Annotated in this window: 103 protein-coding genes, 1 pseudogene and 4 riboswitches (1 of these 108 running past the window's edge); of the genes and pseudogenes, 79 read left to right on the top strand and 25 right to left on the bottom strand. The window is 50.6% G+C overall.

What is annotated here, in order from left to right:
* The 6 genes from iorA to mdh form a co-directional block, all read left to right on the top strand.
* On the top strand, positions 1-877 hold the end of the coding sequence (gene iorA, locus GJ688_RS07435) for an indolepyruvate ferredoxin oxidoreductase subunit alpha (protein ID WP_155475918.1). It extends 950 nt beyond the left edge of the window; 877 of the gene's 1,827 nt are visible here — the last part of the coding sequence; the start codon falls outside the window, past its left edge; the stop codon is at positions 875-877.
* 1 nt (position 878) lies between these two features.
* Entirely contained in the window at positions 879-1,466 is a 588-nt protein-coding gene (locus GJ688_RS07430) for an indolepyruvate oxidoreductase subunit beta (protein WP_155475917.1), read from the top strand.
* Positions 1,467-1,630: 164 nt separating this feature from the next.
* Entirely contained in the window at positions 1,631-2,515 is an 885-nt protein-coding gene (locus tag GJ688_RS07425; RefSeq protein ID WP_155475916.1) for an amidase domain-containing protein, read from the top strand.
* 224 nt (positions 2,516-2,739) lie between these two features.
* On the top strand, positions 2,740-3,588 hold the full coding sequence (locus tag GJ688_RS07420) for a PIG-L deacetylase family protein (RefSeq protein WP_155475915.1): 849 nt from the start codon (positions 2,740-2,742) through the stop codon (positions 3,586-3,588).
* A gap of 48 nt (positions 3,589-3,636) precedes the next feature.
* Entirely contained in the window at positions 3,637-4,890 is a 1,254-nt protein-coding gene (gene icd / locus GJ688_RS07415) for an isocitrate dehydrogenase (NADP(+)) (RefSeq protein ID WP_155475914.1), read from the top strand.
* Positions 4,891-4,945: 55 nt separating this feature from the next.
* The gene (gene mdh / locus GJ688_RS07410) at positions 4,946-5,875 is read left to right on the top strand and encodes a malate dehydrogenase (protein WP_155475913.1); all 930 of its coding nucleotides are present in this window, start codon (positions 4,946-4,948) and stop codon (positions 5,873-5,875) included.
* 143 nt (positions 5,876-6,018) lie between these two features.
* Here mdh and GJ688_RS07405 read toward each other — a convergent pair whose 3' ends face one another.
* On the bottom strand, positions 6,019-6,729 hold the full coding sequence (locus GJ688_RS07405; RefSeq protein WP_170291771.1) for a helix-turn-helix transcriptional regulator: 711 nt from the start codon (positions 6,727-6,729) through the stop codon (positions 6,019-6,021).
* A gap of 349 nt (positions 6,730-7,078) precedes the next feature.
* On the opposite strand from GJ688_RS07405, the gene GJ688_RS07400 reads away from it, so the two are divergent.
* On the top strand, positions 7,079-7,996 hold the full coding sequence (locus GJ688_RS07400; RefSeq protein WP_170291770.1) for a MerR family transcriptional regulator: 918 nt from the start codon (positions 7,079-7,081) through the stop codon (positions 7,994-7,996).
* A gap of 135 nt (positions 7,997-8,131) precedes the next feature.
* On the opposite strand, the gene GJ688_RS07395 is transcribed toward GJ688_RS07400, so the two are convergent.
* Positions 8,132-8,776 carry a hypothetical protein gene (locus tag GJ688_RS07395; protein ID WP_155475910.1) on the bottom strand — a complete coding sequence of 215 codons (645 nt, stop codon included), beginning with the start codon at positions 8,774-8,776 and terminating at the stop codon, positions 8,132-8,134.
* A gap of 302 nt (positions 8,777-9,078) precedes the next feature.
* Here GJ688_RS07395 and GJ688_RS07390 point away from each other — a divergent pair, with 302 nt between their 5' ends.
* The 14 genes from GJ688_RS07390 to cybH (GJ688_RS07325) all read left to right on the top strand — a co-directional run bounded on the left by GJ688_RS07390 (position 9,079) and on the right by cybH (GJ688_RS07325) (position 23,485).
* Positions 9,079-10,194 (top strand): hydrogenase small subunit, encoded by a 1,116-nt coding sequence (locus GJ688_RS07390; protein ID WP_155475909.1) that lies wholly within the window; start codon positions 9,079-9,081, stop codon positions 10,192-10,194.
* Between the two features lie 8 nt (positions 10,195-10,202).
* Positions 10,203-11,939: a nickel-dependent hydrogenase large subunit gene (locus GJ688_RS07385; protein ID WP_155475908.1), complete on the top strand. Its 1,737-nt coding sequence runs from the start codon at positions 10,203-10,205 to the stop codon at positions 11,937-11,939.
* Positions 11,940-11,952: 13 nt separating this feature from the next.
* Positions 11,953-12,636 carry a Ni/Fe-hydrogenase, b-type cytochrome subunit gene (gene cybH / locus GJ688_RS07380; protein ID WP_155475907.1) on the top strand — a complete coding sequence of 228 codons (684 nt, stop codon included), beginning with the start codon at positions 11,953-11,955 and terminating at the stop codon, positions 12,634-12,636.
* A 48-nt stretch (positions 12,637-12,684) separates the two neighbouring features.
* Complete coding sequence (locus GJ688_RS07375; RefSeq protein WP_235910834.1) at positions 12,685-13,170, top strand: HyaD/HybD family hydrogenase maturation endopeptidase; 486 nt, start codon at positions 12,685-12,687, stop codon at positions 13,168-13,170.
* A 108-nt stretch (positions 13,171-13,278) separates the two neighbouring features.
* Complete coding sequence (hypA, locus tag GJ688_RS07370) at positions 13,279-13,626, top strand: hydrogenase maturation nickel metallochaperone HypA (protein WP_155475905.1); 348 nt, start codon at positions 13,279-13,281, stop codon at positions 13,624-13,626.
* A gap of 2 nt (positions 13,627-13,628) precedes the next feature.
* Positions 13,629-14,285: a hydrogenase nickel incorporation protein HypB gene (gene hypB / locus GJ688_RS07365; RefSeq protein ID WP_155475904.1), complete on the top strand. Its 657-nt coding sequence runs from the start codon at positions 13,629-13,631 to the stop codon at positions 14,283-14,285.
* 113 nt (positions 14,286-14,398) lie between these two features.
* Complete coding sequence (gene hypF / locus GJ688_RS07360; protein WP_235910833.1) at positions 14,399-16,795, top strand: carbamoyltransferase HypF; 2,397 nt, start codon at positions 14,399-14,401, stop codon at positions 16,793-16,795.
* Between the two features lie 4 nt (positions 16,796-16,799).
* Positions 16,800-17,054, top strand: a complete 255-nt coding sequence (locus tag GJ688_RS07355) for a HypC/HybG/HupF family hydrogenase formation chaperone (protein WP_155475902.1) — start codon at positions 16,800-16,802, stop codon at positions 17,052-17,054.
* On the top strand, positions 17,036-18,148 hold the full coding sequence (hypD, locus tag GJ688_RS07350) for a hydrogenase formation protein HypD (protein ID WP_155475901.1): 1,113 nt from the start codon (positions 17,036-17,038) through the stop codon (positions 18,146-18,148). The genes GJ688_RS07355 and hypD overlap by 19 nt, the downstream gene beginning before the upstream one ends.
* A 111-nt stretch (positions 18,149-18,259) precedes the next feature.
* On the top strand, positions 18,260-19,279 hold the full coding sequence (hypE, locus tag GJ688_RS07345; RefSeq protein WP_155475900.1) for a hydrogenase expression/formation protein HypE: 1,020 nt from the start codon (positions 18,260-18,262) through the stop codon (positions 19,277-19,279).
* A gap of 76 nt (positions 19,280-19,355) precedes the next feature.
* Positions 19,356-19,634 carry a hypothetical protein gene (locus tag GJ688_RS07340; protein ID WP_155475899.1) on the top strand — a complete coding sequence of 93 codons (279 nt, stop codon included), beginning with the start codon at positions 19,356-19,358 and terminating at the stop codon, positions 19,632-19,634.
* A 294-nt stretch (positions 19,635-19,928) separates the two neighbouring features.
* Positions 19,929-21,026: a hydrogenase small subunit gene (locus tag GJ688_RS07335; protein WP_170291769.1), complete on the top strand. Its 1,098-nt coding sequence runs from the start codon at positions 19,929-19,931 to the stop codon at positions 21,024-21,026.
* Positions 21,027-21,052: 26 nt separating this feature from the next.
* Positions 21,053-22,789 carry a nickel-dependent hydrogenase large subunit gene (locus GJ688_RS07330; protein ID WP_155475897.1) on the top strand — a complete coding sequence of 579 codons (1,737 nt, stop codon included), beginning with the start codon at positions 21,053-21,055 and terminating at the stop codon, positions 22,787-22,789.
* Positions 22,790-22,801: 12 nt separating this feature from the next.
* The gene (cybH, locus tag GJ688_RS07325; RefSeq protein ID WP_155475896.1) at positions 22,802-23,485 is read left to right on the top strand and encodes a Ni/Fe-hydrogenase, b-type cytochrome subunit; all 684 of its coding nucleotides are present in this window, start codon (positions 22,802-22,804) and stop codon (positions 23,483-23,485) included.
* A 139-nt stretch (positions 23,486-23,624) separates the two neighbouring features.
* Here the strand turns inward: cybH (GJ688_RS07325) and GJ688_RS07320 are convergent, their stop codons facing one another.
* A complete protein-coding gene (locus GJ688_RS07320; RefSeq protein ID WP_170291768.1) occupies positions 23,625-24,815 on the bottom strand; it encodes an acyltransferase in 1,191 nt (396 codons plus the stop codon).
* A 303-nt stretch (positions 24,816-25,118) separates the two neighbouring features.
* On the opposite strand from GJ688_RS07320, the gene GJ688_RS07315 reads away from it, so the two are divergent.
* Positions 25,119-26,888, top strand: coding sequence for a YcdB/YcdC domain-containing protein (locus GJ688_RS07315; protein ID WP_155475894.1), 1,770 nt, complete (start codon positions 25,119-25,121; stop codon positions 26,886-26,888).
* Positions 26,889-26,984: 96 nt separating this feature from the next.
* On the top strand, positions 26,985-28,850 hold the full coding sequence (locus GJ688_RS07310; protein WP_155475893.1) for a hypothetical protein: 1,866 nt from the start codon (positions 26,985-26,987) through the stop codon (positions 28,848-28,850).
* A gap of 118 nt (positions 28,851-28,968) precedes the next feature.
* Here the strand turns inward: GJ688_RS07310 and GJ688_RS07305 are convergent.
* Together GJ688_RS07305 and GJ688_RS20595 are read right to left on the bottom strand one after the other, a co-directional pair.
* Positions 28,969-29,055: pseudogene (locus GJ688_RS07305) on the bottom strand (YjbQ family protein); the annotation flags it as partial.
* 132 nt (positions 29,056-29,187) lie between these two features.
* The gene (locus GJ688_RS20595; RefSeq protein ID WP_155475892.1) at positions 29,188-30,603 is read right to left on the bottom strand and encodes a copper amine oxidase N-terminal domain-containing protein; all 1,416 of its coding nucleotides are present in this window, start codon (positions 30,601-30,603) and stop codon (positions 29,188-29,190) included.
* Positions 30,604-30,833: 230 nt separating this feature from the next.
* Here GJ688_RS20595 and GJ688_RS07295 point away from each other — a divergent pair, with 230 nt between their 5' ends.
* Entirely contained in the window at positions 30,834-31,334 is a 501-nt protein-coding gene (locus tag GJ688_RS07295) for a nitroreductase family protein (protein WP_155475891.1), read from the top strand.
* Positions 31,335-31,485: 151 nt separating this feature from the next.
* Here the strand turns inward: GJ688_RS07295 and GJ688_RS07290 are convergent, their stop codons facing one another.
* Positions 31,486-32,241: a YdcF family protein gene (locus GJ688_RS07290; RefSeq protein ID WP_155475890.1), complete on the bottom strand. Its 756-nt coding sequence runs from the start codon at positions 32,239-32,241 to the stop codon at positions 31,486-31,488.
* A gap of 40 nt (positions 32,242-32,281) precedes the next feature.
* Between GJ688_RS07290 and GJ688_RS07285 the strand changes: the two genes are divergently transcribed.
* Both GJ688_RS07285 and GJ688_RS07280 read left to right on the top strand, forming a co-directional pair.
* A complete protein-coding gene (locus tag GJ688_RS07285) occupies positions 32,282-32,716 on the top strand; it encodes a hypothetical protein (protein ID WP_155475889.1) in 435 nt (144 codons plus the stop codon).
* Between the two features lie 155 nt (positions 32,717-32,871).
* Positions 32,872-33,243, top strand: a complete 372-nt coding sequence (locus GJ688_RS07280) for a phage holin, LLH family (RefSeq protein WP_155475888.1) — start codon at positions 32,872-32,874, stop codon at positions 33,241-33,243.
* A gap of 404 nt (positions 33,244-33,647) precedes the next feature.
* On the opposite strand, the gene GJ688_RS07275 is transcribed toward GJ688_RS07280, so the two are convergent.
* Positions 33,648-34,055: a hypothetical protein gene (locus tag GJ688_RS07275; RefSeq protein WP_155475887.1), complete on the bottom strand. Its 408-nt coding sequence runs from the start codon at positions 34,053-34,055 to the stop codon at positions 33,648-33,650.
* Between the two features lie 268 nt (positions 34,056-34,323).
* On the opposite strand from GJ688_RS07275, the gene fliD reads away from it, so the two are divergent.
* From fliD to GJ688_RS07240, 7 genes are all read left to right on the top strand, one after another.
* A complete protein-coding gene (gene fliD, locus GJ688_RS07270; protein ID WP_155475886.1) occupies positions 34,324-35,625 on the top strand; it encodes a flagellar filament capping protein FliD in 1,302 nt (433 codons plus the stop codon).
* A gap of 212 nt (positions 35,626-35,837) precedes the next feature.
* A complete protein-coding gene (locus tag GJ688_RS07265) occupies positions 35,838-36,620 on the top strand; it encodes an acyl-CoA dehydratase activase (RefSeq protein ID WP_328597333.1) in 783 nt (260 codons plus the stop codon).
* 74 nt (positions 36,621-36,694) lie between these two features.
* A complete protein-coding gene (locus GJ688_RS07260; RefSeq protein WP_155475884.1) occupies positions 36,695-37,864 on the top strand; it encodes a double-cubane-cluster-containing anaerobic reductase in 1,170 nt (389 codons plus the stop codon).
* A 245-nt stretch (positions 37,865-38,109) separates the two neighbouring features.
* A riboswitch (SAM riboswitch) is annotated at positions 38,110-38,219 on the top strand.
* Between the two features lie 103 nt (positions 38,220-38,322).
* Entirely contained in the window at positions 38,323-39,351 is a 1,029-nt protein-coding gene (locus GJ688_RS07255; protein ID WP_155475883.1) for a methionine ABC transporter ATP-binding protein, read from the top strand.
* A complete protein-coding gene (locus GJ688_RS07250) occupies positions 39,344-39,997 on the top strand; it encodes a methionine ABC transporter permease (RefSeq protein WP_155475882.1) in 654 nt (217 codons plus the stop codon). Before GJ688_RS07255 ends, GJ688_RS07250 begins: the two co-directional genes overlap by 8 nt.
* On the top strand, positions 39,997-40,812 hold the full coding sequence (locus tag GJ688_RS07245; protein WP_155475881.1) for a MetQ/NlpA family ABC transporter substrate-binding protein: 816 nt from the start codon (positions 39,997-39,999) through the stop codon (positions 40,810-40,812). Before GJ688_RS07250 ends, GJ688_RS07245 begins: the two co-directional genes overlap by 1 nt.
* 250 nt (positions 40,813-41,062) lie before the next feature.
* Positions 41,063-41,221 (top strand): hypothetical protein, encoded by a 159-nt coding sequence (locus GJ688_RS07240; RefSeq protein ID WP_155475880.1) that lies wholly within the window; start codon positions 41,063-41,065, stop codon positions 41,219-41,221.
* Between the two features lie 72 nt (positions 41,222-41,293).
* Here the strand turns inward: GJ688_RS07240 and GJ688_RS07235 are convergent, their stop codons facing one another.
* The 3 genes from GJ688_RS07235 to GJ688_RS07225 all read right to left on the bottom strand — a co-directional run bounded on the left by GJ688_RS07235 (position 41,294) and on the right by GJ688_RS07225 (position 44,288).
* On the bottom strand, positions 41,294-41,923 hold the full coding sequence (locus tag GJ688_RS07235; protein ID WP_155475879.1) for a hypothetical protein: 630 nt from the start codon (positions 41,921-41,923) through the stop codon (positions 41,294-41,296).
* 120 nt (positions 41,924-42,043) lie between these two features.
* Complete coding sequence (locus GJ688_RS07230; protein ID WP_170291767.1) at positions 42,044-43,438, bottom strand: sensor histidine kinase; 1,395 nt, start codon at positions 43,436-43,438, stop codon at positions 42,044-42,046.
* 16 nt (positions 43,439-43,454) lie between these two features.
* On the bottom strand, positions 43,455-44,288 hold the full coding sequence (locus tag GJ688_RS07225) for a response regulator transcription factor (RefSeq protein ID WP_155475877.1): 834 nt from the start codon (positions 44,286-44,288) through the stop codon (positions 43,455-43,457).
* 352 nt (positions 44,289-44,640) lie between these two features.
* On the opposite strand from GJ688_RS07225, the gene GJ688_RS07220 reads away from it, so the two are divergent.
* From GJ688_RS07220 to GJ688_RS07195, 6 genes are all read left to right on the top strand, one after another.
* On the top strand, positions 44,641-46,536 hold the full coding sequence (locus GJ688_RS07220; protein ID WP_155475876.1) for a PrkA family serine protein kinase: 1,896 nt from the start codon (positions 44,641-44,643) through the stop codon (positions 46,534-46,536).
* Between the two features lie 12 nt (positions 46,537-46,548).
* Entirely contained in the window at positions 46,549-47,694 is a 1,146-nt protein-coding gene (gene yhbH / locus GJ688_RS07215; RefSeq protein ID WP_155475875.1) for a sporulation protein YhbH, read from the top strand.
* 338 nt (positions 47,695-48,032) lie between these two features.
* On the top strand, positions 48,033-49,790 hold the full coding sequence (locus GJ688_RS07210; RefSeq protein WP_170291766.1) for a FapA family protein: 1,758 nt from the start codon (positions 48,033-48,035) through the stop codon (positions 49,788-49,790).
* Between the two features lie 2 nt (positions 49,791-49,792).
* Positions 49,793-50,098 (top strand): STAS domain-containing protein, encoded by a 306-nt coding sequence (locus GJ688_RS07205; RefSeq protein WP_170291765.1) that lies wholly within the window; start codon positions 49,793-49,795, stop codon positions 50,096-50,098.
* Positions 50,098-51,192, top strand: a complete 1,095-nt coding sequence (locus GJ688_RS07200) for a PP2C family protein-serine/threonine phosphatase (protein WP_155475872.1) — start codon at positions 50,098-50,100, stop codon at positions 51,190-51,192. The genes GJ688_RS07205 and GJ688_RS07200 overlap by 1 nt, the downstream gene beginning before the upstream one ends.
* Before the next feature lie 79 nt (positions 51,193-51,271).
* Complete coding sequence (locus tag GJ688_RS07195; protein WP_155475871.1) at positions 51,272-51,985, top strand: ATP-binding protein; 714 nt, start codon at positions 51,272-51,274, stop codon at positions 51,983-51,985.
* A gap of 234 nt (positions 51,986-52,219) precedes the next feature.
* Here GJ688_RS07195 and GJ688_RS07190 read toward each other — a convergent pair whose 3' ends face one another.
* On the bottom strand, positions 52,220-53,380 hold the full coding sequence (locus GJ688_RS07190; protein WP_155475870.1) for an ATP-grasp domain-containing protein: 1,161 nt from the start codon (positions 53,378-53,380) through the stop codon (positions 52,220-52,222).
* A 22-nt stretch (positions 53,381-53,402) separates the two neighbouring features.
* Positions 53,403-54,212 (bottom strand): MBL fold metallo-hydrolase, encoded by an 810-nt coding sequence (locus GJ688_RS07185; RefSeq protein WP_155475869.1) that lies wholly within the window; start codon positions 54,210-54,212, stop codon positions 53,403-53,405.
* Positions 54,213-54,429: 217 nt separating this feature from the next.
* Here GJ688_RS07185 and GJ688_RS07180 point away from each other — a divergent pair, with 217 nt between their 5' ends.
* Both GJ688_RS07180 and GJ688_RS07175 read left to right on the top strand, forming a co-directional pair.
* On the top strand, positions 54,430-56,505 hold the full coding sequence (locus tag GJ688_RS07180) for a methyl-accepting chemotaxis protein (RefSeq protein WP_155475868.1): 2,076 nt from the start codon (positions 54,430-54,432) through the stop codon (positions 56,503-56,505).
* Between the two features lie 204 nt (positions 56,506-56,709).
* Entirely contained in the window at positions 56,710-58,656 is a 1,947-nt protein-coding gene (locus GJ688_RS07175) for a [Fe-Fe] hydrogenase large subunit C-terminal domain-containing protein (protein ID WP_155475867.1), read from the top strand.
* Between the two features lie 47 nt (positions 58,657-58,703).
* Here the strand turns inward: GJ688_RS07175 and GJ688_RS07170 are convergent, their stop codons facing one another.
* Genes GJ688_RS07170 through GJ688_RS07155 form a run of 4 tightly spaced genes read right to left on the bottom strand, consistent with a single transcriptional unit; the run spans position 58,704 to position 62,294 of the window.
* A complete protein-coding gene (locus GJ688_RS07170) occupies positions 58,704-59,564 on the bottom strand; it encodes an ABC transporter permease subunit (RefSeq protein WP_155475866.1) in 861 nt (286 codons plus the stop codon).
* Positions 59,565-59,579: 15 nt separating this feature from the next.
* Positions 59,580-60,533, bottom strand: a complete 954-nt coding sequence (locus tag GJ688_RS07165) for an ABC transporter ATP-binding protein (protein ID WP_407928943.1) — start codon at positions 60,531-60,533, stop codon at positions 59,580-59,582.
* 13 nt (positions 60,534-60,546) lie between these two features.
* Entirely contained in the window at positions 60,547-61,677 is a 1,131-nt protein-coding gene (locus tag GJ688_RS07160) for a DUF4367 domain-containing protein (protein WP_155475865.1), read from the bottom strand.
* Positions 61,674-62,294: a sigma-70 family RNA polymerase sigma factor gene (locus GJ688_RS07155; RefSeq protein WP_235910832.1), complete on the bottom strand. Its 621-nt coding sequence runs from the start codon at positions 62,292-62,294 to the stop codon at positions 61,674-61,676. The genes GJ688_RS07160 and GJ688_RS07155 overlap by 4 nt, the downstream gene beginning before the upstream one ends.
* Positions 62,295-62,521: 227 nt before the next feature.
* Between GJ688_RS07155 and GJ688_RS07150 the strand changes: the two genes are divergently transcribed.
* Positions 62,522-62,776, top strand: a complete 255-nt coding sequence (locus tag GJ688_RS07150; RefSeq protein WP_155475864.1) for a hypothetical protein — start codon at positions 62,522-62,524, stop codon at positions 62,774-62,776.
* A gap of 70 nt (positions 62,777-62,846) precedes the next feature.
* Here GJ688_RS07150 and GJ688_RS07145 read toward each other — a convergent pair whose 3' ends face one another.
* The 3 genes from GJ688_RS07145 to GJ688_RS07135 form a co-directional block, all read right to left on the bottom strand.
* Positions 62,847-64,922, bottom strand: a complete 2,076-nt coding sequence (locus tag GJ688_RS07145; protein WP_155475863.1) for a thioredoxin domain-containing protein — start codon at positions 64,920-64,922, stop codon at positions 62,847-62,849.
* Positions 64,923-65,020: 98 nt separating this feature from the next.
* The gene (locus tag GJ688_RS07140) at positions 65,021-65,380 is read right to left on the bottom strand and encodes a NifB/NifX family molybdenum-iron cluster-binding protein (RefSeq protein ID WP_155475862.1); all 360 of its coding nucleotides are present in this window, start codon (positions 65,378-65,380) and stop codon (positions 65,021-65,023) included.
* A 73-nt stretch (positions 65,381-65,453) separates the two neighbouring features.
* Positions 65,454-66,929 carry a protein adenylyltransferase SelO gene (locus GJ688_RS07135; RefSeq protein WP_155475861.1) on the bottom strand — a complete coding sequence of 492 codons (1,476 nt, stop codon included), beginning with the start codon at positions 66,927-66,929 and terminating at the stop codon, positions 65,454-65,456.
* Between the two features lie 431 nt (positions 66,930-67,360).
* Between GJ688_RS07135 and GJ688_RS07130 the strand changes: the two genes are divergently transcribed.
* The 9 genes from GJ688_RS07130 (at position 67,361) to GJ688_RS20590 (ending at position 76,384) form a co-directional block, all read left to right on the top strand.
* On the top strand, positions 67,361-68,392 hold the full coding sequence (locus GJ688_RS07130) for a LacI family DNA-binding transcriptional regulator (RefSeq protein WP_155475860.1): 1,032 nt from the start codon (positions 67,361-67,363) through the stop codon (positions 68,390-68,392).
* Positions 68,361-69,263, top strand: a complete 903-nt coding sequence (gene rbsK, locus GJ688_RS07125; protein WP_155475859.1) for a ribokinase — start codon at positions 68,361-68,363, stop codon at positions 69,261-69,263. Before GJ688_RS07130 ends, rbsK begins: the two co-directional genes overlap by 32 nt.
* Positions 69,260-69,652, top strand: coding sequence for a D-ribose pyranase (gene rbsD, locus GJ688_RS07120; RefSeq protein ID WP_155475858.1), 393 nt, complete (start codon positions 69,260-69,262; stop codon positions 69,650-69,652). The genes rbsK and rbsD overlap by 4 nt, the downstream gene beginning before the upstream one ends.
* 28 nt (positions 69,653-69,680) lie before the next feature.
* Positions 69,681-71,180 carry a sugar ABC transporter ATP-binding protein gene (locus tag GJ688_RS07115; protein ID WP_155475857.1) on the top strand — a complete coding sequence of 500 codons (1,500 nt, stop codon included), beginning with the start codon at positions 69,681-69,683 and terminating at the stop codon, positions 71,178-71,180.
* Complete coding sequence (locus tag GJ688_RS07110) at positions 71,177-72,118, top strand: ABC transporter permease (RefSeq protein ID WP_155475856.1); 942 nt, start codon at positions 71,177-71,179, stop codon at positions 72,116-72,118. The genes GJ688_RS07115 and GJ688_RS07110 overlap by 4 nt, the downstream gene beginning before the upstream one ends.
* A 168-nt stretch (positions 72,119-72,286) precedes the next feature.
* Positions 72,287-73,222: a ribose ABC transporter substrate-binding protein RbsB gene (gene rbsB / locus GJ688_RS07105; RefSeq protein ID WP_155475855.1), complete on the top strand. Its 936-nt coding sequence runs from the start codon at positions 72,287-72,289 to the stop codon at positions 73,220-73,222.
* A gap of 308 nt (positions 73,223-73,530) precedes the next feature.
* Positions 73,531-74,985 carry a hypothetical protein gene (locus tag GJ688_RS07100; protein ID WP_155475854.1) on the top strand — a complete coding sequence of 485 codons (1,455 nt, stop codon included), beginning with the start codon at positions 73,531-73,533 and terminating at the stop codon, positions 74,983-74,985.
* Between the two features lie 246 nt (positions 74,986-75,231).
* A complete protein-coding gene (locus GJ688_RS07095; protein WP_155475853.1) occupies positions 75,232-75,699 on the top strand; it encodes a YsnF/AvaK domain-containing protein in 468 nt (155 codons plus the stop codon).
* Between the two features lie 106 nt (positions 75,700-75,805).
* Positions 75,806-76,384: a YsnF/AvaK domain-containing protein gene (locus GJ688_RS20590; RefSeq protein ID WP_235910831.1), complete on the top strand. Its 579-nt coding sequence runs from the start codon at positions 75,806-75,808 to the stop codon at positions 76,382-76,384.
* A 20-nt stretch (positions 76,385-76,404) separates the two neighbouring features.
* Here GJ688_RS20590 and GJ688_RS07085 read toward each other — a convergent pair whose 3' ends face one another.
* Positions 76,405-78,240, bottom strand: coding sequence for an ATP-binding protein (locus GJ688_RS07085; protein ID WP_155475852.1), 1,836 nt, complete (start codon positions 78,238-78,240; stop codon positions 76,405-76,407).
* A gap of 326 nt (positions 78,241-78,566) precedes the next feature.
* Between GJ688_RS07085 and GJ688_RS07080 the strand changes: the two genes are divergently transcribed.
* From GJ688_RS07080 to GJ688_RS07055, 6 genes are all read left to right on the top strand, one after another.
* Positions 78,567-80,675 carry a methyl-accepting chemotaxis protein gene (locus GJ688_RS07080; RefSeq protein ID WP_155475851.1) on the top strand — a complete coding sequence of 703 codons (2,109 nt, stop codon included), beginning with the start codon at positions 78,567-78,569 and terminating at the stop codon, positions 80,673-80,675.
* 46 nt (positions 80,676-80,721) lie between these two features.
* The gene (locus GJ688_RS07075; RefSeq protein WP_155475850.1) at positions 80,722-81,051 is read left to right on the top strand and encodes a hypothetical protein; all 330 of its coding nucleotides are present in this window, start codon (positions 80,722-80,724) and stop codon (positions 81,049-81,051) included.
* 234 nt (positions 81,052-81,285) lie between these two features.
* Positions 81,286-83,274 (top strand): methyl-accepting chemotaxis protein, encoded by a 1,989-nt coding sequence (locus GJ688_RS07070; RefSeq protein WP_155475849.1) that lies wholly within the window; start codon positions 81,286-81,288, stop codon positions 83,272-83,274.
* 99 nt (positions 83,275-83,373) lie between these two features.
* Positions 83,374-83,456, top strand: a riboswitch (ZMP/ZTP riboswitch).
* Positions 83,457-83,544: 88 nt separating this feature from the next.
* Positions 83,545-85,779 (top strand): formate C-acetyltransferase, encoded by a 2,235-nt coding sequence (pflB, locus tag GJ688_RS07065; protein ID WP_155475848.1) that lies wholly within the window; start codon positions 83,545-83,547, stop codon positions 85,777-85,779.
* Positions 85,780-85,795: 16 nt separating this feature from the next.
* Positions 85,796-86,599 (top strand): pyruvate formate-lyase-activating protein, encoded by an 804-nt coding sequence (pflA, locus tag GJ688_RS07060; protein WP_155475847.1) that lies wholly within the window; start codon positions 85,796-85,798, stop codon positions 86,597-86,599.
* A gap of 367 nt (positions 86,600-86,966) precedes the next feature.
* Positions 86,967-87,647 (top strand): TerC family protein, encoded by a 681-nt coding sequence (locus GJ688_RS07055; RefSeq protein ID WP_155475846.1) that lies wholly within the window; start codon positions 86,967-86,969, stop codon positions 87,645-87,647.
* A 43-nt stretch (positions 87,648-87,690) separates the two neighbouring features.
* On the opposite strand, the gene GJ688_RS07050 is transcribed toward GJ688_RS07055, so the two are convergent.
* The gene (locus GJ688_RS07050) at positions 87,691-88,806 is read right to left on the bottom strand and encodes an HD-GYP domain-containing protein (protein WP_155475845.1); all 1,116 of its coding nucleotides are present in this window, start codon (positions 88,804-88,806) and stop codon (positions 87,691-87,693) included.
* Between the two features lie 308 nt (positions 88,807-89,114).
* Here GJ688_RS07050 and GJ688_RS07045 point away from each other — a divergent pair, with 308 nt between their 5' ends.
* The 7 genes from GJ688_RS07045 (at position 89,115) to thiD (ending at position 96,349) form a co-directional block, all read left to right on the top strand.
* Positions 89,115-89,495, top strand: a complete 381-nt coding sequence (locus GJ688_RS07045) for a DUF485 domain-containing protein (RefSeq protein ID WP_207708771.1) — start codon at positions 89,115-89,117, stop codon at positions 89,493-89,495.
* The gene (locus GJ688_RS07040) at positions 89,492-91,021 is read left to right on the top strand and encodes a solute symporter family protein (RefSeq protein ID WP_155475844.1); all 1,530 of its coding nucleotides are present in this window, start codon (positions 89,492-89,494) and stop codon (positions 91,019-91,021) included. Before GJ688_RS07045 ends, GJ688_RS07040 begins: the two co-directional genes overlap by 4 nt.
* Positions 91,022-91,205: 184 nt before the next feature.
* Positions 91,206-91,322: riboswitch (TPP riboswitch) on the top strand.
* Between the two features lie 73 nt (positions 91,323-91,395).
* Positions 91,396-92,700: a phosphomethylpyrimidine synthase ThiC gene (thiC, locus tag GJ688_RS07035; RefSeq protein ID WP_155475843.1), complete on the top strand. Its 1,305-nt coding sequence runs from the start codon at positions 91,396-91,398 to the stop codon at positions 92,698-92,700.
* Between the two features lie 30 nt (positions 92,701-92,730).
* Positions 92,731-93,579 carry a hydroxyethylthiazole kinase gene (thiM, locus tag GJ688_RS07030; RefSeq protein WP_155475842.1) on the top strand — a complete coding sequence of 283 codons (849 nt, stop codon included), beginning with the start codon at positions 92,731-92,733 and terminating at the stop codon, positions 93,577-93,579.
* A gap of 57 nt (positions 93,580-93,636) precedes the next feature.
* Positions 93,637-94,305 carry a thiamine phosphate synthase gene (gene thiE, locus GJ688_RS07025; protein WP_155475841.1) on the top strand — a complete coding sequence of 223 codons (669 nt, stop codon included), beginning with the start codon at positions 93,637-93,639 and terminating at the stop codon, positions 94,303-94,305.
* 25 nt (positions 94,306-94,330) lie between these two features.
* Entirely contained in the window at positions 94,331-95,401 is a 1,071-nt protein-coding gene (gene thiL / locus GJ688_RS07020) for a thiamine-phosphate kinase (RefSeq protein WP_155475840.1), read from the top strand.
* Positions 95,402-95,545: 144 nt separating this feature from the next.
* The gene (gene thiD / locus GJ688_RS07015; protein ID WP_155475839.1) at positions 95,546-96,349 is read left to right on the top strand and encodes a bifunctional hydroxymethylpyrimidine kinase/phosphomethylpyrimidine kinase; all 804 of its coding nucleotides are present in this window, start codon (positions 95,546-95,548) and stop codon (positions 96,347-96,349) included.
* Between the two features lie 180 nt (positions 96,350-96,529).
* Here the strand turns inward: thiD and GJ688_RS07010 are convergent, their stop codons facing one another.
* Positions 96,530-97,387, bottom strand: a complete 858-nt coding sequence (locus GJ688_RS07010) for an energy-coupling factor ABC transporter ATP-binding protein (RefSeq protein WP_328597332.1) — start codon at positions 97,385-97,387, stop codon at positions 96,530-96,532.
* A gap of 8 nt (positions 97,388-97,395) precedes the next feature.
* Complete coding sequence (cbiQ, locus tag GJ688_RS07005) at positions 97,396-98,091, bottom strand: cobalt ECF transporter T component CbiQ (protein WP_155475837.1); 696 nt, start codon at positions 98,089-98,091, stop codon at positions 97,396-97,398.
* A 208-nt stretch (positions 98,092-98,299) separates the two neighbouring features.
* Positions 98,300-98,479, bottom strand: a riboswitch (cobalamin riboswitch).
* A gap of 281 nt (positions 98,480-98,760) precedes the next feature.
* On the opposite strand from cbiQ, the gene speD reads away from it, so the two are divergent.
* Positions 98,761-99,132, top strand: a complete 372-nt coding sequence (gene speD, locus GJ688_RS07000; protein ID WP_155475836.1) for an adenosylmethionine decarboxylase — start codon at positions 98,761-98,763, stop codon at positions 99,130-99,132.
* A gap of 122 nt (positions 99,133-99,254) precedes the next feature.
* Here the strand turns inward: speD and GJ688_RS06995 are convergent, their stop codons facing one another.
* Entirely contained in the window at positions 99,255-100,481 is a 1,227-nt protein-coding gene (locus tag GJ688_RS06995; RefSeq protein WP_155475835.1) for an HD-GYP domain-containing protein, read from the bottom strand.
* A 116-nt stretch (positions 100,482-100,597) separates the two neighbouring features.
* On the opposite strand from GJ688_RS06995, the gene GJ688_RS06990 reads away from it, so the two are divergent.
* The 13 genes from GJ688_RS06990 to GJ688_RS06930 all read left to right on the top strand — a co-directional run bounded on the left by GJ688_RS06990 (position 100,598) and on the right by GJ688_RS06930 (position 112,955).
* The gene (locus tag GJ688_RS06990) at positions 100,598-100,771 is read left to right on the top strand and encodes a hypothetical protein (protein ID WP_155475834.1); all 174 of its coding nucleotides are present in this window, start codon (positions 100,598-100,600) and stop codon (positions 100,769-100,771) included.
* 173 nt (positions 100,772-100,944) lie between these two features.
* On the top strand, positions 100,945-102,615 hold the full coding sequence (gene glgP, locus GJ688_RS06985; protein ID WP_155475833.1) for an alpha-glucan family phosphorylase: 1,671 nt from the start codon (positions 100,945-100,947) through the stop codon (positions 102,613-102,615).
* A gap of 103 nt (positions 102,616-102,718) precedes the next feature.
* On the top strand, positions 102,719-102,898 hold the full coding sequence (locus GJ688_RS06980; protein ID WP_207708770.1) for a YjfB family protein: 180 nt from the start codon (positions 102,719-102,721) through the stop codon (positions 102,896-102,898).
* 246 nt (positions 102,899-103,144) lie between these two features.
* Positions 103,145-104,041 (top strand): RluA family pseudouridine synthase, encoded by an 897-nt coding sequence (locus GJ688_RS06975; protein ID WP_170291764.1) that lies wholly within the window; start codon positions 103,145-103,147, stop codon positions 104,039-104,041.
* 174 nt (positions 104,042-104,215) lie between these two features.
* Positions 104,216-104,902 carry a tRNA (guanosine(46)-N7)-methyltransferase TrmB gene (trmB, locus tag GJ688_RS06970; RefSeq protein WP_155475831.1) on the top strand — a complete coding sequence of 229 codons (687 nt, stop codon included), beginning with the start codon at positions 104,216-104,218 and terminating at the stop codon, positions 104,900-104,902.
* Between the two features lie 235 nt (positions 104,903-105,137).
* The gene (locus GJ688_RS06965; protein ID WP_155475953.1) at positions 105,138-105,791 is read left to right on the top strand and encodes a TMEM165/GDT1 family protein; all 654 of its coding nucleotides are present in this window, start codon (positions 105,138-105,140) and stop codon (positions 105,789-105,791) included.
* Positions 105,792-105,857: 66 nt separating this feature from the next.
* A complete protein-coding gene (locus GJ688_RS06960; protein ID WP_170291763.1) occupies positions 105,858-107,003 on the top strand; it encodes a DUF362 domain-containing protein in 1,146 nt (381 codons plus the stop codon).
* A gap of 99 nt (positions 107,004-107,102) precedes the next feature.
* Positions 107,103-107,708 carry a TetR/AcrR family transcriptional regulator gene (locus tag GJ688_RS06955; RefSeq protein WP_155475829.1) on the top strand — a complete coding sequence of 202 codons (606 nt, stop codon included), beginning with the start codon at positions 107,103-107,105 and terminating at the stop codon, positions 107,706-107,708.
* Complete coding sequence (locus tag GJ688_RS06950) at positions 107,701-108,969, top strand: efflux RND transporter periplasmic adaptor subunit (RefSeq protein ID WP_170291762.1); 1,269 nt, start codon at positions 107,701-107,703, stop codon at positions 108,967-108,969. Before GJ688_RS06955 ends, GJ688_RS06950 begins: the two co-directional genes overlap by 8 nt.
* A complete protein-coding gene (locus GJ688_RS20585; protein ID WP_155475827.1) occupies positions 108,966-109,619 on the top strand; it encodes an HlyD family secretion protein in 654 nt (217 codons plus the stop codon). The genes GJ688_RS06950 and GJ688_RS20585 overlap by 4 nt, the downstream gene beginning before the upstream one ends.
* Before the next feature lie 5 nt (positions 109,620-109,624).
* Positions 109,625-110,272: an HlyD family efflux transporter periplasmic adaptor subunit gene (locus GJ688_RS06940; RefSeq protein ID WP_170291761.1), complete on the top strand. Its 648-nt coding sequence runs from the start codon at positions 109,625-109,627 to the stop codon at positions 110,270-110,272.
* 5 nt (positions 110,273-110,277) lie between these two features.
* A complete protein-coding gene (locus GJ688_RS06935; protein ID WP_170291760.1) occupies positions 110,278-111,825 on the top strand; it encodes a DHA2 family efflux MFS transporter permease subunit in 1,548 nt (515 codons plus the stop codon).
* Positions 111,826-112,010: 185 nt separating this feature from the next.
* Positions 112,011-112,955, top strand: a complete 945-nt coding sequence (locus GJ688_RS06930) for a nitronate monooxygenase (protein WP_170291759.1) — start codon at positions 112,011-112,013, stop codon at positions 112,953-112,955.
* Between the two features lie 58 nt (positions 112,956-113,013).
* Here GJ688_RS06930 and GJ688_RS06925 read toward each other — a convergent pair whose 3' ends face one another.
* Positions 113,014-113,772 carry a YwaF family protein gene (locus GJ688_RS06925; RefSeq protein WP_155475824.1) on the bottom strand — a complete coding sequence of 253 codons (759 nt, stop codon included), beginning with the start codon at positions 113,770-113,772 and terminating at the stop codon, positions 113,014-113,016.
* 155 nt (positions 113,773-113,927) lie between these two features.
* Between GJ688_RS06925 and GJ688_RS06920 the strand changes: the two genes are divergently transcribed.
* Positions 113,928-115,079 (top strand): aldo/keto reductase, encoded by a 1,152-nt coding sequence (locus GJ688_RS06920; protein ID WP_155475823.1) that lies wholly within the window; start codon positions 113,928-113,930, stop codon positions 115,077-115,079.
* Positions 115,080-115,343 lie beyond the last annotated feature (264 nt).

Raw genomic sequence — 115,343 nt, 5'->3', positions numbered from 1 at the left:
CGCCGCACTCGGTGCGAATGCAGGGACGGCCGAATCCGAAGCATCGGAAGCCATTGCTGCAGGCGAAGAGGACGGCATCGCCGAAAGTGCAGCCGCCGCTGCCTGCGACTGCGGCGACGCAATGAAGCCTTTTGAAGCGCCTGTCCGGCCGCCGGTCATGTGTCCCGGCTGCCCCCACCGGGGACTATTCTACGTCTTAAAAGACCTTCGACTTGTCGTCTCCGGCGACATCGGCTGCTATACCCTTGGCACCATGCCACCACTTGAAGCGATGGATACTTGTGTCTGCATGGGTGCCTCCGTCTCAGGAGCCTTAGGCATGGAAAAAGCCAATCCCGCCTTGAAAGGCCGACTGGTGGCGGTCATCGGCGACTCCACCTTCCTCCATTCGGGGATCACCGGCCTCATGGATATCGTCTACAACGGCGGGACCTCGACGGTCATCATCTTAGATAACTCCATCACCGCCATGACGGGACATCAGCATAACCCCTCCACTGGACAGACATTGATGGGTCAAGAGGCACCGGCCGTGGACTTTGTGGCCCTCGTCAAAGCACTCGGTGTCAAACGGGTCGTAGAAGTGGATCCTCTCGATGTGGACAAGGTGAAGCAAGTCGTCAAGGCCGAAGTGGCCGCTGAAGAACCGTCGGTGATCATCACGCGCCGTCCCTGCGCTCTCATCGTCAAAAATACGGAAAAGCCGCTGCATGTGGAAGGATGTAAAGGTTGTAAGGCCTGCATTCGCCTAGGCTGCCCGGCGCTGTCTTTTGACCGTGCTACTCGCAAGGCTGTCGTCAACAGTGCCCTTTGTACAGGCTGCGGCGTCTGTGCCAGAGTCTGTATGTTTGATGCGCTGCGAAAGGGGGACGAGTAAGATGAAGCAAGGGATGAACATACTCCTCGTCGGCGTCGGCGGACAAGGGACCATCCTGGCATCGAAAATCTTGTCCCATGTCGCTCTTGCCCAGGGCTTTGACGTGAAAATGTCTGAAATCCACGGGATGGCCCAGCGGGGCGGTTCCGTCGTCACACAGGTGCGCATCGCCGAAAAAGTGTACGGGCCGATCATCGAACCTGGTGAAGCAGACGTGCTGGTCGCTTTCGAAAAGCTGGAAGCCTACCGCTGGGCCCACATGCTCAAACCGGGCGGCACCCTCATCATCAACGACCAGAAGATCGAGCCTCTGCCGGTGCTCATCGGCACGGCTACCTATCCGGAAACTATCTTCGATGATATTCAACAGCGTGTCGAAAAGGTCACCATCGTACCGGCTCTCGAAATCGCTACCGGTCTCGGTAATGCCAAAGCCAGCAACGTGGTCTTGATGGGCGTCTTGGCGGCGTCCATGGACATTCCCCGACAAAGCTGGGATGAAGCCTTAGAAGCTAGAGTGCCGGCTCGTTTCCTGGAACTGAACCGCAAGGCTTTCCAAGCCGGCTACGACTATATCAGTCGCTCCTAGCGAACAAGAAACCTCAAAAGGACCTATGCCATGAAATAAGCAGAGAAGCCCCTGCTCCGGCCAAATGCCGACGCAGGGGCCTCTCTTTTTTCAGAGGGGAAAGCCTTCCCGAATCCCCCGACATAAGTTAAAAGGAGGAATCAGGCAAGACGGGAGGTAATCATATGACCATTCGATTGGGAGAACTCCGGGATGTATTAGATGAAATCATTCGAAATGACGTAACCTTCAAAACCGGCAAAATGAATGAGTTACGCCAATGGCTGGCCCCGCTTATGGCTGCAGAAAAGAGCCCCTTTGAAGAGCGATCCCGCCATACGGTCGCTTTCATCTTAGAAAAACTTATCGGGGAGCCGCAGTCGCACAGCCGGAAAGAGTTGCTGGAGTGGTACTTGCACGAGTCCCTCTTTTTTCTCTCTGATTCGAGTCTGGTGCAGGCAGTGACCGCACAACTGCGTTGTCCCCAAAAAAGTACCCCGAAGCTCCGGGCGCAGGTGGAAAACTACGACCGCGACGCCGCCGTCGCCTATGCCAATCGCTACTACAAAAACCATAACCCTGCCTATCCTGATTTTGACGATCAGCCCGGGGAAGGTGGGAATTGTGCCAACTTCATATCCCAATGCCTTTTCGCCGGCGGAATGCCCTGGATTGAAGGTCCTTTAGAACGCTACACCTGGGCTCAGTACTGGTGGTGCAAGCCTGGTGCCACCGACCGGGACGGCGACCGTCGCATCACCTTGACCTGGAAAGTGACGACGGCCTTCCGAAACCACTGGTCGAAACGGGTATCCCAGTACTCCCTGCATTCGTCCCAAGAGATCATCCAGAATTGGCCGAGGTGGTGGCAGGTGCTGGAACGGGGCGATTTTATCCAATTGGCGTATCCTAATGGGGCACCCTATCATACGCTGATGCTCGTTCGCAAGACGGAAAACGACTGGTTACTCGCCGCCCAGACCGATGACACGAACAGCCAGTCCATGTACGGAACAATCTATGCGATGCAGGCATCGGGCGAAAAGGTGCATATCTATCAAATGGGATGACTATTAAAAAAGCATGTAATATTTAGCACAAAATTTTATGAAACAAGGAATCTCTTGCAGGAGTTTCCCGAAATTTGTCGAAAGATAAGTAAGTAAATTTTGGGTCCTTTACTGGTCTGACAATCGGTGCACCAGAAAATGGAAACGAATATGGCACGCTTTGACTTTTTCCCAAAAAGAGACTAGTATAGGTAACGATAGGGATGAGGGGCCTCTGAACATCGATGCTTGGAGGACCCGGGGCGGTTGAACAGGCTGAATGGATCAGGAGGGATGGTCAACTGGAGACAAACAGGGAGAAGCGGTTTGCCGGCAAAAGGCTGATGGCGATCCTCGCTCACCCCGATGACGAATCTTTCGGCATGGGGGGGACCTTAGCCCGGTACAAGGATTTGGGCGCTGAAACGGTGCTGGTCTGCGCGACCCGCGGTGAAGCAGGCAAGTGTGGCGACCCACCCCTTTGCTGGCCTGAGGATCTTGGACAATTCCGGGAAGAGGAAACACGCCGGGCCTGTGCGGTGCTGCAAATCGATCAGCTTCACTTTTTGGACTACCGTGACCAGGACACGAATGTGGCGCCTCCATGGGAAATCGTCGGAAAAGTGATCGCATTGATTCGCCGCTATCGTCCCGACGTTCTGGTCACCTTTGGACCGGAGGGGTTGTCGGGGCACAAAGATCACACGTCGATCGGCCACTACGCTACGATGGCATACCTGCTGAGTGGTTCGACCGATGCTTATCGGGGATATGAGCCGTATCAATGCCCATACTTATACTATATTTGTTTGCATCCCGGCATGAGTCGAACGATGGGACGAGGCTTTAGCCGTCCTACTTCACAGATACACGTGGCTGTACCGGTCCGTCAGTACCTGCCGCAGAAGCGGGCCGCCATCGATTGTCACCAGACCCAGATCGGGTCCATCCGCCGCATCGGATATCTCAGCGGCCCCTCTATCGACGATCCGGAACTGGATCAATTGCGTTCCTTTGAATATTACCATCAAGTGTTTCCACAGATCCCTTTGCGGGATGATGGGGAAGGAATGCGCAGCGAACTTTTCGAATAAAAAGTTTCGCGTAGGAAGAAAGACAGAATAGGGAGGGTCTCGTTGAACATGGCTGAGTACAAATACGCTCAGGTTCCTGTGCAGGGAGAAGCCATTCAGTATGTCAATGGCAAACTCCAGGTGCCCGATCAGCCCATTATCCCTTTTATCGAGGGAGACGGTACGGGTCCCGATATCTGGCGCGCATCACAAGCTGTTTTTGATGCTGCCGTGGAAAAGGCCTACGGCGGAAAAAAGCGCATCTCCTGGATGGAAGTCTACGCCGGTGAAAAATCGAAAAACCTTTATGACACCTGGCTGCCCGATGAAACGGTAGAAGCTTTTAAGGAGTTTCGTGTCGGCATCAAAGGTCCCTTGACAACCCCCGTCGGCGGTGGTTTCCGTTCCTTAAACGTGACGCTCCGTCAAGTGATGGACCTCTATGCCTGTGTCCGCCCGGTTCGATATTTCCAAGGGGTACCGAGCCCGGTGAAGGCGCCGGAAAAAGTGGATATGGTCATTTTCCGCGAAAACACCGAAGACGTCTATGCCGGTCTCGAATGGAAAGCCGGTTCGGCAGAAGCCCAAAAAGCAGTGGATTTCTTCCGCAATGAACTGGGCGTCAAGATCCTCAAAGACGGCACCGCGTTGGGCCTCAAGCCCATCAGCGAAGTGGGCTGCAAACGGTTGATCCGCAAAGCGATCCAATTCGCCGTCGACCATAAGCGTAAAAGTGTCACCTTGGTTCACAAAGGCAACATCATGAAATTTACTGAAGGTGCCTTTAAAGACTGGGGTTATGAATTAGCTAAAAGCGAATTCGCCGATCTGACGATCACCGAAGCGGACCTCTGGGATGCCTACAACGGTAAAGTCCCTGAAGGCAAAATCGTCATCAAAGATCGAATCGCCGACAATATGTTCCAGCAGGCTCTGCTCCGTCCCGACGAGTACGACGTGCTTGCCACGACAAACCTCAACGGGGACTACCTTTCGGACGCGCTCGCCGCGCAAGTAGGCGGACTCGGCATCGCCCCAGGTGGTAACATATCCGATGAATACGCCGTTTTTGAAGCCACTCATGGAACTGCACCTAAGTACGCCGGGTTGGATAAAGTCAACCCCGGATCGGTCATCCTATCGGGTGTAATGATGTTAGAACACCTGGGATGGCAAGAAGCGGCCGATATGATTATCAAAGGCCTCGAAGCCGCCATCCAAGATAAGGTGGTCACCTACGACCTGGCCCGCCAGATCGAAGGCGCCCAAGAAGTAAAAGCGTCCGAATTCGCCCAAGCTGTCATCGACCGGATGACCTGCTAACAGGCGACTAACATATTTGGCTACGTTGGAGCCAGGAAGGGGACAAAACAACAAAATGGCACGCAAAAAGATTACCATCATCGGTGCCGGTAACGTAGGCGCCACTGCGGCACACTGGGCTGCATCCAAAGAACTGGGGGATATCGTCCTCCTCGATGTGGTTGAAGGAGTTCCCCAAGGAAAAGCCTTGGATTTGATGGAAGCTTCCCCGGTAGAAGGCTTTGATGCCAACATCATCGGTACCAACGATTACGCCGATACGGCAAACTCCGACGTCATCGTCATCACCGCCGGCATTGCTCGCAAACCCGGCATGAGCCGCGACGACCTGATTGCCACGAACACCAAAATTGTGGCCGACTGTGCGAAAAAGTCTGCTGCCGTTTCGCCGAATGCCATCATCATCATCGTCTCGAACCCCCTCGATGCGATGACCTATGTCGCTCAAAAGGCCAGCGGATTCCCGACGAACCGTGTCTTCGGTATGTCCGGGATTCTCGATTCGGCCCGCTATAAAACCTTCATCGCTATGGAAATGGGTTGCTCTGTCGAAGACGTCAGCGCTTTTGTGCTCGGCGGTCATGGCGACGACATGGTTCCCCTGGTCAGCTACACCTATGTAGGCGGTATTCCCATCCGTCAACTCTTGCCGGAAGACAAAATTCAAGCCATGGTACAACGTGCTCGCACCGGCGGTGCTGAAATCGTAGGCTACCTGAAAACCGGCTCTGCCTATTATGCACCCTCCGCTTCTGTCATCCAGATGGTCGAATCCATCTTGAAGGACAAAAAACGGATCCTGCCTGTCGCCGCTTATCTGAATGGCGAATACGGCTATGAAGGCGTATACACCAGCGTCCCCGTCATGCTCGGCGCCAAAGGCGTGGAGAAAGTCTTTGAGATCGAACTGGCCGATGAAGAAAAAACGCTGTTGGCCAAATCGGTTGAATCTGTGAAAAGCCTGATCGCTGTCACCGGATACTAATCGTAAACGGAAACGGTGTAAGGATTTCTGCTAACTTACAACAATCCCGCTTCGAACAACAAGAAGAGAGCGGGCCGGTCCCTCTAGGGATCGGCCCGCTTTTTTATGATAGGGGTGATGATGAAAGGGTATGTTCAACGAGATTAGGCGCTAACGGTTGTGCCACAAAACTTCGGTGTGACACAAAGCTCGCAGGAGCTGTCACCGGTTGCTTGACAGGTCAGCGCTTCAATCTCCACAGGTACATAAAGTGTTTCCCAGATGCCGCGCAGGAGAGCGCGGTGCAGGGCACAGGTCAAAGGATGGTACCTCTCTGCAGCTTCCCGGAAGGTGCAGTTGCGCAGACGGATGATCGTCTTCGTCTCATCATGACTCACGACCGATACCGATAACGATTCGATGGACTGCAATTCCGAAAAAGGGTGGGAATCGTCAGCCATGTTCCGGCTTGGAGTTGCCAAAGCAGCTTGGGCCATGCGAACGCCTTGGACGTACCCGGCCTTTTCCAACGACGCCATGGCGCCGTCACCGAGTTCACTTAAAGCATCAAGAGTAAGTTCGCAAAGCAATTGGTATTCCCTTGGAGGGAAATGAAGAGAAATCGCTTTTTGGCGAAGCCTATAGATTCGGCCCGGCCTACCCGGCATCGATTGATGGTCCCAGCCGGACTCTAACAGCCCGATTTCTTCGAGTTTGGACAAATGCAAGCGAGCCACGTTCGGATGTATGGAAAACTCCTGTGCGATATCCTTCACAGTACAGGTGGCATTCGGATGGTTGACTATAAATTGATATATAGAGAACCTGGTTTTATCGGCAAAGACAGAACTGACTTTTTGGGCATCCTCGAACACCCTGCTCACCTCATTTGCAACGAACATCACTGTCCGTCATTTAAATTGTATTATCACCTTTTCTATTATAAAAGAAGTGCAAATAAATAGAAAGGCAACAATGACAATATTCGCGGGCAGTTCGACTGATATGCGGGTAAGAGATCGGATTGGACTTTGAGACAAAATGTCACAGTAATAGACATGGTTAAAGACGTAATTATTGCCATCACTATATTAGCGCTTGATACATTGTTGCCGACATAGTATGATCGAAGCAGAATATGATCTTTGTCATAGCAAATATAATGGTTTCGCTTTACAATTTGAAATACAAGTCATAGAACGATTCGGTAAAGGAGTGCCGATTATGAGTACGAAGGATCATGGTTTCTATAACATTAAGGCTGTTGAAAAAATGACCGGTGTCGCTGCGGGCACGCTCAGAGTCTGGGAACACCGTTATCAAGTGATCAATCCAGATCGAAACAAAGCAGGCTACCGGGTCTATTCTCAGGAAGACGTACAGACGATTCAGTGGCTGGCGCAACAGGTGAAAAACGGTGTGACGATCGGTCAAGCCGTTAAAATGCTCCATCAGCGTGATGTACTTCGCCCGATCAGCCCCTTGGTCGACACGGGAAAAGATGCTCTGGGTGAACTGCATCGCCGGATCGTCCTAGCCCTGGACGATTATGATGAACAAAAAGCCAGTGCGGCTATGGAAGAGGCCTTAAGTCTTTTCAGCATGGAGCGGGTCGCGATTGAGCTGATCCTGCCCATCCTGCAGGAACTGGGTGAGCGGTGGGCCCGCCGGGAAGTGTCAGTAGCTCATGAACACTTTGCGTCCAACTTTTTCCGGGCTCGTCTGTCGGCTATGCTGAGCGCTCTGCCGGCAAACCGGGAGCTTCCTCTCGTCGTCGCCGCTTGTGTATCGGGAGAACACCATGATCTGGGCTTGCTTATTTTCTCCATCTACCTGCGCCGTCGCGGTTTCCGTGTCATCTATTTAGGACAGGATCTGCCCACGGAAGACCTTTATGAAGTGGCCAAAGAGATGCGGCCTCGCCTGATCGCTCTATCTGTCGGTTCTCGTCTGCTCGTACCGGAAGTATTGCTCATCCATGAGAATCTGACCGAACTCGCTAAAGCAGAAGGGTTCCCACTGCGCAACTGCATCGGTGGACGTGGCATCGACTATGACGGCGATGCCCAGGAACTGTTGGGGAATTCCTATATCAGTGGAACGATCGAGGCTTGGGATGAATGGTTGCGGAATTTGGATTAATCGAAAGTTAAATCCTATGAATGAGGAAGAAGGCTACCCTTTTTTGAGGGTGGCCTTCCTTTTTTCTACCGAATAATACAAGGATGCCCTCATCGGATGACAGCCCTTGAATTATAATCTGCCTACCTTTGATGACTAATGCTCAGCCCGCCAACCCTTGTCGGTCAAAACCAGCCGTAGTTGTACTTTTGCTTCTTCCCCAAAATAGTTGGGCACGATACTAGTGATGGTAACCGTTGTGGGGTTTGACAGGGAAGGATGGTGTTCCGTCACTTGCACGTCCTTCGCTAGAAATAGCATGGGTGGCCCTTCCGAGTAAAATCCCCAAGGTAAATCAGGCATGAACTCGGATCCTGATCTCCAGATATCCTCAATAACCCCCTCTGTCCAGTAAGGGGATAAAAGCTTGGCCAAGTCATCTTTGTTCTTGATCGTCACCGGCTTCAGCCCGTTCTCATGCAACCACTGCGGGTTTTGAACAAATAGGGCTATGGCTAGGTGTTTATCGGCTTCTTTCGCCAAATTGACGAACTGATCGTCCGTTAAGACGTTGCTGACGGGAGGGCGAGTTGACTCTGTGGTATTGGTACTCTGATAAAGGGGAGTTTCCGAAGAAGTGGTGGAAGAACTGCTAAATGGGGGAACAACCCCGTTCTGGGATATATTGATCTCCGGCCTTGTCGCCCCATAAGCCTCCGTATTCGACAAAGAGAGCGTGAGGAACGGAAGTAACGAGCAGAGTGGAAGATACCATAAGAGAACCCGTCGGCGGTGTCTCATGCGTCTTCCTCCTTTTTCCATATCACTGGTATATATTCAGCGAAATCGGTAAATATGCGGACCCGTTATTATGAATAAAATGATCGTTTAAATGAATGCAAACTAAAGAAATGTGAATATATTTCTTTTCTTTAGTGGTAATTATTGCTTGCCAGTCGTTTTTTTGCGAGGTAAGATTAACTCAATCGGAAAAGCGTATAAAGAGTACGGGTTTCCAGTGAGCAAAGCGGACAAGAGGTTTGAGATCTTTTGTTCGCTTTCCGTATTTTGAGAAGAATTAGAAAATTTAGGGGTGAGATTAGATGCCAACGGAGGATACCTTTTACGGACATCTGCAGCGCCGCGGTGTCAATCGGCGAGACTTTTTAAAGTTTTGTACGGTGATGGCGGCATCCCTGGGACTGGGTTCTGGAGCAACCAACCAGATTGCTGAAGCCTTAGAAACGAAGAAGCGATTGCCTGTTATCTGGCGCCACTTACAAGAGTGCACCTGCTGCACCGAATCATTTATCCGTACTCAGCATCCGATCGCTGCAGACATCATTCTTAACATGATCTCACTCGACTACGACGAGACGCTCATGGCGGCGGCAGGCCATCATGCGGAAGCGGCTGCCCAAAAGGTCATGGAAGAGAACAAAGGCAACTACATACTGGCCATCGAAGGTTCCATCCCCACCAAGGACGATGGCATCTACTGCGTTTTGGCTGGGCGGACAGCAGTGGACATCCTCAAAGAGGAAGCTAAAAACGCAAAAGCCATCATCGCCTGGGGATCTTGTGCGACCGTTGGTTGTGTCCAATCGGCCAACCCCAATCCGACGGGCGCAGTGGCCGTTCAAGACATCATCAAGGACAAACCGATCATCAATGTTCCCGGCTGCCCGCCCATTGCGGAAGTCATGGCTGGTGTGATCACTCACCTCCTCACCTTTGAACGCTTGCCTGAACTGGATAGTCAAGGCCGGCCGAAAGCTTTCTACGGCCACCGCATTCATGACAAGTGTAACCGCCGGGCTTATTTCGATGCGGGATTGTTTGTGGAATCCTTTGACGATCAAGGGGCGAAAGAAGGCTGGTGCCTCTATAAGGTCGGTTGTAAAGGGCCGAACACGTACAACTCTTGTTCCAATTTGGAATGGAACGGCGGCCTGAGTTATCCCATCAAGTCCGGACACCCATGTATTGGCTGTTCCGAAAAAGGCTTCTGGGACAATACGGGCGGTCAGTCTCTCTATACGCATCTGTCCGATGTGCCTGGCTTAAAAATCGGTATGAATGTAGACACCTTCGGTGCTGCCGCTGTGGGCGCCGCCGTCGCCGGTGCTGCCGTCCACGCTGGTTTATCGGCAGTCACGAAAAAGGCCCATGACAAAGCGGAAGCTGGAAAATCCAACAAAAACAGCATGGGAGGTTGAGACAATCAATGGCAGAACGAATCGTCGTTGATCCGGTTACCCGGATTGAAGGTCACCTACGGATTGAAGCGAAAGTAGAAGGCGGAAAAATCATCGATGCCGCCAGTGCCGGTACCATGATTCGCGGCCTCGAAATCATCCTCCGCGATCGGGATCCTCGCGATGCTTGGGCTCTCGTTCAACGCATCTGCGGTGTATGTACCACGATCCACGCCCTCACCTCCGTGAGATCCGTTGAAGATGCCCTGAAGATCACCATCCCCAAAAACGCGGAACTGATCCGCAACATCATGTTTACCGCCCTGTATGTTCACGACCATGTGGTCCACTTCTATCATCTCCATGCACCGGACTGGGTCGATATTCCGAATGCACTCAAAGCAGATCCGGCAGCGACAGCCCAACTGGCACAGAGCCTTTCCCGCTGGCCCAAGTCAACGGCGGGCTATTTCCGAGACGTTCAGAACAAGCTGAAAGCTTTTGTGGAAAGCGGTCAACTTGGCATCTTTGCCAACGCATACTGGGGACATCCGGCCTACAAACTGCCGCCGGAAGCCAACCTGATGGCGGTGGCCCACTACCTGGAAGCGCTGAACTGGCAAAAAGAGATCGTTAAGATCCATACCATCTTCGGCGGGAAAAACCCTCACCCGAACTATCTTGTCGGCGGGATGGCCTCGGCGATCAACATCGACGGCGATAATGCTATCAATATCGAGAAGTTCAACCTGATCGGCAAGCTCATCGACGAAGCGATGGAGTTTGTCGAACAAGTCTACATCCCTGACCTCTTGGCTATCGCCTCCTTCTATAAGGACACGGCAGCCTACGGCGGCGGGCTCGGCAACTTCCTCTGTTTCGGCGATTTGCCGACGACCCACATCAACGATCCCTCTGGATTTCTCTTCCCCCGGGGTGCCATACTCAACAAAAACCTCTCAGAAGTGCTCGATGTGGATCCCCGCGATCCTCAACAGATCTTGGAGTATACAGACCACTCCTGGTACAATAACTCCAAGAGCGGCCTTCATCCCTGGGAAGGGGAAACGCAAATCAAATACACCGGTCCGAAGCCACCCTATGATACGCTCGACGAGTCCGGCGAATTTAATAAAGCCTATTCTTGGGTTAAGTCGCCCCGTTGGAAAGACCATCCGATGGAAGTGGGTCCCCTGGCTCGGATGCTCGTGGCCTACGCCAAAAAAGACTGCCTAGCCCACGACCTGGTCAAGGATGAAGTGGATAAGGTGCTCACCGGCCTTGGTGTCGGTCCGGAAGCCCTCTTCTCTACGCTCGGTCGGACCGCCGCCCGGGGCATTGAGACGAAACTTTCTGCGGTCTGGCTGAAGAAGTTCTTCCAGGAACTGGTCGCTAACGTCAAATCGGGCGACCAGAAGACCTTTAGCAGTGAAAAATGGGAACCTTCGACTTGGGAAAAAGACTGCAAAGGCGTCGGCCTGACGGAAGCGCCCCGCGGCGCCTTGAGCCACTGGGTTCACATTAAAGACGGCAAAATTGCCAATTACCAATGTGTGGTACCGTCGACCTGGAACGCTTCACCGAAAGATCACAAAGGCCAGAAAGGCGCTTACGAATCAGCCCTAGTGGGTACACCCATGGCCAAGCAGGATCAGCCGCTGGAACTGCTCCGGACGATCCATTCCTTCGACCCCTGCCTCGCTTGTGCGGCCCACCTGGTCGATACGGAAACCCAGGAGACGACCACCGTCGACATCCTGCGTTAAGGAGGGGATCGGCATGAAGGATATGAACAATCTCACCTGTATGAAGACGGTCTATGTCTGGGAGCTTCCCGTCCGCATCTATCACTGGATCAATGCCCTTTGCATCGTCCTATTGATGGCGACCGGTTTATACATCGGCAGCCCCGTTTTGCGGCCGACTGTCGTCACTGGTGATGCGGCAACTGTCTTCTGGATGGGCCGGGCTTTCATGTGGCATATGGCCGCAGGCTACATCTTTGTCGCCGTCTACTTGTTCCGGCTGTACTGGGCCTTCGTCGGCAACGAGTATGCCCGGAGCCACCATTGGCCCTGGCAAAAAGAGTTTTGGCTGGAATTTTTCGATGTGCTGCTGAGCTATCTTTTCCTCAAGCACCATAAAGAGGAGCATCTCGGCCATAACCCCGTAGCCAATCTCGCCTATTTTGGCTTCATCATGGTCGGTTCTGTCTTTATGGCGATCAGCGGCTTCGCCATGTATGGTGAACTGCATCCGAACGGATTTTTCAGCAGCTTCAGTTGGGTTTTCAACATCTTTGGGCCTAGTTTTACTGTTCACATGTTGCACCGGATGATGGCCTGGGGTATCGTGGCCTTTGTGGTGGTACACCTGTACCTTTCTCTCCGGCACGATATGTTTGCCCGAAACGGTACGTTATCGTCCATGGTCAGCGGGTATAAATTCCACTGTGAAGAATAATACTGCTAGGACCGGAATCGAACAAACTACATGTTAGGACAGAAAAACATGAAGAAAATCATCGTCATGGGTCTAGGCAATCTCTTGTTCACCGACGAGGGCCTCGGGGTGCATACCATTGAGGCTCTCGAAAAAGCGTACAGCTTTCCGCCGGAGGTGGAATTGATTGACGGGGGAACCTTGGGTCTGCTGCTCCTGGATACGCTGGAATCGGCAGAACGGTTCCTCTGTATCGACGCTGTCAACGTGGGCAAGGCACCAGGAACCCTTGTCCGTCTGGAAGGTGATGAACTGCCTCAGTATCTGGGTGTGAAGATGTCGCAGCACCAGATGGGCTTTCAAGAAGTGCTGGCACTAGCCAGCTTCCGGGGGCATCTGCCGCCGGAAATGGTCCTCATCGGCGTCCAACCGGACAACTTGGAGTGGGGTCTGCAACTGTCACCAACGGTACAGTCGGTCTTTCCGCAAGTCCTTGAGGCGGTGCGAGAGCAGCTTGAGCAGTGGGATATAGATGTAAAGCCCAAGATGGGATAGAATATTCCTAACGAATGCATAGAAATAGTTTTTTGGGTCACGGAGTCATGCCGTGACCTTTCCTGCTCTTGTCTACCTTTGGTGGAAGATGCTACAGGAGGGAAACCCATGCATGAAATGGCTCTGATGGAGAGCCTTGTCGATGTGCTCGCCAAAGAGGCAAAAAAGCATAATATTCAGCAGGTTAAGAAGGTCAAGCTCATCGTAGGGCAACTTTCCCATGCCTTGCCCGATGCGCTGCAATTCGCCTTTTCTGTCCTTCGCCAATATCCGCCCTTCTCTTCGGAGGCAGAGTTGGAAATCGAAGAGCGGGAGACGCGAGGGCGTTGCCAAAGCTGCTCTGCTGAGTTTGCAGTGGAAGACAATTACCTGTTCATTTGTCCTCAATGCGGCGGCTTGGCTGTCGACATCGTTCAAGGGCGGGAACTACAAATCGATTATTTTGAAGGTGACTGATGATGCAAATCAAACTAGGTCACAACTTGCTCGGCACGAACCAGACTGTGGCTGAGGAAAACCGTGAAAAGCTCCGGCAGAAAGGTGTCTACTTCTTGAATTTGATGAGCTCACCTGGTGCCGGGAAGACCACGTTGTTGGAAAAAACGTTGGCCTTGGTGAAGGACCGCTTGAAGGTGGCTGTGATCGAAGGGGATGTGGCCACCACGAAAGATGCGGAACGAGTGGCCCGCCACGGGATCCCTGTGGTTCAAATCAACACCCATGGCGCCTGTCACCTCGATGCCGCCATGGTTCGGGATGTGCTGGATACTTTTCCACTGGAGCAATTGGATCTGCTCATCGTCGAAAACGTGGGCAACCTCGTTTGTCCCGCTGAGTTTGACTTGGGGGAAACGGTGAAAGTGGTCGTCCTGTCGACGACAGAAGGCAACGATAAAGTTCCGAAATATCCCCTCATGTTTCGAGAAGCAGGGGCAATGATCCTGAACAAGATCGATCTGCTGCCCTTTACGGACTTTAATCTGGAAGAATTAGCTGTGGATTTAGAAGGGCTCCATCCCGGATTGCCGAGATTTGATCTGTCGGCCCGGACCGGCGAGGGGATGGAACAGTGGCTCGACTGGTTAGTGGCCCAGGTCCGTTCGGAGAAGCAATAAAGGGATTAGTCGTTCAATAGATCCTGTACAGATATGGATAGAGCACTTCGAAGTATTATGAAGTATATAGAGATGGTGGTAGAAACGCTGTAAAGAGAATGGGGGGAAGTCTGTTGAAGGTCGCCAAGTTCATCAGGGTCACTGGAACAGTTCAAGGCGTCGGTTTTCGTCCTTTCGTCTTTAAACTAGCTAAACAAGCAGGTTTATCGGGATGGGTCTTAAACGGGCCTGCTGGTGTTGAGATAACTGTCGAAGGGGAACCTGAACAGGTGGACGAACTTCTACAGGCCCTTCCGGAACAAGCTCCCCAGTTATGCCGGGTCAGGGAGATTATCCTTTGCGATATCCCCGTGCAAGGGTTACAAGGCTTTGCGATTGTTCAAAGTGCAGACGAAGCCAATCGAACTGCCCGTATCCCACCCGATGCTGCCCTATGTGCGGCCTGCAGAGTGGAGATGGCTGATCCTTTTGATCGGCACTACCGCTATCCCTTCACCAACTGTACCCACTGTGGACCGCGCTTTACGATTGTGCGACAAGTGCCCTATGATCGTCCCTTTACGAGTATGCATGCTTTTCCCATGTGTCCAGACTGCGCCCGGGAATATGAGGACCCTCTAGACCGGCGTTTTCACGCACAGCCGGTGGCCTGTCCCAACTGTGGGCCGCAGGTATGGGTATGCAGCCGGGATGGAAAAAGAATGGATGGTCCCTGGGATGAGATCTTCCGCCGAATGATCCACCAGGGAAGCATCATCGCCTTGAAAGGTCTCGGTGGCTTTCACCTCGTTTGTGATGGCCGGAACGATGCGGCTGTGGCTAAATTGCGGCGGCGCAAAAACCGTCCGTACAAAGCGCTGGCCCTCATGGCCCGGGATATGGATACGGTGCGTTCGATTGCTTGGGTCAGTGCACAGGAGGAAACGCTGCTGACCAGTTCTGCGGCGCCGATCGTAATCCTGGAACAAAAGAATGGCTGTAAGGATTTGCCCCTCGGCTATGGTACTGATAAGGGTATAATTCCTGCTAATATTGCACCGGGAACAAAAACAGTCGGCCTGATGCTGCCTTATACACCGATGCATCATATGCTCTTCGACGAACAGATCGATCTGCTCGTGATGACGAGTGGTAACCCAAGCGGGCTGCCGCTGGTGCGGGATAATGAGGCGGCTTTAGACCAACTGGCCAGCATCGCCGATGCCTTTGTCCTCCATGACCGGGATATCATCAGCCGTTGTGATGACTCTGTCCTCCGGGTGATCGATGGGGAAGTGCAGTTTTACCGTCGCTCTCGTGGATATGTTCCGGAAGGCATCGCGGTACCCTGGCCGGAGAGAAAGGTAAAGCATAGTCTTTTGGCCACCGGACCGGAGACGAAAAATACCTTTGCCCTTTTGGGGCGGGGGGAAGCTTATTTTAGCCAATATATTGGAAACGTCGATACCCGGGAAGGCCGGCAGAACTATTTGGAAAGCTTTCAAAACCTGCAGACTTTGCTCGATATAAAGCCAAAGCAAGTTCTGCGGGACCTCCATCCCCAATACCGCATTTCGGCCTTGGCTGCAGAACTGGCGCAAGAAATGGATTTGGTGATGATGGATGTGCAGCATCACCACGCCCATCTGGCGGCTGTGTTAGCCGATAATGATGTCACCGATCGGGCCATCGGCGTTATTCTCGACGGAACTGGATTCGGTGAAGACGGAACCATCTGGGGATTCGAGATTCTGACGGGAGACTTACAGACATACGAGCGCTGGTTTCACCTTCGCCCCGTCCTTCTTCCCGGCGGAGAAGCCGCTGTCCGCCGCCCCTGGCTGACAGCCTGTGCCTTTCTTGGCGAAGCATTTGGTTCGCGAGGATGGGAGCAGGCGAAAACACTATTTCCAGATCAGCAAGCAGTGATCGAACAAGCCCGATTGATGGTCGAGAAAAAACTGAACAGCCCTCAAGTCTCCAGCGCGGGCCGCTTTTTTGACGCCATTTCGGCAATCCTGGGCGTCTGTTTGGATAATACCTATGACGGTCAGGCGCCTTTGGAGCTGGGTGAACAAGTTCGTTTTCGACTGGGAGTTACTGATCATTCGCAGCAGTCGAAAGCAGGTTACGAAGAGGACAAATTATGTACGGAAGCTTGGGTTGACAAGGCTCTCGCCTTCGGTCATTACCCTTTTGCGATTCAAAAGGACCAAATCGATTTTGCGCCGGTGCTAGAAGCGCTGTTCCAGGATAAAGCCCAGGGAGCGATGATCGAGACGCTGGCAAGCCGTGTTCACAATACGGTTGCCCGGATGGTCGAAGAGGTTGTCCAGCGTACCCGTGATCAGACCGGCCTAAAGCGTGTCGCTTTGGGCGGTGGTGTCTTTCAAAATCCCTATCTATTGACGATGGTTCGCCACCTCTTGTCTCGGCAAGGATTCCAAGTGTTTATTCCCCGGCGGGTGCCGGCGAACGATGGCGGGTTAGCTTTAGGTCAAGGGGTTATCGGCTTGTGGAGGGAGGAATAAGGAAATGTGTCTTGCAGCACCGTCGCGGATTACGGTCATCTTCGAGGGCGGTTTTTTAGCTGAAGTGGAGAGTTTCGGCAACAAACGAAAGGTAGGACTAGCCATGGTCCCTGAGGCTAAAGTGGGTGATTATGTGCTGGTTCACGCCGGATATGCCATGGAAATTCTCGATGAGGAAGCTGCCCGGGAGAGCCTCAAAACGTGGGAGGAAATATTGGCTGTCACAGGGGAGGCAAAGTCTTGCACGGACAAGTCCTAAAACAATTTCGTGATCCCGATCTGGGACGTCGGATGGCCGAATCGACACGGCAGCGGTTACAGCGCCTAGCTGATAAATTGGGCCGTCGGCCCCGGTTCATGGAGTTTTGCGGCACCCATACGGCAGCCATCTCCCGGACAGGAGTGCGCGGGGTGCTCAAAACAGAGGTCGATCTCTTGAGCGGCCCCGGTTGTCCTGTCTGTGTGAGTGATTACAGCGATATTGACCGAGCCATCGCCTTTAGTACCGTGCCCGGTGCCATTGTGGCCACCTTCGGAGATATGATGAAGGTCCCCGGCAGCCGGACGACACTTCAGGAGGAAAAAGCCCGAGGCGCTGATGTGCGTGTCGTCTATTCTTCCCTCGATGCGTTGCAGTTAGCCCGGGAAAATCCGGATCGCCCCGTCATCTTCCTGGGTGTCGGCTTTGAAACGACAGCGCCTACTGCGGTGATGACGCTGGAACAGGCTGTCCGGGAAGATATCCGTAACTTTTATCTCTACTCCATGCACAAGACGACACCGCCGCCTACCCGGGCACTGCTGCCTGATCCGGAACTACAGATTGACGGCATTATCTTGCCCGGCCATGTGAGCATGATCTTAGGCCGCAAAGCCTGGGACTTCCTGCCGTCCAAACTGCAGCGACCGGGCGTGGTGGCAGGGTTTGAGCCTGTTGAATTGCTTGCCGCGATCGATACATTGGCCGATATGCTTTTGACAGGTAATTTGTCCGTTGTCAACCAGTATGGCCGTGCCGTTCGCGAAGAGGGAAACCTGGTAGCGCAGCAGGCGATGGACAAGTACTACAGTTTGGTCGACGGCCCATGGAGAGGGCTGGGAACAGTAGCCGGCAGTGTACTAAAGCTTAAACAGGAATATGCTCCATGGGATGCGGAGGCTTGCTTTGCCGTCAACGTGCCGCCAACTCAGATCCCGAAGGGGTGTATTTGTGGCGAGATCGTGAAAGGCAAGCAAAGTCCCTTCGACTGTGCTCTCTTTGGCAAGGGCTGTGACCCCATCCGCCCCGTGGGTCCGTGTATGGTCTCCTCAGAAGGTACCTGTGCCACCTATTATAAGTATGAACGAATGTAGTAATGACAGGTACCGGTGAGAGCGACGAACGAATCCTTTGGTGTTCTATAGGAACGTCTTAACTCGCCTGCAGAGGTGTTTTTCTGAAAAAACTGTGAAAGAGGGAGGATTATGGCCGATAAACGGATTATGCTGGCTCATGGCGATGGCGGCGCCTTAACCCATCGCTTAGTACAAGAACTTTTTTTACGCCATTTTCCCCATCCTACCTTGCACGGTCTCACCGATGGCGCTTTACTTCCTCAGCCGAATGGTCCGATGGTCATGTCGACAGATTCCTTTGTTGTCAATCCCATCTTCTTTCCCGGCGGCGATATCGGTAAACTGGCCGTGGCCGGCACAGTGAACGACGTAGCTGTATCGGGTGCTCGTCCGCTCTATCTGAGTGTCGGCTTTATATTAGAAGAGGGTCTGCTCATCAACGAGTTAGATCAAGTCGTCCATTCCTTGGCGCAGGCGGCAGAAGCTGCCGGCGTAGCAGTTGTGGCTGGAGACACGAAAGTGGTGGAGAAAGGCCATGGCGACGGGATCTATATCAATAGCACCGGTATCGGTGTCCTGCCTGTGGGCCGGGACTTCGGTTACCATCGCATCGCTCCCGGCGATGTCATTCTGATCAACGGATTTGTGGGCGATCATGGTTTAGCCATCTTGTCCAAACGAGCAGGTCTGACTTTTGATACCCCCGTACAGAGCGACTGTGCCCCGTTGAACGGGCTCATTGAAACCCTGCTGGAACGTGTTCCTGAGGCAACTAGCGCCGTCAAATTCATGCGCGACCCGACCCGGGGCGGCGTGGCGACAACGCTCAAGGAGATTGCCCTATCTACAGGCCGTGACATCTATCTCGATGAATCGTCGCTGCCGCTGCGTGAAGAGGTACAAGGAGCCGCAGAGCTGCTTGGACTCGATCCGCTCTATCTGGCCAACGAAGGCAAAGTGCTTGTTGTGGTGTCACCGGAAGCGGCAGAGGCAGTCCTGGCGATCATGGGCGAACATCCACTTGGTCGCGATGGGGCTATCATCGGACGTGTCAGCGAAGGGACAGGACAGGTATATTTACGGACTCCTCTAGGGGGGCACCGGATCCTCGATATGCTGGCGGGTGATCCGCTGCCGCGAATCTGCTGATCTAAACGTAGCCTCTGTCTAAGGAGGACGTCAATAACCAACCTTGAGGCATTCTAGATTCAAGGAGGACGGGAACATGTGCACACCGGGGACCTTTTCGAACGAAATTCAACTCATCATCCGGCAGTTAAAGGGCCGAAATCACCGGCTTTTCCACGACAGTCAGGATGTGGCGAAATACCTGCGGGAGTACCGCCAAGATAAGATTGTGGCCGAACTGCTCGACGAGATGACATTGATGTTGAAAGAAGCGGAAAAGCTGGCCGCCAAAGCGCTGGAAGCTGTGGAACAGCAACAGGCTGAAGCGGAGCAGCGAACAATGCCGACGGTCACCCTGTTTAATCCAGTCAAATAGACGTTAACGAAGAAAGCCCTGTTCTATCATAGTGTTCGATAGAACGGGGCTTATTATTTGTAGAGAAAAAACTGGTAACGGAAAAAAAGGAACTAGCACGATATATGTCGAATCAACAATTTATGACAAGTGATAAAAATTACTTGTCAGTATACACGGGGTAGGGTAAGATGATTTCGAGGAGGAGTATTAATTATTAATAAAAAATACTCCCTTGGATGATGCGAACCGAGTTATTTGGTTTTTCTCGCTTAACGTTATCAGAAAAATTGGAATTTATAGGGGTGATTTTTGGTGGAAACCCGAGGGACCTTTTATCAGCACTTGCAGAACCGGGGTGTGAATCGCAGGGATTTCCTCAAATTCTGCACGGTCATGGCTGCCTCTCTAGGATTAGGTGCCGGTGCGAGCGCTACCATCGCCGAAGCCCTGGAAACGAAAAAACGTCTACCAGTCATCTGGCGTCATTTTCAGGAGTGCACCTGCTGTACTGAATCGTTTACTCGAACCCAGCACCCTCTGGCAACGGACATCATTCTCAACATGATCTCCCTCGACTATGACGAGGTGCTCATGGCGGCAGCAGGCCATCAGGCAGAAGAAACGGCACGTAAAGTCATGGAAGAAAACAAAGGGAATTACATATTAGCCGTTGAAGGGGCCATCCCGACGAATGACGGCGGAATCTACTGTTGCTTAGGCGGTCGGAGCGCTCTCGATGTCCTGAAAGAAGAAGCCAAACATGCTAAGGCTATCATCGCCTGGGGCTCCTGCGCTGTCAATGGTTGTGTTCAAGCAGCGCATCCCAATCCCACCGGTGCTGTGCCGGTTCAGAAGATCATCACCGATAAACCAATTGTCAATGTCCCGGGTTGCCCGCCCATCGCCGAAGTAATGGCTGGTGTCATCACCCATGTGCTCACTTTTGAGCGGCTCCCTGAACTGGACAGTCAAGGCCGGCCCAAGGCTTTCTATGGCCATCGCATCCATGACAAGTGCAACCGAAGAGCCTATTTTGACGCAGGTATGTTTGTGGAATCTTTCGATGATCAAGGGTCAAAAGAAGGCTGGTGCCTATACAAAATGGGCTGCAAAGGGCCGAATACCTACAACTCCTGTTCAAACCTGCAGTGGAACGGCGGCCTGAGCTACCCCATTAAATCCGGTCATCCTTGTATCGGCTGCTCTGAAACTGGCTTTTGGGACAACAACGGCGGCCAGTCCATGTACAACCATCTCTCCGAAGTACCCGGCCTGAAGATTGGCGTGAACGTCGATACATTCGGAGCTACTGCCGTCGGTGCTGCCATCGCGGGTGTCGCCGTACACGCTGGCCTTTCCGCCGTCACGAAGAAATCCCTTGAGAAAAAAGAAACCGAAAAGGATCGGTAAGAAATAACTAGGGAGGAAAACAATCAATGGCAGAACGGATCGTCGTAGATCCCATTACCCGGATTGAAGGCCACCTGCGCATCGAAGCCAAGGTGGAAGGCGGAAAAATTATCGATGCCATGAGCAGCGGCACCATGATCCGGGGTTTGGAGATCATCCTCCAGAACCGAGACCCTCGGGACGCTTGGGCCTTAGTGCAACGCATCTGCGGAGTCTGTACCACTACCCACGCCCTCACATCGGTACGGGCCGTCGAAGATGCCTTGAAGATAAGCATCCCGAAAAATGCTGAACTAATCCGTAATATCATGTTTGCCGTTATTCATATCCATGATCACCTGGTCCATTTTTATCACCTACATGCACCGGACTGGGTCGATATCCCTAACGCGTTGCAGGCTGATCCGAACCAGACGGCCCAACTGGCCCAAAGCATCTCCCGATGGCCAAAATCGACAGCAGGCTATTTCCGCGACGTACAGAACAAATTGAAGACGTTTATCAATAGCGGTCAACTCGGGATCTTCGCCAATGCCTATTGGGGTCACCCAGCTTATAAGCTGCCTCCGGAAGCAAACTTAATGGCTGTTGCCCACTACCTGGAAGCGCTCGATTGGCAAAAAGAGATCGTCAAAATCCACACCGTCTTTGGTGGAAAGAACCCCCATCCGAACTACCTTGTCGGCGGTATGGCCTCCGCCATCAACATTGACGGTGATAACGCCCTCAATATTGAGAAATTCAACCTCGTGGGCAAACTGATCGACGAAGCTCTAGAATTTGTCGAACAGGTATACGTTCCCGATGTGCTGGCTATCGCTTCCTTCTACAAAGATACGGCCGCCTATGGTGGAGGCTTAGGAAATTACCTCTGCTTCGGTGATTTTTCGACGGCCAGCAACCATGACCCGTTAGGATTTCTCTTTCCGCGGGGTGCGATTCTCAATCGGAATCTCTCGGAAGTTCTTGAGATCAATCCCCGAGATCCACAAGAGATTCTGGAATACACGGATCACTCCTGGTACGAAAACTCGAAAAGCGGTCTTCATCCTTGGGAAGGGGAGACGAAACTCAAATACACCGGCCCCAAGCCGCCTTATGAGACTCTCGATGAGTCCGGTAATTACGATAAAGCCTACTCTTGGATCAAATCGCCGCGCTGGAAAGGCCATCCTATGGAGGTGGGCCCCCTCGCTCGTATCCTTATGAACTACGCCAAAAAAGATGCCATCGCCCACCCTCTCGTGAAAGAGGAAGTGGATACAGTCCTCAAGGGTCTGGGCGTGGGTCCGGAAGCCCTGTTCTCGACACTCGGTCGGACGGCAGCACGTGCCATTGAGTCGAAGCTTTGTGCCCATTGGATGAAGCGATTCTTCAACGAACTCATCGCTAATGTAAAGTCCGGTGACCAAAGAACCTTTAATGCCGAAAAGTGGGAGCCAGCCACTTGGGAGAAAGAGTGCAAGGGTGTAGGGTTCACGGAAGCACCTCGCGGCGCCTTGAGCCACTGGGTACACATCAAAGACGGGAGAATCGCAAACTACCAGTGTATCGTACCCAGTACCTGGAATGCTTCGCCGAGAGATCATAAAGGTCAAATTGGCGCCTATGAGGCTTCACTGATCGGAACCCCCATGGTCAAGCAGGATCAGCCCTTGGAACTGCTGCGGACGGTCCATTCCTTTGACCCATGCTTGGCTTGTGCCGCTCACCTCGTCGATACGGAAACCCAGGAGACGACCAAGGTCGAAATCCTGCGCTAAGGAGGGACCGGTATGAAGGACATGAAGAATCTGAAATGCCTGCGTACAGTTTACGTCTGGGAACTGCCGGTGCGGATCTACCACTGGGTGAACGCCCTCTCCATTGTTCTTCTGATGATAACGGGTCTTTATATTGGAAATCCCCTCTTACGTCCGACCGTCGTCACCGGTGAAGCAGCGACCAACTTCTTCATGGGATACGCCTTTATGATCCATATCGCTTTTGGTTACCTGTTTATGGCGAACTACCTCTTTCGGCTCTATTGGGCCTTTGTAGGTAACCAGTATGCCCGCAGCCACTACTGGCCTTGGCAGAAAGCCTTCTGGGCCGAATTTTTTGATGTATTGCTCAGCTATCTCTTTCTCAAGCACCATAAAGATGAGTACTTAGGCCACAATCCGGTGGCGAACCTAGCCTATTTTGGATTCATCATGGTAGGCTCCGTCTTTATGGCCTTGACGGGGTTTGCCATGTACGGGGAACTTCACCCGAACGGTTTCTTTGGACATTTACAATTCGTCTTCAACGTCTTAGGCCCCAGCTTCAACGTGCACATGCTGCACCGGATGATGGCGTGGGGAATCGTAGCCTTCGTCGTTACCCACCTGTACCTAGCCCTCCGGCATGATATGTTTGCTCGCAACGGCACTTTATCGTCCATGATCAGCGGATATAAATTTCACTGTGAAGATTAATCCGTTGTTCTTGGTTTAGGCCAGCAAAAAGAGGAATGTCTTCTTCGGCGATGCTAAATATAGAAAAGCCCTGTTCTACCGCAAATGGATAGAGCAGGGCTTTTCTTGCTTATCGGACTGTTTGCAACAATTAAACCGGCTACATTGACGGTGTGGAACGAGGAACATTTGGACCGGAGGAAGAGTTTTTTCGTTTTGCTCCCGAACCGACGACATAAGCGGCCAAAGGGGTCTGACTGATGAGGACGGAGAAATAATAGGCGCAGATTACACAACCGGCGAGGATGATGACGATCTTCGGGGTGATGGCGAGGGGTTGCATAAACTTATAAACCACCCGTGCCGTATATTCCAAGGTCAAGGCGTGCACTAAGTAGGCGCCAAAGGAATGTTTCCCTAACCGATCAAGATACTCCATAACTCGGTTGCTCTTTTGGGTCCAGCGCAGCGTCAAGCCGTAGAGAAAGATGATCGCACTGATGGAGAAAAGAGCCATAGACGGCTTTAATGATGTCGACACATTAAAATTGACCACATATCCAGCGGGGGTTGGATAGGATTGCATCCACATTTCATAGGTCACCCGTGTGAAAAGCAGCAGGCAGAGGAGGCTGTTCGCCAGAAAGGTTTTCTCCACCCAGTTTCGCCATTGGTTCACAGTGAGGCCGGCAAGACCGCCGAGGACGAAATAGAAGAACCAGAAAATGAAGGTACGATCGCGGTACTCGGAAAAGAACGACCAGAACTGTGGCATACCGCCAAGGTTGTCCAAGCGAGGGATGACGGAAGAGGAGAGCCACGTCAGCCCCAAATATACCGCTCCAAGGGATACCATAAGCAGGATGAGGGATTTTTCGCTACGCAGGCGCGGTTCTAACTGTTTGGCGACGCTTCGAAAGCAAGGATAGACTATGTAAAACTGGTAGATCATGACGAGAAACCATAAGTGATAGTAGGTGGAACCGGTCAGTATTTTTTGGGACACATCTTTGATAAACAACAGAAAGTCTTGTGGAAAAGGAACTCCGTGGAATACATAGATGAGTGACCAGACCAGGTAAGGGATGATGACCTCTTTCGTTCGTCGTACAATAAACTTGGGGTACTCTAACGTGTCATAGTAATTATAAAAAATAACCATCCCCGTCATAAAGACGAACAGGGGCACTGCGAATTTGGCGAGATTGAAAAGTATAGTGAGTAGGATAGCGTCCGATTTACCTAACCCCTGTTGATTCATAAAGGGTCCCAGCGTATGCTGAAAAGCCACCCCGATGAATGCAAGCCCCCGCAGGATTTGGACTTCCTCTAAATATGCTTTCGTTTTCAACGCGGCTCTCCCCTGAATACTTATAAATATCCGATGAATAGGCTTTCGATTTTCCAAGTATATCATATCAAGGGAACCGCTTTATACTTCATTTTGAGATCTCCTTTCGAATCGTCGAAAGGAGAATTATTTGCAACCATTTCAAATACAGAAACGTCTATATTTAGGATGTGGTTTCCTGTAAATTAGTACATTCAACTTTTGTTCTTTTCTGTATGTGGGTAGTGATTTGCTCTTCCTTTTGCACAGGCCTACATGAATAGGGTTCAATTTCTCTAGAACAGACGGGAGGTTTTGTATTTAGTGGACAGGATAAAAGGAAAATCAGCGCAGATGATCATCGCTACTGGGGTTGTCCTATCGGCAATTGCGACGGGAACATTACCGGCCTGGTCAGCAGAATCCGGTAAGACTTCCCAAACTGTGACTATGGCGAATCCGGTCGAACAAGGGTCACCTCAAGTCGAGTCCCAGATGGGAAAAATCATCGCTAAAATCTCTACGGTGTACCCGGAGTTCAAGCAACTACAGCTCCAGTCGAAGGTTTATCACCGGGAAGTTCCCAATTATCTCAAATTCAACGGTCATGAGAGCACTTGGGAGTGGACATATGGGGAACAAGGGGTAGCAGAAGAAGGGGGAAAGGATGACAGTGCTATTCCGAGCAATCAAGCGGTCTTTGTCTTGGATGGGAAAGAGGGCAGTCTAATCTCCTTCGAATGGAACAGCCCTCCTTGGCAGAAAGAGAGCCTTCATGCGCCAACATGGGATCTGGCCAAAGCTAAGGCGTCTGAATTTTTGCAGGGTTTGGGTATGCCGGTCCAAGAGTATCAAGCCAGAGAATTCTTTGAAAACAACCAGATGAAAATGATTGAATTTCACCGGCTTTACAACGGTATTCCCTTGCTGGAATCTACCTATTCCGTTGCAGTGGACGGGACTGGACGTGTTTTTGGCTTCCATAGCGATGGGCGAAACAACTTTGATGCAAAAGACTTTCCCAATCCGATAGAGGCCATTTCCGCAGAGGCAGCTAAAAAAGTGTTCTCCGATAACCTGGCGGTGAACCTTCAGTACGTACCACAAGAACTCATCGACTTGATGCAGCAAAAGAGCCTGCCGTCGACCTTACCGATTATGGGCCGAAAAACCTTTCACCCGGTTTATGTCTTAAACTACCCTGGGAGTATCGACGCCATCACCGGCAAAGCCACTACGGCTCATTTGGAAGATGGCAAGCCCAATGAACAAGTGGTGCACATTCAAGGAAAAGGACAAGTTCTAACCGCACCTACGGCGGCGAAGGGACTTCAGGTCCTAGCCAGAGAATTTGGTTTAAATATAGAAGGCTTAGAAGAAAACCGCTCTATCGATGTCCGGCGAGAAGAAAATACTCAACCCCATCGTCAACGGTATTTTTGGACTAGTAAGTCCGAGAAAAACGGTGGGGAACAGGGTGAAAAAGAAGATGAACTGTCTATCTCCCTTACGATCGAATCTGATACTGGCCGTATCGTCGGTTTCAGTGCTTACGGCAAGCCAACGGACAGTAGTAGAATAACCTCTTTTCCAGTAGAGAAAGCACGAGCAAAGGCGTTAGATGTGATCGGCCGCTATATTCCGAAGGGAAACTATGACATGGAGCTAACGGATCTCAGTGATCCATCTATTTTCAAGCATCCCGAATGGGTCGATACCGACAAGATTCCAAAGCATATTTTAGACGTAAACAACTATACCTACGGCTTCACATTGATCCATCAAGGGATTCCCGTAGAGAGTATGAACGCATCGATCAGCCTGGATAAATACACTGGACAGGTTACATCTCTTTTATTATCTCTGCCGGAACTTTCCAAGCTGCCTGATGTGATGAATATCGTGTCGAAGGAAGTAGCCAAAAAAGCTGCGCTGGACAATTGTCACCTAGAAATGTACTATACCTGGCCCGAGTATTTGGGGCAGTGGGCACCGAAACCCAGCCTCATTTATCGACCCGATTGGATCATGACGGGGGGCATCGTCGACGCATTCACAGGTACGATGATCCATCAGAACGATAAAGGAGAATAGACGGTATACCTCAAAGCGTAGTCCAAGCAGACTCGAAAAAAGGAAGTGGCGATTTCTTTGGCTCGTTTAAGCAAAAACAAGTGAGGAGAATGATGAATGAAGTTACCTCTGTCTCAGTTGTCCGGCAAGTCGTTTCGTGTGCTTACCGCTGGCGTAGTTATGGCGGGGTTAATGACCACTGCCGCATATGGCAATACACCAGCGGGAGTGGAAGCTAAATCGGCTTTGGCAATGGAAAATCAAGTTGGAGCATCTACGGGTAGTGAAACGAGAGCTACCGCTTCCCAAATGGAAGGGCAGGCACCAGAAAGGGAGACACCTCCGGGGCCGGTTCAAAAGAAAATGGATGAATTTATCGCAAAAATCTCCCAGTTCTATCCGGAACTTAATCAGATGAAATTACTATACCTGCAACATGAAGCGAGCTATCAAGAAGAGAGCGGTCAAGCAGCAAGAGTATGGTATGTTCACTACATAGATCCGAGAGCAACTGAAAAAGACCGTCCCGTTGCATACCAAGTATCTTTTACCTTCGACGATAAAGATGGTAGCCCTCAATCTTTCCACTTGCAAAACCCGTCCTGGGCCAGTTTGGAAGATCCAAGCCCTTCCCTGGCAAAGGAAAAAGCTACGGAGTTTTTTGAGAAGCTGTTCGAAACCCAAATGAAAGACTATGAGGTGGGTGATTCTTTCGGCGGGGGCGCCTCAAGTGTCAGCCATGAAGGAAAACAAATCACATGGAGATATACTCGTGTTGCTGTTGAACGGCGCATTCATGGAATCCCCTTACAAAACAGTGGACCTTGGAGCATTGATGTGGATGGATCGGGAAATATCGTTGGCATGAACATTTCCAAAGAAACGGACATTGATCTGACTCGTTTCCCTGATCCTTCGTCTGCCATTTCTCCAGAGTCGGCAAAAAAAGCTTTCGCAGACCAGATGAAAATGGAACTTCTCTATATGCCGCAAGAGAATCTGAACAAGCCCGGAAATGGGATCGATCCGGTCTTAGGTCGTCAGCCAATGCGCTTAGTCTATCAACCGAATGTATTTATCTCACCATTAAATGCTTTTACGGGAAAACCGGATTCCACGCTTTATAATTTTACGACAGCTGACTCGCCGCAAAAAACGGTCCAGGTCAAAGGAGAAGGAAAAGCCATTTTTTGTGCCTCCGTCGATGAAGTTAGGAAGAAGGTCAAAGCCGAATTTGGTTTACCTTTGAACGAACTCGATTACATCACCGATGAGCTACATGAAAAACCGGGACCGGTGAACGTAAACATTCCTAAGATTCACACTTACAATTTTATTGAGAAGAGGGATCCCTCCAGAAATAAGGAAGAAGTGACAGAACTGCCTCGCTATGCTGCCGTCGAAGTAGAATCCGACACGGGACGTCTAGTCGGTATCCGTTATCAAGAGGGTGGTAAGAACAATAAAACCCAGCCCATATCGATTGATAGGGCACGAGAAAAGGCGATACAGCTTATCCTGCCTTATTTGCCAAAGGAAACGATAAGCTTACGCGTAATAGACCTTGTCCCATTGACGAGTCCCGAATACCCTGAATGGGTGGATAAAACAAAAATCTCGAAGAATGATGTTATGGAAGATAGAATATCGTTCCTTATTAATCCGTTATATAACGGCATTCCAATTGAAGGGATGGTTGGATTTGTTTCCGTCGACAAGTACACCGGAAATATTGTTACTTACCATGCGTTTCCGATCGACTTAAAAAAACTACCCCTCGATAAACCGGTAGTTACGCTAGAGAAAGCCAAAGAAACATATCTTCAGAAGTTAGCTTTTGAGAAAAAGTATATCTGGCCCAAAATTTTTGACCAAAGAGCACCTAAGCCGAGTCTCTTCTATATTCCCGATTTTACTGCGGCCAGCGGTGTCATCGATGCCTACACAGGTGAATTAATCCCTTACGTACAGTACAAAAAATAAGGGGCAGTTGATGAAATAAACCCATAAGAGAAAGCCGACCCCCACGACAAGAGGGAGGGGTCGGCTTTTTTCTAGAGTCATCTTTTTGGTTGCCATTGGAAAAAATCTGCTCTCACGGTCCGAGGTCTAGTTTACCTTCAGTGACTGCCACGACGACCTCGCGGCCCATGATGGTTCGTTTTAAGTGGGCATCGGCATTATCTTCAATTATGAAACAAGCGGTCCTATGGCATCCACTGATGGCATAGGACCGCTAAAGATTTTCAGGATATTCCGGGTGCACCCGTCGGATATCTTAAAGGTTAGAAGCAGAGAAATCAGTATGTCCCTTTATAAGCTATTCGTTGGTTGATTCAGTGGATTCGTCGATGGTGACCACTTGACTTTCTGGGTCGAAACTAACATCTTTCTTCAGTGTCTCACTGATAAAGCGTAGGGGGACGAAGGTGCGGTTGTTGACGACTTTTCCGGGGACGTCAATCGTCACTTTTTCGCCGTTGATCAGCGCTTCGTTAGAGCCCAAAGTAAGGATGATCTCTTGGTTGTCTTGGGTGATGGTCACTTTTTGTTCCTCAGCATTCCACTGAACCGTAGCGCCGAGGGCTTCTGTGATCGCACGAACCGGTACCAATGTACGCCCGTTTTCGATGACCGGCTGTACTCCATCAAAAATCGGCTTTTGGCCTTTTACGTATACTTTGATGCCTTCTTTTTTCGCTGATTTCCAGGCGGCTTTCAATTCGGCCATGGTGTCTTTATTCTTGGGATCGATTTTAGCGGCTTGTTCCAGGGCATCGACGGCAGCCATGGGATCTCCGGATTTCTGCATGAATTTGGCCACATTCTTTAGTACTTTGGCTTGGCTGGTTGGTTTCATTGCAGGAACCGATTTCAATGTAGCTGAAGCTACTGCTTGCAGTTCTGTTTTTACTTCAGCGTCCTGAGAAACGGCAGCGATAGCTGCAGGGTCTTCCGCGATGGTGGAGAGTTGGTCTGCCACGGTTTCCGGATTCGTAACCGGAGTAGTGGTTTGGCTGGTTTCGCCGCTGCCCGTAGAACTGCCATTGGAAGAATCGGCACCGCTGCCAGTAGTACCGCCGGTGGAGGTATCGGATCCGCTGTCGGTAGTAGTGCCTGAGGAAGTTTCTGTACCGCTGCTGGTAGAGCCACCAGTGGAGGTGTGAGTACCGCTGTTCGTTGAGCCACCAGTAGAGGTGTCAGTACCGCTATCTGTTGAGCCACCAGTAGAGGTGCCAGTACCGCTGTCGGTAGTACCACCACTGGAAGTATCGGTGCCGCCATCGGTAGTATCGCCGGTGGAAGTATCGGAACCGCTGCCGGTAGTACCACCAGTGGAAGTATCAGTGTTGCCGCCAGTAGTGTCGCCTGTATCGTCTGGAACCGGAACGGTTCCGCCTCGGCTCTCAATCAACTGTTTCAGCACTTCGATCGCACGGGGACTTGCTCCATTTTGAGAAGCATTGAGGTAGGCCCGATTCAATCCTTTGAGACTAGGATGAGTTGCACCTTCACCTGTCTTTTTCGCATTTTTGGTTTGTTTGTTTATCGTGGACTTCGAAGCGGTAGAAGCATTGGAACTTGATTTTACAGCGGTGGATTGGCTTTGGCTTTTTCCAGAGGAACTATTCCCGCCGCCATGACCACCACCATTTTTGGCCATAGCCATGGTGGTTTGTACAGTGAGCAGGCTAAAAACAGTTAGAGCCACGACGAAGCCTTTACGAATGTTCATTTCGATACCTCCTTGTTATAACTAGAGCGTTAAAGCGATAACATTTCTTTTTTTCTTGTTTATGGGTAAAAGTATATCATTCATTGTTTTATTAAAAAATAGACTAGGGTCCTAGGAGGCGATGGACTGTTGCAGGATATTTCCTGTAGTGATAGAAACTAATATTCGTGGGATAGTTCGAGAAATCACTTGGCTTGTCAATTAGCATCTAAACATAAGGAGATGGGTACATGGACGCCATTCTTTCCCGCCGAAGTGTCCGGACGTACACGGACCAACCCGTAGCTGATGAATTGGTCAAAGAACTGTTGGAAGCGGCTATGAGTGCGCCTTCTGCCGGCAATGAACAACCATGGCACTTCATTGTGATCAAAGACCGGCAACTACTTGATGAAATCCCTAAGTTTCATCCCTATGCGGGGATGGTTAAGCAAGCTCCCTTGGCTATTTTAGTCTGCGGAGATGAGACTTTAGAAAAGTATAAAGGTTTCTGGGTGCAAGACTGTTCTGCAGCGACACAAAATATCCTAGTTGCGGCGCAAGCCAAAGGACTTGGAGCGGTTTGGGTCGGCCTTTATCCAGAAGAAGGCCGGGTCAAGGCACTACGAGATCTCCTCGGTATACCGGAACAGGTGATTCCTCTCGCGCTCATCCCCCTAGGATATCCAGCGGAGCAACTTCCTCCCGCGAATCGCTTTAATCCTAAACGTATCCATAAGGACCGCTGGTAATAGGGGGAAGAGATTTTATCAGCAATTTCAAAGCGAATAGTGAACACAGCAAACCAAAAATAGGATATACTAAAAATAGACAAAAAATGAAGCAATCCGATGGGGCTCAACCCAGAGGGATGCTTCATTTTTCTATAGGGGAGAAAGGGTGCTAGAGTCCCAGGTTTATCGCCAATATCCCGAGATATTCTTTGCTCGCGAGACTCACATTTGACAATGTATCTGCCGATGGAGCCAGCTTATTGAGGTAAAAGATGCTACCTGCATTTGTTTTATAGTCCGTCGGATAAGGTTGAACAGTTATACCGACCTTTTCGAAGTTAAGCACAGCCCGTTCCATGTGAAAAGCCGATGTGACCAGCAAGGGTCGAGAAAATCCCTTTTCATCGAGAAGACTCTTTGTAAAACGAGCATTTTCTTCGGTGTTTCGGCTGTTCCCCTCGACGATGAGCTTATCTTCCGGAATGCCTAAAGTGATCAACTGCCGCTGGGCAATCAGCGATTCATTGCCGGTATCGTTGTAAACCTGACCAGCCGATAAAATGATAGGAAGACCCGTCTGCCGATGCAGGCGGGCCGCCGTCAGCATACGATTCGCGCTAGAACCTGTTAACTGGCCCACCCCATCGACATCAGGTGTATCAGACGTGGCGCCACCGCCGAGCAGGACAATCACATCCCCATTCACTGAAGCAGGCGGTGTGAAACGGCTTTCCAAGGAACGGATAAAGAGATCGCCTATGATGGGCATGGAAAGGGCGTAGATCAAAAAAGCCAGCCATATGGATATATAGGCCGAACTCTTTTTCCGGCGGTAAAAATTCCAGGCTGAAATAAACAACAGGATGACCACGAAAAGTCCCGGCGGCAGCAAAAAGCTGTATAGAAATTTAATCAAGAACAGCATAGTAGGGGCTCCTTTACGATAATTGAAGGAAGGTGGTTTTTTGAAGTCTCTGCTGATGGAGTTTTCCGGCATCATCAATACTATTCATGATGCGATTCTAAAGTTCCACGGGGTCGGGAAACATCTTAGCGACACAGAATTGCATTTTTGGATTATTGGCTTCGCAGGAATCTGTATATTTTTGGTTGTCAACAGCCTCTTTAAATATCTCGCCCAATGGGGGTTAGCGACAGTCTCCTTCTTTTTTACCACCTTTTTTGTCATCGTCATGGCCGTCGCTATAGAGGTAGAGCAGAAGATCACCGGACGTGGAAATATGGAAACGACAGATGTGATCGCCGGTATCGCTGGTTATCTCGTACTCTTTGCCGTATACATGGCGCTTGTTGTAGTTTTTCGAACGATCATCGGGTTGATTCGAAAAAGAGATAAACGGGAAAAAGACAGAAACAACGATAAGGAAAAATATGTATAAAATTATTAAAATACCCACTGATTTAGGCGATGTGGGTATTGTTATTTTATACCACGATTATCACAAAAAGCAAAACATCTCTATATATATAATAGCCCGAATCGGATAAGGCGGGAGAGAGATGATCTGGAGAGGAAAAGAAAGGAGTTGAAAGCTTGAACGTCGATTTGTTGCTGATCGGATTGTATGTGATCGTCTTCGGAGTGATCGTCGTCACCACCTATCTTACCCGGAATTTCGGTCCAGCCGCGATGGATTACATGAAAACGGTTACCACTGAACAGGAACGACAAACAGTGGGGAACTTGGCTCTGTCGGCGGTCGTCTATGCACGAAATCGGTATGGACACCTTTCTGGTGATGAGCAGTTCGAAATGGCACTGAAGCATCTGGGGAAGACCCTCGAGAATAAGGGGATTCTACGGTCCAAAGAAGAAATGAAAAGTGTCATCGAATTTGCTTACGAAGAAGCGAAAAAGAAGGGACTGATCGCTTCCCTGAAAGAGTCGGTCCGAAAAACGCCCTAGATTTGTGCGTGTTGAAGGTTGCTTCTTCTTTTATTCGACATTTTCTGCACAACATACTTGCAAAGGTTAAACAGATCTGTTAAGTTTAAAAATAGGTAGACAAATAGATATTCAATGCTTTGCGTAAGCCTGTAGAGCAACAAAGCAACTGCCTGTTGTACCGGTGTCAGGGCGAAAGCCCCCGTTGAGGAAGAAAGAGGGATTCACCATGGATTCATTGTGGCTGTTGAACTTGTTGCTTTGCTTTTGGATGTTGTTCCTGAAGCTAGTCAGCGACCCCCATGCGGTAGACGACTTTGAGGACTAATCGAATCTAAAGGATGGGCTCATGGATTGTCGCTTTTAGCGAGATTGAATAATGAAACCCCGGCGTTTTGTAACAGGCCGGGGTTTTTTGTTTCTGATTATTTGGAGGTTGTTTTGTTCTGAAGTTGGTTATAGGCGAAGATCTTGGCCCGCGATTGCTCATTGTTATTCAGCGAAGCGGTGGCATGGTGAAGTCCATGAAGCAGCTCTCGTTGACAGGAAGAACAGTGAGAGCCTCGCTCGATCGTTATACCACAACGGCTGCACTTCAAAAGGGAGTTTTCGAAACAGATATACCCAATTTTTACGAGCTCTAAGATTTTCTTTTCATCGATGCCGGTCTCATCGATCACTTCCTGTACGGTCGCACCAGGATGATCGTACAGGTAATCGCGAACCTTTTCCAAGGCGGCGTCTTGTTTTTTGACACACTCTGGACAAAGCTTACCGCTGATGCCGATAAAAACCCGCTCGCATCGGGAACAGTTGTGAAGTTGCAAGGCCATACACTCCTCCATTAGATTCCCTTAGGATATTAATAACATAATCAAACAGGGAATTAAAGGTTTTTATTCTTTTTGGAAGATGATTCAAAAGATTTATTGCAAGAATAAGCTGTACGAAGCGGAATTGAGACCATGGACGAATTTACTCTTAAGGGGAAAGGTGAGATAATCGATATAGAAGGTAGAAGGATATCCCATCCAGTTGACCAGCAAACAGATATAAGGTTGACGCCTTTTCGCCTCTTCCGTCTACAAGGAGGTGTCCCATATGTTTCGAGCAGTCGGTTATTACGGGGGAATAAGTTCAATTTGGAAACCCCAATCGACCTATGCTCCCACGGTTACCAAGAATCGATTCAATCCGTATAACTATTACAATCCTTATTCCAGTTTAGACTCGTTGAAGAATAAAGTGACGAGTGCGCTGAAGGATACACGGGAGCGTTTTGCTGAACTGGGAAGCAAAGCGGATCAGCTGACCTCCAATAAAGCCGGTAACGTCTTCGACAAGCGGGTGGTTGATACAGGAGGTTCAACGGCTCTCACGGGTACGGCTGTCGATAAGACGACGGCTGCGATCTACAAAGTGGGTGTAACGCAAGTAGCCGTAGCACAGCAAAATAAAGGTACGCAAATGCAGTCCTCGACGACGGCTGCCACCGCCGGCTTTGCGATCCAAAAGAATGTTTTTGCTTTGAATATCAACGGAAAGACCCATACCTTGACGACCGATGTAGGCAATAGTGATACCACGAAGACGACCCTCCAAAAGATGGCTACGTCGATCAACGAAGCCAATACAGGAATTACGGCGAAAGTGGTCGATACCACATCGGGTGGTGTGACCAAGAGCCAAATCGTATTGACTGCCAACAAAACCGGAACGGACAACATCTTTACCATAAACGATGTCCAAGGTAACCTTGTCGCCAACAGCGGAGCCAATATCAAAACAACTTCCGCCCAGGACGCAAAGTACACCGTAGACGGAACTGCCGTAACCGGTCAAAGCAATACGGTCTCCCTTAACGGAGGCAAGATATCCTTGACGCTGAAAGCGGTCACCACTGAGGACGTCACCGTGAAGGTGGGACAGGATACAACAGCTATCAAAAAGGCCATTAACGATTTGGTCACGGTATATAACAAAACGGTGAATACGTTGAAAGACAACCAAGATGTAGTCAAGAGCAGCCTGTCCCAAAGTGTGATCGGTGCTGTAAAAGAAAACCGCTTAAACCTTGAAGATATAGGAATTGATTTGCGGGCAGACGGTTCCCTGGCGGTTGATGCCGATAAACTTTCTGAAGCACTGACCGATCATCCTGATCGTGTGAAGCGTACAATCGGTGATTATGGTGGATTTGCCTATAAAGAAGGGCAACTGGCCAAAGGAGTTTCCTCCATGCCGCTGACGTCGCTCACAAGTGCGGCGACTCTGGGCTCTGATTCGGGAACTCAGAACTGGATGATCCAACAACAGTTGAATAGCTATCAGATGAATGCAAATCCCCTCTTGTATTACTCGCTAACGAACAGTTCTGGCATGTTTTATAACGGATATTTCTAAATCGCTGTTGTGAGTAGCAGCATATCGCGCCATCAAAGATAACTGAATAGAGATCTATGTAAAAATCCCCGATCTCGCCTGTAGAGGTCGGGGATTTTTGCGCCTGACGGAAAGCCGGCAGCTTTTACGAATGGTTAATGCACAAAAGGAATGCGCGTTTTTTGGTCGAACTATTTAATCATCGAGATGGATCGACATTAAGGTGGTATCAGGTGATTTTGCGAAATATTGTTGCTGGTATCGACGCGGGCTCCACGGCTGTAAAGCTGGTTATATTTGATGGTCAACAGATGGGCTTCTGGCAGCAGCCCACCGGATGGAGTCCGGCAGAAGTGACCCATCAGATGCTGGATCAGGCCTTGAGGGAATGGACCATCTCCCGGGGAGACCTGAGGCATATCTGTGGCACCGGCTATGGGCGGGTGAACCTGCCTTTTTTGAATACGACGGTCACTGAGATTGCCTGTCATAGCCGTGGCGCAGCCTACTTGCGGCCCGGTGTGGAACTGGTGATTGATATCGGCGGGCAAGATGCCAAAGGAATACAGGTCGGGCCTAAAGGAAGAGTCCTCGACTTTGTGATGAATGACAAGTGTGCTGCCGGGACCGGACGGTTTTTAAGTGTCATGGCTCATGCGCTGGGCTTGGACGTGTCTGAACTCGGCGCTTATGCGGGCGGGGAGGAGGTGTCGCCGCAACCGATCAATGCCATGTGCACCGTTTTTGCTGAATCAGAGGTCATCGGCTTAATCAACCGAGGCGTTGACCGAAAGGCGATCGTAGCTGGGTTGCACCATTCGGTAGCAAGGCGAGTGGCTGCGATGATTGCCCGCTTTGATGGAGATGGCCCTCTGTTGTTTACAGGCGGCGTTTCCCGAAACGAAGCGATCCGGGTGGCCTTAGAGAAAGAGTTGAAACGACCGGTAGAAGTGAATGAACATTCTCCCTATGCGGGTGCTTTAGGGGCGGCTTTGATCGCCTGGGAAAAAGCATAATGAATCTACTTTACATAGCGATAATTGCCGCAAGAACTTAGTTTCTTAATTTATCATCAGGGAGGAGTTATACTATGTCTCGAATTGCCGAAGAACGTCCCTTTTCCATGGCCTTTTTTGATGTAGCCATCCCTCGGGCTGCCGGGACCATCGAGGAAGCGAAAAGTCAGGGGAAAAAAGTGGTCGGTCACTATTGCGTTTTTGCACCTCAGGAACTGATCGTTGCCGCTGGCGGAGTGCCTGTGGCCCTCTGTGCTACGAAAGAGGAGCCCATCGCTGACGGGGAAAAGGTCCTTCCCCGGAATTTTTGTCCTTTAATAAAATCGTCTTATGGCTTTGCGATCACCGACAAATGTCCCTTCTTCCTGCATTCAGACCTGGTTCTCGGTGAGACGACTTGTGACGGCAAGAAGAAGATGTTTGAACTGATGGGTAAATTTAAGCCCTTGATGGTGATGAATTTACCGCCCAGTAATAAGGATGAGGCCAGCCAGACTTACTGGCTATCTGAAGTGGCTCGGCTCAAAGCTTATCTGGAGGACTACTTCCAGGTCACTATCACGGAAGAAGCCATGGCCGCCGCCATCGAAGAATTGAATCAAGAGCGCCGTCTCATGCAGCGCTTGGCTGGTTATCTGAAACATGATCCCGTTCCTTTCTCCGGACAGGACCTGCTCAAAGTGCTCTGGTCCCGAAACTTCGTCTTTGATCGGGCGGCCTTTGCCGAACAGGTCGAGGAACTGATGAAAGAGCTGGATGAACGCGTCGCCGAAGGCGTTGGCGCTACAGCCAAGGGGGCCAAACGCATCATTGTGACCGGCGTGCCTACAGGCGTCGGTACAGAGAAGGTGATCCGTATTCTCGAAGAATCGGGCGCTGCCGTCGTCTTTTTGGAAAACTGCGCCGGCATGAAACAGTTCATCCGCCTGGTCGATGAGACCAAGACGCCTCTCGAAGCCATCGCCGAAAAATATCTCGCCACCCCTTGTTCCTGTATGAGCCCCAATCCAGACCGGATGGAACTGCTCGCCCGGTTAGTCGATGAGTTCAAAGCCGACGGCGTCGTCGATATCACCTGGCAAGGATGTCACACCTATAACGTGGAAGCCCGGGTACTCCGCGACTATTTGAAAGAACACCGGGGTACACCGGTGCTGCATATCGAGACGGATTACTCTGAAGGGGACAGCCAGCAGATCAAGACCCGGGTACAGGCATTTCTTGAAATGTTAGAGGATATGTAGTCAGTCATTGATTTGCTGTATTGGCAAAATACTAGCATTATAACCTCATTTCTTGTTAGAAGTTCTGGGTGTAATGGCCCCAGTGTTCAATAACCATAGAACACTGGGGCTTTTTCATTCGAGTGGAAGTGTCCCTTTCTTGATTGATTCAATAATGTGAATTGACGGAAGAGCAAGATTTTGTGCATGTGTTGACAATCATGAAGTTTGCTTGGTATACTCTCTTTCGTAAACAGCATACAGAGCTCTTATCACGAGATGGCTGAGGGACTGGCCCTATGAAGCCCGGCAACCGGTTTTTCTAAAACACGGTGCCAAATCCTGCGGGATGCGTAAGTGTCCTGAGAGATAAGGGGAGGGTATTTTCCTGCGCGCAAACCTCTTCTTATTTGAAGAGGTTTTTTATTTTTTGCGATGGTATAAACAGAAATGGTCCATGCAAGGAGGTACTTAGCGAAATGATCGAGATAAAGAGCTTGAGGAAAACATACCAGGGACCAAGCGGACCGCTGCATGCCCTGGATGGCATCACCTTGACGATTCCCAAAGGGAAGATTTACGGCATCATCGGCCCCAGCGGCGCCGGAAAAAGCACGCTCATCCGCACGATCAACATGCTGGAACGGCCGACAGAGGGCAACGTCATCATCGATGGAGAGGACATTACCCGATACAGTGAAAGCCAACTGCGTGTCCTTCGCCAGCAAATCGGCATGATTTTTCAGCATTTTAACTTGCTCACTTCCCGGACAGTCGCTGAGAATATCGCCTTTCCCTTAGAAATCTGCGGTGTACCGAAAGAACAAATCCGAGCAAGGGTCGCCGAACTGCTGCCGCTGGTGGGGTTAGAAGAGAAAGCTGATACATACGTATCCAATCTGAGCGGTGGTCAGAAACAGCGGGTCGGGATCGCTCGGGCGCTGGCTAATCACCCGAAGATCCTCCTTTGCGATGAGGCCACCTCTGCCCTGGATCCACAGACGACCCAATCGATTCTTCGGTTGATCAGCGACATCAACAAGAAGTTGGACCTGACGGTCGTGCTTATCACCCATGAGATGAATGTCATCCGAGAGATTTGCGACTACGTCGCTTTCATTGAACATGGTCAGATCATTGAAGCCGATTCGGTGCGCCAGATCTTTACCAATCCCCGTTCACCGGTCGTGAAAGAGTTTGTGCAGGGCGCCTTGGAAGGGGACAAGCTCCAGCACCTCTTGGAAGAGGGACTGTTTCATCAGTCACCTCGGGGAGTGCTCATCCGGGTGAGCTTTGTCGGCGAAGGGGTTAATGAACCGCTCATTTCAACGGTGATTCGCCGCTTTGATGTAGATGCCAATATCCTCTTCGGCAACGTAGACAGCCTTCGTGACACCGCCTTTGGCACGCTGCTGATTGAACTGACCGGTGAAGAGACAAATATCTTGCATGCCATCGAGTATATCCGGTCGACCCATGTCCGCTTGGAGGTGATCCGCCATGGTTGAAACATACCTACAGTCTGCCTGGGAGACCTTTTACATGGTCCTCATCTCTTCGACCGTAGCGACCGTTCTGGGGATCCCGCTCGGTATCCTTCTGGTGGTAACGGAAAAGGGCAGCATCGGACCGAACCGTCTTTTGAATAACACACTCGGTTTCCTCATCAACGTCTTTCGCTCCATTCCCTTTATCATCTTGCTGGTGGCGATTCTACCGCTGACGAAGGTCCTCGTCGGAAGCCGTATCGGTACGACGGCGGCCATCGTTCCCTTAACGATTGCAGCCATCCCTTTCGTGGCTCGGTTGATCGAATCATCGCTGAAAGAGATCAATAAAGGCATCATCGAGGCCGCCCGGGCCATGGGGGCGACGCCGTGGCAGATCATCCGTATGGTCCTGCTGCCGGAAGCTCTGCCAGGAATTCTGTTGGGCATCATCATCACCTTTGTCACTTTGATCGGTTATTCGGCCATGGCCGGTGCTGTGGGAGGAGGTGGATTGGGCGACCTAGCGATTCGCGAAGGCTACATGCGCAACAACAACGAAGTGACCTGGGTGACCGTGGTCATCCTTGTCGTCATGGTTCAAGTGTTTCAAAGTATTGGAGATTTCCTGACAAGCAAAATTCGAAAAAACAGGGGGTTACTGTAATGAAAAGATTCATCAAAGTTACTGGATTGATCCTAGTACTCATCATCACCGCTTTCGGCATCGCCGGCTGCGGAGCCAAAGACACCGGCAGCCAGTCCAAAACCATTAAACTCGGTGTATCCCCAGTGCCTCACGCCGAAATCGCGAAAATCGCCAAAGACATTCTCGCGAAAGACGGCATCAACCTGGAAATCGTTGAGTTCAACGACTATGTTCAGCCCAACCTGGCCGTATCCGACGGTGAATTGTCGGCCAACTTCTTTCAACATACACCGTACCTGAAGAGTTTCGCCAAAGAACACAACCTCAGCTTGACTTCCGTCGGCGGCGTTCATATCGAGCCCATGGGCATTTACTCCCAAAAGGTAAAAGCCCTGACCGAATTGAAAGAGGGAGCGAAAGTCGCTATCCCCAACGATCCGACCAACGGAGGCCGTGCCCTGTTGCTGCTGCAAGCCCAAGGCCTGATCAAACTGGAACCGAATGCAGGTACAGAAGCGATGAAAAAACAGATTATCGACAATCCCAAGAAACTGCAAATCACAGAACTGGAAGCGGCTATGCTGCCTAAGGTTCTCGATGACACGGACATTGCCGTCATCAACACCAACTTTGCCCTCGGTGCCGGTCTCAACCCGGTGAAGGACGCCATCGCCATGGAAGGCAAGGACTCTCCCTACGTGAATATTGTCGTCGTCAAGACCGGCAATGAGAACAATGAAGCCGTTCAGAAGCTGATGAAGGCGTTAACCAGCCCCGAAGTGAAGAAGTTTATCGATGAAAAGTACAAAGGTGCTGTCGTAGCGGCCTTTTAATCGAACATAGCCAGACCACATAGCCAAAAGTCATCCCCAAAGCGTACCTGCTATCGGGGATGACTTTTTTGTTCGGGAAACGATCCGGCCCTTTAGAATTACGGGAACGGAAAAAAGGATCGCCGAATACGAGAGCGTAGGGAAGGGCCACTTTCCTGTGGGGCATACTGATATCGTAACTAAGAGGTGGGGACTAACGTCAACAGATTTTAAAGGGAGCCACATCTTTTTATGGGAGGTCGATAATATTTTGACGACAGGGAATGAGACTCTCCAAGGTAACCAGTCGATTCGTAACATTGCAGCCCAGGATCCGGAAAATATCACCGCTGTCGCTGCAACGGAATTTTCCGATCGGTCCGAAAAAGCGATCATTCGGAATGTGAAGGCAGGAAAAGGACGGATCTGAGCAGCGAAGCAAAAATCCAGCCCATCATCGGGCTGGATTTTTGCTTCGCTGCTGTTCAATAAGGAACGTCTATTATTGTTGGTTTGCCGCAGCCCATTGTACTGGAGCCGGTTGAGCTGCGTTAGTCAGGATATCGTGAATCGATCCTTTTACGGTGAGGAGTTGATTTCCTTTATCGAGGAGTTGTTGTTCCAGGTTGATGAGTTGGTCCAGTGCCGCTTGCGCCGCATTCAGATCGTGGGCGCTCCGGGCCGCTTTCAGTGCTTCTACCGCTTGTTTCCGTTGGCCCTGTAAATTTTTCAACTCTTCATGAAGGGCTTTCCGTTGCTCCGCATTCGGTTGGAGCGATGTTTTCAGAGTTTGCTTTTGTTCTTTGGACAGAGATCCTTGCAAGGAATGGCGGGCATCTTTATTCAATTGGGTTTCCGCTTTGAGTTTACCCCGAAGGTCTTTGACTTGTTGCCGCAGAGATTTCAATTGTTCCTGTTTCGGTGCCAGCGCCGATTTCCAGGCTTGCCGTTCTGCCGCAGTCATTTTGCCGGAATCTGCAGAGGTGCTTACCGGATCGGTCAGGGAGCTGTCGTCCGTCGTGATGACGGGAGAGAGAACCGGGTCTGTCGTGGTTGTGGCGTCAGCGGCAAAAGCAGCAGGAGCCATGAGCAGGCTTGAGCCTAAGACGATCGTAGTCAGCCATCGTTTCATAAGGGATTCCTCCTTTTTAGTGCTAAAGCGTTTAGTTGTTCGAATGTCTTTCGACAGTTTTTATTCTACCTACCGCTTATGGCACAAAAATGAGGGATTTGTGGAATTTCTGTGTGATTTTCATGCTCGGGGAGCAAAAGTCAGTGTAAATTCGGCGCCGCCAGAGGGGCGATTCGAGAGGTCGATACGGCCGCCATGTTTTTCGACGATAGCCAGTGCAATGGACAATCCCAAGCCCGTGTCGCCGCGAGTCCCTTTATAGAACCGTTGAAACAGTTTCGGAATTTCCTCTGGTGCGATGCCGTCCCCATCATCGCGGACCCGGATCGAATCATCGCCGGCGACGATCTCAACGTGCGACCTGGCATGGCGAAGGGCATTGCTCAACAGATTGATCACCGCTTGAATCAGTTTGTCCCGGTCACCGGGGAAAGTCGGTGACGACTGGGTCTTCCTTTCGTCGGTAAATCGAATTTCTTTTTGCAGTTCAAGGGCGAATCCGCGCATTTTTTCAGCCGCTTCATAAGCGATTTGTCCAGCCGTGACCGGTTGAAAGTGGTAGATGCCGTCGAGAGACTCCAGTTTCGATAAAAGGATCATTTCGTCTACGATGCCTTTTAAGCGCCGGCTCTCACTGATGATGATGTCTAAGCTTTTCTCGGCGTCAGCCCCTTCGAAGACACCGTCTTTGATGCCCTCGGCATAACCTTGAATAGACATGAGTGGTGTTTTCAGTTCGTGAGAAGCCGTCTGTAAAAAAGAGCGCTGTATTTCATCGTAGGCTTTGATCCGGTCCCGCATGATATGAAAGGAGCGGGCCAATTCACCGAGTTCATCAGTCCGTTCGACTGGTAATTCCACATCATACTTGCGATCGGCTAGAGCTAAGGCGGCTGATTTCAGTTTGCTTGCAGGGTTGGCGATGGAACGAGACATGAAAACTCCGATGAACAGTGCAATAATGCTCGAAATGAATAGGCCTTTGAGAATCTGCCGGTTGATCTGCCGGGACATGCTATCGATATTTTCCAGCGCAGAAAAGAGGATCACCCCGCCGGCGATAGAGCCGTCTTTTGCGGAAAGGGGTACCCCGACGCCGACCATATCTTCGCTGCCACTACTCCACAGCTTGTCTGTCGTCTCTCCGGCTAGTACCTTAGGCAGATCGGGATAGACAAACTTTTCGCCTACCGGGTAGCGGCGGGGACGGTTTGAATTGATGATGATTCCGTTCGTATCGACGACAACTGTATTCGCCTCGAGGGTGTTGAGCAGGATCCGGTTCACCCGCAATTCCGCTAAGGGATTTAAGGTGGCTTTTTTATTCATGGAGACGATGATGTTTCCCTGCTCCAGCAGACCGGCTTTTGTCTCCTTGATCAGGTATTGCCGGGTGAGCGTGTTAAAAGATATATCGGCGATGATAAAAGCGATGACCAGAAGGATCAAATAGCTGACGATGATCCGTCTCCCGAAAGAGAGTGTTGTAGACGTGCGAAGATAGGGTTTCGCCATGATTTCCATCTCATTTCTAGTCTTCGATTATATATCCGTAGCCCCAAACGGTCTTAATCTCCAAGGATGAACCTCCGTGGACTAGTTTTTTTCGGAGTCGTTTGATCAGGTCATCGATGGTGCGGGGGCTGCCGGTATAGGTATATCCCCAGACCTGGTTCAGCAATTGGTCGCGGGTATAAGCCTTTTTTCGGTTGGTGATGAGGAAGCAAAGCAGTTCATACTCTTTAGCCGTCAGATCCAAGTCTCCCTTAGGGCTGGAAACTTTTCGAGCTTCGGGCCAGACCTGAAGGTCATGACAAAGGACGTGGGGGAGTGCATCTGCGTCAGAGGTGCGGGAAGAAGTTCCTTGACTTACCTCTTGCTGGCCATAGGCATCAGCAGTAGCGTTAGATGGAATATGTAGGGAGTGTTCAGATGTTGGCTGTACAGACCTCGTTTGTACAGCTACGGGTGTTGTCACACTTGCCGAAGAGTGTTCTGAGCTTAAGGTGACGCGACGAAGGATGTTTTTTACCCGAACCACCAGTTCTCGAGGACTGAAAGGCTTAGAGAGATAATCGTCGCTGCCGAGTTCTAGCCCGACGATACGGTCGATTTCGTCATCTTTCGCCGATACGATGATAATGGGGATATCGCTTTCCCGGCGTATTATTTTACAGATCTCCAGCCCATCGACGCCAGGCATCATGATGTCGAGGATGATCAGGTCAGGCTTTCGTTGTCGGTAAGCATCCAAGATATCCTTTCCGTTCGTATAGCCTTGAACGTCAAAACCGTCTTTTAAAAGGTAACGGGTGATTAGATCCAAGATAGGTGGTTCATCATCGGCGACATAGATGAGAGCCATGAGAGAAAACCTCCTTCGTGGCTAGGGGTGGTTTGAATAACGAATATATTAAACATCCGACTTTTCGGCTCGATGTTTATACGAAAGGGTTAATAGGGAGCATTTCCATCTGGCTTTTATTCTATTGTTAGTTTGTAATAAAGCACAAGTCAACTCTAACTTGTTTTTAGAAAAATCCAAAGTGGTAACTTTGTTTTAAAACTAAAAAGTAAGCTCATCGATTAAAATAAGCAAATTCTAGCAAAGGACAGCCTCAGTGTTTCTTCTTCACCTCCCTGCATAAGGTAGAAGTAACCACTTCGACAAGCCTATGTTCACCATACCCTCACACTACTTGCAAGGGGGAATGATTTTGGATTTCTTTCATAAGCTTGAAAACTACCGTCAGCGGGAAAGAGAGTTAGCCTGGGAAGGAACTTTCCGGGAGTATCTGCTTTTGGTCAAAGAGCGTCCCTTTATCAGCCAACTGGCCCATTCCCGAATATATAACATGATCGTTTCCGAGGGAGTGGAAGAGGTCAACGGGGTTCGCCGTTACAAATTCTTCGATGATGAGATCTATGGTTTGGATAAAACCTTGGAAACCCTTATCGAAGAATACTTCCATTCCTCAGCCCGCCGGACCGAAGTGCGCAAACGGATCCTGTTGCTCATGGGGCCCGTCTCTGGGGGAAAATCGACCATCGTAACGATGTTAAAACGGGGGATGGAACAGTACAGCCGAACAGCCCTAGGGGCTGTGTATGCCATTAAGGGATGTCCGATGCATGAAGAACCACTTCACCTCATTCCCAAGGAACTGCGGGAAGACTTCATGAACGAGAACAAACTTTACATTGAAGGAAACCTCTGCCCCCACTGCCAGATGCGTCTCGAGACGGAATGGGCCGGTCGCATCGAAGAAGTACCGGTGGAGCGAATCTTCTTTTCCGAAGAAAAACGGATCGGTATCGGAACCTTCAGCCCTTCCGATCCGAAAAGCCAAGATATCGCGGACTTGACCGGTTCTATCGACTTCTCCACCATATCGGAATACGGTTCCGAATCAGATCCGCGAGCATACCGTTTTGATGGCGAACTGAATAAGTCGAACCGGGGGATTATGGAATTTCAGGAGATGCTCAAAGCCGATGAAAAATTCCTCTGGAACCTCCTGTCACTCTCCCAAGAAGGCAATTTTAAAGCTGGCCGTTTCGCTCTCATCAGTGCCGACGAACTGATCTGTGCCCATACAAACGAAAGCGAATATAAAACTTTCGTTTCCAATAAGAAAAACGAAGCGCTCATCTCTCGGATGATCGTGGTCCGAGTCCCTTATAACTTGCGAGTCAGTGATGAAGTTCGGATTTACGAAAAACTCATCAAGCAGTCCGATCTTCAACACATCCATATCGCTCCCCATGCCCTACGGGCAGCAGCGATCTTCTCCGTTCTGTCGCGACTGAAGGAATCAAAAAAACAAGGCATGGACCTTGTCAAAAAGATGCGGCTCTATGACGGGGAGGATGTTGAGGGCTTTAAGCAAAAGGACCTGGTCGAACTGCAGAATGAGGTGACCGACGAGGGGATGAGCGGTGTCGATCCTCGCTATGTCATTAACCGTCTTTCTTCGGCCTTCATTCGCAAGGATACGGTCTGCATCAACGCGCTCGACGTGCTCCGCGCCCTCAAAGATGGACTCGATCAACATCCCTCCATCACCAAGGAGGAGCGGGACCGGCTGATGAACTTTATCGCCATCTCCCGAAAAGAATTTGACGACATTGCGAAAAAAGAAGTCCAAAAAGCGTTCGTCTACGCCTACGAAGAATCGGCCCGGACACTGCTCAACAACTACCTCGACAACGTGGAAGCCTACTGCAACGGTGTCAAGCTTCGTGATCCCATCACCGACGAGGAGATGGATCCTGATGAGAAACTGATGCGGTCCATCGAAGAGCAGATCGGGATCAGCGAAAACGCCAAAAAAGCTTTCCGCGAGGAGATCCTCATCCGCCTGTCCACCTATGCCCGCAAAGGTAAAAACTTCGACTACACCTCCCATGAACGACTGAAAGAGGCCATCGAGAAAAAACTGTTTGCCGATCTAAAGGACGTCGTAAAAATCACCACATCGGCCCGTACGCCGAACGCAGAACAATTGAAGCGGATGAACGAAGTCACCGCGCGTCTCATCGAAGATCACGGCTACTGCCCCGTCTGTGCGAACGAGCTACTGCGGTATACGGGTTCCCTCCTGAACCGCTAGGAGGTGGAGCGATTGTCGGGCGACTTTATCCTCAATCGGGAAGACTGGTCTCTCCACCGGAAAGGACATATAGACCAGGCTCGGCATCAGGAAAAAGTGCGGGAGTCGATTCGAAAAAACCTTCCCTCGATCATCAGCGAAGAAGCGCTGATCCTCAATGACGGCCAAAAGACCGTCAAAGTCCCTATCCGTTCCTTGGAAGAGTACCGGATCCGCTACGACTTCAACAAACAAAAGCATATTGGGCAAGGCGACGGCGACAGTAAGGTCGGCGATGTTCTTGGGCGCGAACTGCAACCGACTCCAGGAAAAGGTCAAGGCGGTGCTGGCAATGAACCTGGGGTCGATTACTTCGAAGCGGAAGTCGATATCGATGAAATCGAAACCATCCTCTTCTCCGATCTATGCCTACCGAACATGGAGCAGAAAGCTGCACCGGAACTGGAAACCGAATCGTATCGGTTTACAGACATCCGCAAAAAGGGACTGCAAAGCAATATCGACCGCAAGCGGACTCTGATAGAAGCCTATAAGCGCAATGCCATGCGCGGCAACCCCGGTTTTTTCCCCGTCCTTCCCGATGATCTTCGGTTCAAAACCTGGGAGATTCATCATGAACGGCATGCCAACGCCGTCGTGCTCGCCATGATGGATACGTCTGGTTCCATGGGAAACTTCGAAAAGTATATTGCCCGCACTTTTTTCTTCTGGATGACCCGCTTTTTACGCACCAAGTATCATGCCGTACAGATCGTCTTTATCGCCCACCACACGGAAGCCAAGGAAGTGACCGAGGAAGAGTTCTTTACCAAAGGCGAATCGGGCGGAACGCGGTGCTCATCAGCCTACCAACTGGCTAACGACATCATCGATCAGCGATATCCGCCGCAGGATTACAATATCTATGCGTTCCACTTCTCTGACGGCGACAACCTGTCTACAGATAATGAACCTTGTGTACGTCTCGTCAGCGACCTTTTAAATAAAACGAACCAGTTTGGTTATGGGGAAATCGTACGGTCTCATTTTTCCAGTACCTTGATGAATGCCTTCCGGAAGATTCAAAACGAAAAGTTCTCTACGGTGACCATCCGGGATAAGACAGAAGTCTATTCTGCGTTGAAGACTTTTTTTAGAGAGACTGGGGAGTCAAAATAAGAGCTACCTGAGTGAGGATATATGACTCCTCACTCAGGTAGTTTTTTAATGAGTGGCCAAAAGTTAAGTTACGGGAACTAAGAAATTGCATCATCTTTCGAAAACTTTTCTAAACAAGCGAAAACTCCGTGGTAGTATCCGTTCATCGGAAGTCGTGGTCTTTGGTTTTAAAATTACTAAAACCGCCAGTCCCGAGAGGTTTGTTTAAAAATCTTCCTCTACTATCAATTTATTAGAACATGAGGCTTAGATCAAAGCCCCCATTATACAGATGCAGGAATTAAGGCGTTTTTCACGAATATATGCAATTAATTTCGCGTTCACAAGAGGTGGTTTGCATGTCATCAAAGGAACCGGAAAAGGACGTTACGATAAACGTTGATGGACAAGTTTGGATTGATCAGACCGGCCTGGTTCGAGTTCAGAACCCCAACGGTGTCGGACGGTACCCGGTAGTTTCTCCGGGACAGCACGTAACGGTTTATGTAGATGGCGAAGAGATTCGGGAACCCGTGGTGGTATCGGAAGAGTCAAAGGTTCGAATCGTCCCTGAAGAAGTTCCGGCACTATCGGAAATCGAGGTCATCTTATCGAGCGATGAGTTGGTAGCGGAAGTGGTGACTCGCTTTGGGCCTAAAACAGAATATAAGGCAGCACCAACAGAGCCTGCAGTACAGGTGGTGGTAGAAGGGGAGATCGATCGGGAAGTACCGCCCGGCGACATCTCGGAGGGAGAGGTAGTGCAAGCACTTCAACGTGCAGGTGTCACTGCAGAGACGAACTTGCAGGAAGTCTTGCTTGCACTGCAAGAAAAGCGCTGTGGCAGGTTTGTAGTAGCACGGGGACAAGCGGCGCTGAATGGTGAAGATGAAATTTTTCGCTTGGTGGAACCGAAGCAGCGAGAAGTAGGAGAACAGGATCTCGTCAATTATCGGGAAAAATCAGTTTACGGGGTCGAGATTGGACGATTAGTGGCGATACGGGCAGGAGATGTGCGAGGAAAACCGGGCTTAACGGTCCGGGGTAAAGTGATTTCGGCTAAGGACGGCAAAGGGCTCGCGATCAAGGTGGGCCACGGGGTGGCCGTAAAAGGGCGCCAATACGTCGCCACAACGTCGGGAAGGCCCCGTTGGGACCCGGTTCGACGGGTGTTGGAAGTGTTGCCGGTTTTCGAATGTAAAAGTGTAGATTTGACAACGGGGAATATCCATTTCCCGGGAGACGTCTCTATAAAAGGAGATGTGCAGGAAGGGTTTATTGTAGAAGCAACAGGGACAATCACGGTGGATGGCTCCGTCTATGGAGGGCATTTGATGGCTGGGAGCCATATTATCGTTAGCAAAAATGTCATTGGTGGAACTGTGGAAGCGGGTGGGATTCAGGCTTCCTTGAAATCGGTATTGCTGTATTTATCTCCACTGGTAAAACGCATGCAGGACTGTTTGCAAGCTATAGAGCAGTTAAAAAGAAATCCAGCTTTCCGATTCAAAGATTTGGCGCAAACGGGCGATGGACCCTTATTTGCGTTGCTGATGGAAAATAAATACCGTGATGTGCCGGGCTATGTGGAAAAGGTCATTCAAGTAGGCACTGAGGTTATTCCAGAACTGGTGAAGGAATTGAAGGAGATGCTCCTTGGGCCCAGTATAACCAAGGTTAATTCCCTCGATGAGGTAGCCGCCTTAGTGGATGAGATGGCTCGAAAGGAACAAGATATTCAAGAATCAGTGGCGAGAACAGCTGAAGTCACTGTCGGAAATGTTCAGAATAGCCAAATTGTTGGCTCAGGATCAGTCACTGTAAATGGCTCTGCGATCAATTCAGAAGTGCGCTCTGGGTCGAATATCTCCGTACGAGGGGTCTTTCGTGGAGGAACGGCGAGTGGTTTCTCGATCATTTGCGGAGAATTAGGTTCTCCGGGGGACGTGGAGACAGAAGCCGTCGTCGGCGAAAAAGGGACCATTTCAGCGAAGGTGCTTCATTCAGGGGTGATTTTACGTCTTGGAACCGTGATATCAAAGACGGTAAAACTTGAACTGCAGGTGAAATGCCGTACGGAAGATGGGCGTCTCGTCGTGGAGAGAGGGAGGTTTTAAGGATGAATATACAATTTGAAGAAAACGGGACTGTTCTCATATGCAAGTTGAACGAAGATCTGGATATGGCATCGGCGAATCTGTTTAAGACGAAAGTCGAACAGTATATCGCATCGGTATCCTTCGAAAAGATGGTTTTCGATTTGGCCAACATCGGATTTATGGATTCAACCGGTGTTGGCGCCCTGGTGCAGATGATTCGCTTAATCCAGGGACGTGGAGCGCGAGTTCGCTTAACTGGCTATAACGAGGAAATCGGAGATGTGCTGGATTTAATCGGGGTATTACGAATAGTGGGGGCAGAGTAATGGGAAATGGAACGCTCTCCGCCATCGACGTAGCGCGGTTGTATCCGACGCCAGTGTTTATTTATTACGCCGATAAGCAGCTGCCGGAGTGGAATCAAGAAGCCGAAAAAGTGTTGCAGTTGTTTCCGGGTGAGTCTATGGAGGAACGTCTGGCTCAGCTGATTTCCTGGGTTGAGCTCGATGTGGGTGCTTATGCGGGAAAAATGGACTCCTCCATACTTACCAAGGAGATACGGCTGAATCAGGAAATGCGGTTTTATGAGGTGATTACATCACCCATGTATGGTGGAGTCGGCGAATTTGAAGGAATTATGCTGGTGTTGCGTGATGTAACCGCATTGCGAGCGGCTGAGGCCCGGCGGCTAGAGCGAGAAAAAGAGGAGACATTGGCCGCCAATCTGCTTTCTTTGCTGGCACCGAAAAATTGGATTGCTCCGACCCGGTGGCAGGTGTTTGGACGGAGTATACCCGCTCGTGCGCTGGGCGGCGATTACTATGATATCATCCCTATTCAAGAGGAGAAAAAGGTTATTCTAGTGGTTGCCGATGTGATGGGGAAAGGCGTTCAAGCGGCCTTGTGGATGACCATGGCCAGGCAGGTGATACGGCAGGCGGCGGCTCGGTACCGAGACACAGGAAGTACGGTGGAATGGATTCACCAGTCTTTATTCCGGGATCTTTATCACGCGGGAGCCTTTATCACCATGTTATTTATGGTTCTCGATGTAGAAAGTGGCCGAATTACATACGTTAATGCCGGACATCACCCAGCGTTACGAATTCATGGCGAGCAAGCAGAGTTTTTGAGCGGAAAAGGGCCCGCGTTGGGAATGACAGAAAAGCCGGGCTATACAGTTAATTTTCAAGCGATTCAACCTGGAGATACACTGCTCTTGTACTCGGATGGCATCCTGGATTCGTGGCAAGCAGATGGACGTGGGTTAGGTAAAGAGGGCTTGGCTAAAGTGGTTCAACAGGCGAGGCTTTTGAAGGCTCGAGAAATGCTCGATGGGATTTTTAAGGCTGCCCGGGCATATCCGGAAGGTCAACAACGGTGGGATGATATGACAGCGGTTGTAGTGAGGAGGGAGTAACATCGATAAAATAAAACAACTTATAGGAGGGCTTTCCAGTAGCCGCTTTTGGGTATATAACGGTAAAATCCTACAGGAGATGGAGGAGGTCCGAGTAGGACTGCCGGAAGATTTTTTAACTGGTGGGATCCAGGCAGCCTTGCGAGAACAAGCGGCCAAACGAGAACTTCTGGAATGGGATGGACGGTATTATGACGTGCACTTTTTGCCGGTATCGACGGGGCTCGGCAGTATTCTTGCGCTGGACGTTACGGACGTTCTGTGGAAGGAACGGCACCGGCACGATTATGAACGCAAAGTATACCGGGAGGTGATGTATGCGAGTACGCAAGGACATCTGATTGTAATGAACGATGATGAAAAAGAGCAGTGGATGCAAGAAGGGTCTGTGATCATTCAAGGGACGGTGAAGGATCCTTTAGATATCCGGAAGATGCGCCTTCAAGCGAAAGCGGCGCTCAAAGTTCAGGATAGGAGCACAGAGGCGCTGAAACGGGAGAATATGTTTTTACTCTGTGCATCGGAAGCGTTGACGAATGCGATCAAACATGCCGAAGGCGGGGAGTACTGGTTACGGGAGATCCCGGGAAAACCGAGGCGTATACGGTTTTGGGTGGCCGATTCGGGAGATGGCATAGCCTTGGAGGATCTACCGAAGGCGGCGTTGATGAACGGGTATTCCACATCGGATTCGTTGGGGTCCGGTTTTTTTATTATGCTGCACTGGTGCAATAGGGTGATGATCTGGTCCGGTGCGGAAGGAACGGTCGTTGGGTTAGAGGGGGAATTATAGAGAGAGCCATAATTTTCATGCGCTTCACCGTCTGGGACATTATTATGCAGTTAGTGACTTTCCCTGAACTGTGACCCGTAAGAGAGACACTTTGAAAAGTGCTCTCTTACGGGTCATTTGTGTTTAATCGATAAGTGTTACCTGTATTTAAATGCCTAATTCATCGCCGAGTACAAGATTAATTTTTCAACGGAATGCTCAGTGGTTTTATGAGTTAACCCAAAGGGAACTGCCTCAACGTACCGCAAGGATAAAATCGACGGCCTCTCGGAGTTGGGCTAACCGGGTGGAACGGACCAGGTAGCTGTAATCACCCATGGCCAATTGAAAGATGGGGCTGAGCCTCTCATGGTGGCAGAGGAGATCTCCTAGACGTGTAAGCACTTCCTCATGAGAGTTCACGTAGGAGTTGCTCGACCGGCGGCCCACATAGGCACAATAATACTTGTGCTCATAGGTAAAGGTTACAGAAGGATCCATGACCAACTGAGCCCAGAGCCCATAAATGTCGATATCGTTAGCAAAGTTGAACATATCTAAGGTGAGCCCGCCGGGCGGGCGCATATTTACCTCTAAAGCGACCAGGGAACCATCGCTAGTACGGAAGAATTCAAAATGAAAAAATCGCTCTCTCACATCGAACGCCTTCAGTGTCCGCAGGCCCAATTCCATCAGGTCCTCAGGAATTTGCCGCACCGAGTAGAAGGATACATGTCGTTTTTCATTGACCGTTTCCATGACGCCCTGGCTGTACACATGGGAAGCGACGAAAAGCAACCGGCCGTCCTTATCGGTAATCCCGTCAAAAGAATGAATCGTTCCCTCGATGTATTCTTCCAGGACATAGTCGACATATGGTTTTTCGGAGAAAAACTGTGCCAGGTCCCGGTCTGATTCCAACCGGTATGTCTTCGCAGACCCTACCCCAATATCCGGTTTTACCACCACCGGATAGCCCAACTTCGCAATCCATTGCCGCGCTGCCTCTATCGTGGGAATGATCCCGCCTTGAGCGACAGGAATGCCGGCGGAACGAAATACTTTTTTCATCTCCGACTTTTGCTTGATCTTTGCGGTGTCCTTATTTTTGATCCCAGGAACGTTAAAGTCTGTGCGCAGGCGTGCCTCCCCGGCGAGCCAATGTTCGTTCAAAGATTCGATCCGGTCCATTTTCCCGTAGCGATAGGTAAAATAGCCGCAAGCCCGCAAGAGTTGATCGTAATCTTCCATATTATCGACCTGGCGATACTCCGTCAGGGCCTGTTGCAACTCTGTGCGCAGACGGTCAAAAGGCTCGTCAGCTATAGCGAGAACGGTTGCTCCTAGCTCTTTTAAGCGAAGGCAGAAGCGATAGTAGTTGGGGGGGAAGTGGGGAGACAGAAAAAGGATGTTCAAGCGTTGAATCCTCCTGAAGGACTTACCGTTTCCATTGCTCGGGAACATACTGCCCCTGCGGTGGAACGGCGAGATGGGCAAAGTCATCAGCGAGTGCATCGAGCTGAGTTCGTAAAGATTCTCCTTGCAGCGGCTGTCCGTGTCCAGTGACAACCACTCTAGGATGGAGTGCTTCCAACTTCTTCACTGATTCTCGAGCAGACACCCAGTCGATGGTAAAGTAAGACGGCGGTCCGTGAACCTCTTTGTCCTGCGTCAACACGGCCCAAGCCGATTCTTGCTTGACCGTCGTAAACGCATCGCCGGCGATGAGAACGCGATCTTGATCGCGAAAGAGTGAGACATGACCGGGCGTGTGACCGGGTGTGTGAATCCATCGCCAGCCCGAGAGATAGGGTACGCTTCCGTCCGCGGGCAGAGGCTGTACTTGTTCGCCTAAATTGATGCCGTGATGAGGATACACCGAGGATACACTCGCTAACAAACCGCCGCCCACAGAGGGATCGGGAGGTGGATAATCCGATTCGCCCGTCAGGTAAGGCAGCTCCGCCTCGTGGGCATAGACCGGTACGTGCCAATTCTTCAGCAACTCAGGGAGGGCGCCGACGTGGTCAAAGTGCCCGTGCGTTAGCACAATCGCTTTCGGGGCGATCTCTTTTCCCAACTGAGCTTTGGAAAACTGACGAATCGGATCAACTGCATTTTGTAGACCTGCATCGACCAGAACCCAATCGTTTTGCCTAGTGGAATCTCTGAGGAAACAGACATTTACCATCATATTGGTTACATAAAAAACGTCCTGTGCCACTTCAGTGCTGGAAGGATGACTCATGCAAAAGGGCCTCCCGATGTGGATTTACTGCTTAGGATATACAAATGGAAGAAACCTATTCGAGCTAAACGGGACAAACACGTTAAGGAAGAATTAAAAGTTTATAATTTTTAGAAATATTATTCGTTCATTACAGGATTCGACAAATTATTTGTTGCAGACCGAATAGAATGAACATAACCGGTAAAATGATTGATGGAATAAGTGAGGGGTATCTATGGGTTCCATAAAGACACGGTTGTTGATTGCATTTTTATTTCTCGTTACAGTCCCCTTTCTCACCTATAATTTGGTGGGTTACTTCATGCTGAAAAGCGATTACTCCCAATACATGATCGAGAATAACCGGGTCATCACAACCACGGTAGCAAAAAACGTGCAGACCTTTATGGAAAAGGCCTACCGCGTTTCTGAACTCCTCGCACAAAATAATGACGTAATCGGGTTTGACGGAGAAAAGCAAAAGCAGGTGCTCACGACGGCGATCAAGAGCAATCCCTATTTTGACCTGCTATATATTCAAGGAACTGATGGGATGCAGACGGCCCGGAGCAGTGGAAATCTGGCGAACCGAGCTAACCGCTGGTGGTTTCAAAAAATCATGGCTGCGCCGGACAAGCCTTTTGTTAGCAAGTCATACTATTCGATGACCGGAAATATGGCTGTCTCATCGGTCATTTTGCCGATCTATCGAGAGGGACGACTCACCGGGGTTTTTGGCAGCGACTTGAAACTGGATGCTCTTCAAGACCTAGTGGAAGGTTCCATCGGAGAACAAGGGCGATATGCCTACATCATCGATAGTGAAGGAACCGTTGTCGCCCACCCCGATAAAACGCAAGTATCGGAAACGTACAATTATAAAACGATGACACGGAAAGTACTGGTTAAAGACAGTCAAGGCAAAGTGGTCGTCGATGCAAGTGGGAACCAAAAGACGGAAGAACTGCCCATCGATGTCCCAGTGGCACTTCAAGACGTGGCGAAGAAAGCCTTAGCGGGCGAGTCCAATTCCCTAGAATATAGTGACAAAAATGGACACACCTATTTTAGTACATATATACCTGTACAAATGCCTGGCTATTCTGACCGGTGGGCTGTCATTACAGTTCAAGAGAAACAAGCAGCCATGGCGATGATTACCGATTTCGTCGTCAAAAACATCGTCCTGGCGTCGCTGATCATCATCGCCAGCGTTTTTGTCGCTTTCCGATTAGCCCAGTCCATCACCGAGCCTATTCAGAAAATCGAAGAGAACATCAAAAAGATCGCCGAGGGTGATTTAACAGAACAGGTTGAAGTGTCCGGTGATGATGAGTTGGGCCGATTGGCGGCGAACATCAATCATATGGTCAGCAGCACAGGGTATCTGGTGAAGGACATTCGGAAACAATCAGAAGGGGTAGAAATGTCCGCCAAAACCGTTTGGAATCAGGCATCTGAGAGCTCCCTGGCCATGGACCAAGTCACCCAGAGTATTAACGATATCACGCAAGCGACAGGCACCAACAATCAAGGGACTTCCGATATTTTTCAAGCCTCCAAAGAGGTCTATATGGAGATGGAACATGTAGCCGTAGAGGTTAAGGAATCTCTAGAATTCGCCCACCACATGGTTCAAATTGCACAACAGGGCACCGACGATATGGAAAAGGTCGTCAGTGACATTGAACGCATCAAAGAGTTTACGCAAAAGATGAATGTCGTCATCGATGAAGTGGATCAAAGCGCTACGGAAATTGGGCAGATTCTAGAGATGATATCGGCGATTGCCAGCCAGACCAATTTACTCGCCTTAAACGCGGCGATTGAAGCGGCTCGAGCCGGCGAACATGGCAAAGGATTCGCCGTAGTCGCCGAAGAGATTAAGAAACTGGCAGATCAAACATCCAAGGCGACCAAGGAGATCACAGATCTGATCGTTGCTACCCAGACCAATGTGAAGAAAGTGGTTTCAGCTATCGGTGAAAGTTCACGGTTGATGGAACAAGGGGTACAACGGGTCAAGGGGGCCGGCAGCAATTTCGATTTGATTAATGATAAAGTCGAGGAAATGGAAGAAAATTTGTCTCAAATCGTTAGCACGTACCACATCATCGTCAATAAAAATGATGCCATTGTAAAACGACTGTTAGATACATCTCAAACGATATCGACATCACTCGGTGCGATTGCGGCCGCCTCAGAGCAGCAGTCAGAGAGCTTAAAAGTAATCGTAACATCTGCAGAAGAATTATCGGAAACGTCGAGAGAATTGGTTCGCAATGTACATCAATTTACCGTTGAAGCATAGATATTAACGTTACACACCTTCAGGAAGCACCGAGGTAAGGCTGCTGACTGAAGGTGTGTATTCTTTGTGAAGAAGTTTTTTTCGTCATGGCAATTATGGGAAAAGGAAATTAATACATTGGAGAAGAATAGATTGACAAAGAAACGTTTGGAGGCGAACGGCTATATATAATACGGGTGGAGGAAGAGGGAAGGATGGATTACCTTGGGCTTGCTTAAAGTGATAGAGGTTGATGTAGAGAAGTGCCAGAATTGTTTGGCTTGTTTGGAAGTCTGCCCGGTAAAACAGTGCAATATTGTCGAAGCGAATACCGTCTCTGTCAACGATGACTTGTGTATAGGCTGTGGGGAATGCATTCGTATATGCCGGGAAAAAGGTCACCACGCCCGCACAGGAGTGGATGATTTTACCGAATTTTTGCAAGATATAAAAAAAGGTGAGGCCGTAGGAGTGTTGCTCGCACCGGCTGCAGCTGTCAATTATCCGAACTTGTTACCCCAGTTGATCTTAGCCATCCGGCAGATAGGGGCTAAAGCGGTTTTTGATGTCAGCTTCGGAGCTGAGATTACCACCTATATGTACCTAAAAGCCTTACAACAAGGCGGTCCCCGCCCCATGCTCGCCCAGCCTTGCCCAGCCATCGTCACCTTTATAGAGACCTATCATCCCGACCTAATTCCCTATCTGGCTCCGACCCATTCCCCCGCCTTAGATGCGGCCATATGGATCAAGAGTCAGTCCGACTATCGCCATTTGAAGCTTGCTTTTGTCGGTCCTTGTTTCGCAAAACGGCGGGAATTTCATGACCCGAACACCAAAGGGGCTATCTCATATAACATAACCTTTGCGACCTTAGACAAATACTTTGCCGAAAAGGGCATTGATCTTCGAAAGTTAGGCACGTCCACTTTTGATACACCGGAGGCGGAACGAGCTGTCGTCTATTCCCAACCGGGAGGATTGACGGAGACCTTTAACCGTTTTGGGGTACCGGTGCGTAAAGCCGATGTACCTCGTGTAGAAGGAGCACACGAGGTGTATACGGAATACATTCCCCAATTGAAAGCAGATATCCGCCGCGGTAAGGCACCTGTTCTTGTGGATATTCTCAATTGCCTTCACGGGTGCAACGTCGGTCCCGGCACCACTCACGACTTGACCCGGTACCAAGTGGACTGCATCATGGAAGAACGCAAAGCGGCACAGATAGAAAAATATAAACAGAAAAAAAGCTTGTTCACCAAGGGAAAAGATCCTTTGCAAAAGGTCTATGACGAGTTGTCCCAAAAAGGGCTGGATTTTTCCCGAAAGTACAACGATAAATCTTCTGTTAATTCATCAAGAACCATGTCGAGAGCGGACGAAGAACAGATTTGGTTGGAACTCCACAAGGTAACCGAGGCGGAGCGAAACATCAATTGCCAAAGCTGTGGCTACGGTAATTGCCAGTCGATGGTTCAAGCGATCTTTGACGGAAAAAATCGCATCCAAAGTTGTAAGTATTACCTTTTAAAAGAGTCGGAAAGACACTTGGAACAGATGACCGAACAGGCAGAAAAAGCGGAAAATCTGGCTGAGCTTAACCGGGAAGAGCGGAATCGTGTACAACAAACCTACGAACGTCTCATCGAGTTGAACCGGCAAGTGGCTGAAACGGTAGCCCAAATCGGTACGACCAACGAAGATTTGTCTAACAGTTTTCAGTCGATCATATCCGGTGCTGAGGAAATGGTGGGGGAGATGTCACGGTTGAGCTCTAATTCTGGAAGGATACGAGATCTGACGAAGAACTCCGAAGCGATCGTTGACGAAATCCAAAACATCGCCTCTCAAACGAACTTGCTGGCGCTCAATGCCGCTATCGAAGCAGCCCGTGCCGGTGAGAGTGGGCGGGGATTCGCTGTCGTAGCTGAGGAAGTCAAAAAATTAGCTGGACAGTCTTCATCAGGAACGGAGCGTATCCGTGAATTTATCATGGCTATTGCCAATCAGTCAGAAACATTAGATGAAAAAACGGGACACGTATTGGACGTATCGCAAAAAATCAGCCATTCCATCGAATCGACAGCGGATATTCTCAAACGGCAATCGGCCGAGTTGGTGAACGAAGCGAAAAAGTTGAAAAATGAAGAAGCTAATCTAACACATTAAAACACAAACCGAAAGGCCGCTTACTAGCAATGGTAAGCGGCCTTTTTTCATAAGTCTTTCTTGTTAAAATGGTATATAGCAAAACTCAAACAGGCGAGTATGTATAAGAGCGTATAAAACAGCATCGCGTTGCTCGGTGGTGCGGCCGTTCCAAAGGGACCGGCAGCCAAAGAAGCCAGGGGATTTGTTTCTGTCGTGGCGATGACCGACATGAGTTTTCGAAAAAGCGCATCTGCAGGCATGATCAAACTGATACCGATGCCGATGTTCATTAGGTCTGTGCGGGAGACCATGCTGCCGATCTGCTCCAGAAAGCCGCCGATGACGCCGAGACCGAAGAGCATAACCGAGGTGATGCCAGCCGGCAGAGTCTTGACGAGGGTGCTGAAGACCATGGCTACACTGAGCAGTACGAGAGGCTGCATGATAAAGATGAGCGTTCCGAAGATCATCCGTCCCGGCGTCAAAGATATCAGGGCCGCTTGATTATAGATCAAATTGACACTGATCACTCCAGCAAACAGGATGATCCCATAAGCGACCAGCAAGCTGCCGTAGCCTAAAAACTTTCCGAGAACGATCTCCCGCCGCTGAATCGGCTTAGACACAATGGCCTGCAACAGGCCGTTTTCAATCTCCGAGGCGATGGAACCAACGCTGGCCAACAGAGCCAAGAGGGCCAGTAGAAAGGAAGCGAAGTAGAGGCCGGCGCCTAAGACCTGTTGCCCTAGGATCTGCTTCACGATCAACTGAGCTGAATTCGGTCCGATGATCGTTACCATTTGCTGGGCCAGCATGCGCAGGGCGAGGCCATAGAGGCTGAGAAAAGCGGCGGAGAGAAGGAAAGTGATGAAAAAGACACGTTTTTTCGATGATTCCCAAAAGGTTAGACGAGCGATTGCAAACAAAGCCTTCTCCCCCTATCATTCCGAGACATATTGCAAGAATAGTTCTTCCAAGGAATTGGAGATCGGCGTCACCTCATAGACGGATAAACCGTTGTCAACCATTCTTTTGACGAGAGCTGGCACATCAGCGTCTCCATTCCAAGTGAGGATCCATTCCTTGCGCAGAGGATAACCGCTGTTGTCCCATGTGAGCACCTGCTGGGAGTGAAGCCGGATAGCCGGGTGGGAAGGGGATGGCGTGGAAATCATGTCAACGGGTGCGTCGCCATTAACCACTACCTTGACCTGTTGGCCAGAAGCAGCGAGTTCCCTCCAATCGCCTTGAAAGAGCAGTTGGCCTTTCTTGATGATGGCGATCTGATCGCAGACCGTTTCCAGTTCGCTGAGTAGATGACTGTTCAAGAAAATGGTCTTTCCACGATCCCGCAGCGATGCTAAGAGATCGCGGACTTCTTTTCGGCCGATGGGATCGAGGGCGGACGTAGGCTCGTCCAGAAAGAGCAAGTCCGGATCGGGGAGAAGGGCACAGGCGAGTCCGATTCGTTGCTGCATCCCTTTGCTGTAACCGCCCACTCGTTTGCTCCCTTGATCGGCGAGACCGACTGCATGCAATACCTCTGGAATTCGTGCCTTCGTCTCCCGAGAGGACATGCCGAAGAGAGAGCCGTGAAAGCGGAGCAGGTCTTCACCGGAGAGCCAATCATGATAGCGGAAAGTTTCCGGTAAAAAGCCCACCTTTTTTCGCACCGATACATCCTCGATGGGACGTCCCAACAACTTGGCCTCTCCTGAGGTCGGTGAGAGCAGGCCCACCAGCATTTTGACCAAGGTGCTTTTTCCGGCACCGTTGGGCCCTAGCAGTCCGAAAATACATCCCGAGGGGACTGCCAGGGAAATATCCCGGCAGCCCCCGTGGCCTTGATAGGTTTTGGTCAATTGGCACGTTTCGATAGCCAGCAAAAAGGTCACCCCAATCAGATTTTTAATGGAGAGATTGGGCTACCTGAAGGATCGTCTCTTTGTCCATAAACCCGTTAATTTCGTAGATGACGCCCTGATCTACCCAGAGCAGATGGCTAAAGCCCCGGGGACTCTTTCCATAGATCCCTTCGCCCCCATTGACCATAACCTTTTCGGTATTTTCACCGGTGTCGGGGATGACCAAAGTGTTTTGCCAGTCTTCAATTGCTGCCAACTGAGTGCGCAGATCCTCTGGCAGAAGGGGGAAGTCGAGCAGCGCCGACCGCAGGCGATGGGGGTCAACGCCTTCCGGTACGGTCAGTTCGGGGCTGCTGAACAGGCTCACCGTCATACCGCGGCGGCCTTCCCCGTCATTATAGACCGCACGCATTCCAGCGGGGATGCGGATGTCAAAGGTTTTTCCACTCAGGTTCTCGGGCAGCAGGGTGGTGGCTCCGAAGCCCTTGAGCAGGTTGTTCACTTGCTCTACGTCGAGGCTGAATTGGGCTTCGCCTTCCGTCAAAACAGAGACTTGTTCCGGTGCATGATAGCCATCGGGAACGAAAGCTGGTTTTTTTACGGAAAAGGGCAGCTTCTTCTGGGCTTCCGCTATTTTTACTTGTTTCTCTTCTGATTTTTTTACGATTTCCGCTTTCCCGAACTGTTGTAAGTTGACTTCTCCCACTTGGGTTTTGACGGCTTTGGCCATCTGTTCCATATCGTCAGGAGAGACTTTGATCATTTGGATCTTTTGTACGCGGAACAGGGAGAGAAAGTCAGCCATCGCCTGCTGAACAGGTGCGACCGTCAAAGAACTAGCCAGCAGTACGCCGGCGGCGACAGCGCCAGCCCATTTCTTCCAGTGCTGCATCATTCTGCGACCTCCTACTGATTTATCCGTAGAGTAAGCTTTTGTATCCAAAATTCGGTGATCCCACTTCACTGTACCATCGGATTTGGCTCCGATGCTTTTCGCGTCCGATTCGTAGGTCGCCAGCCGGAGGGACGTCCACGATTCCAGTTCACCGAGTTCTTCTACGACGGTATGGCAGGGGGGGCATTGAATAAGGTGAGCCTGCAGTTGTTTTTTTTCATCGGCAGTTACTTCATCATCCACGTAAGCCTGCCAGGTTCCACGATCGGGGCATTTCATGGGATTCCCCCCTTTTTTCCTAAAACAACCTGTTGGGATGAGATGGTGTCATATTCCCGTTTGAAACGTTCTCGAGCCCGGATAAGCACCGTACCCACGGAACTTCGATTGATCTCTGTGGCAGCGGCGATCTCATCGTAGCTGAAACCGGAGAACTTGAGCAGCAGTACCATGCGGTCTCGGGCTTGCAACCGGTCCAGAGCTTGACTGACCATACGGACTTCTTCCCGGTCCATAACCACCTGTTCTGCCGAAAGAGTTTCGGTGGCGCAGGTCTCAGCGGTGGAATGAAGAAAGACCTTTTCCTCCCGCTGCCGTCGGCTGCCTTCACTGCGCAGGTAACTGTAGCACAAGTTGCTGAGAACTCGGCTCAGCCAAGCGGGCCGGTGGTCGACGGTGGACAATCCAACCCGGTGCAGCCGGACAAAGGTCTCTTGAACCAGATCTTCAGCGGCCGAAGGGTCCCCCAAAAGGAAAGTGGCTTGGCGAACCAGCTTGGGAAACATCTCCATATATAATTGTTGAAATTCCTCTTTCATACTCTCACCACAAATTGGAGATGAGATGGCGATGGGATACCCGTTGATACTACCACCCCCTTGAACCCCGTTGCGCAACGGCTCCCTTTTGGGTTTCCGTTATATAGACCTCACAGGCGGGGGAAAAGTAACAGGGGAAAAAGAATCATTATAAAATTCGCCATGGCTAGAGGGGGATACCTCTCGAAAGGGACAGAACGTTGATACTTTCGTCGCTATAAATCTTGCACGAGTAAGCAAGTGGAAGATGGAACGTTACTCATCCTATAAGAACGATAGAAACAGGCATGTAGGAGAAGGAAATCATGGAAGAAAATATTGAGATGCGTGGGATTCCTCAAGCCGAATTGCAATCTGCCTTGCTGGAAATAGGCGCCACTGAAACACTTCCCAGGATGTTTCAAGGTGATCTGTGGGAGGTATCTTTGTCCGAGGAAACCTTCGTTACGCTCGGTGTGATTCGGTTGCCTGTGACTCAATTGAAGTTTCGAGGAGAGGCTGTGACACTAAAAGCGGTGCTTAAAACGTTTCGGCTGAAAACTCTTCGGGGTGGAGGATAAAAAAGCCGCGACGATGATGCGATTATTAATGTCGCGTCATTGTCACGGCTGTCTTTATGAGGATCCTCGCTTAATATTGGAGCAGTTCCCGGACTTTCGCCATATCTGTCGTCGGCGGCTGACAGGCGAAATTCTCACAGACGTAGAAGGTCGGCTCGCCTCCGCTGGCCGTCATTTCCCGCACAAAAGGAGCAACCGAAGCGAGTTCCTCATATTCTTTGCCTGCCAGACGGTAGAGAAAAACCGTTTCCGGGGTAAAGACACGGTATAGCGGTTCTAATTCGTGACGGAAGTGCTCCCGGGGACGTTCGGCCACGACGACCACTTCCTTGCCCGGTTGACGGGCGAAAAGCAAGGCCATCAAGGCAAAGGTATACCCGGCAGGCATGGCGCTGATATTTCCAGAAAAGGCTTGCAGCAGTTTCTCAGCCTGGTCCGTAAAATCTTCCCGACCGGTCAGGCGAGCCAGCCGCAGCAGGTTAAGGGCTGAGACAGAGTTGCCGGAAGGGGTAGCCCCGTCGTAGATCTCTTTCGGACGGGTGAGCAGTTCTTCGGCGTCGCTGCCGTAGAAGAAGTAACCACCCTCTTCGGAATCCCAAAATAGGCGGTTTTGCTGCTCTTGCAGTTCCAAGGCCTGCTGGAGCCAGCGGGGGCTGGTATCAGCTTGGTAGAGTTCGATCAACGCCCAGATCATGAATGCATAATCATCGATATATCCGAGATAAGCCGCTTCACCGTCACGATAACGGGCCAGCAGTCGTCCACTTTTGTTGCGAAGCCGCATCCAGATGAAGTCAGCTGCTTTCACGGCGGCCTCTAAATAGGATAGGTCATGGAGGACGCGGTAGCCCGTAGCGAGAGCGGCGATCATGAGCCCGTTCCAAGAAGTGAGGATCTTGTCGTCTTTGTAGGGGTGGACCCGCTTTTCCCGGACCACAAACAACTGTTGCTGCAAATCGGACAAGACCCTTTCCCACGTATCCGGTTCCATCGGTGCCGTATAAGGGCGCTGCTCGGCATCAATGCGGTGGAGGATGTTCTTTCCCTCAAAGTTGCCTTTATCGGTCACATCATACCACTGGCAGAGCAGATTGCCCTGCTGTTCACCGAGAACCTGTGTGATCTCCTGAGGTGTCCAGACATAAAACCTGCCTTCTTCGCCTTCTGAGTCGGCGTCTTCGGCAGAATAGAAGGCTCCTTCCCGAGAGGTCATGTCCCGGAGAATGTAGGAGAAGATCTCCCGGGCCGTTTCGGCGTACTCGTCCCTTTCTGTAATCTGATAGGCTTCCAAATAAGCCAAGGCGAGCAATGCGTTATCATAGAGCATTTTTTCAAAGTGGGGAACGAGCCACTTTTCATCGGTCGAGTAACGGGAAAAGCCGTAACCTAAATGATCGTAGATCCCGCCAGCCCGCATACTACTTAGGGTCTTCTCGACCATGGCAAGGGCCTCATCTTCCTTGGCATACTTCCAATACCGCATCAGAAAGGTCAGGTTATGGGGAGTGGGGAACTTAGGAACGTGACCAAAGCCACCGTAGCGGTCGTCAAAGTTTTTGGAGAGATATTCATAGCCGTTTACCAGCGCTTCTTCGTCTAAGGTGCCTATTTTCCGGTTTTGAACTTCCTCTTGGAGCATGTTGGTTACACGGTTCCCCGCTTCCACCAACTGTCCTCGGTCCTCTTTCCACTTTTCGACGAGCGCTTCCAGGACGTCGAGTAAGCCCGGCATACCGCGACGGCTACGTTTCGGGAAATAAGTCCCGGCGAAGAAGGGCCGCTTGTCCGGAGTCATGATGATCGTCAAGGGCCATCCGCCGTGCCCCGTGATCGCCTGGCAAACGGTCATGTAGATATGGTCCACATCGGGTCGCTCTTCCCGATCGACTTTTACGGAGATGAAATGCTCGTTCAGGTAATTAGCGACTTCTGTATCTTCGAAGGACTCTCGCTCCATGACATGACACCAGTGGCAGGTAGAGTATCCTAGAGATAAAAATACAGGCTTGTCTTCTTGACGGGCTTTCTGGAAGGCTTCTTCTCCCCAGGGATACCAGTCGACGGGGTTGTAAGCGTGTTGGAGGAGGTAGGGGCTTTTTTCGTTCTGAAGACGGTTGGGTTTATGGTCGGTTCCAATGACAGCCATGGGCCTAACCTCCATAGTTCGTTACGTTATAAACGTAGTATACACAATAAACGCTCGCCCATTAGATTTAGGCAAGCGTACAAACTGTATCTTTTTGCTTAATGATGCTTATGACCGCAGGAGACTAGCTCATCTTCTTGGACTTTATCGAGTGTATTCTGCACGAATCGTTGAACAGCCTCCTCAAGACTTGCCGGACTCGTTTTAAATATTTCCATTCCCTTCTGTTTAAGGGTTTTATAGACCCCGCCACCGATACGCACGACGATGACCGCATCTACTTGTTTGGACGAAAACCACAGAGGGAATTCCTCGTGTCTGTTTTGCATAGTCGGAGTCGGGAGGATTTCTTGATTTACGATTTTTCCATCTTCCAACCGAATAAAAGCAAACGACTTGCTATGACCGAAATGGTCGCACACCTGAGCGCCTTCCACAGGTATAGCTAGAATCGACATAGATTTACCGAGCCTCCTTCACTTTTTGCAGCGGAATTTACCAGATTGAACAAAAACAGAATGGCCTTGCCTATCAGGTTCCACAAAAGGTTCGATAAGGGATAGCCGCTGGTTCCGGCGGGGTGGCGTATTCTTCCTGTTCCGGTGAGGGGTCGTAGGGGTTGGAGAGAACATTAACCAGACGCTCCATCACGCAATAATTTTCTTCTTTCACGGCGGTCTCCAATGCCTCTTCTACCCGGTGATTCCGAGGGATTACAGCGGGGTTGCTCTTTTGCATCAACTGATGAGTGGATGGTCTCGATTCTTGCTGCCTGGCTAGTCTCGCCTGCCACAGTTCATGCCATTGAGTAAATTCTGGGGTTCCATAGAGAACTGTATCCTCGGGCTTATCCAAAGTTAAAGCTCGGAAAGTATGGGTATAATCGGCTCGATACTTCTGCATCATTGAAAGCAGGCTTTCAAAAAGGGATTCATCTTGACTCTCTGCAGGAAACATTCCCAGTTTTGCTCTCATGCCCGCAAGCCAATGCTCACGATACTGATTGGCAAAATCTGCGACTGCTTCCTGGGCTATTTGGACAGCCTGTTCCTGGTCCTCATGCAACAGCGGCAATAGGGTTTCGGCAAAACGGGCGAGATTCCACCCGGCGATAGACGGCTGGTTACCGTAGGCATAGCGGCCATGGACGTCAATCGAACTGAATACGGTTGCCGGGTCGTAGGTATCCATAAAGGCACAAGGACCGTAATCAATTGTTTCTCCACTGATGGTCATATTGTCGGTGTTCATCACCCCATGAATAAAACCGACCAATTGCCATTTGGCAATCAGCACCGCCTGACGACGAATCACTTCCTGAAGCAATGAAAGGTAGCGGTTCTCATCGGTCTCGATGTCCGGAAAATGGCGCTCGAGGGCATAATCCGCCAAGACCCGGAGATCGTCGACGGTACCCCAATGGGAAACGTACTGAAAAGTACCAACGCGCAAATGACTAACCGCCACGCGAGTGAGAACGGCACCCGGTAGTTTGGTTTCACGGAGGACTGTCTCGCCCGTTGTCACGACGGCGAGGCTGCGGGTGGTCGCAATACCGAGCGCATGCATCGCTTCACTGATGATGTACTCACGCAGCATCGGTCCCAGTGTTGCCCGACCATCACCTCGCCGAGAGTAAGGGGTTACGCCTGAACCTTTGAGCTGAAGATCAATCCGCTTACCGAGGGGAGTGATCTGCTCGCCCAGCAGTATTGCCCGCCCGTCCCCTAACATCGTAAAATGTCCGAATTGATGGCCTGCATAAGCTTGAGCGAGAGGCAAAGCCTTTTCGGGAACCCGGTTGCCGGCAAACACCGCCACCCCATCTTCACTTTGCAGTGCCTCGACAGGTAAACCCAGTTCAGCTGCCAAGGGAGCATTGAGAATGACTAACTTTGGTGAGCGTACGGGAGTAGGGTTAACCATCGAAAAAAATGACTTTGGCAAGCGGGAATAGCTATTGTCGAAATTCCACCCAGTTTCCAATATAGACTTTCCTTTTGTCATCTTATCTCCTTAGGCTTAGCCCAATTATGACTAGATTTTCCTTACAGTTCGCTTGTTCTGAAATATTCTCCGCTTCGATTCGAGGTTGATTCGACTATTGTTTTTTGTTATATATCGTAGTATACGCAATAATCCTTTCACCAAAAAAATATGGCCGCTCTTTTTGAATCCTTTATTTGGACCATAGCGATGCCATTTTAGCCAATTAGTGAAGTTATTTCCATATCGTCATGCCGAAGATATAACATAATAGTACTCACCAAAAGGGGTAAAAGCAGTAAAGAAGGGCGTAGCACAGTTTCGTGCTCACGCCCTTCTTTTTTCGCTTGAGATTGAAATTTTTGTTTCAATTTGTCGAAATTTCGGAAGGAAAAAGACGAGTCGTCGCGAATTTACCTCTATGAAAACGTTACCACACGGAGGAACCGGCCTTGGCCACGATCAAAGATGTCGCCAAGTTGGCGGGAGTTTCTGTATCGACAGTCTCCCGGGTGCTCAACGGAAGCGGTTACGTCGATAAGACAACAGAAGAACGGGTACTCTCATCTATCCGTTCTCTGAACTATCAGCCAAATCGCATCGCTCGCAGCCTCGTGACACGGAAGACGAAAACCATCGGGTTGATCCTTCCCGATATTACGAACCCCTTTTTCCCGGAAGTCGTACGCGGAGCAGAAGATGAGGCCCACAAACGTGGATATAATATCATCCTGTGTAATTCGGACTGGGACGAAGAAAAAGAACAAGTCTACCTGTCGGTGCTGCAGCAGCAGTGCGTCGATGGAGTGATTCTGGTAGGAACAAAACTGAGTGAATCCTATCTGGCTTCCATAGCTGCCACTTTTCCGCCGATTGTTGTGATTGATCGAACCATTGCGTTAGACATGCACTCCATCAGTTCAAACAACATCCAGGGCGCTTATGTTGCGACAAGTCATCTCCTAGCTCAAGGTTGCCGTATCATCGGCCATATTGCCGGCCCAGAGCAATCTGTTTCAGCTCGCCAGCGGATGCAAGGTTACCGGCAGGCTTTAGATGAAGCAGGGATTCCTTTTTTGCCGGAACTGGTAGTGGGCGGAGATTACCGTATGACCACGGGAAAGGCAGCGGCTGCAGAATTACTGCGCAGAAGCCCCCAGGTAGAAGGAATTTTTTGTGCCAATGACTTGATGGCTATCGGTGCTTTGGAACAGCTTCGGGAAGCTTCCATCAGAGTACCTCGTGATGTCGCTGTCGTCGGCTATGACGGAATTGCGATGAGTCGGTATGTCTACCCGCCCTTGACCACCGTCGTCCAACCTACGTACCGGATGGGGGAAAGGGCCATTCAGCTTCTTTTCGATTCGATTGAGCGGAATCAGCCCGAATTCCAACATATTGAATTGGAACCCCTTTTGGAAATCCGAAAATCCTCGACCAGGAGGGCATGCCATGAAAACGCCTCACGTTCTCGTCATCGGTAGCATCAATATGGACTTGGTTTGCTATTCCGATCGGATTCCCCATGTAGGGGAGACGGTCATGGGAAGTCGATTTACTACCGTTCCAGGAGGCAAAGGCGCCAACCAGGCCATGGCGGCGTCGCGACTTGGGGCGCAAGTGAGCTTTATCGGGGCCGTCGGCAAGGATAGCTACGGACGGGAAATGCTTCAGTATTTCCAAAACAACCGTTTACAGACGACCTACATAAAAGAAGTCGATGATTCAACCGGCGTCGCACTGATTAATGTGGACGCCGCTGGCAACAACCAGATCGTCGTCGTCCCAGGCGCAAACTACAGACTTGGCCCGGCTGACCTGGAGGCTGCTCAGGAAGCCTTTGCCGGGTGTGACGTCGTCGTGCTCCAACTGGAAGTGCCGCTGGAGACCGTAGGAAAAGCCATTGAATTGGGAAAGCGCTTTGGAAAACCAGTGATCCTCAATCCGGCACCAGTCCAGTCTCTTCCAGAAGAATGGCTGTCCCAGGTCGATTACCTGGTCCCGAATGAGCACGAAGCCCTTTTGCTCGGCGGTGAGCCCGAAGATGGTTTTGAAAAGCTGTTTCATAAAATCAACGGAACATTGATCGTTACGTTGGGTGATAAAGGACTCCTCTTTATCGACGAAGAGGGTTCCCGTTCTCAGTCCGCCTTCGAGGTAAAGCCCGTCGATACTACGGCTGCCGGTGACGCATTTGTCGGCGGATTTAGCGTTGCCCTTGCTGAGGGGAGACCGATTTCGGAAGCCTTACGTTTCGCCAGCGCGACAGCGGCCCTGTCTGTCACCCATTCGGGCGCGCAAACGTCACTACCTCATCGAAATGAAGTACTTGAATTTTTGGAGGAACATACATGAAAAAGCAAGGTGTGTTGCACCGGGAACTGGCTGCAATGATCGCAAGCTTAGGTCATGGCGATTTGCTCATCATTGCCGATAGCGGACTGCCTGTGCCTCCCGGTGTCGCTTGTATCGATTTGGCCGTGTCAGAAGGTGTGCCTCCCTTCTTGCCCGTTCTGGATGCCATCCTTTCTGAAATGGTGGTGGAAAGAGCCATCGTTGCAGAAGAACTGCAAGGGAATCACCGGCTCGTCGAGCAAATAACGGAACGACTGACGCCAGTGGAGATTCAAGCCGTATCCCATGAACAATTGAAAGTCCGCAGTCGTCAAGCCCGAGCCATCGTTCGGACAGGGGAATGGACCCCCTACGCCAACATCCTCTTGTATGCCGGCGTGGCTTTTTAGCACCGACCGTCCAAAGGAGGAGAACGTCATGCCGGTAGTGGAGATGCAAGGGATTTGTAAGGAATTTCCCGGTGCGAAAGTTTTGAAGAATGTCAATTTTCAAGTGGGAAAAAGGGAAATTCACGCCCTTTTGGGAGAAAACGGCGCCGGAAAATCGACCCTGATGAAAATCTTGACCGGCATCTACAGCAAGGACAGCGGAGAGATCATCTATCAAGGTCAGCCTGTAACCATCGACGGTCCTAGAAAAGCGGAAGAACTGGGAATCGTCATGATCCACCAAGAATTCAACCTCGTTCCTCAATTGAGCGTAGCGGAAAACATTTTTTTAGGAAACGAAGCGCCATTTACCCGTTTTGGGCAGATCCGTTGGAAGTCTTTGCTGGAAGCGGCTACGGGCTATCTGAAACAGGTTGGGTTGAAAGTCGATCCGAAGACACCGGTCGAAGAATTAAGCGTCGGCGAAAAGCAACTGGTGGAAGTGGCCAAAGCCCTTTCGAAAAAGGCAAAGCTGCTGATCATGGACGAACCGACGGCTGCTTTAACTGAGATTGAAAAAGAAAAGCTTTTCTCGATTATGAACAACTTAGTCGACCATGACGTCTCGATCATCTACATCTCACACCGCATGGAAGAGTTGTTTCAGATCTGCCACCAAGTGACGGTGCTGAGAGATGGCGAATACATCGCTTCTCGTTCCATTGCCGAAACGAATATGGATGAACTCGTGGCCCTCATGGTAGGGCGCCAAGTAGAGGACCGCTTTCCGAAGGTCGCCGCAGCGTTAGGAGAGCAGATCCTGAAGGTAGACAATTTCTGCAACGAGAAGCTAGCCGACGTAAGCATTGAAGTTCGCGCCGGTGAAGTGGTGGGTATCGGGGGACTGATGGGAGCCGGGCGGACAGAACTGGCCCGGGCCATATTCGGCCTCGATGCGGTGAAGGGTCAAATCAAGCTCAACCTCGGCCAGAAGAACCTCCATCGGGGCAGATTCCGACACCCTCAGGAAGCCATTGGCCATGGAATCGCCTTAGTCTCGGAAGATCGAAAAGATGAAGGCCTTGTCCTCATGGGAAGCGTGCTCGAGAACCTGGCCCTGTCGACGCTGGAAAAGCGTTCCCGTTTCGGGATTATCAATCGGCGGCGAGAACGGCAGATGGTGGACAAGCATGTCCAGCGTCTGAAGATCAAAACGGCGTCCGTAACCCAGCCCGTAAGCAGTCTAAGCGGCGGCAACCAGCAGAAAGTGGTCTTCGGTAAATGGCTCGAAACAGAACCGGGCTTACTTATTCTCGACGAACCGACTCGCGGTGTCGACGTGGGGGCCAAGGTAGAAATATACCAACTCATCAATGAACTGGCTGGACGAGGTATCGGCATCTTGCTCATATCGTCAGATTTGCCTGAACTCATGGGCATGAGTGACCGTATCTACGTCATGTACGAAGGCAAAATCACCGGTCACTTCACGAGGGAAACGATCACAGAAGAGAACTTTATGCGCTGTGCGACAGGAGGGGTACGATGAAGAACCTGAAAATATGGATTCAGCGGTATAAAATTGGTCCTTTGATCGGCCTCATCTTGATTTGCATCGGTTTAACGCTCATGTCGGACCGCTTTTTCACCCCGTCAAACTTGATGAACGTAGCCCGCCAGGTTTCCATCAACACCTTACTGGCCGTAGGGATGACCTTTGTCATCCTCACAGGAGGAATTGACCTTTCTGTCGGATCGATCCTAGCTTTTTCTGGTGCATTGGCCGCAGGTGCACTAGCGGTGGGGATGAATCCCTTTGTCGTCGTGATCTACGCTTGTGTCCTCGGTCTACTGGCGGGTACGGTCAATGGCCTCTTTATCGCTTATGGAGGAATAGCGCCCTTTATCGCTACCTTGGGTACGATGACCTTGTTCCGGGGAGCTACCCTGATTTATACGGAAGGCCGTCCGATTCGCGCCGTTGAGGAAACCTTCAGCAACTTAGGCGGCGGCTATGTAGGCCCCATTCCCACCCCGGTCATCATCATGGCTGCGGTAGTCATCTTAGCCTGGTTTATTCTAACCCGGATGACGATCGGCCGGCGTGTCTTTGCCATCGGGGGAAATGAAGATGCCGCCATCTTCAGCGGCATCAAAACAAACCTCTACAAAGTTCTGGTTTATGGAATCAGCGGGTTGCTGGCTGGGCTCGCTGGCGCTATCTTGACATCGCGTCTCATGTCGGCTCAACCGACGGCAGGTACCGGCTATGAGTTGGACGCGATTGCAGCGGTTGTTTTGGGGGGGACAAGCCTCTCCGGGGGGGCAGGCGGCGTGCTTGGCACCCTGGTTGGTGCCCTGATCATCGGGGTACTCGACAACGGCTTGAATATATTAAATGTTTCTTCCTTTTATCAGCAAGCGGTGAAAGGCATCGTGATTTTGATCGCGGTACTGCTAGACCGCCGAAAAGCTGCGAGGGGGTGAGGTGGACCGGTAACGGTACATAGGAGAGCAGGGGTACAGAGGACCCCCTATGGGGACCCAAAGATCTATTCCTATTCGAACAGTCTAGAACCTGCTCTGCAAAAGCCTTGACATCATCGTGAACAAGCTTGAGTATCCAAAAAACAAAATTAGCGGAGGGAATCAGGAATGAAACGTATCTGGAAATTAGCTGCCTTAGTGGCCATGGCCCTGTTCATGGTCAGCGTAGTCACTGGTTGCGGAAGTTCGCCGAAAGCAGAACAAAAACCGGCTGCCGACGCCGAAAAGAAATTGACGGTTGGTCTCGCCTTGTCCACATTGAACAACCCCTTTTTCGTCGACATGCGTGACGGCGCCCAAGCCTATGCCGACAAGATCGGAGCGAAGCTGGTTGTCGTAGACGCACAAGACAACGCCTCGAAACAAGTCTCTCAGGTGGAAGACCTGATCCAGCAAAAAGTCGACATCATCTTGTTAAACCCCACAGACAGTGATGGTTTGGTCACGGCTGTCAAAGACGCCAACAAAGCCAACATTCCGGTTGTCACTCTTGACCGCAGTGTCAGCGATGGTACCGTTGTCTCTCATATCGCCTCTGATAACGTAGCCGGCGGCAAACTGGCCGGTGAATTCATCGCCAAAAAACTGAACAACAAAGGTAAAGCGGTAGAACTTGAAGGGATTGCCGGAACCTCTGCAGCTCGCGATCGCGGCCAAGGTTTCCATGCTGTCATCGACACCCAAAAAGATATCAAAGTTGTCGCTAAGCAGCCGGCCGATTTTAACCGCTCCAAAGGGATGACCGTTATGGAAAACATCCTGCAGAGCCAGCCCGATGTCCAAGCTGTCTTCGCGCATAACGATGAAATGGCTCTCGGCGCTCTCCAAGCGCTGCAAGCTGCCAAAAAAGACGTGATCGTCGTTGGTTTTGACGGCGGCGCCGATGCGGTTAAAGCCGTTCAAGACGGAAAAATGGCCGCCACCGTCGCCCAACAGCCGAAACTCATCGGAGAGATTGGTGTAAAAACAGCCGAAAAAGTAGTGAAAAAAGAAAAAGTGGAAGCCAAAATTCCTGTCGACCTGAAACTGGTTACGAAACAGTAGGATCGCTGCAAGGGAAACTACACATAGCGTCTGATGTTGCTTTTAGACCGTGAGCTATTGCGTGCTCACGGTCTTTTTATGTCTATAGGAAGCGACTTTTGCTACCGATTTCCCGTGTAACAGAAAAAAATCTATATTGGGATATCTCTGAATTCAAGAGAAGAACAATTTACCAATGATGAAAATGAACAGAAAAAATGTATTGGAAACCACCCATAAATCCGTTACTATTTTTGAGAGACGAAATGTCGGTCTCCTTTGGTAGAGATAGAGATAAAGACTAGTTTATGCAAAAAGGAGTCAATATAGTGGCAATCCCTCGAAAACGTCGGAAAAAATCGATGAAAGTCTTACTCATTGGCCTAGGCGTCTTCGTTGTCGGTTTTGGCCTGGCCGTAGGCTATCGCAACTTTGAAGGAATCGCCGAATCACCGAATCCAGTAAACGGAGAAAGCTGGAGCGTCGGCGATGAAGTGCCGCCGGAAGTGTTTGCAAAAGCAGAATCGTTAAGTGCCGGAAAAAAGCTCGATATTGTACCTGGCCAGACCATGTTCTTCAGCAATGTGCCGGAAATGGTGAAGGAACCGGGCATCATGACGCGAGTCGATAACTGTCTATCAAAAAGCGGCGATGTGCGGCTACTATACTCCCACTTTAATCTACTCATCGACTACAGTGGGAAAAATATCCGAAATGTACCGGCCCAGATGGGCGTCGCCATCGTCAACCGCACCCAACGAGTTGTCGATGTCTACTATAAACGCTTGGCCAACGGGATCAGTCGAAAACTCGACGGAACACGCATCTATGAGGATGACCTGGCCCCCATGAAACCGGGCGAAACGATTCCCGTATACTATGGAACCCAACTGGGGAATGTGGTTTTTGCCAACTACCTTAAGCAAAATCCCCAAGAGCAGTTATGGAGCAGCCTTAAGCCCGGTGAGAAATCATGGATTTACGATAAGGTGGGGATCCATGGATGGGCGATTATGATGGGAGATTTTGTTTTTCGCGACCACGCCACGGGACAGTTGTTGACCCTCGACAATATCCGAGCAGGTGAAGCCATAGGCATCCGCAGTTTTGTCGCCCCCATCGGGGAGGATTTGGATGCTTTCTATCAAGCCAATGACAAACCGAACTCGATCCTGAATCAAGCTCCTGAAGAAGCCTTCCATATGCGGGGATTGATCACCGACGGAATCACCCGAAAGATGACGTTGCCCTATAACAGCCAAAAGGATGGCTTAAAAACGCTGACCTTAAACTCAGCCTTGGACGCACAAGCCGTCGATCCCTCGCTACCCGGATTTGAGCCGGCCAAGTTTCAGAATGACCTGACGAGCGGGACCGATGAGTACGGCAGCAAAAATTCCAAAGGTCAAATTCAACCGCTGCCGGTACAGAACAATGGTTCTTACGGAGCGATGTATGAAGTCACTCTTAACATTACGGGACCCACGGCGATCGCGATTCAAGGGAGTGCTCCCCACAGTCCTGGTCTCGCTTACGTCGACCTGTATAATCAATTTATCACGGCCGGACTCGATTCCGATCCGGAGAACGTAAGAACGGTGCGCCTCGTCGATCCAAATTACTTCGAATACTACAGCCACCCGCAAAAGCTCCGTCCGTTAGGATATGGTAGCGTGTTCTATGTCTTGCCGGAGAAGGGAAGACATACGCATACTTTACATATTGGGCTTGCACCGAATTCCTATGCGCCTTTTAAGGTTGTTCTGATGCCCCTGAATAAATAGGTAAGAATGCTTCTTTTTGCGAGGGCGATCCATGAGTATTATCGTGGAACGCTTTTTTCTTTTGTACAGAAAAGTAAAATCCCTTAGGGAGATTAATCATGCTAAGCTATTAAGCGAGTGAAATTTAAGGTTCGACGATATAAGGGTTTGCTGCTATCCATGCCATATAAAGGAAAGATAAAAGGGGGGGCTGCGAGGTACCCTAACGAGAGGATTGAAAGATTGGATATATAAGGGGAGGTCATCATGGGAGTTTTTGATGGATTCAGAGAAGATGAAAATCGAGAGTTAGAAAATACCATCGAAAGCGAGACGGCAGAACAAGGGACCCTGCATCTTCGAAAAGAGGAGCTCGATATCGCCAAAGACAGGGTTCCTGCGGGAGAAGTGAGACTGCGGAAAGAAGTCGTCGAAGAAAATAAAGTGGTCGAAGTACCGGTTGCCCATGAGGAAGTCTTTATCGAGCAGCGAGCCGTCAATGAACCGAGCGACTCACCCATCATGGGTAACGAAGAGATCATTCGCATACCCGTCACTGAAGAACAGGTGGAAGTCGGTAAACACACGGTAGTGACCGGGGAAGTTTCAGCTTATAAGCGTGAAGTTGAAAATACCAGACAGATCGAAGAAACCCTCAAAAAGGAAGAGGCCCGCATAGAACGAGAAGGGGATGTCGATATCATCTCCGGCGAGACCGATCACCAACTCCATTAAAGAAAATACCAAAGAATAACAAGGCGCCTCGTCAAACCGGAAGAGGGGTTGGCGAGGCGTTCGTCAGTGTAACTTTTCCCTTTAAACTTATGGAGGATTATTGCCCATGAACGTAGAGGTTGGACAGAAAAAGACCACATACGTAGTAAACGGAATAGTGGGAGGTGTCATCACCGGAGCCTTAGTCGGCGGGATTTTGGCGATCTTCGGCGGCTCTGCGATCATCGGGATTTCCGTGATCGCAGGGGGAATCCTAGGTGCCGTCATCGGATTATATAAATATCGAACGCTAAGCCATGAACATAGGCCCAATGTACCGAACTCAAAAATGCAACTGCGAGAAGAGCAGTTGCATATCGACAAGCGACGGGTTCAAAGGGGAGAAGTAACCGTTCACAAAGAGGTTGTGACAGAAAACAAAAATATTGTCGTGCCTGTCCTTCGAGAAGAACTGGTCGTCGAAAAGAAAGATCTTGATGCCTCTATGGATGGAGATGAACCTTCGGAACCTATACGGATTCCGCTTCGGGAAGAGCGGATTGAGGTCATCAAGCATCCTATGCTAGTAAACGAAGTAGAAGTCTACAAACGGCAAGTTCAAGAGAATAAAGCCATACAGGAGACCCTAAAAAAAGAAAAACTTCACATAGGAAACCCCAAAAAGGTGAGAGTGTTCAAAAAATGAACCTGTCGCGGTGCAGCCCTTCAACAGAGACACTTAGGTAAGGGCACTTTGAAAGAGAAATAGCTTCCTTTATTGAGGGAGCTTTTTACATTCAGTTCTCCACCCATCAGGTGTACCAAGCGCTGAGATATGGACAAACCTAAACCGGTACCGCTATAGCGACGGGTGGTAGAACTATCGGCTTGGGTAAAGGGATCAAAAATGATACCCAGTTTTTCTTCGGCGATGCCGATCCCCGTATCAGCGACAGAAAACTCGATGCCATCACTGTCATCTGTCCCGTTTAGTTTGGGGCTATTTTTGACAACGAGCTTCACCGAGCCTTGTTCGGTAAACTTGACGGCATTTTCCAGCAAGTTAAGTAAGACTTGGCGAAGCCGCAATGGATCTCCTTGAACGACGACGGGCAAATCGGAGGCCACTTCCAAGTGCAATTCCAGTCCTTTTTCTTTCGCCTTCGGTGAAATATAATGGATCGCTAGTTCGGCTATTTCACGCAGGGTAAAAGGAACGGAGTCGAGGATCAACTTTCCGGACTCGATTTTAGAGAAATCGAGGATATCGTTGAGGAGGGACAGCAATACCTGAGACGAATCAAAGACCATTTTCGCATAACTCTGCTGGGTGGAGTTTAACTCACTGCTGAGCAGCAAATCGATCATCCCGAGAATCCCGTTCATCGGTGTGCGAAGCTCGTGGCTCATAATCGTCAAAAATTCACTTTTAGCACGGTTTGCTTGTTCGGCGAGCTCCTTTGCTTTCTCAAGCTCCTCAGAGGCTTTCTGTATCTCTGTAATGTCCGTAATGACACCGATCAACCCATCAAGGCGGCCCTCGCTGTTATTTAAGGGGGTGATGATATAGTCAAAAATAAATCCGCCGATATTTACAATGCCCCGTACGTCGAGACCTTTTAGTGCAGTATTTATTTTTCCTAAAAAATCGGGATGATCTTGGTAGATTTCGAAAACAGAAGACCCTACATATTGACCGGGATGAAGGCCGATCTTATACAAGCCGCGGCCTTCGAAAAGTTGAAAGATGCCCAGTTTGTCGATTTGAAATATAATTGCATCTAAATTGGTTACAACCGTTCGAAGACGTTCTTCCCCTGCGGTGACGGCGGCTTGATACTGAACGGTCTCGGTAATGTCCTCGGCGATACCGGCAGTCCGAGTTTCCTGACCGTCTTCGCAGTTGACCGGGAACGAACGGGACCAGAGGTAGCGGATGGTGCCGTCGTGACGTATAATTCGGTATTTAATATTCATAAGACCATTACCGAAACGCCGCACCGCCTCCATGACATGGGGGAGATCGTCGGGATGGACAAAACTCAGAAAGCCGTTCGGGTTTTCGTAGAGCCACTGGCGGCTCACTCCAAAAATTTTTTCAAAAGCGGGACTGATATAGAGTGTCTTTTCACGACTCCGCAACCAAAAGACTTGTACTAGGTTTTCGGCCAATTGACGGAAGTTATTTTCACTCTCTTTGATTCGCTTCTCTGACCGTTTCGTTTCGCTAATATCACGCAGTTCCAACAGGGCTACACTATCGGACAGAGGAATCAGACGGACTTCGTAAATACGGTCGCCAATATGTTCTTGCGAAGAAGGTAAGGTAAGCGGGTATTCGAGCCGTTGCAGATTTTTCGTACGGAAAGCCTCCGCTAGAGACTGTCTTAGGGGTATGCAAAGATTTTTAGGGAGGAAGGCCTCTAAAGGTTGCCTGTAGTAGCCTGGTGGTTTGGACGAACTCCCTGTGGAATCGGTAATACAGTCCAAGATCATCCCGTCTTTATTAATTTTAAAAATTAATTCGGACAGACCGATGAAAAGGCATTCACATTCGCTCATGGCCGCACTCCGCCCATATTATCTATAATCCTCAGACATCTTTACAATACACCCATAGATTGGACATGTCGACAAGATAGTTTGATTTTAGCCTTTGCTTACATTTTAACAATATCTCACAAAAGAGCAAAGATTAGTTTGATAGCAGTGGACAGAAGAAATGGTCAGAAGTTCATTGACATCGGTTAAGATATCTGGTTATATAAGGTTATAAAAAGTGATACAGTGATACAGTGAGACGAAGGAGTTTCTTAAGCTAGGCTCGTGTTGACCTATGCTTAGGAAACTCCTTTGTTTTTCCTGGTGAATCAAGGAGGAAGAGATCGTTGTTACTGATTTTCTCTCCGGCCATATCCCTGTTAGATCGAATGAAGTATGTCCACAAATTCATACTGATCGCCTTACTCTTATTGCTCCCGGCATCGTACACCATGTATAAACTATTCGATATCACCAACAGGGCCGTCATCGAGTTTGCCCAAAATGAAAACAAGGGTGTCGAGTATATAAAAAGAGTCAATGGGCTGCTCAAAGATGTCCTGCAGCAACGAAACATGATCGTGCAAGTTCAAATATCTAAATCCATCCCCGGTGATCAGTGGAAACAGGGACAAGAAAGTATTGAACGATCTATCGCCGCCGTAGATGCCGTAGAGCATCTATATGGAGGAGAAATCGAATCAAAAGAAAAGTGGGATGACATAAAGAGGCAATGGAACGAGATCAAGGGAAAATTACCTGACCTAGAAGGGGATTCCGATTTTGAGCGCTACAACGAATTCGTCGTTCACATCGTTTCACTTATCGCATTTGTCGGTGACAAATCGAACCTGATTCTCGATCCCGATCTGGACACGTATTATCTGATGGATGGGCTAGTGCTTAAACTTCCGAACCTGATGAATAGTCTCAGCCAAGCCTATCGTGAAGCCGTAACGATCAGCAACGTAAATAAGAACTCTCATGAGGATAAGATTCCCCTAATACTAGTGACCGAGCGGTGTAAAAATCTTCTCGAAGGCAACAACTCCGATCTAGATGTTTCAGTACGCGAAAATAGCTCTCTAGAAAACCCGATCTCGTCATCGAAAAAAGAGTATACCCAAGCGATAACCGATTATCTGAAACTCCTTAAGGCTATCGGGGAGAAGGAAGGAAACAACATTTCCACTGACGCTCTCGGTCAAGCCATTCAAAAAAGTCAGGACAGCCTGAACCGTTTGTATGAAACAGAAGCGCAACTCTTAGATGATCTGTTACATAAACGCGTCGATAAAGCAGAACGGAAAAAATACCTCGCCTTGGGTATCAATGCGGGCTGTTTTCTTTTAGCCTTCTACGTGTTTATCGCGCTGTATAAATCTCTGATGATGTCCGTTACGGCACTAGCCGATGCAGGGCGGCGACTGGGCGAAGGCAATTTAACGACCCGTGTCGATTTGGAGGCTCGCGATGAGATGCAGTTGATCGGTGCCTCCTTCAACCAAATGGCTGAAACGCTCGACCATATCATTCAAAAGAATATGGCGATTGCTGATAAAGTGGCTTTTTCGGCAGCGAGCTTATCTGCCGCCGTCGAAGAGACTGGTGTGGCCACCCAAAAGATCAGTGAATCGACTTGGTTGATCGCTGACGGTGCCAAGACACAGTTGCTGGACACCAGGGAGACATCTTCCATCATGGAGAAGATTTCTGATGAGGTGCGGCTGATCACCGAAAAGGCAGGCTCTGTCGCCGATTCGGCCCAGTGCGCTGTTGAACAGGGGGAAGAAGGTAAAAAAGTTGTTACCACATCGATCCACCAGATGGAGTCTATTGCTGGTCATGTGGATCGGTTGGCGGAAGATTTAAAACTGTTGGAGGAAAAATCAAAAGCTATCGGGCAGATCACCGAGTTGATAACGGGGATTGCCGTACAAACCAATTTGCTCGCCTTGAATGCAGCCATTGAAGCGGCACGGGCCGGGGAACAGGGAAGAGGTTTTTCTGTGGTGGCTGAGGAAGTTCGCAAATTGGCGGAGCAGTCGGCCGAATCGACAAACCGCATTTCAGGGATGATCACGGAGACCATGGATGAAATTCACCGAGCTGTGGGAGCCATGAAGTCGGTCATGCAAGAAGTCAATCGAGGCCGAGACGTGAGCCGGCAGACAGGACGGATTTTCAACGAAATTATTGAGAGGCTCCAGCCTGTCTCCAAGCAAATTCAACAGATGCGAGAGTACACCCATACGATTTCTGGGGAAATGGAACAAGTCAATGAAGTCTTGGGCAGAACACAGCGAATCGCTAATGAATTTGCCTTGAGCTCGCAGAGCACTGCCGCTGGAACAGAAGAACAACTGGCCACCGTGAAAGATATCGCCGCATCGTCCTTCGAATTAAGCCGCATGGCCAATGAGTTGAAAGATTTGACGGTAAAGTTCAAAGTGTAAATGGATATCCCCTTTCCGGTGAACACTACTGCCGGAGGTGGATAAGATGCGTCTAATCGCCCGGTTTATGAACAAAGAACAGGTCAGTGCCCTCGTTGATTCTTTGCGAAACGCCGGCTTTGACCGTAAAGACATGATCATCAGTGATCTCTGGGAAGAGCAAAAGTGGGAAAACTTTGAAGACGCCGCTCAGAAAGCTGCCTTTATCAAAATGGAACGGGACAGGCTGGGGGAAGTGGAAACTTTCGGTGATGGGATTCCGGAGATGCGAGGCAAAGAGGGCATCATCGTCGCCGTAGAGACGCCGAAACACGAAAGCGACCGTGTCCAGACGATCATGAGACAGTCTGGAGCCGTGGAAATCGTTCAGGATTGACGTTGATGCAGTCGGGATTAGGGAGCTCGTTGAAAGGGAAGTTCAATTTTGGTCCTCTGAGAAAAGAGCTTTGGGCAAGAGTTCAAAGCACTTTTCTTTTTTTTACCGATAAATTTTTAAAGTGAGATTTTGTAACACGTGCAGAATATATCACTCTAATTCATGGTAAAATCGTATTAGTTCTGGTTGGTTGCCATTTATTATAGTAGCATTACAACTGGAGGTATCCTTTCTATGACATTTTCAGACACAAATGTACGAACGAAGCTAATGGCACTTGTTCTCCTTCCGGTCCTTTTCGCTCTAATGGTCGTTGGACTCTTGACGTATAGTGCGGCTCGAGAGACGTTGCAAGAAAATGTCCAGAGTTCATTAAAATCGCAGGCCAAAAACCACGCTCAGGAACTTGAAATCCTTTTGCGTGAGGGGGAAACTGTCGTATCCGATTTAGTGGACTTGCTGGATGCGAAACAGTTAACGCCAACTGAACAAGCGGCGCTGCAGACGAATCTAAATCAGACGCATCCGGAACTCCTCGATTCCTACGTCGGCTATGAGGATGGACATTATGTCTTTGGATCGGGATGGACTCCGCCGAACGATTTCGATGTCCGTAAACGACCATGGTATATTGGAGCGATGGCTGCCCCGGCTATTTCCTACTCAGAAGCGTATATTGACGCGGAAACTAAGAAAACGGTCATAACCATTTCCAAAAAGCTGGTCGTTGGAAATAATACAATCGGCGTGGTGGGGGCGGACATCGAGTTAAGTAAAATTCAAGCGGCTGTGGCCGGCGTGAAAGTTGAGAATAGTGGGTTTGCCTACCTTGTTGACGGACGAGGTAACTTTTTGTACCACCCTACATACTCGCTAACGGAGAATATCTACACGGTTCAAAATGGTGCATACAAAGCGTTGGGGGAATCTAGCGAAGAAACCAAACTGGTTGAAGGGATTTCTGTAGACGGGCAAGAGAAGGCCCTTGTCGTTGTACCGGTTGCACAAACAGGATGGAAGTTGATCATTGAAGCACCTGTAAGTGAACTATTTTCGAGTATCGATAACTTGAGCAAGCGAATCATGGGTATCTACGCAGTTACGCTGCTGCTATTAACAGCGATCATCCTTTATGTAGCGAATAACATTGTCAAACCTATCGGAAAAACTGTACAGGAAATCGAAAAAGTGGCTGCGGGAGACTTATCTCCGAATGGTAATTCAGATCGTACGAATGGAAAAGAATTCACCTTGTTGGCTAAAACTATTGATGGTATGGCGACCAAATTGAGGGAACTGGTTACCCAAATAAACCACTCTGCCAATGAGCTCGCTTTCTCCGCACAGGAGCTCATGGAGGGTGCGACCCAATCGGTGCTTACGGTCAATCAGGTGAACGATTCTGTCGTGATGATCGCCGACGGGGCAGCATTACAGTCCGACGCTGTCGATAAGGCCAATCAAGTCATCGAAAAGATGGTTCAAGATATTCAGCAGGTTGGCAATATGGCAACGGTCTTTGGTTCTTTAACGGATAAAGCAGTTCAGGTAACGCAAAAGGGAGGTCAAGTCGTGACCTCCACAGTGGAAAAGATGATGGAAATCGAGGAGACAGTCCTTCGTTCCGGTACAGTCGTAACAAAATTAGGAGAGCGTTCTGAAGAAATCGGAGGCATTGTAGACTCCATATCAAATATCTCTACGCAAACGAATCTTCTGGCCCTGAATGCAGCCATCGAAGCGGCTCGGGCCGGTGAACAAGGTCGTGGTTTCGCCATCGTCGCTGAGGAAGTTCGCAAACTGGCTGAGCAATCACAGGAAGCGGCTACCCAAATCGCTCAGTTGGTCAAGGAAATACAGCAAGAGACTCTATTGGCTGTGGACACAATGAACGAAGGCATCGACGTGGTTAAATCGGGTGTCACTATCGCCCAAGCAACAGGAAGGGAATTTCATGAAGTGGAACTGATATCGGATCATATCCATGAGCAGATGGGACTGCTGGTTGCCTCTGTGGAAAATCTCGTTTCAGGAACCTGTCAAATAAAAGATGTGATGGAAAGTGTTCACCGAATCAGCACAGAGGCAACATCACAGACCCAAACGGTGGCAGCGACCACAGAAGAACTGGTCGCTATGGGCGATGAGGTGAAAGAGTCGAGCAAACGATTGACCCAGTTGGCGAACGAGATGCAGGGCACGATAAACTGGTTCCGTATCTAGCCATCGTTTTCCATTTATCGATCTTTTCCAAATTTAAGACCCTCGTAGAGACTCCTTGACAGTTTTGTCGCCAAGCGCTTATAATCAAGTTGCAAAACAAAAGGATCACACGACTGGCGGAAGTGGAGTTCACCACAGGGAGTGTGATTTATATCGTAAAGCCGACCGCCTGGGCAATCGATGTCCAGGCGGTTTTCTATTTTAAAACCGTCTCCGGGCATCGATGATGTGACTCATTTCTGTTACATCGAATGTCAGGAGGTCAAAGATATGAACTTTGCACAATGGAACGGATTTAACGGTGAAACATGGCAAAAAGAAATCAATGTGCGGGCCTTTATTCAAGATAACTATACACCCTATACCGGAGATGAGCGGTTTTTAGCCGGACCTACCGAGCGCACTCGCCAGCTTTGGAATCGCGTGCTGGAACTGGTGAAGCAAGAACGGGAACAAGGCGGCGTTTTGGATATCGATACGGAGACCGTCAGCACGATTACAGCCCATCGTCCCGGATATCTCCACCAGGAAATGGAAAGAATCGTCGGTCTTCAAACAGACGGCCCCTTAAAACGGGCCATCATGCCTTTCGGTGGCATCCGCATGGTCCGGCAATCTTGTGAAGCCTATGGTCGCACCTTAGACCCGAAGGTGGAAGAGATCTTTACAAGCTATCGCAAGACCCACAACCAAGGGGTCATGGACGTCTATACGCCGGAGATGCGTCAAGCACGCCGGCATGGGTTAATCACTGGGCTTCCTGACGCCTATGGCCGGGGACGAATTATCGGCGACTACCGCCGGGTACCGTTATATGGCGTTGATGGGCTAATCGCCGTGAAAAAGGCCGAGCTTGAAATGACTTGTGCGGCGGGTATGAATGATGAAACGATCCGCCTTCGGGAAGAACTGCATGAACAGATTCTCGCGCTGAAGGAACTGGTAACTATGGCTGAGGGTTATGGTTTTGACCTTCGCCGACCAGCCGCTGACAGTCAGGAAGCAATTCAGTGGCTCTACTTCGCCTACTTGGCTGCTGTGAAGGAACAAAACGGTGCCGCCATGAGCATCGGTCGAATATCCACCTTTTTGGATATTTATATCGAACGGGATTTGCAGCGAGGCCTTCGAACGGAAGCAGAGATTCAGGAACTGATGGATGACTTTATCATCAAGCTGCGTCTTGTCCGGTTTTTACGGACCCCTGAATATAATGATCTTTTCAGCGGTGATCCTACTTGGGTCACCGAGAGCATCGGCGGGATGGGCGTGGACGGGCGAACACTCGTCACCAAAAACTCCTTCCGCATCCTGCACAGCTTGACGAACCTGGGACCGGCGCCGGAACCGAACCTAACGGTTCTCTGGTCGACGCGCCTTCCGAAAGCCTTCAAAGAATATTGTACCCGCCTTTCCATTGCTACTTCCTCCATTCAATATGAGAACGACGATCTGATGCGCCCGTATTGGGGGGATGATTACGGCATCGCCTGCTGTGTGTCGGCCATGCGCATCGGGAAGCAGATGCAGTTTTTCGGCGCTCGTGTCAACATGGCTAAAGCGCTGCTCTACGCCATCAATGGCGGGAAAGACGAAAACAGTGGAGACCAAGTAGCGCCGGCTTTTGCCCCCATCACTGCCGATATCCTCGAGTACAGCGAGGTGATGGAGCGCTTTGAAGGGCTGCTGGACTGGCTCGCCCGTCTCTACATGGACACGCTGAACATCATCCATTACATGCATGATAAGTATGCCTATGAGCGTGTCGCTATGGCCCTGCATGATCGGGACATCTTTCGCACCATGGCTTGCGGAATGGCCGGTCTCTCCGTTGTTGCCGATTCCCTGTCGGCGATCAAGCATGCCAAGGTGCGTGTCATCCGTGACGAAAAAGGGTTGGCTGTGGATTATGTGGTTGAAGGCGAATATCCTGCCTTTGGCAACGACGATCAGCGCGTCGATGAGATCGCCAACCATATCGTAAAGCGCTTCATGAACAAACTTCGCCGCTGCCAGAGTTACCGCAACTCCGTGCCGACGATGAGCATTCTGACGATCACCTCCAATGTGGTCTACGGTAAAAAGACCGGCAGTACCCCCGACGGGCGTAAAGCCGGTGTGCCCTTCGCTCCAGGGGCTAACCCTATGTACGGCCGTGATCGCAAAGGGGCTATCGCTTCTATGAACTCGGTGGCCCAGCTACCTTACGAGCACAGCCAGGACGGTATTTCCTATACCTTTTCCATCGTGCCTCAGGCCTTAGGGAGCACGCCGGTGGACCAGGTTAACAACCTGTCCGGTTTGCTCGATGGCTACTTTCAGCAGGGTGGTCATCACATCAATGTGAACGTACTTGAGCGGGAGACATTGATGGACGCTATGGATCATCCGGAAAAATATCCTCAATTGACCATTCGCGTCTCCGGATACGCCGTCAACTTCATCAAACTGACTCGAGAACAACAGATGGATGTGATTCGCCGCACCTTCCACGAGCGGGCCTAGAGGGGAGGGGAACTCAATGAGGACAGATGCGTCATTGTCACATTCTGCATCGCCGTCCCCCTTATCGTCTCCTTTGCATAAACCTGCCTCAAATGTGATCGGTTATATCCATTCCGTCGAGACCTGCGGAACTGTCGACGGGCCCGGAATCCGCTATGTCTTGTTTCTATCAGGTTGCCCCTTGCGCTGCCTATATTGCCATAACTGCGATACCTGGGATCGGCAGGCAGGGGAACCGAAGACGGTGGAAGACGTGATGGCTGATATCGAGCGTTACAAAAATTATTTTCACTTCTCCGGAGGCGGTGTTACCCTTTCGGGCGGAGAACCGACCGTGCAGACGCCCTTTGTGAAAGCGCTTTTTCACCAGTGCCGCATCGAGGGTATTCACACTTGCTTAGATACTTCCGGCTACTGTGAGATTGAGAAGGCGGAGCAATTCCTCCCGGAAACTGATTTGGTCCTGCTCGACATCAAACACATGGACCCCCGACAACACCGCCGCTTGACCGGCGTCGACAACGATAAGATCCTTGCCTTCGCCAAATATCTATCCCAACAACACACCCCGGTTTGGATTCGCCATGTGATCGTACCCGGATATACGGACGATACCCAGTCGATCACTGAATTATGCGCTTTTCTCGCCTCATTGCAGAATATCAATCGACTAACATTTCTACCGTACCACACCATGGGCAGCGTAAAACGAGCCGAACTGGGAATCAGCGATCCTTTGGTTGGTGTGAAACCGCCTGAACCGACTGTGATGGAAGCAGCTCGCGCCATTGCTACGCAATTTGGTCTCCCTGTCGACTGAATTTGTCTTTGTTTGACAGTACTCATAAGGTGTGTTATAGTATTATTCATCAAAGGGGAGTAGCTTTTACTGATTCGGTCAACAGCCGGCTTCTTTGGAAGTCTGGCCGATCAGGACGTTTTGTTTAGCAAGACCTTTGTTCCAAAGAACACTCTGGAACAAAGGTCTTTTTATTTTGCCTCTTCCCGCTTAAGACCTTAGTTCTGCAAAATTCGGAACTGAGGTCTTTTTTTTAGGAGGTGATTCACGGTGAAGAGAATTTGTGTTGAATCAGAGCAGTGAACCAAAGTTGTTTATTCGAAAAGTTTGGACGCGGGATCACCAGTCATCGAAAGACAGATAAAGATCAAGAAATGGGAGGCCCTTCATGTTTGACTTGGACATACTCACCGGCATTTTGAATATCATCATCATCAACCTCGTATTGAGCGGCGATAATGCCGTCGTGATCGCCATGGCCAGTATGGGATTATCGGAAAAATACCGTAAGAAAGCGATTTTCTGGGGAACCACATTGGCCGTCGTCATGCGTATCATTCTTACCTTCGTCGCTGCCGTACTTCTTCAGATTCCGTATATCCAGTTTGTCGGCGGCACATTGTTGGCTATGATCGCCTTCAAACTGCTCTTTTCACAGGAAGAGGGCCATGGAACCGGTCAGGGCAGCAGCAACTTTACGAAAGCCTTATTGACGATTCTCTGGGCCGACCTGCTCATGAGCCTTGACAATGTTTTGGCTGTGGCTGGCGCTTCACAGGGCAACTTGTACTTACTCATCTTCGGCCTCGCTTTTAGCATTCCTATCGTCTTGGCCGGCAGCACGCTGTTAACGAAGGCCATGGGAAAATACCCTTGGCTGGCATATATCGGTTCCGGCGTGTTGGCTTGGACGGCTGGGAAGATGGTCGTCGAAGACAAAGCGATTCTCCCACACCTGCATGCCCTTCCTGTCGTTGAAATCGTGATTCCAGCGCTGATCACGGCAGCAGTTATTGGAACTGGGATTTGGGTTAGAAACAAAAAGATATCAGAAGTTACGGAGTCCTAAAAAATAAAACCCCGGTGTGAACATTACACCGGGGTTTTAACTATCAAGCCTCTACGGAAGACGATGAAATCAATTGACTGACCTGTTCTTCAAAGAGCACTTTCTCCACGAAGACTGTCAAATGGCGGGTCAAATCCAATTCATAGGGATGGCTCAGCAGCTTTCCCCTATGGTCATAGATGAGTCGAACGACAGGTCGGCTTTGATGGATCTTATTAACATCCACGACGACACCGATGTCGCCCGTATTGAGCTGGACGGTACTGCCGATCGGATAGATCGCGATGCTTTGTAAGAAGATCTGCGAAATGGCAGGATCCAGTTCACGGGAACTGGCAGCGAGGATGATTTCGTGAGCCTGGTAGGGAAGATATCCTTTTCGATAGACCCGGTCAGCGACTAAGGCATCATACATATCCGCGATGGCTACAATTCGGGCGTACTCGTGGATCTCGTTCCCCTTTAGCGCACGTGGATAGCCGGAACCGTCGAAACGTTCCTGATGTTGATAGGCCACATGGGCGGCCAGCAAAGAAAACTGGTCTTTATACTGGCGAATGATCTCAAAGCCGAATTCGCAATGGCGGCGGATCTCCGTAAATTCTTCGGGCGTCAAACGGCCGGGCTTGTTCAACACTTCCAGGGGAACGAGCATCTTCCCAATATCGTGAAGCATAGCTCCGCAGGCGAGATCAAACAGTTGTAACTCGTTATAACCCATAGCGATGCCGGTCAGAACCGATAGGACACAGACGTTGACGGAGTGACCAAAGGTATAATCGTCAAAGGTCCGGATGTCGGTCATGTGCACCATTACATGACGGTTTCGTAATACCTCATCGATGATGGCCGATGCCGCCTCTTTCACTTCGGCGGGATCCAAGCCGTTTTCATGATACAATTGAACCCGGGTAAAGGAATCGCGTACGGTCTTCACGGCGGACAGGCGCACCTGTTCGCTGATCACATCGGGAACAGGAAGGTCTCCCGTCGTTTGGTCTTTGATGAAAAGGGCAGGAACACCTAACTCTTTGAGCCGCGTAATGAAGGGGGTGGAAAGGGTGATCCCAGCCCCAAGCAGAGTACGACCTTCCGCACTATAGATGCTCCGGGCGAGGATCATGCCCGGTTCAACTGAATCTATGGAAACTTTCCGCATGCCGGGCCGCCTCCCCAATCGCTGATACATACATGCTGTATCTCGAAATATTTCGCTTCGCTCAGTACAAAATCCTGCCGGATTCGAGAGGATGCCTGAAAAAGACCTATTGGTCTTAAATATTTTAATTATTCAGAAACTTTGCAAAATATCTGTTGACTTTTACATGTCCATTCATTTAGAATAACGTCACCGGGGTGGTTACAAGGCAATGCCCCGAGAGAAGCCTCTAAATTTTTGGTGCCGCGGAACCAGTATATGAGAGGCTGTCTCGAGAACATGCCGAAGGAAGAGAGGAGTGGCGACCGATGGGTCACAGCAAAATCATGGCGGCCGCCGGGGAAACTCACTGGGAACTGAAACAACCCCGGGAAAGTGATGCGCGGTGGGCGGAAATCAGTGAAAGCGAAGAGTTTCGCGGTCTCATGCGAGCGAAGGCCAAATTTTTAATCCCTGCTATTATTTTTTCCTTTGCCTATTACTTCGCGTTGCCTTTGAGTGTCGGTTATTTTCCGAATATTATGAACACGAAGGTTTTTGGACCCATTAATTTAGCGTACCTGTTTGCCCTCTCCCAGTTTTTTGTCGCTTGGGCTGTTGCATTTCTCTACGCCCGGGTGGCTGGCAAAAAGTTTGACGCAACGGTAGAGCGGATCAAAGAGAACGTTCGGGGGAGGGACAGCGAATGAAGTGGATCACTTACGGCCTGTTTGGCTTGATCGTCTCCATCACCGTCGGTATCACCTATTGGGCGGCCCGGCGGACGAGTTCCGCCTCTGAATTTTACGCTGCCGGTCGATCCCTAAGCGGAGCCCAAAACGGATTTGCTATCGCCGGCGACTACATGAGTGCAGCATCTTTTCTCGGCATCGCCGGGCTGATTGCCTTGAATGGATACGACGGGTTCATGTACTCCGTCGGTTGGCTCGTAGCCTATATCTCGGTACTGCTCATCGTGGCAGAACCCCTGCGAAATTCCGGAAAATATACGATGGCTGATGTGTTGGCCTACCGGTTAAAACCGAAGCCCGTCAGGACAGCGGCTGCTTTGAGTACGCTTGTCATCTCCACCTTCTATCTGATTGCCCAGATGGTCGGTGCAGGCAGTTTGATTCAGCTTCTCGTCGGTATCCCCTACGAAACGGCGATTGTCATCGTTGGCGTGATGATGGTCCTCTATGTGGCTTTTGGCGGCATGCTGGCCACCACCTGGGTGCAGATCATCAAGGCAGGCCTGTTGATGGCGGGAGCGATTGCTCTGGCAATCATGGTCATGATGAAGTTCAATTTCAATCCGGTGACCTTCTTCGATGCGATCTCTGCAAAGCATGGTCAACGCTTTTTGGAGCCGGGACTGCTCTATAAAGATCCCATCGAACTCGTGTCCCTCGGCTTGGCCCTTGTCCTGGGAACGGCCGGCATGCCTCACATTCTGATGCGTTTTTATACGGTTCCCACAGCAAAAACGGCCCGCGTATCGGTCATCTGGGCGATGGTGCTCATCGGCATCTTTTATATCATGACGACCTTCCTTGGATTTGGCGCATCCCTCTTCTTAACAAAAGATATGATTACAGCCGCCGATAAAGGCGGCAATATGGCAGCGCCCCTGTTGGCCCAATATCTAGGTGGTGGAGCAGGCACAGTTGGTGGAGAAGCCATGTTAGCGTTCATCGTCGCCGTCGCATTCGCCACCATCCTGGCCGTGGTCGCCGGATTAACCTTAGCTGCTTCGAGTGCTTTCGCCCATGATTTCTATGTAAACGTGCTCAAAGGCGGGAAAGTTGATGAAGCTTCTCAGGTGAAAGTGGCCCGCTATGCTACCTTTGGTGTCGGAACGATGGCCATCCTACTCGGACTGCTGTCCAAAGGGCAAAACGTGGCTCACCTGGTGGCACTGGCCTTTGCGGTCGCTTCATCGGCCAACGTTCCTGTGATCGTCTACTCGGTCTTTTGGAAAAAATTCAACACGGGCGGTGCCGTCACCGGGATTGTCGTAGGACTGCTTTGCACCTTGGCCTTAGTGGCCGTCAGCCCCAACTACTTCCCGGCGAAAGAGGCCCTCTTCCCTTGGAAAAATCCAGGTATCATCAGCATTCCCGTCGGGTTTATCGCCGCCTTTGTGGGCAGTCTCTTATATAAGGAGCCCCAAGCGGAAGAGAAGTTTGATGAACTTTATGTCCGTGCCAATACAGGGATCGGCGCGGAAAGTTAAGGCGACGTCTGTCTCTGTTCTGGCTATATGTAAAATGGTTACAGAGCCATCCTGTCTTCCCCAGGGAAAGCAGGATGGCTCTTTTCATGAATAAAGGAAAATCGTCGTCCATGTCGAATAGCAATATCAGGCTATATTCGTTATAATGGCGAAATATAGCCGGAATTTCTCAATTAAATCAGTCATAACCCGCTAGGGGAGCCTGGATCAGCCCGGGCTGAGAGGGAACAAGCGATGAGTGTTCCGACCCTTCGCACCTGATCTGGGGAATACCAGCGGAGGAAAGCGGATAAAGAGCCTCTTTTTATCCCTTCCTACCCTTTTTGGAAGGGATTTCTTTATCCGGTCAGGCAGAATGACAAGGAGGACGAATCATGCATACGAAAACAGGAACACAGATGGAACGGGCCCTGCGAGGGGAAGTCACAGCGGAAATGGTTCAGGTGGCTGAGAGCGAAGGCTGGCAGCCCGAAGAGATCATGGCAGAGATCGCCGCCGGGCGGATCGTGATTCCGGCCAACAACCGTCGTCCCCGTGAATCCTACTGCGGTGTAGGACGGGGCCTGCGAACGAAGGTCAACGCCAATATCGGCACGTCGAAAGGTTTTTCCGGACTGGAGTTCGAAAAGCATAAGCTAGAAATCAGCATTGAATGCGGCGCTGATGCGGTGATGGATTTAAGCACAGGTCCCGATATCGATGCGGTTCGTCGGGCTTTGATCGATGATTGCCCCATCGCCTTCGGTACTGTGCCCATCTATCAGGTGACGGTAGAAGCGCAGGAGATTCGTGGCGCTATCGTCTCGATGACCGAAGAAGATATTCTCAATGCCATCAAAAAACAAGCCGAAGACGGCGTTGACTTCATGACGATTCACTGCGGCCTTACCTTGGAAGCGATCGAGCGTCTGCGGAAGCACCCGCGCATTACCGATATCGTCTCCCGAGGCGGATCCTTCTTGACCGGTTGGATGTTGCACCACCAGCGGCAAAACCCCTTCTACACCCAGTTTGATAATATCTTGGAGATCGCTAAAGAATATGACATTACATTGAGCCTCGGTGATGCGCTGCGTCCCGGTTGTCTCGCCGATGCGACGGACCGTGGTCAGATCACCGAACTGACAATTCTTGGTGAACTGGTCGCTCGCTGCCGTGCGGCAGGGGTACAGGTGATCGTCGAGGGACCCGGTCATGTTCCGATGGATCAGATTGAAACGAATATCAAGCTGCAGAAGCGGCTCTGCGAAGAAGCGCCCTTCTATGTCTTAGGCCCCCTTGTAACCGATGTGGCTCCTGGTTATGACCATATCACCTCGGCCATCGGTGGTGCTATCGCCGCTGCCGCCGGTGCGGATTTCCTCTGTTATGTAACCCCGGCGGAACATTTGGGCCTCCCCAATGAATCGGATGTGCGCCAAGGTGTGATCGCTTCCCGGATCGCTGCCCATGCCGCTGACATGGCGAAAGGGATCAAAGGAGCAGCCGATTGGGATCGGTCGATGGCCAAAGCCCGCAAAGACCTCGACTGGGCCGAACAGCGCCGGCTTTCCATGGATCCGAAAGCGTTCGATCCCCATCCGCATACCCGGAATGAGACGGGCTGCTCCATGTGCGGTCCCTACTGTGCTATGAAAATTGTCAGTGATTATCTAGGCCGTCCGCCCGGGAGTTGCTAAGCGATAGGCACCCGGAAAGGAGGAACAGATATGCCAGATGCCGTGATTCGATGCCTGCAAGAGAAACTGAACCTGATGCGGGAGCGTCGTCCGCTGATTCACCACCTGACTAATTTTGTGACCATGAACGATTGTGCCAACATGGTCTTGGCGACAGGAGCATCTCCGGTCATGGCTCATGCACCGGAAGAGGTGGCAGAGATGGCGGCCCTGTCGGGAGCATTGGTGCTCAACATCGGAACGCTGACGCTGCCTTGGATTGACGCCATGGTGATGGCGGGAAAAGCGGCAAACAAGGTTGGTGTACCGGTGATCGTCGACCCCGTCGGGGCAGGGGCCACGAAACTCCGGACCGAGTCGTGCCTGCGCATCCTCGATGAGGTTAAGGTCGCTGTCGTACGGGCCAATGCGGCCGAGGCGGCAGTCCTCGCCGGTCAGGCCGGCGAAGTCAAAGGGGTCGATGCGGTGAGCGGTGACGCCCTTTCGGCCGCCCAAGCGCTGGCTCGTCGTTTTGGACTGGTGGCAGCCGTCACCGGTGTAATCGACTATGTATCAGACGGGCAGAAAACGGTGAAGATCGAAAACGGTGATGCCTGGATGGGCCGGCTGACCGGAACAGGCTGTATGGCCTCGTCGGTGACAGGCTGCTTTTGCGCTGTCGAGGAGGACTTCTTTGCGGCTTCGGCGGCAGCCTTAGCCTATTACGGTGCAGCCGGAGAGATAGCGTCCGGTCGCGTGGACTTTTCTCAGAAGTCCGAGGCGGAGCGATGGCCTGTTCCACGGGGTCCAATGAGTTTCAAAACAGCCTTTTTTGATGCCGTCTATACTCTTGATGGCCGCCGGGCCGCCGAACTGACCCGGGTGAGCCGAGTATCCTAACACTGTGATGATGAGGTAACAGGTTTAGTTCTCTAATCGTTCAGGAGGCTAGACTAGATGGATAAAAACCAGTTCCTGCAAAAGAGTCTCCCCTGGACCTATCTGGTCACAGACCGGCGCATATGTGGCGACCGGTCTCTTTTTTCCGTGGTAGAAAAAGCGCTTCGCGGCGGTGTGAACGTGGTGCAGTACCGGGAAAAAGAGGCTTCCACCCGGCAGATGATCGCAGAAGCGGGGAAAATTCACGAATTGTGCCGGAGACATGGCGCTCTGTTCATCGTCAACGATCGAGTTGACGTCGCCCTCGCCGTCAAGGCACCTGGAGTTCACCTTGGTCAAGACGATATGTCCTTACCTATGGCCCGGAGAATGCTAGGTTCCGATATCATCATTGGTATTTCCGCGTCTTCTGTGGAAGAGGCGCAAACTGCCGAGAAGGATGGAGCCGATTATGTGGGAGCCAGTGCCGTTTTTGCCACGCCGACGAAAGAGGAAGCGCCTGCGCTCGGGTTGGATGGGTTGGCCCAGATCAGCGAAGCTCTGTCCATCCCGGTCGTAGCCATCGGCGGCATCCATCGGGGCAATGCCGCTGACGTGATGGCAGCGGGAAGCAGTGGAGTCGCTGTCGTATCGGCTATCATGGCTGCAGAGGATCCGGAAGAGGCAGCTCGGGTGCTGGCGAAAGCGATAGGGTCGGCTGAAGGTTACCCTGTGAACCGCCGATGAGGGACAAGGAAGTGATCAAGACGGAATGAACGAAGGAAACAAGGGGACTTCTTTATCCGAGGTGGGGGAATTCGGGCTGATCGCTCGGTTGGCGGCAGCTTGGCAGCGAGGTGCCCAAAAACCTTCCGAAAAGAACCTGCCCGGTCTCCGCCTCGGCATCGGTGATGACGCTGCCGTGATTCGCATGCAGACCGGTGGCGATTTGCTGGTGACGACGGACATGCTCGTTGAGGACGTTCACTTTCTCTGGCTTCCCCGTCGGCTCCGCCAACTGGGACGTAAGGCCCTTGCCGTCAACATCAGCGACATCGCCGCGATGGGTGGAAAACCGGGGTGGGCCTTTTTGTCTATCGGCGTACCGGCCAAGGCAACGGTAGAAGAGGTGGAGGAGATCTATGCCGGTATGGGAGAGATGGCTGCCCGTCATGGGGTAACCCTGGCCGGAGGAGATACGGTACGGGCTGATAAATGGGTCATCAATGTAACTCTGCTGGGTCTAGCAGGACAAGAACCGTTCATCCGTTCCGGGGGTCGGCCTGGTGATGCCATCGTCGTGACCGGTACGGTCGGTGACTCGGCGGCAGGCTTGCAACTGCTGTTCAGCGGTGAGGGTGACAAGTCGGAGGACGACCTGCCTGAGGACTGGAGGATGCTCATCTCCCGCCATCTCGATCCAACACCACGGGTGAAGGAAGCCTTGGCGCTCGTCGAACTCGGTGGAGTAACGGCGATGATGGACGTCAGTGACGGCATTAGCAGCGAGGTAAACCATATCTGTAAGGCTTCTGGCTGCGGGGCTCGAATCGACTTGACAACCCTGCCGATCAGCCTTGCTGCGCAGCGCCTGGCCGAATCTTGCGGGAGATCGGTTTTCCCTTGGGCTCTTTCCGGTGGGGAAGATTATGAGTTGATTTTTACGGTTCCCCCGGAAAAGGTTTCCTCGCTGATGGCATTTATAGGGGAAAAGACGAGAACCGCCTTCACGGTCATCGGTCACCTGACAGAGCCTGGCGATGGAATCACGGCTGTTCATCCCGATATCAATGACGGAGCGCCATTCAATTTAGCCGCGAAAGGGTATAACCATTTTGCCTAGTCTCATCGTAATCAATGATGCATTCTGGTAAATCGGGGTGTAAGGACGCCGCTGCTCCCAAATCGCTCGCTTTGCCATTTTACCCCAGATTTTTCCTTCCGGCGCAATACTTCTGATTGTGTGTTCGAAAACGGAGAGTTTGAAATGGACAGACGTATGCCCAAAGTGTTGACGATAGCCGGCTCCGATCCTGGCGGGGGTGCTGGGATTCAAGCCGATCTAAAAGTGATGACGCAGCTCGGTGTGTACGGTACGGCTGCAGTGACAGCGCTGACTCGACAAAACAGTCAAGGGGTCCTGGGAGTCCATCCTTTATCCCCTGAATGGGTCTTGGCTCAGGTGGAAGATGTTCTCCGGGATATAGAGCCCCAGGTAGCGAAAACAGGGATGCTGCAGCACGCCGAAATCATCCGAGGGGTCGGACGCCTTTGGTCCCAATATCGACATGATCAGCAGATGTTGGTTGTCGATCCTGTGCTTCATTCCGGTACTGGAGTGAGTCTTTTGGAAGCGGGGGGACTAGCGGCTTTCCGGGAAGCTTTACTCCCGGTTACCACCGTGTTGACTCCCAATGTTCCTGAAGCGGAGGCGTTGATAGGCCGACCGATCCGCAACCGCCTTGAGATGGAGTCAGCAGCCAGTGTACTGTTGCAATACGGTGTCAAATGGGTGTTACTGAAAAGTGGGCACCTTCCCAAAGAAGCCGGTGAGGATATGGCCGATCTGCTGATGAGCCTTGAAGGATCGCTTTGGCTCCAAGGCCGTCGTGTGCCCGGAGCCGATTTGCATGGGACAGGATGTTCCCTAGCGTCGGCTTTGGCGTCTTACTTGGCCTTGGGTTTCCCGGTCCCTGAGGCGGCAAAAAAAGCTGTCGATTGGGTCCGGGAAGGGATCTCGTCACCCTTGTATCCTGGGAAAGGGCGGGGCGTAGTCTGCCAACGGATATAACGATTGAACATAAACACATAAACAGGAAGAGGACGATGGATTAGGCAGCTTAGGAGCACCTGAACCATCGTCCTCTTGTTTTTCAGTCAGTTTTTACCCAAATCGGTTCACGTCTTATTATCGAAAAGGACCCCAGTGAAAATGACGTGAGGAAAAAGGCCTATGTAAAAAGGAGTTGGGCTAACGCTTGCACCATTTCCGGTTGATCGTATCCAACAAGCCGCGCTTATCGACGGGTGCTGCTTCGCCAGGCGGTAGTAATCCCATCCGTACGAGATCGTGATACATTTCGAGAGGCCAAGGCGTCTCCAGACCGCACCGGTGAAGCAGATCGTCCTGTGCAAAGAGGGATAGAGGGTTCCCTTCGAAGACCGTCTCCCCTTTATTCAAGACGATAACATCTTGGGCCCAATGGGCGACGATGTCCATCTGGTGAAGAGACATGATCACTGTCGTTCCAGCTGCATTCAATCGATCCAGCAAGGCTAATATATGCTTTGCCCCCACAGGATCAAGCCAAGCCAAAGGTTCATCTAGGATGATGACTTCCGGCTTCATGGCATAGATCCCGGCGATGCAGACTCGTTTCTTCTGACCATAGCTCAGACCATGGACTGGCCGGTGGCGTAAATCGCTGATGCCAGTCACTTCCAACGCTTCATCGACCCGCTGGCGCGCTTCTGCTGGGGAGAGCCCCATGTTTAAAGGACCAAAAGAAATATCTTGTTCGACAGAGGCGGAGAATAGCTGCACATCGGGATCCTGGAAAACGAGACCGATACGGCTGCGCAGTTCCCGTAACCCCTTCCGGGAATAATCGAGTTCTTTCCCCTGAAACCGGATCGCTCCACGGTGCGGTTTCAAGGTGCCATTAAGATGTAAAAACAAGGTCGATTTGCCAGAACCGTTGGCTCCGACGACGGCCACCTTGCGGCCCTGCCGAATGGTCATACTCAGGCGGTTGAGACCGGTGGTACCGTCGGGGTAGGCGAATTCGATATGCTCAGCTTCAAGAAGTGAATTTATTTTAGAATTCACGGTGTTTATCATCCTCTTTTGCGCGGCAGGACGCGCAGTTCATCTTCATAACCCCGGGCGGCAAGAGCTGTATACAAGTCGCGAGAACGCAGGAGAGAACGGATGAAGAGGTTGGCAGCCAGGATGCCGAAAGAGCGAAAGCTGTTGGCCGTCGTCGTGTAGCCGAGTCGAGCCTCCTGCGCAGTGATCATAGCTTGGGTCGTTTCCATAAGCACGAAAGTGAATCGATAGGTGAGCAGCATCAGATCCGTCAATATTCGGGGCGTTCGCAAATCGTTGAACAGTTCTATCGCGTCGACCATCGGTGTAGTCAGTACAAAAAAGTAGAGGCTCGCCGTGGCGCCGAGGGAACGCAGCAACAAGGTGGTGGCCTCATGCAGCCCTTGGGCGGAAATACCGATCATATAGGAATAGATGGAAGTCTGCCAGACTGCATCGACAGGAGATAAGGAAAAGGCGATGGTCACCGTTCCGGTAAGCAAAAAAGCAGCAGGAACCGTCATTAATTTCAAGAAGGTCTGTAAGGGGAGCCGTGCCTTTACGGTCAACAGGAGGGCCGCTAGGATAATGACAGTCGCCGAAACAGCAGGTAAGGGAAACGACAGAGAAAGTATCAATCCGAATAGAGCGGCCAGTCCTTTGCGACGAGGCGAAGCATCTCGAAGGCCGTTAGACCAGGCCCACTGATCGATTGTAAAGATCATGTCTCTTTCCCTGCACTTGTGGCGGGGTAGTTTTGTTTAATCATCAGCCGTCGACCTCCGCAGCAAATTAATCAAATTGTAATGTTGAATTGTGATAGGAAAGACTAGTGAGAATTCAGTATTCTTTGGTGATGCTGACAAAGAGGTCGAATTCGCAATGGACAGCAAATTAGACAACAAAAGAAAGCCCTCTCTTCCTCCCGAAGTGGGTTTTTTGTCGCGACAGGCAGGTCTCCTGGCTCAGGAATCATCCTCACCCGTTTCCTTCCCAGACGGCAGTCCAGTGGATTCTGCAACGGGGTCGTCTTCCCATACAGTAGCGGGGGCTGCTGAGGTCTTTCACCTCATTCCCTTTTCAGCCGATTCGGCGCCTGCAGACATCGTTGATATTGAGAAATTGTGTACTCCCTGTCATCGTAACACGTTCTCTGGCAGGGGGCAAGGGCGTCACAAGGTTCAGTAAATTTCTTTTCTATAAAAAACCTAAAAAAACCATTGATCTTTATATTCAACTGTGCTAAAAATATATTCATTGTGGGAACCAGGGTTCATCCAAATCGGGTTTAGATTGCAGTGACAGACCGACGTCCTGTTAGGGCGGGTCAGACCCACCCCCGGATGGATCACGTAGGTCCCGGCATCAAATTTGCTGGGAAGGGGGCCGAAATGATGGATTACTCCACTTTCGGGCGACATGTAGCGATTGACACTTGGGGCGTTGATTTCGAAAAACTGAATAACGCCGCTTTCCTGGAACAAGAAATGATTAAGGCGGCGGAAACCGCCGGTGCCACGGTGCTCTCGTCCCAAAAGAAACAGTTTGATCCGCAAGGTGCCACTGTGCTTGTCCTGTTGTCCGAAAGCCACATCTCGATTCACACCTATCCGGAAAAAGGGTTTGCTGCCCTGGACTGCTACACTTGTGGTGACACAGTAGATCCGCAGGTAGCAATTGAACACATGATTAAAGTGTTAAAACCGCGTGAGACCTCAGTGAAAATGCTGAAGCGTGGTGAAGGACCCATCGAAATCATCAAGTAATGATGGCGATGGTCGCGATTAGAAAAGCCTGGTATTAGACCAGGCTTTTCGCATGTTCCTTTGTAAATGGCTAGGCGGCAGGTTGTCCGAAGGCGCATGACCGCCGGCAAGAATTACTGGGATCAGGGAAGCCCGTTTTTGATCTCTTCGAATTCGTCATAGCGACGAAGAAGCAGATGAACCAGTTCTCCGTCGATCGCTTGCTCCTGGGTCATTTTTCGTAAAATCGATTCGACTTTACCCTGTCCCAGTCCGGCCCGGTAGGGGCGATCTTCGACGAGAGCAGAAAAAATATCCGCAACTGCTACAATGCGGCTGCCCAGGCTCAACTCATCTCCGGGTATGTGAAAAGGATAGCCCCGTCCGTCGATTCGTTCATGATGATAGGCGCCCCATTTGGCGATTTCCGAAAATCCGGGAATATGATCTAAGATGCGGTATGTATAATAGGTATGTTTTTTGATGACTAAGTACTCTTCGTTCGTCAAAGCGCCCGGTTTTTCCAGGATATCTTCAGGGATGCTCAGCTTACCCAGGTCATGAAGCAAACCGGCTACTTCCATGCGAGCTTGTTCAGCGCCGCAAAATCCTGCCAATCGGCTCAAGTGGGTGGCTGATGCGGAAACCAACCGGGAGTGACGCAAGGTGAAGCGGCTTTTACTGTCGATGATGCGGGCGAAGATGGAGGCTAACCCTTTCAAATCGGCATAGGGCAATTCCATCATATGGTCTATGGTGCCGATCGCTTTTAGGGTTTGGTCCTGAATGAAAACGCTCTCCATATCGAGCCAAAAGCTCTCTTTCAGGGCTGCCTCGTGGAGAATCTCTTGCAGTTCTGGCCGAAAGACCGAACCAAAGAGCTCATCGATCCGCTTTAGGACCGATTGGCGCTGGGCTAAAAGGTAGTTTTGCGTCAGCATCACTTCGATTCGATCAGCCAGATGGATCAAATCGCCTAAAAGCAGCAGTGACTCATCGCCCGGAAAGTCTTGCGGGTTTCTCTCGCTCCACTTATCATGGTGATGGCGTATGATGGTTGCGATGTCACGGAAGTGCGGCGCTTGGCGCAGCATTTCAAAGCCTTTTTCACAATGCAGCTGAGGCGATTGAATTTCAAAGCGTACCAAGTGCGACTTTTCCGCAAAAGTGATGGCACCGATATCATGAACGCTGGCGGCACAGAAAAGGGTGCGCAAGGTTTGACTGTCCAGGCCCATCGCTTTTCCCATGATAACGGAGATATAAGCAACCCGTCGATGATGCTGGCTGAGTCCATGGGCGGTGAAATCAAGTGCCATCGATAAAGCCGCCAACAACCGAGCAAGATCTACGGAGATGATGTTTTGCATGCCTTCCCTCCAGAACGGTTCAAATCAAAGATCAATTCATGCTATAAGCATCTTACCATATATTTAAGCTTGTGACTTGTTCTTTTACCACTGGTTTTTTGAAAGGAGGTGATAAAGTGATTACACGCGTGACTGTAGAATGCACCGAATGCGGTACTGTGCGGAATAAAGTGATAGCCGCCCACCCCCATGTTGTGCTGGGCGAAGATATATTGGCCGAGATGAACCGGACCGAAACTTGCCCCTACTGCGACCAAACCGGAGTTCGTCCCATCGAAGAGGTGGCCTAAGGCAACGCAAAATCGCATATAAATTTAATGTCGACATCTGTTGTGTCGACATTTTCTTTTTCACTCAGGAATATTAAGAGATTGAAAATACCATCCAGAAATATGTAGCCACCGGAGACCAGTTAAGTTATGATAAGATCAGATCAAGGAATTCCTCAAGAAGAGGTGGATGTATGAGCGAGTACCGTCCCACAGGTATTGAATTACCTCATGTAGCGTATTTTTGTATGGAGTACGGATTGGACGCCACCTTACCGATTTACTCAGGCGGTTTGGGCATACTAGCTGGTGATTTCATCAAGGCTGCTCGGGAATTGGGGCGTCCGCTAGTGGCCATTGGTATCCTATGGCGTCAAGGATATACACAGCAACACATCGACGAGAACGGTCAAGCCTATGACATCTATGACGATTACGATTTTAGTGATCTAAAAGACACGGGAGTTACTGTACGGGTACGGATTCAAGAGCAAGATGTGACTTGTAAAGTCTGGCTTTGTGACACTTACGGAAACGTGCCGTTATATCTCCTTGACGCCGGTTATCCTGGCAGCCCTCATGCCTGGATGACGCAGCGTCTGTACGGCGGAGGCAGGACAGAACGAATCGCCGCAGAGATCATTCTCGGTATCGGCGGTGTGCGGGCATTACGCGCTTTAGGCTTTAATGTGGATGTGTTCCACTTTAATGAAGGTCATGCCGTATTTGCGGGAATGGAACTGATTCGAGAAAAAATGGATCGAGGATTATCCTTTGAACGAGCTTGGCATGACACGCGTGAGGAAATCGTTTTTACCACGCACACTCCTGTAGCCGCCGGGAACGAGGTTCATGACCACGATATCTTGTTTCAAATGGGTGCCTATAACGGGCTGAATTACGATCAGATGAGATTCCTCGGGGGAGATCCCTTCAGCATGACGGTGGCCGGTCTACGTCTATCCTACATGGCCAACGGTGTCTCCAAGCTTCACGGTCGGACTGTCCATCGCATGTGGGGGCATTTAGAGGCGATTCCACTGATCTTCTCGATCACCAACGGCGTTCACCCGGGGACGTGGCAAGATCCGCGGATCAAGGAAGCTTTTGAAAAAAGAGGCGATCTGTTCTCTATCCACATGGATAACAAGCGGCGGCTGATTGAACATATTCGTGATAAAGGCTTGGGGAATCTCCGTGAGGATGCCTTGCTCATCGGTTTTGCCCGCCGGGCCGCCTCTTATAAGCGGGGCGACTTGATCTTCCGCAATCCCGATGTGATCGACCCGTACCTGGCGACGGGTAAAATCCAGATCGTCTTCTCGGCAAAAGCCCACCCGGCTGATACGATGGGCAAAGAGATCATCGCCCGCCTCGTCAGCTTCCAGAAAAGGTATCCCAACAGCGTTGTCTTTATCGATAATTACAACATGGACATCGCTAAACTGCTCGTTCGGGGCTGTGACATCTGGTTGAACAACCCTCGCCGTCCTCAAGAGGCGTCCGGTACGTCAGGCATGAAAGCAGCTATGAACGGCGTTCTCAATCTGAGCATCGAAGACGGCTGGGTCGGCGAAGGCGTCCAAGATGGGATCAACGGCTGGCTCCTTGATTTCCACCCCGGAGAAAACCTCTCTCCCGTGGAGCAGGATGAATGGGATATGAACTCCCTCTACCAAGTGCTGCTCCAGGAAGTGGTTCCTATGTACTATAACAACCGTAAGCACTGGGTGGAGATGATGATGCTGAGCATCGACATGTCCCGTTGGCAGTTCTCGTCGCACCGCATGTGCCGCGAGTATTATGATTTGATGTACACTCCGGTCACAAATAACAAGCGCCAGGCTGTCGCGCAGACGGTATGAGCGAATCGCTAAATATAGACCATTTATCGGACTTTCATCCTATGTCATTCGCGTAGAGCGGGTGTTACACTGTTGGTGACAACAGGGATGGAGGTGGGTAGATATGAATGTTTCCCAAGTTCCCGCCGGGTTGGTAAACGCAGCATCAAACGGGGATATGATCAACTTATTGGTCTTGAAAAAGGCGATGAATTCTTTCGAGGTTCAGGGTGGAGCTATGGTCCAAATGATGGAGCAGTCTGTGAATCCCCATCTCGGGCAAAAGGTGGATATCCGAGTCTAAACTAAACCGGTCTGGCAGCAGGTATATTCAAGCTCTTTCCGTCAAAGGGAAGAGCTTTACTTTTTTTGGCATTGCCTTTGTCAATGTTACCCGGTAAGCAACGAATGCCTGGGCGACGATGTGGCCGGGCTTTTTCTACACCATTTCTTTTGTCACGCCATTTGACTTTATGATAAAATAATGCGCGATATAGTCGGAGGATACTAACAAGGGACAGAAGGTATCACATAGGAAAGGATCGAAGATGTGTCGAAGGAATGGCTAACCCATCGAGTGACAGAGGAAGAGGACGGGCGGCGGATTGAGAGCATCATAAAACATACTTTGGGTTTTTCCCGGCGGCGCGTGCAGGTGCTCACTCGATCCAACGGATTTACCTTGAACGGAAAAAAAGCTCACCTCGATCGGCGGGTTAAGACGGGAGATCTGTTGCGGGTCTGTGTCCATCAGGAGGAAGAGAGCAACTTGGCTCCTGTGGAGATGGATCTCGTCATCCTTTACGAGGATGATGATTTGCTTGTTTTAGACAAGCCGCCCGGCATCGAGGTCCATCCACCAGAACAGAAGGCTCGTTTCCGGCCTACACTGGCCCATGGTGTTGCCCATTATTTCGAACAACAGGGACTAAAAGCCCGGGTTCGACCTTTGCATCGGTTAGATAAGGATACGACTGGGGTCGTCGTATTTGCAAAGAGCGCCTTTGCCCATCAGGCCTTGGATCGGCAACTGAGAAAAGATTCGCTGCAACGTGGATACCAGGCTATTTTAATCGATGAGCCGGCGGAGGCGGTGGGGAGCATCCGGGCTCCGATCGGTCGTGACCCAGACCACCCCATGCGTCGGATGGTTTGCGACGATGGAGAAGAGGCGGTCACCCACTACCGGGTCCGGCAAACACTGCCGAATCGCCTTTGCCTAGTAGAAGTGCAGTTGGAGACAGGGCGGACCCATCAGATCCGGGTCCATTTCAGCCATTTGGGTATCCCGCTCGTCGGCGATCGCATGTATGGCGGTCACTCTCCGCTCATTGAACGGCAAGCCCTGCATTCGGCCTGGGTCAGTTTTCAGCAGCCTCGCACCGGCGAGATCGTCAAGGTGACGGCAGAGTTGCCTGAGGATATGCGGCGATTACTGGAACCATAGAACCAAACAGTTGATCTGTCTACCGGCCCTATTTCATTGGATTTAGAAATCTAGGGTGGAATAACGAAGGGATCCCGTAGCGAGCGTAGTCATTTCACCCGGATTACCACAATGCATTATGACTTATGTCATCGAATGGTGACTTACCGTGACAATGAGAAAATGAGGTTTCACATGCGTTTACGACGAATTCCAGGCACGAGAGAGAGAATCCGCCAATATGCGCCTTGGTTGGTAGAAGAACCCCAGCAGTGGCAAGGGCGCTGGCAGGAGTATATCGCCGGTCGGCTGGAAACCACCCCAACTCCGGTGGAGCGAAAAGAAATCCACCTTGAACTCGGTGTGGGCCGCGGCCGCTTCATCAATCAGATGGCCCAGGAACAGCCACAGCATTTTTGGATTGGAGCGGAACTGCGGGAAGAAGTTCTGCTAACTGCGATCGAAAGGGCGGAAAAGTGGCAGGCGCCTAACTTGGCCTTTCTCTGGATCGATATCGAAACGACGACAGATATCTTCGCCCATGGAGAAGTGGATGCGATCTATCTCAATTTCTCCGATCCCTGGCCGAAAGATCGCCACGCCAAGCGGCGCTTGACCCACCGGAGATTTTTAGACCGCTATCGTCAGTACTTGAAACCAGGCGGCAAGATTCACTTTAAAACCGATAACCGGGATCTCTTTGACTTCTCCCTGGAGGAATTTAAGGAGAACGGTTTTTCCCTCGAAGCGGTCACTTTTGATCTGCATAAGGACCCGAACTTGTCTTCCTACGATCTATCTGCCCGGGTGATGACCGAGTATGAAAATCGCTTTTCCCAGAAAGGCCAGCCCATCCATCGATGTATTGCGGTGCTTCCCTGAGAACAGGTTGACAAGCCTTCCGAAAATCAGTACGATATACTTGCTCAAGGGGAGTAGTTTTTCGGGTAAGGTCAACAAACTGGCATTGCGCCTGGCTTTACCGGCTGGAGATCTAGCTAAACGAGACCTTGGACACGTTTTTTGGCGTGTCCAAGGTCTTTTTATTTTTCTTCCTGCCGATGTACCGGAAAATCCCTTTGAATTGGCGACGAAATACGGCAAAGGAGGAATTGTAATGGAAGCTTTTTGGTCATCGGCGATCCTAGTCGTCTTGGCGGAGATGGGCGATAAGACCCAACTGCTGGGGATGGCTTTCGCCACCCGCTATAAGGCGATGACTGTTCTAGCCGGGGTGCTGGTGGCGACGTTGCTCAATCACTTGTTGGCGGTCGCGCTGGGCGATTATCTCACCGCCTTTATTCCCATGGAGACGATACAACTGGTGGCGGCCATATCGTTCATCTTTTTCGGTCTTTGGACCGTCCGGGGCGATGAGTTGGAAGGGGAAGATAAGAAACAGTACTTCGGTCCCTTTATGACCGTGACCATCGCCTTTTTTATGGCCGAGATGGGCGACAAGACCCAGTTAGCCAGCATCGCTCTGGCTGCCAAGTATCATAACCTGATTCCCGTGTGGATGGGGACGACGACAGGGATGATGATTTCCAATATCATTGGCATCTTTGTCGGTGTCGTCTTAGGGAAAAAAATCCCGGAGCGGATCGTCAAATACATCTCGGCAGGGATATTCATCCTCTTTGGCTATGCCGGTATCATCGCTTCCGTCCATGACCAGACGATGTTGTATGGTTTACTGGCAGGCGTCTCCGTGATTACGGCCGCTGCCCTCTATTTCCTGACACGTGAGACAAAAACGAAATCCCCCTGAGAAATCAATCCCGTCTAAATCAAACCATCTGGTATGATACTAGTAGATGGATATGAGGTGACGGAATTGGCTAAAAAGATCAAAGAAGTGGCCATAACCGCTTGTGATGACTATAGTCAAGTAAAAGTGGACGCGGCTGTAAATCGAATCTTAGAACGGGCAGGCGGCTTGGAAAGCTGCATTCGTCCGGGCATGCGGGTGGCATTAAAGCCGAATCTCGTCATGGGAAAAGATCCGGCGGCGGCCGTTACGACCCATCCGGCAATCGTCGAATCAGTGGCTAAGGCCGTCATGGACATAGGAGCCGTTCCCTTTATCGTCGACAGTCCTGGCGGCCCCTCGGCCAATGCGACGGGACTACGGATGGTCTATAAAAAGACAGGCATGACTTCCGTGGCTGAGCGGCTGGGCATTGAGCTTTGCCATGATACGACGGAAGTAGAAATCGCGCTGACCGATCAGAGCCCGATCCGGAAAGTGGCGCTGCTAAAGGTGATCCACGAAGCCGACGCGATCATCAACCTGCCGAAGGTCAAGACCCACGCCCAAACAGGCTATACCGGGGCTGTCAAAAACCTCTACGGTGCGATTCCGGGGATGCGAAAGGCTGAATACCATTTTCGGGTGCAGGAGAGAAAACCTTTTGGACAACTGCTGGTTGAACTCAATCTCGCTCTTCGGCCGGTACTGACGATCATGGATGGGGTCATCGGCATGGAAGGAGACGGGCCAACGGCTGGGGAACCGAAACCCTTTGGCTATCTGTTAGCTTCTCGCTGTCCCTTCACTTTAGACAACTATGTGTTATCGCTCATTCGGATCGACGATATCGAGATGGACCGCGTCGCTCAGGCCCGTGGGTTAATCGGACCCTTTCGACTGGTGGACGACGGAAAAGAAATCAGGCCGGTCCCCTTCCGACCTGCCGCTCATCGCCGGGTGAATTTCGTCGAAAACTATCTGCCGGCTTTTCTGGCCCGACCCATCTCCCGGTCCTTGCGGCCGCTGCCTGCTTTTCTTCCACAGAAATGTGTCCGTTGCCGCATCTGTTTACAGAGTTGTCCCGCTGACGCGTTGACGATGGAAGGTATTCCTCGACTGGATAAGGAAAAGTGCATCGGCTGCCTTTGTTGCCAGGAGATGTGCCCAGAGCGGGCTGTTGAGGTACGCCGGTCCGGAATTGGGCGACTTCTCTTTGGTTCCTTCCACTGATTGAATTATCAGTGGATTTTTTATTATTGACAGGCCCTTATATTCGTGGAAAAATGAAGTCTGTTGAATGAACGTTCATTTAGGAAGGGGTAAAGGGTTTTGTCAGACCGTCCGAACTCAGATCGACGGGATATGTTTAAAGCGGCAGCCATGGAGATCGCCTGCCAGCGGGGATATGAAGGCGCAACGATCAAACGGATCGCCGAAAAATGCGGTGTCACCGTCGGTTCGATCTATCATTATTTTGAGAACAAAGAAGAACTGTTTCGCGAAGCCCTGCAAGAACGCACCTTTGCAGCCGTTCTCGAAAAGCTCGTTGATGAAATTGAAGATCTTCCTATTGAAGAAGGTCTGTTCCAAGTAGCGCTGAGATTTGTCAGCGTATTACGGGAACGGATGAACCTATTTTCCATTCTCGCCGCTGAAAGCTTACATAACACGGAGATTGGGAGTCTATTTTCGGACGTGAGTCGAAGGAACTCAGAACTCATGAAATCTTATTTGGACGGAAAGATCGCTGCGGGCCAACTGGCGCCGATTCACACAGGAATTGCCGTGCAAATGTTTTTCGGTCACTTTTTTAATTCCTTTTTGCACAAGGAGCGGCTGCACATGCAACATCTGCCCCAAATTGACGATGAGTTCATTCACCAAAGTATAAGGCTAATTTTAAATGGCTGGAGACAGGAGGACATTCATGCCTGAGCAACAATTCAAACCAAATCGCATCAAGGCTATTACGGTGGGATGCATCCTCACCACCACGATAGCGTTAACCGGCTGCAGCGGTGGCACGGCCCCTTCCTCGGATGTACATAAAGTGGTCGTGGAGACCGTGGGCGACCAAGGACTCAATAAAGCCCGTGTGGTAGCTGGTCGTGTCATGGGGGATACCGAATCGGCCATCATGAGTAAACTCAACGCTCGGATCGTCAAGGTTGCCTGTGATGTGGGACAGGAAGTCCAAGCGGGCCAACCGCTGATCTATCTCGATGACCGTGATTTTCGGGCTTCCCTGGCCCAGGCGGAAGCCAACTTAAAAGGTGCCCAAGCCCGGCTGGCGGACACGGAAAAAGGTGCGCGGCCTCAAGACCGGCAGCAGTTGCAAGAACGGATCGAAGCGGCTACGGCTGCCTTAGATAATGCCAAGAAAACCTTGGAGCGGACCCAATCCCTGTTTGATGCTGGCGCAACGCCGAAAACGCAACTTGACTCAGCCCAATTGGCGTATACGCAAGCCCAAAGCACCTATGACCAACTCATCCAGCAGCAGAGCCTGATGAACGAAGGCGCCACTGCCGAAACACTGGAAAACTTGCGGGCGACGGTGCAGCAGATGAGTGCCCTCGTCGATATGGCCCGGTTGAACTTAGAAGCGACAGTGATCCCGGCGCCTGTCAGCGGAAGAATCGCTTCCAAACCAGTCCATGAAGGCGAAATGGCTTCTACAGCGCCGGCACCGAACGTCCTGCTGACGATCGTCAGCAGCGATCCCGTCGTGGAAGCGAGTGTTCCCGAAGAATATATTAAGCAGATCCAAGTGGGCCAAACGATGAAGGTGCGCATCGAGCAAGTTTCGTCAGAAACCGTTGAGGCCAATGTGGTCGCGATCAGCCCTATCGCCAACAGCGCCAGCAAAGAGTATCCCGTTAAATTGAGCCTGCCTCAATCGGGCCTGTGGAAATCGGGTATGTATGCTGAGGTGACCCTTCCCGAAGCAGGGACGAGTCAACGGATCGTTGTCCCCAAAGACGCTCTTGTGAAGCGGGGCAGTGATCGCGTCATTTTGGTCACCGATGGGTCTACCGTAAGCAGCCGTTCCGTGACGCTAGGCCGGTCCGACGGCAGTAACATCGAAATCCTTGGCGGACTCAACGCCGGTGACAAGATTATCACAGTGGGACAAAACGAATTGAAAGACGGCGACAAGATCCAGGTGATCGCAGAAAGGGGAGCGGCGAAGTGAAGAAAAAAATTGCCACCGTCGTCGGAGCCGCTCTAGTTTTATCTGCCATCGGATATGCCGGTTACAGCTATGTTGATTCCATCCGTTACGTTACGACCGATGATGCCCGGGTCGATGCGGATATGCTGAAAGTCGGACCGGAGATCGCCGGTCGGGTCACGGAAATTCGGGTCAAAGAAGGCGACATGGTCCAGGCCGGCGAGACGATGGTCCGGTTGGAAGAGAAAAACACTACGCTTCAAAACCGCGACTCCGCCTTAGTCCGGGCTCCCGGAACGGGTCTGGTGATGAAAAAGTCGGTCAACGATGGGGAGTTGGTCTCGCCGGGCCAGCGCCTCTTTTTGCTGGCTGATTTCCAAAACTTATACGTCTCCGCCCGGATTGAAGAGACGAAAATAAACCGGTTGGCGGTGGGAGAGCCGGTCACCCTTACAGTCGATGCCTTTCCCGGTCAGGAACTCAAAGGGGTCGTGGAAGAGGTAGGTTTTGCGGCCGATAGTGTCTTTTCGCTTCTGCCGAGCAGCAACGTTTCAGGGAACTACATCAAAGTGACTCAACGGATCCCCGTCAAAATAAAAATTCTTGACGATAAGGGGCTGCGTATACTTCCCGGGATGAACGTCATCGCCAAGATTTCCACGGGGGGATGATAGAGGTGCAGGCTAAAAAGCTCATTATCCTCATCATCGGCAGTTATCTCTTGGCGGTGGGACTGATTTCGGCCTATTACGGTTATCAACATACCTTTTATGTGCAGACAGACGACGCGAAAGTCGGAGTCGACTTGACGGTGATCCGGGCGCCCATCGGCGGACGAATCACGGATTTAAAGGTTCAGGAAAAGGATACATTGGCTAAGGACGAAGTTGTGGCCATTATGGAAGGAAGTCCAGCGCCGAGCCAGCCCATAAACCGAGTACCTGTCGCTGCCCCGATAAGCGGTCAAATCCTTCGGCTCGACGCGCGGGATGGTGAAGCCATGACGGCTGGGCAACCACTGGCCGCTGTAGCTGATTTGAAGGCGGCCTATGTAGAAGCGCGGTTTAAGGAAGAGGAATCGAACCGAATTAAAGTAGGTCAGACCGTTGACGTTCAATTGGATGGAGCCGATGGAAAAACCTATTCCGGGATGATTTCCGACCTTAAACGAAATACGGAGCTGATCACTTGGCCGATTATCTCATTGACGCCGGCCCGTCAACAACCGAAAGAAGACCAATTAGTGACCGTAAAGATTCAGGTGCCCGATGCCCCCTTGATTCCGGGTACGAGTGCCGCTGTAAAAATTAAGGTGAAGGAGTGATGGCCATGGCTTCTCGTGAAAACGGACACCCCGGTGTGCTGGTGGTTACGATGGTTGTGGTCATCGGCACCTTCATGGCGGTCCTAGATACATCCATTCTAAACGTGGCGCTACCCAAACTGATGGTCTTGTTTAGCGTGGATACAAAGGAAATTCAGTGGATTTTAACGGCATACATGCTGGTATCGGGTGCAGTCATCCCGATCATGTCCTACCTAGGCGATAACTTTGGCTATCGAACGCTCTATGCCTATTGCCTAGCCTCCTTTACGCTTGGCTCCCTGCTTTGCGGTCTCGCTTGGAACAATGAAAGCTTGATCGTCTTTCGGGTAATTCAAGCGTTGGGCGGCGGACTGATTCAACCGGCCAGTATGGCGCTGATGTTCCGCTTTATCCCCAAAGAAAAAATGGGCATGGCGATGGGACTCTTCGGATTATCCATCGCGGTGGCTCCTTCCATTGGTCCCACGCTGGGCGGTTTCATCGTGGAAGACTATAGCTGGCGCTGGCTCTTCATGATCAACGTCCCCCTGGGAGTGTTGGGATTTGTCCTGTGCCAGACCCTTCTTCCAGAAACGCAGAAAAACCCTTCTTCCCACTTTGATTTTTGGGGACTCTTACTGTCCTCAAGCAGCGCTTTTCTCTATTTGCTCGCCTTAGATAAAGGGCAGGACTGGGGATGGACGAGTTATTCCATCGTTATGCTGTTTGTAACGGCCACGGCTTTGCTGGCGTTGTTGATCGTGGTGGAACTCAATCACCCGCAGCCCATGCTGGATCTACGTCTGTTCAAAGTGGCCCAGTTTACATACGGCGTGGTCATCTCCAGTTGTTTGACCATTCTTCTCATGGGCGGTATTTTGCTCTGGCCCATCTACCTGCAAAACATCCGGGGATATTCGGCGATGCAGACAGGGGTCATTCTTATGCCCCAGGCTGTAGCGATGGGTTTGATGATGCCCATTGCCGGGAAACTCTACGATAAAATCGGGGCCCGTCCCATGGCATTGGTGGGGATTCCCTTGATCGGGATCTCGACGTACTTGATGCATATGATCACCGTCGATACGCCCCAATCGGTGTTTAACGTATGGTTGATTCTTCGGGGGATGGGACTCGGCTTGACCTTTATGCCAGTAAATACGGCCGCCATCGGTGCTGTTCCCCTGATGAAGTCAGGTGCCGCATCGACCTTAAACAACTTGGTCCGGGCGGTAGCTGGGTCCTTCGGCATTGCCATGACTACATCGCTTTTAGAAAACCGGCAGGTCTTTCACCTACACCGCATGGTCGAAGGACTCGACCTCTTTTCTCCGAGTTGGCAAGTCATGCAGCAGTCGGCGACGGGTATTCTCGCGGCAACAGGGGACACGTCAGCAGCCCAGCCGACCATGTTGACCTTGATGTATAACCAACTTCAATTGCACACCAACACATGGGCTACGGCAGATGTGTTTATGGCTTTTTCCCTCTCGGTCGTTCTCGTGCTCCCGCTGGCATTTTTGCTGAAGAAAACCGGCAGCAAAGGCGGCCCGCCGGCGATTACCGAGTAAATTTAAATCAAGAGAAAAAGGCGCTGGGTTTCGCACAGAGCGAACCAGCGCCTTTTTTTACTAACCGGAATTGGGTGATCTCTTTAGTTACATCGTTACTTTTGTTAATATAAGTTAGGACATACACAACTACTTTGGTAAACGGACAAGATAATGGGGCTTGACAGAAGAAAGGGGAAAGGTCTGTGAAAACTAAACTGACAGAACTTCTGGGAATTCAGTATCCGATCATCCAAGGCGGTATGGCCTGGGTGTCGGAAGCTAACTTAACTTCGGCCGTTTCCAATGCCGGAGGGGCCGGTATCATCGCCACAGGAGGACGCCCGACCGAGTGGGTTCGGGAAGAGATCCGTAAAGCCAAGTCATTGACGGACAAGCCTTTTGGTGTAAATATCATGCTGATGGCACCGAACAAGGATGAGATCGTCGAAGTGGTCTGTGAAGAAAAGGTCGCCTTTGTGACTCTGGGAGCGGGCAACCCGGTGCCCTTTTTTGCCAAGTTGAAGGAGGCAGGCATTAAAGCGATCCCTGTCGTTCCCAGTGTGAAGCTAGCGAAACGAGTTGAAGCGGCCGGGGCTGATGCGTTGGTGATTGAAGGCATGGAGGCCGGCGGTCATATCGGTACACTGACGACCATGGCGCTGCTGACGAACGTGATTCCCGAAATTCAAATCCCCGTCATCGCCGCCGGTGGTATCGGTGATGGCCGCGGGATTGCTGCAGCGCTGCTGATGGGCGCTTCTGGTGTACAGATGGGTTCCCGATTCCTGTTGGCTGAGGAATGTTCCCTTCATCCTAACGCGAAAGCGCGAATCATCCAGGCCGTTGATACCGATTCGATCGTTACGGGCTATTCCCGAGGCCATGGCGTCCGGGGCCTGAAGAACGCCATGACCGAAAAATATCTGGAACTGGAGCGCAAAGGCGTTCCTCAGGAAGAACTGGATAAGATTGCCATTGGCACGAACCGCTTGGCCGCCATCGAAGGAGATATTGAAAACGGTTTGGTTCAGGTGGGGCAGAGCCTTCACCCGTTGCAAGAGGTTAAACCCGTCAAAGAGATCGTCGAAGGATTGATGGCGGAGGTAAGCAAAACGCTTACCGGGGCATCCCAGTTGCTCCATTCGTAACCGACCCGACATAAAAAGGAGCCCCGAACAGCGGGGCTCCTTTTCCCTTAGCTTTGAGTTATAGCTTGATCGACCGAATGGGCTGTGACCACTTTTTTCGCCGATCTACAAGATCAGCGATGACGAAGGGGACGTAACAGAGCAGCATTAAGAGGATCCCTACGGCCTCCAGAAAGAGAATGTACCAAGGCCAGGGTCCCATGTAATCCATCAGGGAGGCGCCCGAGGGTTTGGCACAAATGTACATGTAGTTGCCACCGGTAAAATGGTTGACGACGGCTATGGCGACCATGTAAACGTTAGAGAAAAGTACCGTTTTTCCGATGGATACCAACTGGGGGCGGTATCCTTCTACGAAGGTCATGTACAGGCAGGCAAGAACAATCGCGCCATGAGTGATAAAAAATCGGTAAAAAATAACGTGGGGGAAGGCGAACATCCCTAAGTCAGGTGTCAATAGGGCTTGCACAGCGGCGACCATTCCCCAAAAAAAGGCCACTTCATAGAGGGCATAGCTGCGATTGAGCAGCATGATCCCGCACAAAAGAGCCGTTACATTGCACAGGTGTAGGGGCAGGCTGGAATCAGCAGACCATGTTCCGCTAGCGATATTCCAACCTTGAATGAACAGTTCTTGAAAGAACAAAATGAAAGCTAAGGTATAGCGAATCGTCTGTTTACTCTTTTCGTTGAGATCCTTGCGTAGGATGTATAAGGCTAGGCTTGTCAAGAAAAGCAGAACCAAGACAGTGATGTGGGACGGGGAAAAGAGGATGAAAGGGCTATCAGGGGTAGTAAACGTAAGTACAGAATCCATCTCGTTATCCAACCTTCCGAATCATTGATGAGATTCCGAGTTATGTACGGTCGATCATGTCTTCAGTGAGTAAGTCGCGTTTAAATTATGCCACCTTAATGAAGGTTTTTCCATAGCAACGTGGTACCATAGAAACAAATGAAGGAGGAACGCTGATGTTGTATCGAGCTTTGGGAAATACGGGAGTGAACGTCTCCATCCTTGGCTTTGGTTGTATGCGACTGCCTGTACTGAATGGGAAGCCTCACCAAATTGATGAAGAGAAGGCTGCGGAAATTCTCCACTACGCCATAGATCATGGGGTCAATTATGTAGATACAGCCTATCCCTACCATTCGGAAATCCCCTTTCAGGCAGGAATGAGTGAGATCTTCCTCGGAAAAGCCCTCAAAAATGGCTACAGAGAAAAAGTTCATTTGGCCACGAAGCTGCCCAGTTGGCTTATTAAAACGAGGGAAGATATGGATCGTTACCTCAATGAGCAACTCACCCGGCTGCAAACAGATCATATCGACTTTTATCTCATTCATAGTTTGAACCAGGCCCTATGGCCGAACTTGAAGCAATTAGGCGTTCTCGAGTTCTTGGATTCAGCCTTGGCCGACGGTAGAATTCGCCATGCGGGCTTCTCTTTCCATGACGAGTATCCGCTTTTTAAGGAAATCGTCGATGCTTACAACTGGTCTTTCTGTCAAATCCAATATAATTTCATGGATATCCATTACCAAGCCGGTCGGAAGGGCCTGATGTATGCTGCCGAAAAAGGCCTCGGTGTCGTTGTCATGGAACCGCTGCGCGGTGGAAAATTGGTTAACCGGATCCCGGCGGACATTCAACAGATCTGGGACCAGGCCGAAACTAAACGCAGTCCCGTCGAATGGGCCTTTCAGTTTCTTTGGAACCATCCCCAAGTTGATGTCGTTCTTAGCGGTATGACGGAAATGCAGCACGTGATCGATAACCTCAAGGCAGCCGAAAAGGGCTTTCCGAATTCGTTGACCGAACAAGAGCTTGAGCTCTTCACCGCTGTAAAAAAGATGTATGAATCGAAAATTAAGGTCAACTGCACCAACTGCAATTATTGTATGCCCTGTCCTGCCGGTGTGCACATTCCCCGCAACTTCTCCCAGCTAAACAGTGCTTCCATCTACGATGATGTGGCCGGTGCTAAGATGGCCTATCATACCTTCATGCCGAAACACCTGCGGGCTTCCAACTGTACTGACTGCGGCCAGTGCGAAACACTGTGCCCGCAAAACATCCCGATTCGGAGTATGTTGAAAGAGGTGGACCGCACCTTTGCCTGAGCTGGCTTAATCGCGAGCGAGCTTCATTGAAGAGCTCGAGTAAGAGCCCCATTAGGAGCTACATGCGGATAAATCTGATATTGCGAGGATTATGAAAATGGGCTGAACCAAATTGATGTTTTTGGTTCAGCCCATTCAGCTTTTAGTTAGAGTCCGTTCAGAAACCGTACTTGAATAATACCAACTGCGCAATTTGTGTAAATAATTGGGATAAGGCTACTAAAAAATACCGCATAATCCATCCAATCATGTCCCGTTTTTAGT

This window comes from Heliobacterium mobile (assembly GCF_009720735.1).
Lineage (GTDB): Bacteria > Bacillota > Desulfitobacteriia > Heliobacteriales > Heliobacteriaceae > Heliobacterium > Heliobacterium mobile.
This window is presented reverse-complemented; position numbering and strand designations above follow the sequence as displayed.

Excerpts from the sequence above, each read along its gene's own strand:
- hypE (WP_155475900.1), top strand. The coding sequence starts at position 18,260 with ATGGCCGATAAACGGATTATGCTGGCTCATGGCGATGGCGGCGCCTTA.
- GJ688_RS07200 (WP_155475872.1), top strand. The coding sequence starts at position 50,098 with ATGGGAAATGGAACGCTCTCCGCCATCGACGTAGCGCGGTTGTATCCG.
- GJ688_RS07195 (WP_155475871.1), top strand. The coding sequence starts at position 51,272 with ATGGAGGAGGTCCGAGTAGGACTGCCGGAAGATTTTTTAACTGGTGGG.
- GJ688_RS07055 (WP_155475846.1), top strand. The coding sequence starts at position 86,967 with ATGTTTGACTTGGACATACTCACCGGCATTTTGAATATCATCATCATC.
- GJ688_RS07430 (WP_155475917.1), top strand. The coding sequence starts at position 879 with ATGAAGCAAGGGATGAACATACTCCTCGTCGGCGTCGGCGGACAAGGG.
- GJ688_RS07255 (WP_155475883.1), top strand. The coding sequence starts at position 38,323 with ATGATCGAGATAAAGAGCTTGAGGAAAACATACCAGGGACCAAGCGGA.
- GJ688_RS07225 (WP_155475877.1), bottom strand. The coding sequence starts at position 44,288 with ATGGCTCTCATCTATGTCGCCGATGATGAACCACCTATCTTGGATCTA.
- mdh (WP_155475913.1), top strand. The coding sequence starts at position 4,946 with ATGGCACGCAAAAAGATTACCATCATCGGTGCCGGTAACGTAGGCGCC.
- GJ688_RS07355 (WP_155475902.1), top strand. The coding sequence starts at position 16,800 with ATGTGTCTTGCAGCACCGTCGCGGATTACGGTCATCTTCGAGGGCGGT.
- GJ688_RS06965 (WP_155475953.1), top strand. The coding sequence starts at position 105,138 with ATGGAAGCTTTTTGGTCATCGGCGATCCTAGTCGTCTTGGCGGAGATG.
- GJ688_RS07390 (WP_155475909.1), top strand. The coding sequence starts at position 9,079 with ATGCCAACGGAGGATACCTTTTACGGACATCTGCAGCGCCGCGGTGTC.
- GJ688_RS07075 (WP_155475850.1), top strand. The coding sequence starts at position 80,722 with ATGCGTCTAATCGCCCGGTTTATGAACAAAGAACAGGTCAGTGCCCTC.
- GJ688_RS07210 (WP_170291766.1), top strand. The coding sequence starts at position 48,033 with ATGTCATCAAAGGAACCGGAAAAGGACGTTACGATAAACGTTGATGGA.
- hypB (WP_155475904.1), top strand. The coding sequence starts at position 13,629 with ATGCAAATCAAACTAGGTCACAACTTGCTCGGCACGAACCAGACTGTG.
- rbsB (WP_155475855.1), top strand. The coding sequence starts at position 72,287 with ATGAAACGTATCTGGAAATTAGCTGCCTTAGTGGCCATGGCCCTGTTC.
- GJ688_RS07420 (WP_155475915.1), top strand. The coding sequence starts at position 2,740 with ATGCTTGGAGGACCCGGGGCGGTTGAACAGGCTGAATGGATCAGGAGG.
- GJ688_RS07040 (WP_155475844.1), top strand. The coding sequence starts at position 89,492 with ATGAAGTGGATCACTTACGGCCTGTTTGGCTTGATCGTCTCCATCACC.
- GJ688_RS07160 (WP_155475865.1), bottom strand. The coding sequence starts at position 61,677 with ATGAAATGCCCCGATCGTGGAACCTGGCAGGCTTACGTGGATGATGAA.
- pflB (WP_155475848.1), top strand. The coding sequence starts at position 83,545 with ATGAACTTTGCACAATGGAACGGATTTAACGGTGAAACATGGCAAAAA.
- GJ688_RS06925 (WP_155475824.1), bottom strand. The coding sequence starts at position 113,772 with ATGGATTCTGTACTTACGTTTACTACCCCTGATAGCCCTTTCATCCTC.
- GJ688_RS07385 (WP_155475908.1), top strand. The coding sequence starts at position 10,203 with ATGGCAGAACGAATCGTCGTTGATCCGGTTACCCGGATTGAAGGTCAC.
- fliD (WP_155475886.1), top strand. The coding sequence starts at position 34,324 with ATGTTTCGAGCAGTCGGTTATTACGGGGGAATAAGTTCAATTTGGAAA.
- GJ688_RS07250 (WP_155475882.1), top strand. The coding sequence starts at position 39,344 with ATGGTTGAAACATACCTACAGTCTGCCTGGGAGACCTTTTACATGGTC.
- GJ688_RS07425 (WP_155475916.1), top strand. The coding sequence starts at position 1,631 with ATGACCATTCGATTGGGAGAACTCCGGGATGTATTAGATGAAATCATT.
- GJ688_RS07400 (WP_170291770.1), top strand. The coding sequence starts at position 7,079 with ATGAGTACGAAGGATCATGGTTTCTATAACATTAAGGCTGTTGAAAAA.
- GJ688_RS07095 (WP_155475853.1), top strand. The coding sequence starts at position 75,232 with ATGGGAGTTTTTGATGGATTCAGAGAAGATGAAAATCGAGAGTTAGAA.
- GJ688_RS07330 (WP_155475897.1), top strand. The coding sequence starts at position 21,053 with ATGGCAGAACGGATCGTCGTAGATCCCATTACCCGGATTGAAGGCCAC.
- pflA (WP_155475847.1), top strand. The coding sequence starts at position 85,796 with ATGAGGACAGATGCGTCATTGTCACATTCTGCATCGCCGTCCCCCTTA.
- thiD (WP_155475839.1), top strand. The coding sequence starts at position 95,546 with ATGGACAGACGTATGCCCAAAGTGTTGACGATAGCCGGCTCCGATCCT.
- GJ688_RS07375 (WP_235910834.1), top strand. The coding sequence starts at position 12,685 with ATGAAGAAAATCATCGTCATGGGTCTAGGCAATCTCTTGTTCACCGAC.
- GJ688_RS07340 (WP_155475899.1), top strand. The coding sequence starts at position 19,356 with ATGTGCACACCGGGGACCTTTTCGAACGAAATTCAACTCATCATCCGG.
- GJ688_RS07110 (WP_155475856.1), top strand. The coding sequence starts at position 71,177 with ATGAAGAACCTGAAAATATGGATTCAGCGGTATAAAATTGGTCCTTTG.
- GJ688_RS07205 (WP_170291765.1), top strand. The coding sequence starts at position 49,793 with ATGAATATACAATTTGAAGAAAACGGGACTGTTCTCATATGCAAGTTG.
- GJ688_RS07145 (WP_155475863.1), bottom strand. The coding sequence starts at position 64,922 with ATGGCTGTCATTGGAACCGACCATAAACCCAACCGTCTTCAGAACGAA.
- trmB (WP_155475831.1), top strand. The coding sequence starts at position 104,216 with ATGCGTTTACGACGAATTCCAGGCACGAGAGAGAGAATCCGCCAATAT.
- thiM (WP_155475842.1), top strand. The coding sequence starts at position 92,731 with ATGCCAGATGCCGTGATTCGATGCCTGCAAGAGAAACTGAACCTGATG.
- cbiQ (WP_155475837.1), bottom strand. The coding sequence starts at position 98,091 with ATGATCTTTACAATCGATCAGTGGGCCTGGTCTAACGGCCTTCGAGAT.
- GJ688_RS07310 (WP_155475893.1), top strand. The coding sequence starts at position 26,985 with ATGAAGTTACCTCTGTCTCAGTTGTCCGGCAAGTCGTTTCGTGTGCTT.
- GJ688_RS07140 (WP_155475862.1), bottom strand. The coding sequence starts at position 65,380 with ATGTCGATTCTAGCTATACCTGTGGAAGGCGCTCAGGTGTGCGACCAT.
- GJ688_RS06935 (WP_170291760.1), top strand. The coding sequence starts at position 110,278 with ATGGCTTCTCGTGAAAACGGACACCCCGGTGTGCTGGTGGTTACGATG.
- GJ688_RS06980 (WP_207708770.1), top strand. The coding sequence starts at position 102,719 with ATGAATGTTTCCCAAGTTCCCGCCGGGTTGGTAAACGCAGCATCAAAC.
- thiE (WP_155475841.1), top strand. The coding sequence starts at position 93,637 with ATGGATAAAAACCAGTTCCTGCAAAAGAGTCTCCCCTGGACCTATCTG.
- glgP (WP_155475833.1), top strand. The coding sequence starts at position 100,945 with ATGAGCGAGTACCGTCCCACAGGTATTGAATTACCTCATGTAGCGTAT.
- icd (WP_155475914.1), top strand. The coding sequence starts at position 3,637 with ATGGCTGAGTACAAATACGCTCAGGTTCCTGTGCAGGGAGAAGCCATT.
- GJ688_RS07135 (WP_155475861.1), bottom strand. The coding sequence starts at position 66,929 with ATGACAAAAGGAAAGTCTATATTGGAAACTGGGTGGAATTTCGACAAT.
- GJ688_RS07150 (WP_155475864.1), top strand. The coding sequence starts at position 62,522 with ATGGAAGAAAATATTGAGATGCGTGGGATTCCTCAAGCCGAATTGCAA.
- GJ688_RS07045 (WP_207708771.1), top strand. The coding sequence starts at position 89,115 with ATGGGTCACAGCAAAATCATGGCGGCCGCCGGGGAAACTCACTGGGAA.
- GJ688_RS07115 (WP_155475857.1), top strand. The coding sequence starts at position 69,681 with ATGCCGGTAGTGGAGATGCAAGGGATTTGTAAGGAATTTCCCGGTGCG.
- GJ688_RS07235 (WP_155475879.1), bottom strand. The coding sequence starts at position 41,923 with ATGAAACGATGGCTGACTACGATCGTCTTAGGCTCAAGCCTGCTCATG.
- hypA (WP_155475905.1), top strand. The coding sequence starts at position 13,279 with ATGCATGAAATGGCTCTGATGGAGAGCCTTGTCGATGTGCTCGCCAAA.
- GJ688_RS20595 (WP_155475892.1), bottom strand. The coding sequence starts at position 30,603 with ATGAACATTCGTAAAGGCTTCGTCGTGGCTCTAACTGTTTTTAGCCTG.
- GJ688_RS07185 (WP_155475869.1), bottom strand. The coding sequence starts at position 54,212 with ATGAGTCATCCTTCCAGCACTGAAGTGGCACAGGACGTTTTTTATGTA.
- GJ688_RS20590 (WP_235910831.1), top strand. The coding sequence starts at position 75,806 with ATGAACGTAGAGGTTGGACAGAAAAAGACCACATACGTAGTAAACGGA.
- GJ688_RS07050 (WP_155475845.1), bottom strand. The coding sequence starts at position 88,806 with ATGCGGAAAGTTTCCATAGATTCAGTTGAACCGGGCATGATCCTCGCC.
- GJ688_RS06950 (WP_170291762.1), top strand. The coding sequence starts at position 107,701 with ATGCCTGAGCAACAATTCAAACCAAATCGCATCAAGGCTATTACGGTG.
- GJ688_RS07085 (WP_155475852.1), bottom strand. The coding sequence starts at position 78,240 with ATGAGCGAATGTGAATGCCTTTTCATCGGTCTGTCCGAATTAATTTTT.
- GJ688_RS07260 (WP_155475884.1), top strand. The coding sequence starts at position 36,695 with ATGTCTCGAATTGCCGAAGAACGTCCCTTTTCCATGGCCTTTTTTGAT.
- GJ688_RS06920 (WP_155475823.1), top strand. The coding sequence starts at position 113,928 with ATGTTGTATCGAGCTTTGGGAAATACGGGAGTGAACGTCTCCATCCTT.
- rbsK (WP_155475859.1), top strand. The coding sequence starts at position 68,361 with ATGAAAACGCCTCACGTTCTCGTCATCGGTAGCATCAATATGGACTTG.
- GJ688_RS07245 (WP_155475881.1), top strand. The coding sequence starts at position 39,997 with ATGAAAAGATTCATCAAAGTTACTGGATTGATCCTAGTACTCATCATC.
- cybH (WP_155475896.1), top strand. The coding sequence starts at position 22,802 with ATGAAGGACATGAAGAATCTGAAATGCCTGCGTACAGTTTACGTCTGG.
- GJ688_RS06995 (WP_155475835.1), bottom strand. The coding sequence starts at position 100,481 with ATGCAAAACATCATCTCCGTAGATCTTGCTCGGTTGTTGGCGGCTTTA.
- speD (WP_155475836.1), top strand. The coding sequence starts at position 98,761 with ATGGATTACTCCACTTTCGGGCGACATGTAGCGATTGACACTTGGGGC.
- GJ688_RS07295 (WP_155475891.1), top strand. The coding sequence starts at position 30,834 with ATGGACGCCATTCTTTCCCGCCGAAGTGTCCGGACGTACACGGACCAA.
- GJ688_RS07230 (WP_170291767.1), bottom strand. The coding sequence starts at position 43,438 with ATGGCGAAACCCTATCTTCGCACGTCTACAACACTCTCTTTCGGGAGA.
- GJ688_RS07070 (WP_155475849.1), top strand. The coding sequence starts at position 81,286 with ATGACATTTTCAGACACAAATGTACGAACGAAGCTAATGGCACTTGTT.
- GJ688_RS07180 (WP_155475868.1), top strand. The coding sequence starts at position 54,430 with ATGGGTTCCATAAAGACACGGTTGTTGATTGCATTTTTATTTCTCGTT.
- thiC (WP_155475843.1), top strand. The coding sequence starts at position 91,396 with ATGCATACGAAAACAGGAACACAGATGGAACGGGCCCTGCGAGGGGAA.
- GJ688_RS07275 (WP_155475887.1), bottom strand. The coding sequence starts at position 34,055 with ATGGCCTTGCAACTTCACAACTGTTCCCGATGCGAGCGGGTTTTTATC.
- GJ688_RS07290 (WP_155475890.1), bottom strand. The coding sequence starts at position 32,241 with ATGCTGTTCTTGATTAAATTTCTATACAGCTTTTTGCTGCCGCCGGGA.
- cybH (WP_155475907.1), top strand. The coding sequence starts at position 11,953 with ATGAAGGATATGAACAATCTCACCTGTATGAAGACGGTCTATGTCTGG.
- thiL (WP_155475840.1), top strand. The coding sequence starts at position 94,331 with ATGAACGAAGGAAACAAGGGGACTTCTTTATCCGAGGTGGGGGAATTC.
- rbsD (WP_155475858.1), top strand. The coding sequence starts at position 69,260 with ATGAAAAAGCAAGGTGTGTTGCACCGGGAACTGGCTGCAATGATCGCA.
- GJ688_RS07395 (WP_155475910.1), bottom strand. The coding sequence starts at position 8,776 with ATGAGACACCGCCGACGGGTTCTCTTATGGTATCTTCCACTCTGCTCG.